Annotated in this window: 105 protein-coding genes, 3 tRNA genes and 4 pseudogenes (2 of these 112 only partly in view); 62 read left to right on the top strand and 50 right to left on the bottom strand. The window is 75.5% G+C overall.

The genetic code is table 11. The features are described from left to right. On the top strand, positions 1 to 331 hold the 3' portion of the coding sequence (locus tag GC157_10940) for a low molecular weight phosphotyrosine protein phosphatase (protein ID MBI1377977.1). 173 nt of this gene lie to the left of the window's left edge; only the last 331 of its 504 coding nucleotides appear in the window; its start codon lies beyond the left edge, outside the window; it ends in the stop codon at positions 329 to 331. A gap of 94 nt (positions 332 to 425) precedes the next feature. Here the strand turns inward: GC157_10940 and GC157_10935 are convergent, their stop codons facing one another. From GC157_10935 to GC157_10920, 4 genes are all read right to left on the bottom strand, one after another. Further along, positions 426 to 872 (bottom strand): 50S ribosomal protein L9, encoded by a 447-nt coding sequence (locus GC157_10935; protein ID MBI1377976.1) that lies wholly within the window; start codon positions 870 to 872, stop codon positions 426 to 428. 17 nt (positions 873 to 889) lie between these two features. Further along, positions 890 to 1,126 carry a 30S ribosomal protein S18 gene (rpsR, locus tag GC157_10930; GenBank protein ID MBI1377975.1) on the bottom strand — a complete coding sequence of 79 codons (237 nt, stop codon included), beginning with the start codon at positions 1,124 to 1,126 and terminating at the stop codon, positions 890 to 892. A 96-nt stretch (positions 1,127 to 1,222) separates the two neighbouring features. Beyond that, positions 1,223 to 1,759: a single-stranded DNA-binding protein gene (gene ssb, locus GC157_10925; GenBank protein ID MBI1377974.1), complete on the bottom strand. Its 537-nt coding sequence runs from the start codon at positions 1,757 to 1,759 to the stop codon at positions 1,223 to 1,225. A gap of 151 nt (positions 1,760 to 1,910) precedes the next feature. Further along, complete coding sequence (locus tag GC157_10920) at positions 1,911 to 2,201, bottom strand: 30S ribosomal protein S6 (GenBank protein ID MBI1377973.1); 291 nt, start codon at positions 2,199 to 2,201, stop codon at positions 1,911 to 1,913. A gap of 427 nt (positions 2,202 to 2,628) precedes the next feature. Here GC157_10920 and GC157_10915 point away from each other — a divergent pair, with 427 nt between their 5' ends. The 4 genes from GC157_10915 (at position 2,629) to GC157_10900 (ending at position 7,112) form a co-directional block, all read left to right on the top strand. Further along, a complete protein-coding gene (locus tag GC157_10915) occupies positions 2,629 to 3,654 on the top strand; it encodes an aminotransferase class I/II-fold pyridoxal phosphate-dependent enzyme (GenBank protein ID MBI1377972.1) in 1,026 nt (341 codons plus the stop codon). A gap of 94 nt (positions 3,655 to 3,748) precedes the next feature. Beyond that, positions 3,749 to 4,543, top strand: coding sequence for an exodeoxyribonuclease III (gene xth, locus GC157_10910; protein ID MBI1377971.1), 795 nt, complete (start codon positions 3,749 to 3,751; stop codon positions 4,541 to 4,543). A 90-nt stretch (positions 4,544 to 4,633) separates the two neighbouring features. Continuing rightward, a complete protein-coding gene (locus tag GC157_10905) occupies positions 4,634 to 5,770 on the top strand; it encodes a peptidoglycan bridge formation glycyltransferase FemA/FemB family protein (protein MBI1377970.1) in 1,137 nt (378 codons plus the stop codon). Positions 5,771 to 5,819: 49 nt separating this feature from the next. After that, entirely contained in the window at positions 5,820 to 7,112 is a 1,293-nt protein-coding gene (locus tag GC157_10900) for an alanine racemase (GenBank protein ID MBI1377969.1), read from the top strand. Between the two features lie 71 nt (positions 7,113 to 7,183). Here GC157_10900 and GC157_10895 read toward each other — a convergent pair whose 3' ends face one another. The 3 genes from GC157_10895 to GC157_10885 all read right to left on the bottom strand — a co-directional run bounded on the left by GC157_10895 (position 7,184) and on the right by GC157_10885 (position 11,702). Then, the gene (locus GC157_10895) at positions 7,184 to 8,803 is read right to left on the bottom strand and encodes a DUF2029 domain-containing protein (GenBank protein ID MBI1377968.1); all 1,620 of its coding nucleotides are present in this window, start codon (positions 8,801 to 8,803) and stop codon (positions 7,184 to 7,186) included. A 121-nt stretch (positions 8,804 to 8,924) separates the two neighbouring features. Next, a complete protein-coding gene (locus GC157_10890; GenBank protein MBI1377967.1) occupies positions 8,925 to 11,186 on the bottom strand; it encodes a penicillin-binding protein in 2,262 nt (753 codons plus the stop codon). A gap of 78 nt (positions 11,187 to 11,264) precedes the next feature. Then, a complete protein-coding gene (locus GC157_10885; protein MBI1377966.1) occupies positions 11,265 to 11,702 on the bottom strand; it encodes a hypothetical protein in 438 nt (145 codons plus the stop codon). A 275-nt stretch (positions 11,703 to 11,977) separates the two neighbouring features. Between GC157_10885 and GC157_10880 the strand changes: the two genes are divergently transcribed. Both GC157_10880 and GC157_10875 read left to right on the top strand, forming a co-directional pair. Then, positions 11,978 to 12,655 carry a PadR family transcriptional regulator gene (locus GC157_10880; GenBank protein MBI1377965.1) on the top strand — a complete coding sequence of 226 codons (678 nt, stop codon included), beginning with the start codon at positions 11,978 to 11,980 and terminating at the stop codon, positions 12,653 to 12,655. Between the two features lie 12 nt (positions 12,656 to 12,667). Then, positions 12,668 to 13,747 carry an inositol-3-phosphate synthase gene (locus tag GC157_10875; GenBank protein ID MBI1377964.1) on the top strand — a complete coding sequence of 360 codons (1,080 nt, stop codon included), beginning with the start codon at positions 12,668 to 12,670 and terminating at the stop codon, positions 13,745 to 13,747. Positions 13,748 to 14,690: 943 nt separating this feature from the next. Here GC157_10875 and GC157_10870 read toward each other — a convergent pair. Continuing rightward, positions 14,691 to 14,891, bottom strand: a pseudogene (locus GC157_10870) (hypothetical protein). A 376-nt stretch (positions 14,892 to 15,267) separates the two neighbouring features. Here GC157_10870 and GC157_10865 point away from each other — a divergent pair. Together GC157_10865 and GC157_10860 are read left to right on the top strand one after the other, a co-directional pair. Then, positions 15,268 to 16,587 (top strand): hypothetical protein, encoded by a 1,320-nt coding sequence (locus tag GC157_10865; protein ID MBI1377963.1) that lies wholly within the window; start codon positions 15,268 to 15,270, stop codon positions 16,585 to 16,587. 18 nt (positions 16,588 to 16,605) lie between these two features. Further along, positions 16,606 to 17,571: a hypothetical protein gene (locus GC157_10860; GenBank protein MBI1377962.1), complete on the top strand. Its 966-nt coding sequence runs from the start codon at positions 16,606 to 16,608 to the stop codon at positions 17,569 to 17,571. A 3-nt stretch (positions 17,572 to 17,574) separates the two neighbouring features. On the opposite strand, the gene GC157_10855 is transcribed toward GC157_10860, so the two are convergent. After that, positions 17,575 to 19,053 (bottom strand): CCA tRNA nucleotidyltransferase, encoded by a 1,479-nt coding sequence (locus GC157_10855; GenBank protein ID MBI1377961.1) that lies wholly within the window; start codon positions 19,051 to 19,053, stop codon positions 17,575 to 17,577. 44 nt (positions 19,054 to 19,097) lie between these two features. Here GC157_10855 and GC157_10850 point away from each other — a divergent pair, with 44 nt between their 5' ends. From GC157_10850 to GC157_10825, 6 genes are all read left to right on the top strand, one after another. Next, positions 19,098 to 19,637, top strand: a complete 540-nt coding sequence (locus GC157_10850) for an NUDIX domain-containing protein (protein MBI1377960.1) — start codon at positions 19,098 to 19,100, stop codon at positions 19,635 to 19,637. Next, on the top strand, positions 19,634 to 21,829 hold the full coding sequence (locus tag GC157_10845; GenBank protein ID MBI1377959.1) for a hypothetical protein: 2,196 nt from the start codon (positions 19,634 to 19,636) through the stop codon (positions 21,827 to 21,829). Before GC157_10850 ends, GC157_10845 begins: the two co-directional genes overlap by 4 nt. Further along, entirely contained in the window at positions 21,822 to 23,630 is a 1,809-nt protein-coding gene (murJ, locus tag GC157_10840; GenBank protein MBI1377958.1) for a murein biosynthesis integral membrane protein MurJ, read from the top strand. The genes GC157_10845 and murJ overlap by 8 nt, the downstream gene beginning before the upstream one ends. Before the next feature lie 133 nt (positions 23,631 to 23,763). Continuing rightward, a complete protein-coding gene (locus tag GC157_10835) occupies positions 23,764 to 24,177 on the top strand; it encodes a hypothetical protein (protein ID MBI1377957.1) in 414 nt (137 codons plus the stop codon). Beyond that, positions 24,174 to 25,409 carry a hypothetical protein gene (locus GC157_10830; protein ID MBI1377956.1) on the top strand — a complete coding sequence of 412 codons (1,236 nt, stop codon included), beginning with the start codon at positions 24,174 to 24,176 and terminating at the stop codon, positions 25,407 to 25,409. The genes GC157_10835 and GC157_10830 overlap by 4 nt, the downstream gene beginning before the upstream one ends. A 58-nt stretch (positions 25,410 to 25,467) precedes the next feature. Then, complete coding sequence (locus GC157_10825; GenBank protein ID MBI1377955.1) at positions 25,468 to 26,934, top strand: hypothetical protein; 1,467 nt, start codon at positions 25,468 to 25,470, stop codon at positions 26,932 to 26,934. On the opposite strand, the gene GC157_10820 is transcribed toward GC157_10825, so the two are convergent. Beyond that, entirely contained in the window at positions 26,867 to 27,052 is a 186-nt protein-coding gene (locus tag GC157_10820) for a hypothetical protein (protein MBI1377954.1), read from the bottom strand. The two genes, GC157_10825 and GC157_10820, sit on opposite strands and share 68 nt — an antisense overlap. Between GC157_10820 and sigM the strand changes: the two genes are divergently transcribed. The 5 genes from sigM to GC157_10795 all read left to right on the top strand — a co-directional run bounded on the left by sigM (position 27,051) and on the right by GC157_10795 (position 31,368). After that, entirely contained in the window at positions 27,051 to 27,731 is a 681-nt protein-coding gene (gene sigM / locus GC157_10815) for an RNA polymerase sigma factor SigM (GenBank protein MBI1377953.1), read from the top strand. The two genes, GC157_10820 and sigM, sit on opposite strands and share 2 nt — an antisense overlap. After that, complete coding sequence (locus GC157_10810; protein MBI1377952.1) at positions 27,728 to 28,654, top strand: hypothetical protein; 927 nt, start codon at positions 27,728 to 27,730, stop codon at positions 28,652 to 28,654. The genes sigM and GC157_10810 overlap by 4 nt, the downstream gene beginning before the upstream one ends. A 161-nt stretch (positions 28,655 to 28,815) precedes the next feature. Further along, the gene (gene trxB / locus GC157_10805; GenBank protein ID MBI1377951.1) at positions 28,816 to 29,784 is read left to right on the top strand and encodes a thioredoxin-disulfide reductase; all 969 of its coding nucleotides are present in this window, start codon (positions 28,816 to 28,818) and stop codon (positions 29,782 to 29,784) included. 139 nt (positions 29,785 to 29,923) lie between these two features. Further along, positions 29,924 to 30,247 (top strand): thioredoxin, encoded by a 324-nt coding sequence (gene trxA / locus GC157_10800; GenBank protein MBI1377950.1) that lies wholly within the window; start codon positions 29,924 to 29,926, stop codon positions 30,245 to 30,247. Positions 30,248 to 30,255: 8 nt separating this feature from the next. Further along, positions 30,256 to 31,368: an N-acetylmuramoyl-L-alanine amidase gene (locus GC157_10795; GenBank protein MBI1377949.1), complete on the top strand. Its 1,113-nt coding sequence runs from the start codon at positions 30,256 to 30,258 to the stop codon at positions 31,366 to 31,368. A 40-nt stretch (positions 31,369 to 31,408) separates the two neighbouring features. Here the strand turns inward: GC157_10795 and GC157_10790 are convergent, their stop codons facing one another. Then, positions 31,409 to 31,822 carry a hypothetical protein gene (locus GC157_10790; GenBank protein MBI1377948.1) on the bottom strand — a complete coding sequence of 138 codons (414 nt, stop codon included), beginning with the start codon at positions 31,820 to 31,822 and terminating at the stop codon, positions 31,409 to 31,411. Next, complete coding sequence (locus tag GC157_10785) at positions 31,819 to 32,451, bottom strand: GNAT family N-acetyltransferase (GenBank protein MBI1377947.1); 633 nt, start codon at positions 32,449 to 32,451, stop codon at positions 31,819 to 31,821. The genes GC157_10790 and GC157_10785 overlap by 4 nt, the downstream gene beginning before the upstream one ends. Before the next feature lie 253 nt (positions 32,452 to 32,704). Between GC157_10785 and GC157_10780 the strand changes: the two genes are divergently transcribed. Beyond that, positions 32,705 to 34,018 (top strand): aminotransferase class I/II-fold pyridoxal phosphate-dependent enzyme, encoded by a 1,314-nt coding sequence (locus tag GC157_10780; GenBank protein ID MBI1377946.1) that lies wholly within the window; start codon positions 32,705 to 32,707, stop codon positions 34,016 to 34,018. 52 nt (positions 34,019 to 34,070) lie between these two features. Further along, a complete protein-coding gene (locus GC157_10775; protein MBI1377945.1) occupies positions 34,071 to 35,036 on the top strand; it encodes a D-alanine--D-alanine ligase in 966 nt (321 codons plus the stop codon). A 39-nt stretch (positions 35,037 to 35,075) separates the two neighbouring features. On the opposite strand, the gene GC157_10770 is transcribed toward GC157_10775, so the two are convergent. From GC157_10770 to GC157_10730, 9 genes are all read right to left on the bottom strand, one after another. Next, positions 35,076 to 36,059, bottom strand: coding sequence for a ParB/RepB/Spo0J family partition protein (locus tag GC157_10770; GenBank protein ID MBI1377944.1), 984 nt, complete (start codon positions 36,057 to 36,059; stop codon positions 35,076 to 35,078). Positions 36,060 to 36,227: 168 nt separating this feature from the next. After that, positions 36,228 to 37,208, bottom strand: a complete 981-nt coding sequence (locus tag GC157_10765; GenBank protein ID MBI1377943.1) for an AAA family ATPase — start codon at positions 37,206 to 37,208, stop codon at positions 36,228 to 36,230. Continuing rightward, on the bottom strand, positions 37,136 to 37,330 hold the full coding sequence (locus GC157_10760; GenBank protein MBI1377942.1) for a hypothetical protein: 195 nt from the start codon (positions 37,328 to 37,330) through the stop codon (positions 37,136 to 37,138). Before GC157_10760 ends, GC157_10765 begins: the two co-directional genes overlap by 73 nt. Next, positions 37,327 to 37,980, bottom strand: coding sequence for a 16S rRNA (guanine(527)-N(7))-methyltransferase RsmG (rsmG, locus tag GC157_10755; protein ID MBI1377941.1), 654 nt, complete (start codon positions 37,978 to 37,980; stop codon positions 37,327 to 37,329). Before rsmG ends, GC157_10760 begins: the two co-directional genes overlap by 4 nt. 88 nt (positions 37,981 to 38,068) lie before the next feature. Further along, positions 38,069 to 38,653, bottom strand: coding sequence for a single-stranded DNA-binding protein (locus GC157_10750; protein MBI1377940.1), 585 nt, complete (start codon positions 38,651 to 38,653; stop codon positions 38,069 to 38,071). A 127-nt stretch (positions 38,654 to 38,780) separates the two neighbouring features. Beyond that, positions 38,781 to 39,758, bottom strand: coding sequence for a membrane protein insertase YidC (gene yidC, locus GC157_10745; GenBank protein MBI1377939.1), 978 nt, complete (start codon positions 39,756 to 39,758; stop codon positions 38,781 to 38,783). Beyond that, positions 39,755 to 40,213, bottom strand: coding sequence for a membrane protein insertion efficiency factor YidD (gene yidD, locus GC157_10740; protein ID MBI1377938.1), 459 nt, complete (start codon positions 40,211 to 40,213; stop codon positions 39,755 to 39,757). The genes yidC and yidD overlap by 4 nt, the downstream gene beginning before the upstream one ends. Then, positions 40,210 to 40,665 (bottom strand): ribonuclease P protein component, encoded by a 456-nt coding sequence (locus GC157_10735; protein MBI1377937.1) that lies wholly within the window; start codon positions 40,663 to 40,665, stop codon positions 40,210 to 40,212. The genes yidD and GC157_10735 overlap by 4 nt, the downstream gene beginning before the upstream one ends. Positions 40,666 to 40,685: 20 nt before the next feature. Beyond that, complete coding sequence (locus GC157_10730) at positions 40,686 to 40,823, bottom strand: 50S ribosomal protein L34 (GenBank protein ID MBI1377936.1); 138 nt, start codon at positions 40,821 to 40,823, stop codon at positions 40,686 to 40,688. Positions 40,824 to 41,445: 622 nt separating this feature from the next. On the opposite strand from GC157_10730, the gene dnaA reads away from it, so the two are divergent. The 13 genes from dnaA to GC157_10665 all read left to right on the top strand — a co-directional run bounded on the left by dnaA (position 41,446) and on the right by GC157_10665 (position 57,459). Further along, entirely contained in the window at positions 41,446 to 42,951 is a 1,506-nt protein-coding gene (gene dnaA / locus GC157_10725; protein ID MBI1377935.1) for a chromosomal replication initiator protein DnaA, read from the top strand. Between the two features lie 782 nt (positions 42,952 to 43,733). Continuing rightward, on the top strand, positions 43,734 to 44,852 hold the full coding sequence (locus GC157_10720) for a DNA polymerase III subunit beta (GenBank protein ID MBI1377934.1): 1,119 nt from the start codon (positions 43,734 to 43,736) through the stop codon (positions 44,850 to 44,852). Between the two features lie 29 nt (positions 44,853 to 44,881). Continuing rightward, complete coding sequence (gene recF, locus GC157_10715; GenBank protein ID MBI1377933.1) at positions 44,882 to 46,045, top strand: DNA replication/repair protein RecF; 1,164 nt, start codon at positions 44,882 to 44,884, stop codon at positions 46,043 to 46,045. Beyond that, the gene (locus tag GC157_10710) at positions 46,038 to 46,634 is read left to right on the top strand and encodes a DUF721 domain-containing protein (GenBank protein ID MBI1377932.1); all 597 of its coding nucleotides are present in this window, start codon (positions 46,038 to 46,040) and stop codon (positions 46,632 to 46,634) included. Before recF ends, GC157_10710 begins: the two co-directional genes overlap by 8 nt. Before the next feature lie 292 nt (positions 46,635 to 46,926). Then, on the top strand, positions 46,927 to 49,023 hold the full coding sequence (gene gyrB, locus GC157_10705) for a DNA topoisomerase (ATP-hydrolyzing) subunit B (GenBank protein MBI1377931.1): 2,097 nt from the start codon (positions 46,927 to 46,929) through the stop codon (positions 49,021 to 49,023). A 51-nt stretch (positions 49,024 to 49,074) separates the two neighbouring features. Continuing rightward, positions 49,075 to 51,732: a DNA gyrase subunit A gene (gene gyrA, locus GC157_10700; protein MBI1377930.1), complete on the top strand. Its 2,658-nt coding sequence runs from the start codon at positions 49,075 to 49,077 to the stop codon at positions 51,730 to 51,732. A gap of 12 nt (positions 51,733 to 51,744) precedes the next feature. After that, positions 51,745 to 52,533 (top strand): hypothetical protein, encoded by a 789-nt coding sequence (locus GC157_10695; GenBank protein MBI1377929.1) that lies wholly within the window; start codon positions 51,745 to 51,747, stop codon positions 52,531 to 52,533. Positions 52,534 to 52,636: 103 nt separating this feature from the next. Beyond that, a tRNA-Ile gene (locus GC157_10690) sits at positions 52,637 to 52,711 on the top strand. Positions 52,712 to 52,904: 193 nt separating this feature from the next. Next, positions 52,905 to 52,977: transfer RNA gene (locus GC157_10685), tRNA-Ala, on the top strand. Positions 52,978 to 53,069: 92 nt separating this feature from the next. Then, a complete protein-coding gene (locus tag GC157_10680) occupies positions 53,070 to 54,704 on the top strand; it encodes an alpha/beta fold hydrolase (GenBank protein ID MBI1377928.1) in 1,635 nt (544 codons plus the stop codon). Between the two features lie 73 nt (positions 54,705 to 54,777). Beyond that, complete coding sequence (locus tag GC157_10675; protein MBI1377927.1) at positions 54,778 to 55,302, top strand: peptidylprolyl isomerase; 525 nt, start codon at positions 54,778 to 54,780, stop codon at positions 55,300 to 55,302. Then, entirely contained in the window at positions 55,289 to 56,191 is a 903-nt protein-coding gene (locus GC157_10670; protein MBI1377926.1) for a rhomboid family intramembrane serine protease, read from the top strand. Before GC157_10675 ends, GC157_10670 begins: the two co-directional genes overlap by 14 nt. A 122-nt stretch (positions 56,192 to 56,313) precedes the next feature. After that, the gene (locus tag GC157_10665; GenBank protein MBI1377925.1) at positions 56,314 to 57,459 is read left to right on the top strand and encodes an acetyl-CoA C-acyltransferase; all 1,146 of its coding nucleotides are present in this window, start codon (positions 56,314 to 56,316) and stop codon (positions 57,457 to 57,459) included. A 193-nt stretch (positions 57,460 to 57,652) separates the two neighbouring features. On the opposite strand, the gene GC157_10660 is transcribed toward GC157_10665, so the two are convergent. Further along, entirely contained in the window at positions 57,653 to 57,904 is a 252-nt protein-coding gene (locus GC157_10660) for a cell division protein CrgA (GenBank protein ID MBI1377924.1), read from the bottom strand. 17 nt (positions 57,905 to 57,921) lie between these two features. Between GC157_10660 and GC157_10655 the strand changes: the two genes are divergently transcribed. The 3 genes from GC157_10655 to GC157_10645 all read left to right on the top strand — a co-directional run bounded on the left by GC157_10655 (position 57,922) and on the right by GC157_10645 (position 59,799). After that, entirely contained in the window at positions 57,922 to 58,830 is a 909-nt protein-coding gene (locus GC157_10655) for a class E sortase (protein MBI1377923.1), read from the top strand. Positions 58,831 to 58,904: 74 nt separating this feature from the next. Next, positions 58,905 to 59,102 (top strand): hypothetical protein, encoded by a 198-nt coding sequence (locus GC157_10650; protein ID MBI1377922.1) that lies wholly within the window; start codon positions 58,905 to 58,907, stop codon positions 59,100 to 59,102. Positions 59,103 to 59,175: 73 nt separating this feature from the next. Then, complete coding sequence (locus GC157_10645; protein ID MBI1377921.1) at positions 59,176 to 59,799, top strand: aminodeoxychorismate/anthranilate synthase component II; 624 nt, start codon at positions 59,176 to 59,178, stop codon at positions 59,797 to 59,799. A 39-nt stretch (positions 59,800 to 59,838) separates the two neighbouring features. Here the strand turns inward: GC157_10645 and pknB are convergent, their stop codons facing one another. The 6 genes and pseudogenes from pknB to GC157_10615 all read right to left on the bottom strand — a co-directional run bounded on the left by pknB (position 59,839) and on the right by GC157_10615 (position 67,081). Then, entirely contained in the window at positions 59,839 to 61,587 is a 1,749-nt protein-coding gene (gene pknB, locus GC157_10640) for a Stk1 family PASTA domain-containing Ser/Thr kinase (GenBank protein MBI1377920.1), read from the bottom strand. Between the two features lie 49 nt (positions 61,588 to 61,636). Continuing rightward, positions 61,637 to 63,094, bottom strand: coding sequence for a penicillin-binding protein 2 (locus tag GC157_10635; protein ID MBI1377919.1), 1,458 nt, complete (start codon positions 63,092 to 63,094; stop codon positions 61,637 to 61,639). Next, positions 63,091 to 64,506 carry an FtsW/RodA/SpoVE family cell cycle protein gene (locus GC157_10630; GenBank protein ID MBI1377918.1) on the bottom strand — a complete coding sequence of 472 codons (1,416 nt, stop codon included), beginning with the start codon at positions 64,504 to 64,506 and terminating at the stop codon, positions 63,091 to 63,093. Before GC157_10630 ends, GC157_10635 begins: the two co-directional genes overlap by 4 nt. A gap of 743 nt (positions 64,507 to 65,249) precedes the next feature. Beyond that, positions 65,250 to 65,870 (bottom strand): annotated as a pseudogene (locus GC157_10625) (SpoIIE family protein phosphatase). 1 nt (position 65,871) lies between these two features. Continuing rightward, positions 65,872 to 66,372 carry an FHA domain-containing protein gene (locus tag GC157_10620; protein ID MBI1377917.1) on the bottom strand — a complete coding sequence of 167 codons (501 nt, stop codon included), beginning with the start codon at positions 66,370 to 66,372 and terminating at the stop codon, positions 65,872 to 65,874. Positions 66,373 to 66,379: 7 nt separating this feature from the next. Continuing rightward, positions 66,380 to 67,081, bottom strand: coding sequence for a DUF2662 domain-containing protein (locus GC157_10615; GenBank protein ID MBI1377916.1), 702 nt, complete (start codon positions 67,079 to 67,081; stop codon positions 66,380 to 66,382). Positions 67,082 to 67,240: 159 nt separating this feature from the next. Between GC157_10615 and GC157_10610 the strand changes: the two genes are divergently transcribed. Further along, positions 67,241 to 67,324 (top strand) — tRNA-Leu (locus GC157_10610). A 62-nt stretch (positions 67,325 to 67,386) separates the two neighbouring features. Here GC157_10610 and GC157_10605 read toward each other — a convergent pair. Beyond that, entirely contained in the window at positions 67,387 to 68,268 is an 882-nt protein-coding gene (locus GC157_10605; protein MBI1377915.1) for a redoxin domain-containing protein, read from the bottom strand. A gap of 89 nt (positions 68,269 to 68,357) precedes the next feature. Here GC157_10605 and GC157_10600 point away from each other — a divergent pair, with 89 nt between their 5' ends. Beyond that, positions 68,358 to 69,611, top strand: coding sequence for an MFS transporter (locus GC157_10600; protein MBI1377914.1), 1,254 nt, complete (start codon positions 68,358 to 68,360; stop codon positions 69,609 to 69,611). Here the strand turns inward: GC157_10600 and GC157_10595 are convergent. Both GC157_10595 and nhaA read right to left on the bottom strand, forming a co-directional pair. Next, on the bottom strand, positions 69,608 to 70,039 hold the full coding sequence (locus tag GC157_10595; protein MBI1377913.1) for a hypothetical protein: 432 nt from the start codon (positions 70,037 to 70,039) through the stop codon (positions 69,608 to 69,610). The genes GC157_10600 and GC157_10595 overlap by 4 nt on opposite strands. A 180-nt stretch (positions 70,040 to 70,219) precedes the next feature. Beyond that, positions 70,220 to 72,103: a Na+/H+ antiporter NhaA gene (gene nhaA / locus GC157_10590; protein MBI1377912.1), complete on the bottom strand. Its 1,884-nt coding sequence runs from the start codon at positions 72,101 to 72,103 to the stop codon at positions 70,220 to 70,222. Between the two features lie 203 nt (positions 72,104 to 72,306). Between nhaA and GC157_10585 the strand changes: the two genes are divergently transcribed. The 4 genes from GC157_10585 (at position 72,307) to GC157_10570 (ending at position 75,586) form a co-directional block, all read left to right on the top strand. Continuing rightward, complete coding sequence (locus GC157_10585; protein ID MBI1377911.1) at positions 72,307 to 73,167, top strand: EamA family transporter; 861 nt, start codon at positions 72,307 to 72,309, stop codon at positions 73,165 to 73,167. Between the two features lie 71 nt (positions 73,168 to 73,238). After that, a complete protein-coding gene (locus GC157_10580; protein MBI1377910.1) occupies positions 73,239 to 73,649 on the top strand; it encodes a hypothetical protein in 411 nt (136 codons plus the stop codon). Next, entirely contained in the window at positions 73,642 to 74,106 is a 465-nt protein-coding gene (locus tag GC157_10575; GenBank protein MBI1377909.1) for a hypothetical protein, read from the top strand. Before GC157_10580 ends, GC157_10575 begins: the two co-directional genes overlap by 8 nt. A 73-nt stretch (positions 74,107 to 74,179) precedes the next feature. After that, positions 74,180 to 75,586: an NAD(P)/FAD-dependent oxidoreductase gene (locus GC157_10570; GenBank protein MBI1377908.1), complete on the top strand. Its 1,407-nt coding sequence runs from the start codon at positions 74,180 to 74,182 to the stop codon at positions 75,584 to 75,586. 34 nt (positions 75,587 to 75,620) lie between these two features. Here GC157_10570 and GC157_10565 read toward each other — a convergent pair whose 3' ends face one another. Together GC157_10565 and GC157_10560 are read right to left on the bottom strand one after the other, a co-directional pair. Further along, positions 75,621 to 76,226, bottom strand: a complete 606-nt coding sequence (locus tag GC157_10565; GenBank protein MBI1377907.1) for a hypothetical protein — start codon at positions 76,224 to 76,226, stop codon at positions 75,621 to 75,623. Positions 76,227 to 76,269: 43 nt separating this feature from the next. Then, positions 76,270 to 76,656 carry an antibiotic biosynthesis monooxygenase gene (locus GC157_10560; GenBank protein MBI1377906.1) on the bottom strand — a complete coding sequence of 129 codons (387 nt, stop codon included), beginning with the start codon at positions 76,654 to 76,656 and terminating at the stop codon, positions 76,270 to 76,272. 105 nt (positions 76,657 to 76,761) lie between these two features. Here GC157_10560 and GC157_10555 point away from each other — a divergent pair, with 105 nt between their 5' ends. The 4 genes from GC157_10555 (at position 76,762) to GC157_10540 (ending at position 80,994) form a co-directional block, all read left to right on the top strand. After that, positions 76,762 to 77,655 carry an Fpg/Nei family DNA glycosylase gene (locus tag GC157_10555; GenBank protein MBI1377905.1) on the top strand — a complete coding sequence of 298 codons (894 nt, stop codon included), beginning with the start codon at positions 76,762 to 76,764 and terminating at the stop codon, positions 77,653 to 77,655. Between the two features lie 76 nt (positions 77,656 to 77,731). Beyond that, positions 77,732 to 79,072 carry an FAD-binding protein gene (locus tag GC157_10550; protein ID MBI1377904.1) on the top strand — a complete coding sequence of 447 codons (1,341 nt, stop codon included), beginning with the start codon at positions 77,732 to 77,734 and terminating at the stop codon, positions 79,070 to 79,072. A 94-nt stretch (positions 79,073 to 79,166) separates the two neighbouring features. Then, entirely contained in the window at positions 79,167 to 80,012 is an 846-nt protein-coding gene (locus GC157_10545; protein ID MBI1377903.1) for a glycerophosphodiester phosphodiesterase, read from the top strand. Between the two features lie 88 nt (positions 80,013 to 80,100). Next, positions 80,101 to 80,994, top strand: a complete 894-nt coding sequence (locus GC157_10540) for a topoisomerase II (protein ID MBI1377902.1) — start codon at positions 80,101 to 80,103, stop codon at positions 80,992 to 80,994. Between the two features lie 517 nt (positions 80,995 to 81,511). Here the strand turns inward: GC157_10540 and GC157_10535 are convergent. Next, a pseudogene (locus GC157_10535) lies at positions 81,512 to 82,108 on the bottom strand (UPF0016 domain-containing protein). Between the two features lie 37 nt (positions 82,109 to 82,145). Further along, a complete protein-coding gene (locus tag GC157_10530; protein MBI1377901.1) occupies positions 82,146 to 83,276 on the bottom strand; it encodes a hypothetical protein in 1,131 nt (376 codons plus the stop codon). Between the two features lie 66 nt (positions 83,277 to 83,342). Between GC157_10530 and GC157_10525 the strand changes: the two genes are divergently transcribed. Together GC157_10525 and pheA are read left to right on the top strand one after the other, a co-directional pair. Beyond that, positions 83,343 to 83,846 (top strand): DUF4446 family protein, encoded by a 504-nt coding sequence (locus GC157_10525; protein MBI1377900.1) that lies wholly within the window; start codon positions 83,343 to 83,345, stop codon positions 83,844 to 83,846. Beyond that, positions 83,846 to 84,760, top strand: a complete 915-nt coding sequence (pheA, locus tag GC157_10520) for a prephenate dehydratase (protein MBI1377899.1) — start codon at positions 83,846 to 83,848, stop codon at positions 84,758 to 84,760. Before GC157_10525 ends, pheA begins: the two co-directional genes overlap by 1 nt. Positions 84,761 to 84,772: 12 nt before the next feature. Here the strand turns inward: pheA and GC157_10515 are convergent, their stop codons facing one another. The 7 genes from GC157_10515 to GC157_10485 all read right to left on the bottom strand — a co-directional run bounded on the left by GC157_10515 (position 84,773) and on the right by GC157_10485 (position 91,702). Further along, positions 84,773 to 86,959 carry a heavy metal translocating P-type ATPase gene (locus tag GC157_10515; protein MBI1377898.1) on the bottom strand — a complete coding sequence of 729 codons (2,187 nt, stop codon included), beginning with the start codon at positions 86,957 to 86,959 and terminating at the stop codon, positions 84,773 to 84,775. Between the two features lie 50 nt (positions 86,960 to 87,009). Then, complete coding sequence (locus tag GC157_10510; protein MBI1377897.1) at positions 87,010 to 87,219, bottom strand: cation-transporting ATPase; 210 nt, start codon at positions 87,217 to 87,219, stop codon at positions 87,010 to 87,012. A 46-nt stretch (positions 87,220 to 87,265) separates the two neighbouring features. Then, a complete protein-coding gene (locus GC157_10505; protein ID MBI1377896.1) occupies positions 87,266 to 87,550 on the bottom strand; it encodes a metal-sensing transcriptional repressor in 285 nt (94 codons plus the stop codon). Positions 87,551 to 87,702: 152 nt separating this feature from the next. Next, positions 87,703 to 88,323, bottom strand: coding sequence for a hypothetical protein (locus tag GC157_10500; protein MBI1377895.1), 621 nt, complete (start codon positions 88,321 to 88,323; stop codon positions 87,703 to 87,705). 291 nt (positions 88,324 to 88,614) lie between these two features. Next, positions 88,615 to 89,460 (bottom strand): HAD-IIB family hydrolase, encoded by an 846-nt coding sequence (locus GC157_10495; protein MBI1377894.1) that lies wholly within the window; start codon positions 89,458 to 89,460, stop codon positions 88,615 to 88,617. A 115-nt stretch (positions 89,461 to 89,575) separates the two neighbouring features. Beyond that, positions 89,576 to 91,099, bottom strand: a complete 1,524-nt coding sequence (locus GC157_10490) for an amidase (GenBank protein MBI1377893.1) — start codon at positions 91,097 to 91,099, stop codon at positions 89,576 to 89,578. 33 nt (positions 91,100 to 91,132) lie between these two features. Next, entirely contained in the window at positions 91,133 to 91,702 is a 570-nt protein-coding gene (locus tag GC157_10485) for a GNAT family N-acetyltransferase (protein MBI1377892.1), read from the bottom strand. Positions 91,703 to 91,810: 108 nt separating this feature from the next. Between GC157_10485 and GC157_10480 the strand changes: the two genes are divergently transcribed. Then, on the top strand, positions 91,811 to 92,104 hold the full coding sequence (locus GC157_10480) for a hypothetical protein (GenBank protein ID MBI1377891.1): 294 nt from the start codon (positions 91,811 to 91,813) through the stop codon (positions 92,102 to 92,104). Between the two features lie 132 nt (positions 92,105 to 92,236). Continuing rightward, a pseudogene (locus GC157_10475) lies at positions 92,237 to 92,359 on the top strand (DUF2510 domain-containing protein). Between the two features lie 960 nt (positions 92,360 to 93,319). Here the strand turns inward: GC157_10475 and serS are convergent. Further along, a complete protein-coding gene (gene serS, locus GC157_10470; protein ID MBI1377890.1) occupies positions 93,320 to 94,633 on the bottom strand; it encodes a serine--tRNA ligase in 1,314 nt (437 codons plus the stop codon). 56 nt (positions 94,634 to 94,689) lie between these two features. After that, positions 94,690 to 95,268: a DUF2587 domain-containing protein gene (locus tag GC157_10465; GenBank protein MBI1377889.1), complete on the bottom strand. Its 579-nt coding sequence runs from the start codon at positions 95,266 to 95,268 to the stop codon at positions 94,690 to 94,692. A 249-nt stretch (positions 95,269 to 95,517) separates the two neighbouring features. Between GC157_10465 and GC157_10460 the strand changes: the two genes are divergently transcribed. The 3 genes from GC157_10460 (at position 95,518) to GC157_10450 (ending at position 98,073) form a co-directional block, all read left to right on the top strand. After that, positions 95,518 to 96,024 carry an SET domain-containing protein-lysine N-methyltransferase gene (locus tag GC157_10460; GenBank protein ID MBI1377888.1) on the top strand — a complete coding sequence of 169 codons (507 nt, stop codon included), beginning with the start codon at positions 95,518 to 95,520 and terminating at the stop codon, positions 96,022 to 96,024. A gap of 79 nt (positions 96,025 to 96,103) precedes the next feature. Then, positions 96,104 to 97,087, top strand: coding sequence for a GNAT family N-acetyltransferase (locus GC157_10455; protein ID MBI1377887.1), 984 nt, complete (start codon positions 96,104 to 96,106; stop codon positions 97,085 to 97,087). Next, positions 97,084 to 98,073, top strand: a complete 990-nt coding sequence (locus tag GC157_10450; GenBank protein ID MBI1377886.1) for a GNAT family N-acetyltransferase — start codon at positions 97,084 to 97,086, stop codon at positions 98,071 to 98,073. Before GC157_10455 ends, GC157_10450 begins: the two co-directional genes overlap by 4 nt. 14 nt (positions 98,074 to 98,087) lie before the next feature. On the opposite strand, the gene GC157_10445 is transcribed toward GC157_10450, so the two are convergent. The 3 genes from GC157_10445 to GC157_10435 are packed head-to-tail and all read right to left on the bottom strand — an operon-like array spanning position 98,088 to position 101,327. Beyond that, positions 98,088 to 99,068: a zinc-binding dehydrogenase gene (locus tag GC157_10445; GenBank protein ID MBI1377885.1), complete on the bottom strand. Its 981-nt coding sequence runs from the start codon at positions 99,066 to 99,068 to the stop codon at positions 98,088 to 98,090. A gap of 1 nt (position 99,069) precedes the next feature. Further along, on the bottom strand, positions 99,070 to 100,089 hold the full coding sequence (locus GC157_10440) for an Ion channel protein (GenBank protein ID MBI1377884.1): 1,020 nt from the start codon (positions 100,087 to 100,089) through the stop codon (positions 99,070 to 99,072). Positions 100,090 to 100,106: 17 nt separating this feature from the next. Then, positions 100,107 to 101,327, bottom strand: coding sequence for a molybdopterin molybdenumtransferase MoeA (locus tag GC157_10435; protein MBI1377883.1), 1,221 nt, complete (start codon positions 101,325 to 101,327; stop codon positions 100,107 to 100,109). Positions 101,328 to 101,515: 188 nt separating this feature from the next. Between GC157_10435 and GC157_10430 the strand changes: the two genes are divergently transcribed. From GC157_10430 to GC157_10405, 6 genes are read left to right on the top strand one after another with little or no spacing between them, the layout of a single operon-like run. Continuing rightward, positions 101,516 to 103,138: an acyl-CoA carboxylase subunit beta gene (locus GC157_10430; protein MBI1377882.1), complete on the top strand. Its 1,623-nt coding sequence runs from the start codon at positions 101,516 to 101,518 to the stop codon at positions 103,136 to 103,138. A gap of 4 nt (positions 103,139 to 103,142) precedes the next feature. Beyond that, positions 103,143 to 105,263, top strand: coding sequence for an ATP-grasp domain-containing protein (locus GC157_10425; protein ID MBI1377881.1), 2,121 nt, complete (start codon positions 103,143 to 103,145; stop codon positions 105,261 to 105,263). Beyond that, positions 105,260 to 107,149 (top strand): acyclic terpene utilization AtuA family protein, encoded by a 1,890-nt coding sequence (locus GC157_10420; GenBank protein MBI1377880.1) that lies wholly within the window; start codon positions 105,260 to 105,262, stop codon positions 107,147 to 107,149. Before GC157_10425 ends, GC157_10420 begins: the two co-directional genes overlap by 4 nt. Beyond that, positions 106,882 to 107,787: a TetR family transcriptional regulator gene (locus GC157_10415; GenBank protein MBI1377879.1), complete on the top strand. Its 906-nt coding sequence runs from the start codon at positions 106,882 to 106,884 to the stop codon at positions 107,785 to 107,787. Before GC157_10420 ends, GC157_10415 begins: the two co-directional genes overlap by 268 nt. Beyond that, on the top strand, positions 107,784 to 108,932 hold the full coding sequence (locus GC157_10410; protein MBI1377878.1) for an acyl-CoA dehydrogenase: 1,149 nt from the start codon (positions 107,784 to 107,786) through the stop codon (positions 108,930 to 108,932). The genes GC157_10415 and GC157_10410 overlap by 4 nt, the downstream gene beginning before the upstream one ends. A gap of 28 nt (positions 108,933 to 108,960) precedes the next feature. Next, a complete protein-coding gene (locus tag GC157_10405; GenBank protein MBI1377877.1) occupies positions 108,961 to 109,737 on the top strand; it encodes an enoyl-CoA hydratase in 777 nt (258 codons plus the stop codon). A 5-nt stretch (positions 109,738 to 109,742) separates the two neighbouring features. Here GC157_10405 and GC157_10400 read toward each other — a convergent pair whose 3' ends face one another. Next, positions 109,743 to 110,282: an NTP transferase domain-containing protein gene (locus tag GC157_10400; GenBank protein MBI1377876.1), complete on the bottom strand. Its 540-nt coding sequence runs from the start codon at positions 110,280 to 110,282 to the stop codon at positions 109,743 to 109,745. A 318-nt stretch (positions 110,283 to 110,600) separates the two neighbouring features. On the opposite strand from GC157_10400, the gene GC157_10395 reads away from it, so the two are divergent. Further along, the gene (locus GC157_10395) at positions 110,601 to 111,605 is read left to right on the top strand and encodes a LacI family DNA-binding transcriptional regulator (protein MBI1377875.1); all 1,005 of its coding nucleotides are present in this window, start codon (positions 110,601 to 110,603) and stop codon (positions 111,603 to 111,605) included. A 16-nt stretch (positions 111,606 to 111,621) separates the two neighbouring features. Here the strand turns inward: GC157_10395 and GC157_10390 are convergent, their stop codons facing one another. Together GC157_10390 and GC157_10385 are read right to left on the bottom strand one after the other, a co-directional pair. After that, positions 111,622 to 112,620 carry a glucosyl-3-phosphoglycerate synthase gene (locus GC157_10390; GenBank protein ID MBI1377874.1) on the bottom strand — a complete coding sequence of 333 codons (999 nt, stop codon included), beginning with the start codon at positions 112,618 to 112,620 and terminating at the stop codon, positions 111,622 to 111,624. An 86-nt stretch (positions 112,621 to 112,706) separates the two neighbouring features. Continuing rightward, positions 112,707 to 114,642, bottom strand: partial view of a S8 family serine peptidase gene (locus GC157_10385; protein ID MBI1377873.1) — the 3' portion only. It continues 179 nt past the right edge of the window; 1,936 of the gene's 2,115 nt are visible here — the last part of the coding sequence; the start codon falls outside the window, past its right edge; the stop codon is at positions 112,707 to 112,709.

Genomic DNA, 114,642 nt, shown 5'->3' with positions numbered 1-114,642 from the left:
CCGCCGGGCCCGCGCCGTGCTCGCGCGCCACGGCTACGACGCCGCCGGGCACCGGGTGCGCCAGATCACCGGCGACTGGTTCGACGAGGACGACGCCCCCGACCTGCTGCTGGCCATGGACTCCGGCCACGAGCAGGCGCTGCGCCGGCTGGCCCCGGACTCCGACGTGCGCCGCTACCGCACCTTCGACCCGGCCCTCGCCGGGCGCGCGGACGCCGCGCTCGACGTCCCGGACCCCTACTACGGCGACGACTCGGACTTCGAGGAGGTGCTCGCGATGGTGCAGGCCGCGACACCGGGCGTGCTGGCCCACCTGCGCACCCTGCTCTGACACGGCACCGACCCAGCTCCGACGCAGCTCTGAAACAGCAGGACGGCCGGCCCCTGCGGGGCCGGCCGTCCTCGTGCTGTCGTCGTCGCGGGTGCTAGGCGCGCACCACGTCGACGGTGACCGAGGCGAGCGCCTCGGGGTGCACGCGCACCTCGACCTTGTGCGCGCCGACGGTCTTGATCGGCGCGACGATGGTGACCTTGCGCTTGTCGACGGCGGGGCCGCCGGCGGCGGTGATCGCCTCGACGACGTCGGCCACCGTGACCGCGCCGAAGAGCCGGCCGGTCTCGCCGGAGCGCGCCGTGAGCGTGACCTTGAGCCCCTCGAGGGACTGCTTGATCGCCGTGGCGGCCTCGACGTCGCGGACCTCACGGACCGAGCGGGCGCGCTTGATCTGCGCGACCTGCTTCTCCCCGCCCTTGGTCCACGGGGTCGCCAGACCGCGCGGGAGCAGGTAGTTGCGGCCGTAGCCGTCCTTGACCTCGACCACGTCGCCGGGGGCGCCGAGTCCGTTCACGTCCTGGGTCAGGATGAGCTTCATGGTGGTCGCCTCCTTCCTCAGCGGGCGGTCGAGGTGTAGGGCAGCAGCGCCATCTCGCGGGCGTTCTTGACCGCGGTCGCGACGTCGCGCTGGTGCTGGGTGCAGTTGCCGCTCACGCGACGGGCCCGGATCTTGCCGCGGTCCGAGATGTACTTGCGCAGCAGAGCGGTGTCCTTGTAGTCGACGTGCGCGATCTTCTCCTTGCAGAAGACGCAGACCTTCTTCTTCGGCTTGCGAAGAACAGGCTTGGCCATCGTGGTGCTCCTTGTCGTGGGAGCCCGGCGTCGGCGCCGGGATGGGGTCGGACGGGTGGGTGCGGCCGCAGCGGCCGCGGGGTGGAGCAGGTCCGGCTAGAACGGGGGCTCGTCGTAGGACGCGCCGCCACCACCGCCGCCGCCCCAGGCGCCGCCGCCGGAGGACTGGCCTCCGGGCTGGCTGGCCCACGGGTCGGAGTCGGAGGCGCCGCCACCGCTCGCGCCGCCGAAGCCGCCCGAGTCGCCGCCGAAGCCGCCGCCGGAGCGGGCGACCTTGGTGACCTTGGCGGTCGCCGTGCGCAGCGCGGGGCCGACGTCGTCGACCTCCATCTCGAGCACCGTGCGCTTCTCGCCCTCACGGGTCTCGTAGCTGCGCTGCTTGAGCCGGCCGGTGGCGATCACCCGGGTGCCCCGGGTGAGGGACTCGGCGACGTTCTCGGCGTACTGCCGCCACACCGAGCACCGCATGAAGACGGGCTCGCCGTCCTTCCACTCGTTGGTCTGCTTGTCCAGGTAGCGGGAGTTCGACGCGATCGTGAAGCTCGCCACGGCCGCGCCGCTGGGGGTGAACCTCAGCTCCGGGTCGTTGGTGAGGTTCCCGACGACGGTGATCTGGATGTCGCCTGCTGCCATGTGCTGACCGCCTCAGGGAGTGTGGGGGCTCGACGTTGGTGGGCCGGACCTTACGGGTGCGCTCCGACTCCCCGGAAGGGAGCGCTCGCGCGGACTGTGGACGACGCGCGGAGCCGGGGGATGCCGGCCGCGCGTCGCACGGTGCGAGGGGTCAGTGGGCCTCGGGCCGCATGACCTTGGTGCGCAGCACGGCCTCGTTGAGGTTGAGCTGGCGGTCGAGCTCCTGCACCGCGGCGGGGTTGCAGGTGAGGTCGAGGACGGCGTAGATGCCCTCGGCCTTCTTGTTGATCTCGAAGGACAGACGGCGACGGCCCCAGATGTCGACCTTGTCGACGGAACCGCCGTCCTGCTTCACCACGTTGAGGAACGTGTCGAGACTCGGGGCGACGGTGCGCTCCTCGAGATCGGGGTCGAGGATCACCATGACCTCGTAGCGACGCATGCGATACCCACCTCCTCTGGACTCAGCGGCCACGGTCTCTCCGTGGCAGGAGGGTTGACGCGTCACGAGCCCGGCACCGCGGGACCCGGCGGGCCCCGCCCGGCCGGGCGGCGTGGGGGCCCAGACTACCCGCGGCCGCGGCCGGGCCCCAAACCGTCGCCCGCCGACCCCGCTCCCCCGACCCGCGCGGTTCACGGGGGAACGGTCGCATCCAGCGCCGGGACGCGACCCTTCCACCAGTCACGTCGCGCCGGCACGGAGGTGCCAGGATCGCGCCGTGAGCATCCCGCCCGATCCCGCCGCACCGCCCGAGCCGTCCGGCCCGGCCGAGCCGTTCGAGCAGCTGAGCCTGGCCGAGCTGCGCACCCGCGGCTCGGTGAAGTGGACCCGCTACGGCCCGGACGTGCTGCCGCTGTGGGTCGCGGAGATGGACGCGCTGCCCGCCCCGGCCGTCGTGGACGCCGTCTGCGCCGCCATGTCCCGGGGCGACACCGGCTACCCGCCGATGGACACCTCCTACGCCGAGGCCTTCTCCGAGGCCGCCGCCCGGCACTGGGGCTGGGCCCCGGACCCGGCGGCCACCTGCGTGGTCGCCGACGTGCTGGCCGGGGTGCGCGAGGTGCTCCGCCTCGTCACGCGGCCCGGCGACGCGGTCGTGGTGCCCGCGCCCGTGTACCCGCCGCTGCTGGAGTTCACCGCCGCCATGGGACGCCGCGTCGTCCCTGTGCCGCTCGGCCCGGACGACCGGCTCGACCTCGACGCCGTGGCCGCGGCGCTGGCGGAACCCGACGCCACCGCGCTGCTGCTGTGCAGCCCGCACAACCCCACCGGCACCGTGCACACCGCCGACGAGCTGCGCGGGGCCGCGGCCGTGGCCGACGCCGCGGGGGCGACCGTCGTGGTCGACGAGATCCACGGCCTGCTCGTGCCCGAGGGCACGCGGTTCACCCCCTACCTCGCCGTGGCCGAGCGCGGCTTCGTGGTCACCTCGGCCAGCAAGGCCTACAACCTGGCCGGGCTCAAGGCCGGCCTCGTGGTCGCGGGCCCGGCGTCCGCCGCGCTCGTCGAGCAGATCCCGCTCGAGGCCCGCTACGGCGCGAGCTACCTCGGCGTGCTGGCGCACGTGGCCGCCTGGCGGCACGGCGACGCCTGGCTCGACGCCGTCAACGCCGCGATCGCCGCCAACGCCGAGCACCTCGGCCGGCTCCTCGCCGAGCACCTGCCGCAGGTGGGCTACCGCCCGCCGCAGGCCACGTACCTGGCGTGGCTCGACGTCTCCGCGCTCGGCCTGGGCGAGGACCCCGCCGAGACGCTGGTCGAGCGGGCGGGGGTGGCGCTGAGCTCCGGGCTGCCCTTCGGCCCGGGCGGCGAGCAGCACGTGCGCCTCAACCTGGCCGCGAGCCGCGCGACGCTGGCCACCGCGGTCGAGCGGATCGCGGCCGCGCTGGCCTGACCCGACGTCACTGGTGGAACGGTCGCTTCCCGGTCCGGGTGACGACCGTTCCACCAGTGACATCGCGGTGGGTGGGTGGTGCCAGGATCGGGGCGTGCGCATCGCCACCTGGAACATCAACTCCGTCGCCGTCCGCACCGACCGCCTGCTGGCCTGGCTGGCCTCGGCCGAGCCGGACGTGCTGTGCCTGCAGGAGCTCAAGGTCGCGGCCGCGGAGTTCCCCGTCGACGCCGTCCGCGAGGCCGGCTACGAGGTGGCAGCGCACGGCACCGGCCGGTGGAACGGCGTCGCGATCCTCTCGCGCGTGGGCCTCGACGACGTCGTGCGCGACCTGCCCGGCCAGCCCGCGTTCGACGGCGCCACCGAGCCGCGGGCGGTCGGCGCCACGTGCGGGGGCGTGCGCGTGTGGTCGGTGTACGTCCCGAACGGCCGCGCCGTGGACGACCCGCACTACTCCTACAAGCTCGACTGGCTCGCGGCGCTGCGGGCCGCCGCGGTGGCCGACCTGGCGCGTCCCGAGCCGCTGGTCATCCTGGGCGACTTCAACGTCGCACCCACCGACTCCGACGTCTGGGACATCTCGAGGTTCGAGGGCGCCACCCACGTGACGCCGGCCGAGCGCGCGGCGGTGTCGGCCCTCGTCGACGCCGGCCTCGTGGAGGTGGTGCCGCGGGCGCTGAAGTACGACACGCCCTACACCTACTGGGACTACCGGCAGCTGTCGTTCCCGAAGAACACCGGCATGCGCATCGACCTGGTCTTCGCCTCGCCCGCCCTGCACGACGCCGTGACCGACTCCTACGTCGACCGCGAGGCCCGCAAGCCCGGCCCGAAGGGCAGCACGCCGCCGTCCGACCACGCCCCCGTCGTGGTCGACGTCGCGCGCTGAGGCCGCTGGGCCCACCGCCGGCGAGGCGCTCGTCACGCCGCCCGCGGCGGCCGGCCGCGACCGGCCCGGCGGGCCCGTAGGCTCGCCGCCGTGCCGTCCTCGCCCCTCGTCGTCCGCCGGATCAGTGCCGACGAGCACCTCGCGCACGTGCGCCGCCACCAGGACAGCGGCCGCATCTCGTTCCTCCAGCTGCCCAGCTGGGCCGGGGTGAAGGCCGAGTGGCAGCACCTGTCGCTCGGCTGGTTCGACGGCGACACCCTCGTGGGCGCGGGGCTCGTGCTGCTGCGCCAGGTGCCGCGCGTGCGCCGCTACCTGGCCTACCTGCCCGAGGGACCCGACATCGACTGGACCGGCGAGCGCGACCTCGCCGACTGGCTCGCCCCCATGACGGCGCACCTGCGGGGGGTCGGCGCGTTCGCGGTGAAGATGGGGCCGCCGGTCGCAGTGCGCCGCTGGGACGCCGGCACCCTCAAGGACGCGATCGCCGAGGGGTCGGCGCGCCGGCTGCGCGACGTGCCCGCCGACGAGACCCACCCGCAGGCGGAGGCCGTGGCCGAGCGGCTGCGCGCGCTGGGGTGGACGCAGAAGGCCGACATCGGGGCCGGCTTCGGCGACGTCCAGCCGCGCTACGTGTTCCAGGTCCCGCTGGCCGGCCGTACCGAGGACGACGTCCTGGCCGGGTTCAACCAGCTGTGGCGGCGCAACATCAAGAAGGCCGAGAAGGCCGGCGTCGAGGTGGTCCACGGCGGCTACGACGACCTGCCCGCCTTCCACGAGGTGTACGTCGAGACGGCCGCGCGCGACGGGTTCACCCCGCGCGGCCTGCCCTACTTCCAGCGCATGTGGCACGCCATGCGCGAGGAGGACCCGGAGCGCATCACGCTCTACCTGGCCCGTCACGAGGGCCGGGTGCTGGCGGCCACGACGCTGGTCCGCGTCGGCGCGCACGCCTGGTACTCCTACGGCGCGTCCTCGAGCGCGGGGCGCGAGGTGCGCCCGTCCAACGCGGTGCAGTGGGCGATGATCCGCGACTCGCTCGCCGCCGGCTGCCGCGTGTACGACCTGCGCGGGATCAGCGACACCCTCGACCCCGACGACGACCTCTTCGGCCTCATCCAGTTCAAGCTGGGCACCGGGGGCCACGCGCTGGAGTACCTCGGCGAGTGGGACCTGCGGCTGCGCCCGATCATGGCGCGCGCGGTGGACGCCTACCTCAGCCGCCGCTGACCCGCCCGAGGCGGGGCGTGCGGGTCCGGCGTCCCCCTAGGTTGGGCGCATGACCCTGAGCCTGTACGTCGACGCGCCGCGCTGGCGCGCGCACACCGAGCGCACCCGCGACGACGTGCGCCGGGCGGTCGGCTCCACGGTGCACGCCGACCCCGCCGCCGGGCGCCCCCACGTGCACCTCGGCGACCTCGTGCCCGTGGCGAAGGGCAACGGCTACGGGCTGGGCAACGCGCGCCTCGCGCGGGAGGCGGGCCGGCTCGGGCTCACGCGGATCGCCGTCGGCACGGTGTTCGAGGTGGCCGAGGTGGCCGGCGCCCACGACGGCGACATCCTCGTGCTCACCCCGTTCGACCCGCGCGACACCGTGGCGGGCGCGGCCTGGGTCGAGGTGGCGCACGCGCCCTACGCCGACCGCGTGCTGCGCACGGTGTCCTCGCGCGAGGCGTGGGACGCCGTCGCCGCCGGGCCCGGCCCGGTGCGGGTGGTGCTCGAGGCGCTCACCTCGATGGGCCGGTTCGGGCTCACCGACGCCGAGCTGGCCGACCTCCTGGAGGCGCCGTCCACCCGCGACGCGCTGGCCGCCGGGCGCGTGCGTCTGGAGGGGCTCGCGCTGCACCTGCCCCTCGCCGCCCCGCACCTCGACCACCGCTCCGTGCCGGGGGCGCGCTGGCACGACGCGGGGGTGGCCCCGGCGCCGCCGCCCGGCGCCACGGCGCGCGTCACCGAGGCGCACGCGTGGGCGCTCGGCTGGGTGCGCGCCGCCGCCGACCTGTCCGACCGGCTGCGCGCGGGCGACCCGGACGCGGAGGCCGTGACCGCACTCACGAGCGCCGCCGCCCTGTGGGTGAGCCACCTCGACGACGCCGAGCTCGCGGCGCTGCGCGCGGCGGTGCCGGACGTGGCCCTCTACGCCCGCATCGGCACCCGGCTCTGGCTCGGCGACCGCGGCGCGCTGGCGGTGCGCGGCACCGTGCTCGCCGTGCACGAGGTGGTGCGCGGCCAGGCCAGCGGCTACCGGCAGCGGCGGGCCGGGCGGGCCGGAGCGGTGGTGGTCGTGGGCGGCGGCACGGCCCACGGCATCGCGCTCGAGGCGCCCTCGCCGGCGGCGTCCTGGCGGCAGCGCGCCGTCGTGGCGGGCACCGGGCTGCTCGACGCCGCCGGGCGGGCGCTCTCGCCGTTCCACGTGGGCGGGGCCCAGCGCTGGTTCGCCGAGCCGCCGCACATGCACGTCTCGCTGCTGCGGCTGCCCGCCGGCACGGCGCTGCCGGAGGTGGGCGAGCAGGTCGACGTCGACGTCCGGATGACCACGCTGCACGCCGACCGCGTGCTCGGCCTGGACTGACCCGGCGCGGACCGAGCCCCGGTCGCGTCCGTCGGTCGCGGGGTCCGGCGCGGCCTGGGCCGGGCCCCCGGTCAGCCGGAGTGCCGGCCCGGGGGCCGGGAGAACAGCTCGTCGAGCGCGCCCACGGGCACGCCGTCGACGTCGTCGTCGGCCGGGCCCTCCGCGGGCCGGCCGGGCACCGGGAGGGCGACGCCGGCCGGTCCGTCGCCAGCGCCGTCGGGACCGTCGGGACCCTTCGGGCCGCCGGGGCCGCCCGGTCCGCCGGGGCCGCCGCCGTGGGCCCCCGGCCCGCGCTCGCTGCGGCGGCGCAGCACGACGACGTCGGGAGCCCCGTCGAACGGGCCGCCCCCGGGGTCGTCGGTGTGGTCGAGGTGGCCGTCGCTGCGCACCGGGTCGTGCTCGGGCCGCAGGATGTCGCGCACCACCATGGCGGCGAAGTACAGCGTCGCGACGACGTGCACCACGATCGCGAGGACGTACGCCGGCTGCGGCAGCCCCTTGGCGTCGGTGCCGTACTGCTGGAGGAACCACCAGATAGCGGCGAAGTAGAGCACCTCGCCGGTCTGCCAGACGAGGAAGTCGCGCCACCGCGGGCGGGCCATCGCGGCCAGCGGGATCAGCCACAGGACGTACTGCGGCGAGTACACCTTGTTGGTGATGCAGAACGCCGCCACCACGAGGAAGGCCAGCTGCGCGTAGCGCGGCCGGTCCCGCGCGGTGAGGGCGAGCGCCGCGATGCCCAGGCACAGCACGCCGAGCAGCGTCGCGGCGACGAGGTTGAGCGAGCCCTCCGGCACCGGGAGGCCCACCACCTGAAGCGCGTACCAGAGCGAGCCCCAGTCGGCGCCGCGGTCGGAGGAGAACGTGTAGAACTCCGACCAGCCCGCCGGGTTGGCCAGGTAGATCGGCACGTTGACGAGCAGCCAGGCCCCGGCCGCGCCGCCTGCCGCCGTGCCGAGGGCGCGCCACCGGCCGGAGCGCAGGGCGAGCACCAGCAGCGGGCCGAGCAGCAGCACGGGGTAGAACTTCGCCGCGATCGCGAGCCCGAGCAGCACGCCGGACCACCCGGGTCTCGAGCGCGACCAGGCGAGCATCGACAGCGCCGTGAGCGCCACGGCGAGCAGGTCCCAGTTGATGAGGGCGCACAGGATCATGCCGGGCGCGAGGGCCACCAGGGCGGCGTCCCAGGGACGGCGCCGCACGGTCAGCGCGGTGGCGACGACGGTGACGAGGAAGCACCCGAAGAGCAGCAGCGCGTTCCAGTCGAAGAACTCCAGCGAGCGGACCGACGCCGTGCCCGAGTGCCCGGTGAGCATCGAGGCGACCTGCATGAAGGCGCCGGTGAGCACCGGGTACTCCAGCGCCGGCCCCTGCCCGTCGCCGGTCTGCAGGTAGGGCAGCCAGCCGTCGGCGAAGCCCCGCAGCTCGTAGAGGTAGGGGATGTCGGAGTAGCAGAGGTGCGTGTAGCGGGCGTCGCCGCCCCAGCCCTCCGCGTGGCACGGCATCTTGAGGACGTAGCCGAGCAGGAACGCGATCGTCGCGAGCAGCACGAGCACGCGCAGCGGGGTCCAGAAGCCGTCGAGGCGGCCGCGGTGGAACCCCGCGGCGCCGCCGAACCGCTCGGTGGCGGCGTAGACCACCGGGTCGCTGTCGGAGGGCAGCACGACGTCGGGCTCGGGCACGGGGCTCATCGTGCCCTACGACGCACCGGCCCCCGCGCACCGTTCCCGTCCGGGCCGCACGTCACTGGTGGAACGGTCGTCTCCCGGGCCGGGAAGCGACCGTTCCACCAGTGACATCGCGTCGGGGGCGCTAGGGGGAGGCGGCGGCGCCTGTGGCGCCCGCGCCGCCACCCCCGGAGGCCGAGCCGGTGGGGCTCGGGGAGCCCGTGGGGGTGGCCGAGCCGGTCGGGCTCGCCGAGCCCGTGGGGCTGGCCGTGTCCGTGGGCGTCGCGGTGTCCGTCGGCGTCGCGGAGTCCGTGGGCGTCGCGGTCGGCGTCGGGGTCGCGGTGACCGTGGGCGAGGCGGTCGCGGTCGGCGTCGGCGTGGCGGTGGGCAGGTTGGTGGGCGGCGCGAACTGCGACACCGGCGTCCCGTCGAGCGCGCCCTTCATGAACGCGGTCCAGATCGCGGCGGGGAAGGAGCCGCCGGTCACCGTGGAGAGGCCGCCGACGCCGGAGAGCGAGACCGGCAGGCCGTCCTTGCCGTCGCGCACGAACATGACCGCGGCGGCGAGGTCCGGCGTGTAGCCGGCGAAGAGCGCCGACTTGTTGTCGTTGGTGGTGCCGGTCTTGCCGGCCGCCGGGCGGCCGAGCGCGAGCGCGGTGCGCCCGGTGCCGTTGGTGACCACCTTCTGCAGCGCGTAGTTGACGGTGTCGGCCGTGTCCGCGGAGAACGCCTGCTTCGGCGTCGGGTTCAGCTGGAACAGGATGCCGCCGTTGCCGCCCCGCACCTCCTTGAGCACCGAGGGGCTCACCTGCACGCCCCGCGCCGCGAACGTCGCGTAGGCGTCGGCGAGGTCGATGACGTGCGGCGAGGCCACGCCGAGCGCCACCGTGCGCACGGGTGTGAGGGCAGGGGTGTCCGCCGGGATCCCCGCGCGCACCGCGGCGTCGACCACCTTGTCGTAGCCGATCTGGCTCGAGAGGGCGACGTAGACGGAGTTGACCGACAGCTCGGTGCCGCGCAGCAGGGAGATCCGGCCGAGCGACTCGTCGCCGTAGTTGACGACGCGGTAGCCGTCGACCATGACGCCGTTGTTGCCGTTCCACTTGGACTCGAGGCTCACGCCCTGCTCGACGGCGGCGGCGAGCGCGAACGGCTTGAACGTCGACCCGGCCTGGCCGAGGGCCTGCGTGGCGTTGTTGATGGAGTTGTGCAGGTAGTCGGGGCCGCCGTACATCGCGACCACCTCGCCGGTGCCCGGCCGCACGGCCGCCAGGCCGATCCGGAGGCCCGACGTGCCGGTGGTGGGCCCGGCGGTCTTCACGGCGTCGACGGCCGCCTGCTGCGCCTTCTGGTCGAAGGTGGTCACCACCCGCAGGCCGCCGCTGTTGATCTCGTCCTCGGTGATGCCCTGCGCGAGCAGCGCCTGGCGCACCGCCTGGAGCAGGTATCCGGTGGTGCCGGCGAAGCGCTCGGTGGTCCGCTGCTTGATGAACTTGGGGAACTTCACCGCATCGTGCTGGCCCTGCGTGATCCAGCCCTTCTCGAGCATCCCGTCGATCACGTACTGCCAGCGGCCCTTGAGCTTGTCCATGTGGGTCTCGGGCGCGTAGCCGCCGGGCGAGCGGATGATCGCGGCCAGCGCCGCGGACTGGCCGAGGTTGAGCTTCGACGCCGAGACCCCGAAGTACTGCTGCGCCGCGGTCTCGATCCCGTAGGCGCCGCGGCCGAAGTAGATGGTGTTGAGGTAGTCGCCGAGGATCTCGTCCTTCGACACCGAGGTGTCGAGCTTGACCGCGAGGATGAGCTCCTGCGCCTTGCGCGAGAGCGTGCGCTCCTGGGTGAGGAAGGCGTTCTTCGCGTACTGCTGGGTGATCGTCGACCCGCCCTGGAGGTCGCCGCCGGACAGGTTGTTCCAGATCGCGCGCACGACGCCCTTGGGCGAGAAGCCGCCCTCGTCGTAGAACTCGCGGTCCTCCGCGGCGAGCACCGCGTGCTGGGTGTTCAGCGGCACCTGCTCGAGCGGGATGCTGATGCGGTTGGCGTCGCCGAGGCGGCCGAGCTCGGTGGTGCCGTCGTTCCAGTAGACGATCGTGGTCTGCGCCGTCGCGATGTCGTTGGGCGAGGGGACCGTCGTACGGGCGACCGCGAGCAGGAAGCCGCCGATCACGACGACGACGCCCAGGGTCGTGAGCGCCAGCAGCTGACGCCACGACGGCAGCCATTGCCGCACGCCGGTGCGGCCCCGGCGCGGGTAGTCGATCCGCACGGGCTTCCTCCTGGTCCACGCCGTGATCACGGCGCCGGCCGGGTGCTCGGGCAGCCCGGTCCGCATCGAGTGCGACGTACGACGACGGTCCCAGGTTTCGCTGCGCACCTGTGAATCGGCGTCGTGTGGCCCGCGTCTCATGCCCTGCGGGTCCCGGGTCGAACCCCGCTGTGACGACGCTCTCCCCGGCGCAGGTACCGCGGCGGGCCCGCCCGGGCGTCAGTCGAGCAGGTCGGAGGGGGCCCGGGGCGGGCGGCGCGGCACGCCGTCGCCGAGCACGTAGGTGAGCGTGAGGTGGTTCCAGCCGCAGGCCGTGCACACCTCCACCACGTACACCCGGAAGTGTCCGTGCTCGTAGGCCATGACGGGCAGCTCCGGCGAGGAGCGCACCCGGCCCGAGTAGGGGCCGAGCTCGTCGCCGAACACGTACGTGACGTGCACGAGCTCGTGCGCCGGCCCGCACAGCGGGCACGGCCGCTCCGTGGCCTCGCCGTGGTGACGGGCGGCCCGCAGCAGGTAGGGGTCGGCGTCGCAGTGCTCCTCGCGGGCGAAGGCGTCACCGGCGCGGATGCGCTCGACCACCCCGCGGCAGGCCAGGCCGTGGTCGACCACCGAGCGCGGCCGGGCCGGGTCGGCGACGTCCTCGGGCTCGGGCAGCGGGGCGCGCGCAGGCTCGCTCGGGCGCGGCCCGCGGACGCGGGTCGCCCGGTGGCTGCTCTGGCGCGGGGCGGGCACGCCACGAGCCTACGGTCGCGCCGGCGCCCCCGACCGGCGCCGACAGCGGCTCGGCGGACGCGGGCCGCCGGGTTTGCCTGTCGTTCACCCCCGGGTTAGAGTCCCCGCTATATCAGCCCGATACATCGGCGCGCGAGGCGCGGCGGGGCGACGACGGACGAGGGGAGCACGCGGTGGCGGCCAGCAGGCGCAGCGAGCTGCTCGAGCTCGCCGTGCTCGGCCTGCTGCAGGAGTCGCCCATGCACGGCTACGAGCTGCGCAAGCGGCTCTCCGGCGTGCTCGGCACGTTCCACGCCATCTCCTACGGCTCGCTCTACCCCTGCCTCAAGGACCTCGTCGCCCGCGGCTGGCTGGTCGAGGACGCCGACGCCACGCAGCGCCCGGGCAAGACCGGCAAGCGCGCGCGGATCGTCTACCGCCTCACCGCCGAGGGCAAGGAGCACTTCCAGGAGCTCATCGGCGACGCCGGTCCCGACACCTGGGAGGACGACCGCTTCGGCGTCCGCCTCGCCTTCTTCGGCCGCACCGAGGCCTCGGTGCGCATGCGCATCCTCGAGGGCCGGCGTTCCCGGCTCGAGGAGCGCCTCGACGCGCTGCGCTCCTCGCTGGCCCGCACCCGCGAGCGCCTCGACGGCTACACCCTCGAGCTCCAGCAGCACGGCCTCGAGAGCGTGGAGCGCGAGGTCCGCTGGCTCGACGAGCTCATCGCCAGCGAGCGCCGCGTCCCCGAGCGGGCCCCCGAGCAGGCCGGACCGACGTCCGGCGACCGCGCCACCAGCACCACCCGCACCACGGCGCCGGGCACCCAGCCTGGTCGCCCCGTCACCACCACCACGTCCGGGGCCGGCAGCCTGCCGACCGCCCACGGTGTCTGAGAGAGGAATCCCATGGGTTCGGTACGCGTAGCCATCGTCGGCGTCGGCAACTGCGCCGCGTCGCTCGTCCAGGGCGTCGAGTACTACAAGGACGCCGACCCGGCGTCGAAGGTCCCCGGGCTCATGCACGTGCAGTTCGGCGACTACCACGTGCGCGACGTCGAGTTCGTCGCCGCGTTCGACGTCGACGGCAAGAAGGTCGGCCTCGACCTCGCCGACGCCATCGGCGCGAGCCAGAACAACACGATCAAGATCTGCGACGTGCCGCCCACCGGCGTCACCGTGCAGCGCGGCCACACCCTCGACGGGCTCGGCAAGTACTACCGCGAGATGGTCACCGAGTCCGAGCTCGAGCCGGTCGACGTCGTCGCCGCCCTGCGCGAGGCGCAGGCCGACGTGCTCGTGTGCTACCTGCCCGTCGGCTCCGAGGACGCCGCGAAGTTCTACGCGCAGTGCGCCATCGACGCCAAGGTCGCGTTCGTCAACGCGCTGCCGGTCTTCATCGCCGGCACCCCCGAGTGGGCGCAGAAGTTCACCGACGCCGGCGTCCCGATCGTGGGCGACGACATCAAGTCCCAGGTGGGCGCGACGATCACGCACCGCGTGCTGGCGAAGCTGTTCGAGGACCGCGGCGTCACCGTCGACCGCACCTACCAGCTCAACGTCGGCGGCAACATGGACTTCATGAACATGCTCGAGCGCGAGCGCCTGGAGTCCAAGAAGATCTCCAAGACCCAGTCGGTCACCTCGCAGCTGCGCGACGAGATCGCCCCGCGCAACGTCCACATCGGCCCGTCGGACTACGTCGCCTGGCTCGACGACCGCAAGTGGGCGTTCGTCCGCCTCGAGGGCCGCAACTTCGGCGACGTGCCGCTCTCGCTCGAGTACAAGCTCGAGGTGTGGGACTCGCCCAACTCCGCCGGCATCATCATCGACGCGCTGCGCGCCGCGAAGATCGCCAAGGACCGCGGCATCGGCGGCCCGATCCTCTCGGCCGCGTCGTACTTCATGAAGAGCCCGCCGGTGCAGTACACCGACGACGACGCCAAGCGCGCCGTCGAGGCGTTCATCGCCGGCGAGATCGAGCGCTGACGACGCCGCGCACGTCGCAGCTCCACCGGAGGCCGGGCCCGCACGGGCCCGGCCTCCGTGCGTCCGGGCGGCGGTCGGGCCCCGCACCGCGGCGGGTAGCGTCGCGGCGTGGCTGACGGAGGCGTGGGACTGCGCGCGGTCCTCGGCGTCCGCGGCTTCCGCCTGCTGCTGGGCACCCGGCTGACCGGTCAGCTCGGAGACGGGCTGCTCCAGGCCTCGCTCGCGACGTTCGTGCTGTTCTCCCCCGAGCGGCAGCCCACGGCGGCCGCGGTGGCCGTCGCCTTCGCCGTGCTGCTGCTGCCCTACTCGCTGATCGGGCCGTTCGTCGGCGTGCTCATCGACCGCTGGTGGCGACGCACGATCCTGGTGCGCGCGAACCTGCTGCGGGCCGTGCTCGTCGTGGGGCTCTGCCTCGTGGTCGCCGGCGGGAGCAGCGACGCCACGCTCGCGGTGGCGGTGCTCGTGGTGCTCGGCGTCAACCGGTTCATCCTCGCGTCGCTGTCGGCCGGGCTGCCGCACGTCGTGGCCGACCGCTACCTCGTCACGGGCAACGCACTGGCACCCACCGCGGGCACCGTCGCCTCCGTGGTCGGCGGCCTGGCCGGCGTGGGCGTGCGCGAGCTCGCCGGCGGGGGCGACCGCGGCTCGGTGGTCGTCCTCGTGTGCGCCCTGGCCACCTATGTGCTGGCCGCCGCTGTGGCCGCCCGGCTCGCCCCCGCCTCGCTCGGCCCGGACGAGGACGCCGAGGCCGACACGGTGCGCAACGTCGCCGCGGGCATGGTGGAGGGCCTGCGCCACCTGCGGGAGCGCCGTCCGGCCGCGCGCGCGATCGGCCTGGTGATGGTGCACCGCGTGGTGTTCGGCATCGCCGTCGCCCTCACCGTCCTGCAGGTGCGCGGCACCCTGCACCCGGACGACGCGGAGGCCGCGATCGGCGCGCTCACCGTCGCCACCGCCGCGGCGGGCCTCGGCGCGTTCCTCGGCGCGGTGGCCACGCCGCGCGCCTCGCGGCTGGTCGGCGCCGTGCGCTGGTCGGCCCTCGCCCTGGTGGTGGGGGTCGTGGTGGGCGCCGCCGGCGTCGCCACGGCGAGCCTGCCCGGGCTGGTCGTGGAGGGGCTGTTCGTGGGCTTCGCCGGCCAGGCGGTCAAGGTCTGCTCGGACACGATCGTGCAGGAGGACGTCGACGACGACCGCCGCGGCCGCGTGTTCGCGCTCTACGACGTCGGCGTCAACGTGGCGATCGTGCTCGGGCTCACCGCCGCGGCGTTCGCCGCCCCGCCCGACGGCCGCGCACCCGCGCTGGCCGCCGCGATGGCCGCGCTGGCCGTGCTCGGCGCCTGGTGGGCGCTCACCTCCGACCGGCGCGACCCGGCCACGTCGTACGCCGTCGACCCGGCCGCGGTCGGCCCCGTGGCCGGCGGTCCCGGGGGTGAGGGGACCTAGTCCCCGACCCTCGCCGTCGGCATCTCCTCGCCCCCGCGCAGCCCCTAGTCTCGGCCCCGGATCCCCGAGGAGGCGTCATGGCGACCGAGGACGTGGCAGCGCTGCAGGCGCGCATCGCCGAGCTCGAGGCGGCACAGTCGGGCGGCCGACGACGCGTCGACGGGCGCGGTGTGACGGCGTGGGTGCTGCTCGTGATCGCCGCTCTGCTGTTCCCCCTCGCGCTGAGCGCCTTCTGGGCCCAGCGCACGCTCGTCGACACCGAGCGCTACGTCGCCACGGTGGCGCCGCTGTCGGAGGACCCGACCATCCGCCTCGCGGTCGGCGACGTCATCACCAACGCGCTGGTGAAGCAGCTCGACGCGCAGACCCGGGTGTCCGACCTGCTCAGCGACACCCCGCGGCTCCAGCCGCTGGCCGGGCCCATCGCCATCGGCGTCAACAACTTCATCGCCACCCAGGTGCAGAACATCCTGGCCAGCGACCAGTTCAGCAGCCTGTGGGTGGCCCTCAACAGAGCCACGCAGCAGGCCCTCGTGGCGGCGCTGTCGTCCGATCCCAGCGGCCCGGTGACCATCCAGGGCGACCAGGTGGTGCTCGACACCGGCGACCTCATCGAGGCGGTCAAGCAGCGCCTGGTCGACCGTGGTCTCACCTTCGCCGCCAACGTGCCGGTGCCCTCCGCCGCCGACCGGCAGATCGTGCTGCTCACGTCGCCGCAGCTGCGGACCGCGCGCTCGATCTACGCCGTCGCCCAGCCGATCTCCGCGTGGCTGGTCTACGTGGTCGCGGTGATGTTCGTCGTGGCGGTGCTCGTGTCGCGGCGCCGCGCCCGGATGGTGCTCGCGGTGGGAGTGGCGCTGCTCCTCGGGGCCCTGGTGGTGCGGCTGGGGATGGCGATCGGCCAGAACCAGCTCGACCTCACGCTGGCCGGCACGCCGTTCGCCGTGGCGCAGCAGGCGTTCTACACGATCCTCACCGCCTACCTGCTCACCGCGGTGCGGGCGGCGTTCGCGCTCGCGGTCGTGCTGGTGGTGCTGGGCTGGCTGTTCTCGGGCACCTCGGCGGCGCGCTCCACCCGCGCGCTGGCCACGCGCGGCATCGGCGGCGCGGGCGAGCAGGTCGGCGCCACGGCCCTCGGGCGCGCCGGCGTGCCGATCGCCCGCACGCGGAAGTTCTGGTGGCTGGCGATCGGGGTGGTCGCCACCGTGGTCCTGCTCGCCTCGGACCAGATCACCGGCTCGCTCGTGCTCTGGACCACGGTGGTGGCCCTGCTCGCGCTGGTGCTCGTCGAGGTGCTCGCCGCCGCGGGCACCGCCCACCTCGCGGCCGTGGCGGCGGGCGAGGCCGGCGACTCCCCGGCCGACGGCGACGTCGCGGTCGACGTCACGCACGCCTGACCCGTCGCGCCCCGCACGATGAGCGAGCGGCCGCAGGTGCCGGGCTGGCGCAGTCGGCTCGAGGACGGCTCGCGCCGGCTGGCCGCCTGGGCCGACTCCACCGTGGTGGGCCGGCTGTGGCAGCGCCTGCTCGAGATGGAGTTCGTCGACCGCTCGGTGGCGCTGGCCGCGAAGTCGTTCGTCTCGCTCTTCCCGCTGATGGTGGTGGCCGCGGCCCTGAGCCCGGACCGCGTGCGCGCGGCGATCACCTCCTCGCTCGAGACCCGCTTCGGCTTCACCGACGAGAGCCTCGCCCTCGTGCAGGGCGCGCTGGCCGCGCCCGAGCAGATCCGCTCGGCAACCGGCGTGCTCGGCGCGGTGCTGACGCTGCTCTACGCGGTGTCGTTCGCCACGGCGGTGCAGCGCGTCTACCTGCGCGCCTGGCGCCGCCCGAGCCGCGGCGGCCTGCGCGACAAGCGGCGCGGCCTGCTCTGGCTCGGCGGGATCCTCGCCTTCCTCGCGCTGATCGGCTCCGTCGCGCGGATCGTCACCGGACCGCCGGGCACCGCCACCGCGCTCGTGCTCGGGCTCGTGCTGTCCACCCTGATGTGGTGGTGGACCGCCCACGTCATGCTGCGCGGCGAGGTCCGCTGGCGGCCGCTGCTGCCCACCGCGGTGCTCACCGGGGTGGGGGCGAGCCTGTACGCCGTGGCCGCGAGCGTGTGGATGCCGCGGGTCCTGGCCGGCAACGTCGCGCAGTTCGGCTTCATCGGCGTCGCGATGTCGATGGTCACCTGGTTCGTCGGCTTCGCGTTCCTCGTGGTCGCCTGCGCCGCGCTCGCCCCCGCGCTCACCGACGGCGAGGACCGAGTGGCCCGGTGGCTGCGCGGCCCGGACGACGACGTGCTGGCGCCCGGGGCGCCGCCCTCGCTGCCGGCACCCGCGCAGCAGGCCCGGCTGCTGGACATGCTGCGCTCGTCGCGGTCCGAGCTCGACGAGACCTGACCGCTACGCGTCGGCCTGCTGGGCGCCGCCGCGCTCGGCCCACCACGCCAGCAGGGCGGCCTCGGCGTCCTCCTCGCTCATCGGCCCGCGGTCGAGCCGCAGCTCGAGCAGCATCGAGTACGCCGCGCCCACGTCGCGGCCGGGCGGGATGCCGAGCACCGCCATGATGCGGTTGCCGTCGAGGGCGGGCCGGATCGCGGCGAGCTCCTCCTGCTCCGAGAGCCGGGCGATGCGCTCCTCGAGCTCGTCGTAGGTGCGGGCGAGGCGCTCGGCCTTGCGCCGGTTGCGCGTGGTGCAGTCCGCCCGGGTGAGCTTGTGCAGCCGCGGCAGCAGGTCGCCGGCGTCGCGGACGTAGCGGCGCACGGCGCTGTCGGTCCACTCGCCGTCGCCGTAGCCGTGGAAGCGCAGGTGCAGCTCCACCAGCCGTGAGACCGCGTCGATCTCGTCGTGGGAGAAGCGCAGCGTCTCCATGCGCTTGCGCGTCATCCGCGCGCCCACCGCCTCGTGGTGGTGGAACGAGACGCGGCCGTCGTCCTCGAAGCGGCGGGTGCGCGGCTTGCCGACGTCGTGCATGAGCGCGGCGAAGCGCAGCACGAAGTCCGGACCGGACACCGGCTCGTGCGAGGTCTCGAGGTCGATCGCCCGCTCGAGCACGGTGAGGGTGTGCTCGTAGACGTCCTTGTGGCGGTGGTGCTCGTCGACCTCGAGCGCGAGCGCCGGCAGCTCGGGCAGCACGAGCGAGGCCAGCCCGGTGCCCACCAGCAGGGTCAGCCCCGCCCGCGGATCGGCGCCGAGCACGAGCTTGACCAGCTCGTCGCGCACGCGCTCGGCCGACACGATGGCCAGCCGGCCGTACATCGCGGACATGGCCTCCACGACCTCGGGCGCCACCGCGAGGCCGAGGGTGGCGGCGAACCGGGCCGCGCGCATCATGCGCAGGGGGTCGTCGCCGAACGAGACCTCGGGCGGCCCGGGCGTGCGCAGCACCCCCGCACGCAGGTCGTCGACGCCGTGGTGCAGGTCGACCAGCTCCAGCCCGGGCAGGGTGACGGCCATCGCGTTGACGGTGAAGTCGCGGCGCACGAGGTCGGCGGCGAGCGAGTCGCCGTAGGTGACCTCGGGCTTGCGCGAGCCGCGGTCGTAGACCTCGGCCCGGTACGTCGTCACCTCGAGCATGTGGTCGCCCTTGCGCACGCCCACGGTGCCGAACTTGATGCCGACCTCCCACACGGCGTCGGCCCAGCCGCGCACCACCTCCAGCACGCGCTCGGGGCGCGCGTCGGTGGTCAGGTCGAGGTCGGTGATCGGACGGCCGAGCAGGGCGTCGCGCACCGGTCCGCCCACCAGCGCCGCCTCGTTCCCGGCCGCGGCGAACCGGCGGCCGAGCTCCAGCGCGGGCCCCGCGGCCTCGGCGAGCGCGGCGAGCGCGCGGCCGGGGTCGAGGTCGCCGCGGCCGGCGGGCGTGGCGGGGTCGGTGGGCACGTCGCGACAGCCTAGGCGTCCCGGGGCGCGGCTATCCTCGCCGTATGCCCGAGGTCCCCCGTCCCGCGCCCCCCGCGGGGGGCAGGTCGGGCCCGCCGGCCGGCTCGGGCCGGCTCCAGCGCGTCGACGAGACCAGCGCCGGCGGCCTCGTGGTGGACCGCTCCGGGCCGGTGGCCCGAGCGGCCCTGATCGCCCGGCACGACCGGCGCGGGCGCCTCGTGTGGTCGCTGCCCAAGGGCCACATCGAGCCCGGCGAGACCCCCGAGGACGCCGCGGTGCGGGAGGTCGAGGAGGAGACCGGCATCCGCGGCCGGGTGCTCGCGCCCCTCGGCGTGATCGACTTCTGGTTCGTCGCCGACCAGCGCCGCGTGCACAAGACGGTGCACCACTTCCTGCTCGAGGCCTGCGGCGGCGAGCTCAGCGACGAGGACGTCGAGGTCGTCGAGGTGGCCTGGGTGCCGCTCGGCGAGGTCACCGGGGTGCTCGCCTACGCCGACGAGCGCCGGCTGATCGCCCAGGTCGACGGCCTGCTCGCCGCGCACGACGGCGACGCCGGGCCCGGCCCCACCGGCACCGCCGGATGAGCCGGCGCCCCGCGCGGCTCGGCGCGCGGGCAGCGGTGGGGGCGGTGCTCGCGGCGGCGCTCGCCGTCGCCGTCCCGCTCGCCCCGCGCGCCGCCGCGGCGCACCCGGCCGCCGTGCACCCCGCGGGCGCGCCCGTCGTGGCCCGCGCGGCCGCCGCGAGCGACCCGGTGCCGGTCTCGCTGACCTCGCTGGAGCCGGTGGTGCCCGCGCCCGGCGACACCCTGGTGATCCAGGGGGTGGTGCGCAACACCTCGAGCAGCGAGGTCAGCGGCGTCGCGGTGCGCCTGCGCCTGTCGCCCACGCCGGTGCGCGCCCGCGCCGAGATCCCGCAGATCCTCGCCGGCGACGCCGGCCGCACCGGCATCGCGGTCGAGGCCACCCGCACGGCGGTGGCCGACACCCTCGCCCCGGGGCAGGCCCGCCGCTTCACCCTGCACGTGGCCCTGGACTCCCTCGGCCTGCCCGAGCACACCCCCGAGGTGGTGGTGCTCGTGGTGGAGTCGCTGGGCACCGTCGCCGGGTCCTCGCAGGGCGAGGTGCAGACCGGCCTCACCCGCGCGTTCCTGCCCTGGTTCCCGGACCCCGGGCAGGTGAGCCCCACGCCGGTGGTGTGGCTCTTCCCGCTCACCTCGGCCCCCTCGCGCCTGCAGGACGGCGTCTTCCTCGACGACCACCTCGCCACCGAGGTGGCGCCCACCGGGCGCCTCAGCCACCTGCTCGACGCCGCCGAGACGGCCCCGAGCGCGGTGTCGTGGGTGATCGACCCGGCCCTCGTGCAGTCGCTCCAGGACATGGCCGACGGCTACGTCGTGCGCGCCCCCGACGGCACCGAGAAGCCGGGCACCGGCGCGCACGACGCGGCGGAGTGGCTGCGCCGGCTCCAGACGCTGACCGCCACGGCCGAGGTGACGGCGTCGGCCTACGCCGACCCCGACGTCGTGGCCCTGCACCGGGCCGGCCTCGACGTCGACATCGCCCTCGCGGCAACCACGGCGCGCGACGTGCTCCCCGCCCTGCTCAGCACGCCGGTGGGCGGCGGGCTGGCGTGGCCGGCCGGCGGCCTGGCCGACGACGGCACGCTCGACGTGCTGCGGGCGGCCGGCTCCCGCGTGGTGGTGCTCTCGTCGACGGCGCTGCCGCCCTCGCCGGCCGTCGGCTACACGCCGTCCGGTTCGGTCGACCTCGCCACCGGCGGCTCGCCGCTGCGCGCCGCGGTCGCCGACGCCACGGTGTCCGACCTGGTCGCGGCCCCGGGGCGGCGCGGCGACCCGACCACGCGCAACCCCGTGGTGCGCCGCCAGGCCACGCTCGCCGAGATCGCGATGACCACGCTCGAGCTGCCCGGCACCCCGCGCACCCTCGTGATCGCGCCGGACACCCGGTGGTCGCCGGTGGGCCACGCCACGCGCGACCTCGTCGCCGCGCTCGCCGCCTCGCCCTGGGAGCGACCCGAGTCCCTCGCCACCCTCACGGCCACCCCGGCCAGCGACACCCCGCGGGCCCGGGCCGACTACCCCGCCGCGGCGAGGGACGCCGAGCTGCCGCCCGGCTACCTGGCCGCCGTGTCCGGCACCCGCTCCACCCTCGCCGGCCTGCGCGACGTCGCGCCCGACACCGCCGCGACGAGCACGGCCGGCTACGAGGAGGCCCTCACCCGCACCGAGTCCAGCGCCTGGCGCTCGGACCGCGTGGTGGGCGCCCGGCTGCTCGGCGGGGTGCGCTCGCAGATCGACGCGCAGGTGGAGCAGGTGCACGTGCTCTCGCGCGCGCCGGTGACCCTGCCCGGGGACTCCGGCGTCATCCCGGTCACCGTCGCCAACGACCTCGACCGGCCCGCCCGCGTGGGCGTGCGGCTCACCGGGACGCCATCCACCCGGTTCGTGGCCACCGACGTCCCGCCGATCACCATCGAGCCGGGGGAGAAGCAGACCCTCGAGGTCACCGCGCGCGTCCTCGGGACGGGGTCGGTCTCGGTCGACATCATGCTCGTGACGCCCGAGGGGCAGCGCTTCGGCAGCATCACCCGGACCGAGGTGCGCTCCGCGGCGTACGCGCGCGCGGCCCAGTGGGTCGTGGGCGGGCTGTTCGGGGTGCTCGTGGTGCTGCTCGGCATCAACTTCGTGCGCCGGCGTCGCCCGTCCGCGGCAGCGGCCGACGGGCCCGGCACCGGGGAGGAGGGCACGAATGCCTGACGCCGACGGCGGCGTGCCCGCGGCCGGCGCCGCCCCGCGCGACCCCGGCGGCGACGCCCGCGGGGAGCTCGCCGAGAGCCTGGGCGAGGAGCTCGCGGGCGACGTCGCCTCCGACGGCGGCGCGGACGCGACGTCGGAGTCCGTCCCCGCGGGCTCGAGCTCGAGCGTGCTGCGCTCGAGCGCCGTCATGGGCGTGGGCACCGTCGCCTCGCGGCTCGGCGGCGTGCTGCGCGGCGTCGCGCTCGCCTCGGCCCTCGGCGCCGGGATCGTGTCCGACGCGTTCAGCCTCGGCAACACGCTGCCCAACGTCGTCTACATCCTCGTGATCGGCGGCGCGCTCAACGCGGTCTTCATCCCCGAGCTCGTCCGGCACATGAAGGACGACGGCGACGACGGCCAGGCCTACGCCGACCGGCTCATCACCCTCGTGGGCACCGCGCTGCTCGTGGTGTCGGTGGTGGCGGTCGTGATCGCCCCGTGGATCGTCGGCATCTACGCCAGCTCGTCGGCGTCGGCCAGCGACGTCGACCTCGCGACGGCGTTCGCCCGGTTCTGCCTGCCGCAGATCTTCTTCTACGGCGTCTACACGATGTTCTCGCAGGTGCTCAACGCGCGCGGCCGCTTCGGCGCCCCCATGTTCGCGCCGCTGGCCAACAACGTCGTGGCCATCGCGACGTTCCTGCTGTTCATCGTCGTGGCCGGGCCGGCGCGCCTGGGCGCCACCACGATCCCGCCCGGGCAGGTGGCGCTGCTCGGCATCGGCACCACCCTCGGCGTCGCGGTGCAGGCGCTCGTGCTGGTGCCGGTGCTGGTGCGGGCGCGCTACGTGTGGCGGCCGCGCTTCGACTGGCGCGGCGCGGGCCTGTCGACCGCCGGCGGCCTGGCCTTCTGGACCATCGCGCTGGTGCTGGTGAACCAGCTCGCCTACGTCGTGATCGTGCGGCTGGCCACCACCGCCAACATCGTGGCCCAGCAGAACGGCACCACCGCCGGCGGCCTCACGTCGTACACCAACGCCCACCTGATCTTCGTGCTGCCGCACTCGGTGATCACCGTGTCGGTGGTCGCGGCGCTGCTGCCGCGCATGAGCCGGGCGGCGCACGCCCACGACTACACCGGGCTCGCGGCCGACATCGCCGGCGGCATGCGGTCGGTGTCCGCGCTCATCGTCCCCTCGGCCGTGGGCCTGGTGGTGCTCGGCACCCAGGCCGGCCTGCTGCTCCTCGGCTACGGCGCCACCAGCGCGGCGGAGGCCGAGCTCACCGGCAGCGTCGCCTCCGTGCTCGCCCTCGGCCTGCTGCCCTTCACGCTGTACTACATCGTGCTGCGGGGCTGGTACGCCCTCGAGCTGACCCTCACCGCGTTCTGGGTCACCGTGGTGCTCAACGTGCTCTACCTGGCGTTCGCCTACCCGCTGTTCCGGTGGGCCACGAGCGTGTCCGACGCCTCGTTCGGGCTGCTGGCCCTGGCCCTGGGCTACTCGCTGTCGTACTGGCTCACGCTCGTGCTCGCCTGGCGGGTGCTCTCCCGCCGGCTCGGCGGGCTCCAGACCCGGCGCACGGTCGGGGCGCTGGCCCGCATGGCGCTCGCCGGGGCCGCCATGCTGGTCGTGATGGTCGCCGTCCAGCGGCTGGTCGGCGGCGCGCTCACCGGCACCGGGCGGCTGCACGCGCTGGCCGACATCGCCGTCGTGGGCTCCCTGGGCCTCATGACCTACCTCGGCGCGGCCACCCTGCTGCGCATCGGCGAGGTCACCGAGGCCCTCGCCCTGCTGCGCCGCCGGCTGGGCCGCGGGCGCTGAGGTCGCGCGACCGGCGGCGCCCGCGCTGCTCCGCCCGGGCGACTCCGGGGCTGTCGCAGGCCCCGCGCGGCTCAAGCGCGGCTCTCGGCGCGCCGACGTCTCCTGCGTGGCAACTGTCCGGTCGAGCACCCGTGTGACGGCGCACCCGCGCCGCCTGCGCTCCGACGCGGGCGTGGTCCTGGTGACGAGCCTGGTCAAGCTCGTGCTCGTGCTGGGGATCCTCGGCGTGGTGGGCTACGACTCGTTCTCGGTGCTCGTGGGGCAGTACCGGGTCCGCGACGACGCCGCCACGGCCGCTCGCGCCGGCAGCGACGCGCTGCACGCCACCGGGCGGCAGTCCGCGGCCTACGCCGCCGTGAGCGCCTTCGCCCAGGAGCACGGGGACGTCGTCGTGCGGCAGGGGCCGACCACGACGCCCGACGGGCGCCGCAACGCCTGGTTCGTCGAGCTGCGGCGCGACGCGCACACCCTGGTGACCTCCTACGTCCCGGGGCTCAAGAACTACGTCGTCGCGCAGGCCGACTCGACCGCGAGCGACCCCCTGTGAGCACCGCGCCCGCCCGCCCCGGGCGCCGGCGGCTGGTCGTCACCGCGCTGGTGGCCCTCGCCCTCGTGGCCGGCGGCAACCTCGGCGGCAGCGGCCGGGCCAGCGCCGACACCGACCTGGCCAAGGCCCGGGCGGCCGCCGACGTGCTGCGCGCCAAGGTGGACCGGCTCGAGGCCGAGTCCGAGGCCGCGGCCGAGGACTACGGCGCCGTCAACACCGAGCTCGGCGACCTGGTGACCCGGCTCATCCTGGCCGAGGGGCAGGTGGACGCGACCCGCCAGGACGCGGCCGCCGCGGCCGCGCGCACCGACGCCGCGGCCCGCCAGATGTACATGACCGGCGGCCCGAGCGCGATCTACGCGAGCATCCTCGACGGCCAGGACATCTCCGACGTGCTGGACCGCATCAACGCGGTCCGCTCGGTGGTGCAGGGCGACATCGTCGCCACCTCCGTCGCGCAGGACGCCGTGGCCCAGGCGACCGCGACCCGCGCGGACCTCGCCCTGCTCACCGCCCGCCGCCGGGCGCTCGAGGACAAGGCGCTGGCCATCGCCCGGCGCGCGGCCGACCTGCACGCCCAGGCGGTGGCGGCGCTCGCCGACGCCGACGCCACCGTGCGCCGGCTGGTCGACCAGGAGCGGGCGGCCGCCGAGGCCCGGGCCGCGGCCGCGGCGGCCGCCGCCTACCGCGGGACGCTGCCGTGGTCGACGGTGACCGTCCCGGCCGACGCGTACAGCGCCGTCGACCGCGCGATCGCCGAGGCGAGCGCGAACCCCGCGACGCCGTGGGCGGTCGGGGCGATCACCGACGCCCGGCGCTGGCTGGGGACGCCGTACTCCGCGGGCGGCGGCGGGCGCTCCGGCCCGTCCACCGGCTGGTGCTCCTCGCTGGCACCCGACGACGGCCGCCTCGCCGACGGCACCTGCGCGGCCACGAGCACGGTCGGGTTCGACTGCTCGAGCCTCATGGTGCGGGTGTTCAGCGCCGCCGGGCGCGACCTGCCGCGCACCTCGCGCGAGCAGTGGAAGATCGGCGTCCACGTCCCGCTGGCGCAGCTGCAGCCGGGCGACCTGCTCTTCTGGGCCTACGACCTGTCCAACCCCGGGTCGATCCACCACGTGGCCCTCTACATCGGCCACGGGCTGATGATCCAGGCCCCGCACACCGGCGGGCACGTCGAGGTGGCCTCGGTGTACCTCAACGGCCTCATCGGCGCGGTTCGCCCGATCTGACGCCGCGTCGGGGCGGGGGTCACCGGGCGGCGGACCACCCGGACCTACCCTGGTGACCATGTCCGACACGAGGCAGGCCGGCCCGCGCCCCGTCCCGGCGCCCGACGACCTCGTGCTCGGCCGCTACCGGCTCGTCGACCGCGTGGCCGACGCCGACGGCTCCACGCTGTGGCGGGCCACCGACGAGCGGCTGCACCGCCCGGTCAGCGTGCGCCTCACCCCGCTGGAGAGCCCCACCTGCGCGCGGCTGCGCGACGCCGCGATCGCCGCCTCGACGGTGAGCGACCGCCGGGCCGTGCCCGTGCTCGACATCGTGGAGGACCCGGGGTGCGGGTGCCTCGTCGTCGTCACCGAGTGGATCACCGGCACCACGCTGGGCGAGACCCTCGCCGCCCGCGGCGGCGACCCGCTGCCGCCCGTCGACGCCGCGGCCCTCGCCCTCGAGGTCTCGCGCTACCTCGGCGCCGCGCACGCGGCGGGGGTCACCCACGGCCGGGTGCGGCCGCGCTCGGTGATCATCACCGACGCCGGGGAGGTCCGGGTGCGCGGGCTCGGCGTCGACCAGGCGCTCTACGGCGTCGAGCCGGACCTCGAGCCGCGCCTCGCCGACGTCCACGCCGTCGGCGCGGTGCTCTTCGCCGGCCTCACCGGGCGCTGGCCAGCGCGCGCCGGGTCCGACCCCTTGCCCGGCGTGCCGCCGCTGCCGGGCGGGCGCACGCCGTCCCCCGGGCTCGTGGTGGCCGACGTGCCGGCCGACCTCGACCTCATCGCCGCCCGCGCGCTGCAGACGGCGACCCCGCCCAAGGGCCTCGCGCACTACACCAGCGCCGAGGAGTGCACCGCGGACCTGTCCTCGGCCCTCGCGATCCCGGTCACCGCGCCGGCGGTGCGCGGACGGGGGCGCACCGTGGTGCGGGTGGTCGGCGTCGTGCTGGCGATGCTCAGCGCGGTGGGCCTCGCGCTGCTCGGCGCCACGATGGTGCTCGGCTACGGCGGCGACCCCCTCACCACCCCGCGCACGGACGCGCCCACGGCTACCGCGCCGACCTCCGCCTCGCCCACCTCCGCGCCGCCGGTGGTCACCGGCGACCAGGTGCTGCCGGTGATCAAGGCCAACGACTACGACCCGTACGGCAACAAGTCGGAGAACCCCGGCCAGCTGAAGTACGCGATCGACAAGGACCCGGCCACCGCCTGGACGACCATCCACTACTCGAGCCCCACGATGGGCTCCAAGCGCGGCGTGGGCATCAGCCTCGACCTCGGGATCGCCCGCCCGGTGTCGGGCATCAAGCTGCGCCTCGTGGGCAACGGCACGGACCTCGTCCTCTACGCCACCAGCGACCCGGCCAAGCCGATCACGACGTTCACGAAGATGGCCACGAGCAAGGGCGCCGGCAACCAGCTCACGATCCGGGTCCCGACGCCGGTCACCACGCGCTACCTGGTCGTCTTCCTCACCCGCCTGCCCGCGGCCGCGGTGGGCTTCCAGGGCGGCATCGCCGACGTCCAGGTGCTCGGCTGAGCCCGGGCCCTCCCCGCACCCCACGCGCGCCGCGCCGCCGTCCGCCGCGCCGGCCCCCGCGCGCCCGGTCGTGGCTCGCGTACCGGCGGCCCGGCGCGCCGTAGGCTGACCGCGCCATGACCGAGGACGTCGCTGCCCCGGGGTCGCCGGGCCCCGGCCCGGACGACGCCGCCCTCCTCGCCGCCCACGTGGCCGGCGACGCCGAGGCGTTCCCCGAGCTGGTCCGGCGTCACCGCGACCGGCTGTGGGCCGTGGCGCTGCGCACCACGGGCGACCCGGAGGACGCGGCCGACGCGCTCCAGGACGCCCTGGTCTCCGCCTTCCGCAACGCCGGGTCGTTCCGCGGCGAGGCGGCGGTCACCACCTGGCTGCACCGCGTGGTGGTCAACGCCTGCCTGGACCGCATGCGCCGGCGCCGGGCCCGGCCCACCGTGCCGCTGCCCGCCGAGGACGGCGACACCGGCGCGCACGGCATCGCCGACCCGCGCGACGACCTCGACCGCCTCGAGCTGCGGATGGAGATCGACCGCGCGCTGCGCGCCCTGCCCGACGACCAGCGCGCGGCGATCGTGCTCGTCGACGTCGAGGGCCTGCCGGTGAGCGAGGCGGCCGCGCTGCTCGGCGTCCCGGAGGGCACGGTGAAGAGCCGGTGCTCGCGCGGTCGCGCGCGGCTCGCCGTCGCCCTCGCGGGCCTGCGGAACCCCGACGACCCGGGCGGCGTCCCATCACCGCAGCCCCGGCCGGCGCCCGACCCGGCCGCGACCCTCGACCCGCCACCGGGAGGTGAGCCCGCATGACCGACGAGGCCCGCCCCGCCGACGACGCGAGCACCCCCGGCCCGGAGGCGACCCCGGATCAGGACGCCCACGTGCGGTCCCTGCTCGGGATGCTCGGCCCGGACGACCTGCCCGCGCCGGACGACGTCGTGCGCCGCCTCGACGCGGTGCTCGACCAGGAGCGCCGCCACGCCGACGCCGCAGGTGGCCCGGGCACCGCCACCGCGAGCACCGACGGGGCCGACGACCCGGCCGGACGGGGCGGCACCGGCGACGGCGGCGCGCAGCAGGAGGACACCGCCACGGTGCTGCCGCTCGACGCCGCGGCGCGCCGGCGGCGCAACCTCGGGGTGCTCGGCTGGTCGAGCGGGGCGGCCGCCGCGATCCTGCTGTTCGCCGGCGGGTTCGCGCTGATCGCCCGGCCCGGGCTCACCCACGGCTCCGCCGACTCCGGCGCCGTCACCACCGTGGCCGGGGGGCAGCCGCCCACCGTCATGAGCTCCAGCGACACCGCCTACGCCCCGGCCACCCTGCGCAGCCAGGTGACCTCGCTGGTGGCCGGCGCCCGCACCGCGGCCAGCCCTGCGGCGGCGGGCGCGCAGAGCCCGGCCGCGGCGCCGTCGGACGCCTCCGCGCCCGCCGTGGCGCCGGAGTCCGCGACGTCGTCGTCCAAGGCCGCCTTCGGCGCCGACTCCTCCGCCCCCGCGTCGGGCTCGGCCGCGCCGCTGACGGCCGGCACCCTGCCGGCCTGCCTGGTCGGCCTCGGCCTGCCCGGCGCCACCGCCGTGGTGGTCGACCACGGCACGTTCGAGGGCAAGCCGGCCGACGTCGTGGTCGTCCCGGACCCGGAGGACGCCACGGTGCTCGACGTGTTCGTGCTGCACCCCGGGTGCGACGCCACGACGCCCCTGGTCTACGAGTACACGACGATCCCGGCGGGCTGACCCGCCACGGCCGGCGGGCCACCCGCGCGGGCCGCCCGCTCGGCTCGGATCGGAATGCGCTGCGGCCTAGGATCGTTCACGCAGATGCGCCCGCAGCCGGCGTACTGCACGACCACCCGCACCACCGGGACGCCCGAGTCCCGCCCGTCGAGAGGCCCCCCGTGAGCGACGTCCGCAACGTGATCATCATCGGCTCCGGCCCCGCGGGCTACACGGCCGCCATCTACGCCGCGCGTGCGCAGCTCGCCCCGCTCGTCTTCGAGGGCGAGATCTCCTGGGGCGGCGCGCTCATGAACACCACCGAGGTCGAGAACTTCCCCGGCTTCGCCGAGGGGATCGTCGGCCCGGAGCTCATGCAGACCATGCGGGCCCAGGCCGAGCGCTTCGGCGCGGAGCTCGTCACCCAGGACGTCACCGACGTCGACCTCACCGGCCCGGTCAAGTCCGTCACCGCCGACGGCGTCACCTACCAGGCGCGCACCGTCATCCTCGCGATGGGCTCGGGCTACCGCGAGCTCGGCGTCGACGGCGAGAAGCGCCTGTCCGGCCACGGGGTCTCGTGGTGCGCCACGTGCGACGGCTTCTTCTTCCGCGAGCAGGACATCGTGGTGGTCGGCGGTGGCGACTCCGCGCTCGAGGAGGCCACGTTCCTCACCCGCTTCGCGCGGTCGGTGACCCTGGTGCACCGCCGCGACACCCTGCGCGCGAGCAAGATCATGCAGGAGCGCGCCTTCGCCAACGACAAGATGCGCTTCGCGTGGAACTCCGAGGTCGTCGAGGTGCAGGGCGCCGACAAGGTGACCGGCCTGGTGCTGCGCGACACGGTCACCGGCGAGACCCGCACGCAGGAGGCCACCGGGCTGTTCGTGGCCATCGGCCACGACCCCCGCTCGGAGCTCGTGCGCGGCCAGGTCGACCTCGACGCCGAGGGCTACGTGCTGGTCGAGGGCCGTTCCACCCGCACCAGCCTCGAGGGCGTCTTCGCCTGCGGCGACCTGGTCGACCACACCTACCGCCAGGCCATCACCGCCGCCGGGTCCGGCTGCGCGGCCGCCCTGGACGCCGAGCGCTTCCTGGCCAACCTCGAGGCCGCCGAGCTCACCCACGACGCGCTGCAGACCCTGGCCTGAGCCGACGCCGCCGCCCCCGGGCGGCGCATGGCACCATCGTCGGCGAGGCGTCGTACGGTGGGGCCGACCCGCACCGGGCCCGGCCCGGCACCACCCGCACCGCCAGCCCCACGAGCCCCACGAGGGAAAGGAACGCCGCATGGGCGCCGCCAAGATCGTGACCGACGCGACCTTCACCGACGAGGTACTGCTGTCCGAGAAGCCGGTCCTGGTCGACTTCTGGGCCGAGTGGTGCGGGCCGTGCAAGATGGTCAGCCCGATCCTCGAGGAGATCGCCGCCGCGCACCCCGAGAAGATCACCGTCGCCAAGTTCAACGTCGACGAGAACCCGCAGACGGCGGCGAGCGAGCGGATCCTGTCCCTGCCGACGATGAACGTCTACCAGGGCGGGCGCCTCGTGAAGCAGATCGTCGGCGCCAAGCCCAAGGCGGCCCTGCTCGCCGACCTGGCCGAGTTCCTGTAGACCCTCGCGTGAACGCGCCCGCCATCCGGCGGGGGGACACCGGCACGGCGGTCGCCGAGATCCGCGACCGGCTCGGACGGCTCGGCCTGCTCACCGAGCACGACCCCGCCACCGACCCCCTGCACGCGCGCTTCGACGACACCGTCGACGCCGCGGTCCGCTGCTTCCAGCAGGAGCGCGGTCTCACCGTCGACGGCGTCGTCGGGGGCCAGACCTTCCGCCGCCTCGAGGAGGCCCGCTGGTCGCTGGGCGACCGGGTGCTGTCCTACAGCCCCGGGCACGTCGTCGCGGGGGACGACGTGCTCGCGCTGCAGCGGCGCCTGGCCGGGCTCGGGTTCGACCTCGGGCGGGTGGACGGCGTGTTCGGCGTGCGCACCGACACCGCGCTGCGCGAGTTCCAGCGCAGCGTGGGTGTGGACCCTGACGGCACCTGCGGTCCCGAGACCTTCCGCGCGCTGGGCCGCCTCGGCCGCACGATGAGCGGCGGGGGCACGGCCTCCGTGCTGCGCGAGCTGCACGCGCTCGAGGCGCTGTGCAGCGGCGTGGCCGACAAGGTCGTCGTCATCGACCCGGGCCACGGCGGACTCGACGACGGCCGGCGCCACGGCGAGCTGTCGGAGGCCACGGTGGCCGGCGACCTCGCCCTGCGGGTGGAGGGCCGCCTGGCCGCCATCGGCGTGCAGGTGCTGCTCACCCGCTCGCCGGACAGCAGCCACGCCCCCGAGGAGGCCGAGCGCGCCGCCTTCGCCAACGACACCGCCGCCGACCTCGTGCTCTCGCTGCACGCCGACTCGGTCGAGTCGCCCGTGCCCGGCGGCTGCGCCACGTTCTACTTCGGCGACCCGGTCTCCGGCGCGGGCTCCACCCTCGGCCACCGCGTCGCCGACATGGTGCAGGAGGAGATCTGCGCGCGGACCGACCTCACCGACTGCCGCACCCACGCGAAGACCTGGGACCTGCTGCGCATGACCCGCATGCCGGCCGTGCGCATCGAGTGCGGCTACCTGTCCAACCCTCGCGACGCAGCCCGGCTGTCCGACCCCGGGTTCCGCGACGCCGTGGCCGAGGGCATCTCGGCCGCCGTCGTCCGCTTCTTCGCCCCCGTGCCCGCCGAGGCCTGACCCCGGGCCGTCGGCATCGCGCCGTCGGGGCTCTCCCGGCTCAGGAACCGGTGCCGCCGCCGAGGACCAGCCAGCCGAGGAACGCCAGGCCGTAGGCGGCGACCAGCACGGCGACGCCGGCCAGCACCGCCGTCGCCACCGCACCGGACCACGCCAGGGTGGGCAGCCGCCCGTCGCTGTCGCGACCGCGGCGGGCGTCGCGCACGGCTCCCACCGCCAGCACCACGAGCACGGCGACGACCACCGGCGCGAGCAGCACCGCGCCGCCCCACAGCAGGGTCATCACCAGCCACAGCCCGAGCACGAGCCACGCGGTGACCGAGCGCTGCACCGCCCGTACGGCGAACTCCGACGGCTCGGCCGGTGCGGCCGCGCGCCCGCGCGGGCGCGCGGCGGGAGGCCGAGGCAGCGACGAGTCGTGCGGACCCGGCTGCTCGGGGACGGCGTCGCTCACGCGGTGGGGTCCTCGCGGTGCAGGGCGCCCATCGTGCGACGGCGGCCGAGCAGCCGCTCGAGAGCGGCCTCCACGACGTCCTCGCGCCAGGCGGTGGACCGCAGGTCCAGGCGCAGCCGCGGGGTGCGGGGGTGGCTGCGCACGGTGGTGAAGCCCACCGCCAGCAGGAAGTCGGCCGGCACGAGGCAGGCCGCCTCGCCGTCGGCCGACGCGACGGCCTCCACGGCGCGCACGCCGCGGCGGGCGAGGTCGGCGGCCATCCCCTGCACGAGCATCCGGGCCAGCCCGCGGTCGGCGTGCTCGGGCTCGACCCGCAGCGCGGCGAGGGCGACGGCGTCCGGCGAGACGGGCGCGGTGGGGTAGGCCATGAGGCCGGGCAGGTACGCCGGGGGCGCGTAGAGCGCGTAGCCGACGACCTCGCCGTCGACGCGCGCGACCTGGCCGCACGAGCCCCAGTCGAGCAGCGTGGCGGACAGCCAGGAGGCCTTGGCCTCCTCCGTGGCGCGCTCGGCCTCGGCCCGGCCGCGGGCCACCGCGTCGAGCTCCCAGCGCACGCAGGAGCGGCACGGCGAGGGCAGCTCGTCGAGGGAGTCCCGCGTCAGCGGGGCGAGGCGCCGGGGGACGGCCACGAGGGCGTCCTCAGCCCGTCACCGGTCGCGGGAGCTCCTCGCGGTGCGGGCGCAGCAGACCTGCCACGAAGCCCGCCACGAGACCGAGGAGGAGCAGCACGAGGACCCAACGGACAACCCGCATGACACCACCTACCCCTCATCCGGCATCGTAGGCGCACAGCATCGCCGTACGGCACCCGCGACAGCGTCGTCGTCTCCGCCGTACGCGCCTCGTGGACCCGGCCGGGTCCTCGACGGGAGCATGGGGACGATGGATCCGACGCCGCACCAGGTCCACGGCACGAGGCTCGACCCGTGGGTCGACGCCTACGCCGCCCGCACCCGCGGGCTCACCGCCTCGCAGGTCCGGGCGCTGTTCGCGGTCGCCTCCCGGCCCGAGGTGGTCTCGCTGGCCGGCGGCATGCCCTACGTCTCCGCGCTGCCGCTCGACTCCCTCGCCGACACCGTCGCCCGGCTGCTGCGCGACCGCGGCGCCGTGGCGCTGCAGTACGGCTCCGGCCAGGGCGACGTCACCCTGCGCGAGCAGATCCTCGAGGTGATGGCGCCGGTCGGCGTGAGCGCGCACCCCGACGACATCGTGGTCACCGCCGGCTCGCAGATGGCGCTCGACCTCGTGGTGCGGGTGTTCTGCGACCCCGGCGACGTCGTGCTGGTCGAGGCGCCCACCTACGTGACGGCGCTGGGCGTGTTCTCCGCCTACCAGTGCGAGGTGGTGCACGTGCCCATGGACGAGGAGGGCATGCGGCCCGACGCGCTGCGCGAGGCCATCGCCGCGGTGCGCGCCGAGGGCCGGCGGGTGAAGCTCGTCTACACGATCCCCTCGTTCCACAACCCCGCCGGCGTCACCCAGGGACCGGCCCGGCGGGCCGAGGTGCTCGACGTCGTGCGCTCGGCCGGGCTGCTGCTGCTCGAGGACGACCCCTACGGCCTGCTGGGCTTCGACGGCTCCGTGCCGCGCGCCATCCGGGCCGACGAGGCCGAGTCCGTGGTCTACCTCGGCACGTTCTCGAAGACCATCGCGGCCGGGCTGCGCGTGGGCTGGGCCGTGGCCCCGCACGGAGTGCGCGAGAAGCTGGTGCTGGCCAACGAGACCGCCACGCTGTGCCCCTCGAACTTCGCCCAGCTCACGACCTCGGAGTACCTCGCCACGTCGCCGTGGTTCGACCAGGTCAAGGTCTTCCGCGAGGTCTACCGCGAGCGACGCGACGCGCTGCTCGAGTCGCTGGCCACCCTCATGCCGGCGGGCACCCGGTGGACCGTGCCCGCGGGCGGCTTCTACAGCTGGGTCACGCTGCCCGAGGGGCTCGACGCCACCGCGATGCTGCCCCGCGCGGTGTCGGCGCTGGTCGCCTACGTGCCGGGCACCGGGTTCTTCGCCGACGGCCAGGGACGCGAGTCGCTGCGGCTGTCCTACTGCTACCCGGAGCCCGACCGGATCCGCGAGGGCGTCCGTCGGCTCGCCGGCGTCATCGAGGCCGAGCTCGAGGTGGCGACGACGTTCGGCTCGCCGCGGTCGGCGCCCGAGCGGGAGGGGCCGGCGTCGCCGTCGCCGGACCTGGCGTGAGTGCACGGGGAGCCGAAGCCGAGATGCGTTGCGGGACAAGGGGTGTGAGGACATGACCGGTACGCCGGCTGCCGGGGTGGGGCGCGTCGTCGTCCTGGCCGGCGGGCTCTCGGCCGAGCGCGACGTCTCGCTGCGCTCGGGACGCCGCGTGGCCGAGGCGCTGCGCGCCACCGGGGCCGAGGCGGAGGTGCTCGACGTCGACGCCGCCCTGCTCCCCGCGCTGTCGGCGGACCGCCCGGCCTGCGTCGTGCCGCTGCTGCACGGGGCGGCCGGCGAGGACGGCGCCGTCCGCGACGTGATCGCCGCGCTCGGCATCCCCTTCGTGGGATCCGGGCCGGACGCCTGCCGCCGCGCGTTCGACAAGCCCGTGGCGGCCTCCCTCGTGGCTCAGGCCGGCGTGCGGGTGCCCGTCTCGATGTCCTTGCCGCACACGACCTTCCGCGAGCTCGGTGCCGGCCCGGTGCTCGACGCGGTGGTGTCGCGGCTCGGCCTGCCGCTCGTGGTGCGGCCCACTCGTGGCGGGTCGTCGCTGGGCACCTCGATCGTCACCGACGCCGCGGACCTGCCCGCCGCGATGGTCGCGGCGTTCGCCTACGGCGACACCGCCTACCTCCAGAGCTTCGTGGCCGGCACCGAGGTGGCGGTGTCGGTGGTCGACGACGGCTCCGGACCGCGCGCCCTGCCCGTGGTGGAGGTGGTGGCCGACGGCGGCGTCTACGACTACGGCGCGCGCTACACCGCCGGGGCCACCGAGTTCTTCGTGCCGGCCCGCCTGCCCGACGACGTGCTCGCGCGCGTCGCGGCGGCCGGCGTCACCGTGCACACGACGCTGGGGCTGCGCGACCTCTCGCGGGCCGACCTCATCGTCGACGCCGACGGCGAGCCGTGGTTCCTCGAGGTGAACGTCGCGCCGGGCATGACCGAGACCTCGACGTTCCCGCAGTCGGTGGCGGCCTCCGGCACCGACCTCGGCGCGCTCACGGCCCGCTTGGTGGAGCTCGCCGTGTCCCGCTCCTGACACCTGTTCGGCTCGACATCCCTTGCGGCGCAAGGGATGTCAGGATGTGTGCTGCTCGCCGTCGATGAGGTCGACGATGCGGCGGAGGTCGTCGAGCGTCGCGAACTCGATCGTCACGCGGCCCTTGGAGCGCCCCGCCTCCACGCGCACGCGGGTCTCGAGCCGGTCGGAGAGCCGGTCGGCGATGTCGGACAGCCCCGGCGCCTGCGGCCGGCGGGGCCGGGCCACCCGGGCGCGCTCGCGTCCGTCGGCCTCCCCCACCGCCACGATCTCCTCGACCGCGCGCACCGAGAGCCCCTCGGCGACGATGCGCGTCGCCATGGCGTCCATCGCGGCCGGGTCGTCGAGCGAGAGCAGCGCGCGGGCGTGGCCGGCGCTGAGCACGCCCGCCGCCACCCGGCGCTGCACCGGTGCCGGCAGGCGCAGCAGCCGCAGCGTGTTGCTCACCTGCGGCCGGCTGCGCCCGATGCGGGCGGCGAGCACCTCCTGGGTGCAGCCGAAGTCCTCGAGCATCTGCTGGTAGGCCGCGGCCTCCTCCAGCGCGTTGAGCTGCGAGCGGTGCAGGTTCTCCAGCAGGGCGTCGCGCAGCAGGTCGTCGTCGGCGGTCTCCCGCACGATCGCGGGGATCGGGTCCAGGCCCGCCTCGCGCGCGGCCCGCCAGCGCCGCTCGCCCGCGACGAGCTCGTAGCGCGGGCCGCCCGGCTCGGCGACCGGGCGCACCACGATCGGCTGGAGCAGGCCGATCTCGCGGATCGAGTGGACCAGCTCGGCGAGGGCCTCCTCGTCGAAGACGGTGCGGGGCTGGCGGGGGTTGGGGCGCACGTCGTCGAGCGCCACCTCGGCGTAGCGGACGCCGGCCACCGGGGCCAGGCCCTCCTGCCCGTGGGGGTCGGCCGGGGGCGCGGGGTGGGTCGCGTCGACGGTGACCACGGCGGGGCCGGCGGCCTCGGCGGGCGGCTCCTCGCGGGTGGCCGTGGGGATCAGGGCCCCGAGCCCGCGGCCGAGCCCGCGCTTCTGGTTCACGTGCGCTCCTCCTGGGTCTGCCGGTCGCGGCCCGACCCTACCTCCCGGCGGCGGGCGGGCGTGGGGACGGCCCGTCCCCCGCTGCTGCGGTGCTCCACCGCCTCTGCCACCGCGGCTGCGGCGTCGATCGGTCCACCCGGGGCGGGACGGGGCCGACCCCGGAGCGGGTCAGCCCGCCGGGTCGGCCGGCTGACCCGTCGCCGCGGGCTGCCGGGCGAGCTCGCGGGCGGCCTCGAGGTAGGACAGCGCCCCGCTGCTGCCGGGGTCGTAGGTGAGCACCGTCTGCCCGTAGGACGGCGCCTCCGAGACGCGCACGGACCGTGGGATGGCGGTGTCGAGCACGGCGGGGCCGAAGTGGCTGCGGACCTCGTCGGCCACCTGCGCGGCCAGGCGGGTGCGGGCGTCGTACATCGTGAGCAGGATCGTCGAGACGTGCAGCGCGGGGTTGAGCTGCTCGCTGACCAGCTCGACCGTGCGGATCAGCTGACCGAGGCCCTCGAGCGCGTAGTACTCGCACTGGATCGGGATGAGCACCTCGTCGGCGGCCACCAGCGCGTTGAGGGTGAGCAGGCCGAGGCTGGGCGGGCAGTCGACGAGCACGTAGTCGAGCCGGCCGTGGCGCGCGGTGTGCTCGGCGAGGTAGCCGGCCACCGCCCGGCGCAGGCGGTGCTCGCGGGCCACCATGGGCACCAGCTCGATCTCGGCCCCGGCGAGGTCGAGGGTGGCCGGCGCGCACCACAGGCCCTCGATCTCCGGCACCGGCCGCACCACGTCGACGAACGGCGCGCCGTCGATGAGCACGTCGTACACGCTCGGGGTGCCGCTGTGGTGCTCGATCGAGAGCGCGGTCGAGGCGTTGCCCTGCGGGTCGAGGTCGATCACGAGCACCGCGAGGCCCTGCAGCGCCAGGGCCGCGGCGAGGTTCACCGTCGAGGTGGTCTTGCCGACGCCGCCCTTCTGGTTGGCCACGGTGAGCACGCGGGTGCGCAGCGGGCGCGGCAGCTGCTCGCCGAAGCGGCGCGTGCGGACCTGGACGGCCGCCTCCGCGGCGGTCGCGAGAGGGGTGTCGTCGGCGCTCACGCGCTCTCCTCGTCGTTGCTCGTGCCCCGCTGGAACGGGCCGGGGACGGTGGCGGACGCCACGGGCCAGCCCAGGCCGCCCGGGCGCCCGGCCGGCGGCATCGGGGCGACCCCCCGCGGCCAGCCCAGCCCGGGCACCGTCGTCGCGCGCTCAGAGAGCGGGATCCCCGTGGCGCCGTGCTCGCCGCTCATCGGCCCCCCTTGCGCCGTCCGGCCCGCAGCCGGACCACCCGCACCACCGTGGTGGGGGGCTCGACGACGCCGGCCCCGCAGTGCAGTACCTCGGTCTGGCCGCCGCCGAGGCGCTCGAGCGCCGCCGCCGAGGCGGCGACCTCCTCGGCCGCGCCCTCCCCCTTGAGCGCGAGCAGCGTGCCCCCGACGCGCGCCAGGGGCAAGGTCCAGCCGGCCAGGCGGTCCAGCGGCGCCACCGCCCGGGCGGTGACGACGTCGACCGCGAGCTGGGCGTCCTCGGCCCGGCCGCGGCGCACCTGCACCCGCTCGCCGAGCCCGAGCCGGTCCACCGCCTCGGACAGGAACGTCGTGCGGCGCAGCAGGGGCTCCACGAGCACGAGCCGCAGGTCCGGGCGCACCAGCGCGAGCGGCAGGCCGGGCAGCCCGGCCCCGGAGCCCACGTCGGCCACCTCGGCCCCCGGGGGCACCAGCTCCTCGAGCACCGCGCAGTTGGCCACGTGGCGGCTCCACAGCCGCGGCACCTCGCGCGGGCCGATGAGGCCGCGCACGACCCCGGCGTCCCCGAGCAGGTCCACGTAGGCGGTGAGGCCGGCCGCGGCGTCGGGGTACCGGGCGAGCAGGCGGTCGCGCACCCCGGCCTCCTCCCCCACGGGGACGGCCTCGGCCGGGCGCGCCGGGGCGCCGGGGGGCGGGCCGCCCTCCGGTCGCGCGCCGGCGTCGCTCACCGTCCGTCCCGGGTCAGGACCCGGGCAGGACGACGACGTAGCGGCGCGGCTCGACGCCCTCGGACTCGCTGGTCAGCCCGGCGGCGGCCACGGCGTCGTGGACCACCTTGCGCTCGAACGGGGTCATCGGCTCGAGCCGCACCGGCTCCCCGGTGCTCGTGGCGCGCGCAGCGGCCTCGGCACCGAGGGCCGCGAGGGCCTCGCGGCGGGCCGCCCGGTGGCCGGCGATGTCGAGCATGAGCCGCGAGCGCTCCCCCGTCTCCCGGGTCACGGCGAGGCGGGTGAGCTCCTGGAGCGCGTCGAGGACCTCGCCGCGGTCGCCCACGAGGTGCTCGACGTCGCCGCCGACGATGCTCACGAGCGCGCGGTCGCCCTCGACGTCCATGTCGATGTCGCCGTCGAGGTCGGCGATGTCGAGCAGGCCCTCGAGGTAGTCGGCGGCGATGTCGCCCTCCTGCTCGAGGTGCCCGACCGAGCCGGATCCACGCCCGGCGCGGGCGGGACGGCCCGTGGTGGCCTCGGCCGGCGCGGCGGCGTCCCCGTCGGTGGGGTCGGGGGCGATCGTCTCGGGCTCGGTCGCGGGGGTGCTCTCAGTCATGGCGTGGGTCGTCTCTCCGTGGGGCACCGGGCGGTGCTGTGGTCGGGGGCCGTTTCACGGGAAACGGCGGGGCGGGCGGGCGGGAGCGCGGCGCGGATGTTTCCCGGGAAACGTCGTGGCCGTGGGGTCAGGTCTGCGGGTCGGCGCCGGCGTCGCCGTCGGTCCGGGGTGGGGTGGGGGCCGACCCGCCCTGCTTCTTGCGCTGGCTGCGGGTCTGCCGCTGCGGCTGCTGGCGCGGCTGCGGGGCGGCCGGCGGCGGCGCGATGGCCTCGGGGTCGACGCCGCCGTGGCGTCGCGCCCGGCGCGCCGCCTGGCGCTCCTCCCACGCGGTGTACGCCGGGGTGCCGGGCTGGGGGTTGTTCCGGATGACGTAGAACTGCTGGCCCATCGACCACAGGTTGGTGGTGAGCCAGTAGATGAGGACGCCGACCGGGAAGTTGATGCCGGTCACGGCGAAGAAGATCGGGAAGACGTACAGCAGGATGCGCTGCTGCTGGGCCATCGGGTTGTCGCGCGCGGTGTTCTTCACGATGAGCTGGCGCTGCGTGGTGAAGGTGGTGATCGTCATGAGGACGATGAGCACCGCGGTGACGACGTGCGTCGCGGCCTGGTTCGGGGTGAGGTCGGCACCGGTGAACGTGGCCCACAGCGGCACGCCGAAGATCGTGGAGTGGTAGGCCGAGTCGACCTGCTCCTGGGTCATGACCCCGTACGGGATGCCCTTGGCGACGCCGTAGTTGAGCACCCGGAACAGGGCGAAGAAGATCGGCGCCTGCGCCAGGATCGGCAGGCAGCTCGCGAGCGGGTTGGTCCCCGTCTCCTTGTAGAGCGCCATCATCTCCTGGCTCTGGCGCTCGCGGTCCCCGGCGTACTTGGCCTGGATCTCCTTCATCCTCGGCTGGAGGATCTGCAGGTTGCGCTGGCTCTTGATCTGGCGCACGAACAGCGGGATCAGCGCGATCCGGATGACGATGACCAGGCCGACGATCGACAGCGCCCACGCCCAGCCGGAGTCTTGGCCGAGCAGCGCCCCGAAGACGACGTGGAACTGGACCAGGATCCAGCTCACGATCGACTCGAGCCAGGACAACGGGTTGAGGGTCACGCGACGCTCCGGTCGTGGGTCGGGGGGAGGGTCCCGGCCGGTGTCCCGGCTCCGGGCTGGTCGGGGGCCGGCGCCCGCGTGCCGGCGTCGGGCGCGGTCGGCCCGCCGGCGTCGGGCCCGGGGGTGCTCGCGCCGGACCCGCCTGACGCGGACTCGAGCGAGATGTAGGGGTCCGGCCGCCACCGTCCGCGCGGCGGCACGTGGTCGACGCCGCCGGCGTTCCAGGGGTTGCAGCGGCAGATCCGGGCCACGGTCAGCGCCGTGCCCTTCGCCGCGCCGTGCACCGAGATCGCCTCGAGGCCGTACGCCGAGCAGCTCGGGTAGAAGCGGCAGCGCGGACCCAGCAGCGGGGACAGGAAGGTCCGGTACCCCACGATGAGGCCGGTGAGCAGCCAGCGCAGGACGCGGCCGACGGTCGCGTCGAGGGCCCGGCGCACCGCCCGGAGCGGCGTCATGACGGTGTCCCCGCCGCAGCCGCGGCCGGCTGACGGCTCCGGGTGCCGCGCCGACGCGCCGCCTCGAGGGCGCTGTCGAGGTCGGCGGCCAGCGCCGCGGAGCTCGCCGTGGCCGCCGGCGGCAGGGCGCGCACCACGAGGCGGCTGCCCTCGGGCAGCGCGGCGAGGCGGGGCGCGACGAGGTGGCGCAGCCGGCGGGCGACCCGGTGGCGCACCACGGAGCCGCCGACGCCCCGGCCCACGACGAAGGCCGCCCGCGGTCCGGGCCCGGGGCGGGAGGGGTGCTCGGGTGCGAGGTCGCGCGGACGGCCGGCGTCGGCCTCGAGGGGACCCGCCGCGGGGTCCCCGAGGTCGAGGTGGACGACGAGGAGGGGCCGGCCGGCCCGCGCACCGCGGCGGACCGTCCCGCTCACGTCCTGGCTGCGCCGCAACCGCGCGCTGCGCGGCAGCACGGCCCGGTGCTCCGGGACCGTCAGGCCGACAGCTCGGCGCGGCCCTTGCGGCGGCGGGCCGAGAGGATCGCGCGGCCGGCGCGGGTGCGCATGCGCAGGCGGAACCCGTGGGTCTTCGCCCGGCGGCGGTTGTTCGGCTGGTACGTGCGCTTGCTCATCGGTCGGCTCCGAACCGTGCAGGGACCAGGGGTGCCTGGTCAGGCGTGGGGGACCGGAATCCGGTCCGGGCGTGCGTCCGCCGGGGGCGGAGGTCGAGCGGGATCGGGCGCAGCGGGCCGGGGGTCCGGCCGGCCGCCACCGGACGCCGGCGATCGGGTCGTCGGCACGCGGCGGAGGCCGCCGACACGTCGCCCGCCTCGTGCACAGCGGTGCACCCGGCGGGAGGACGGACGTCGGCGCGTCCACGGTACGGGGGACGCCGCGGGGGGGTCAAACCGCCCTCGACGTCGGGCACGCTCCCACGCCCGCGCCGCGGCAATCGAGCAGTGTCCCGCGGCCGTGGCGGACGGCCGGGCAGCGACACGCGGACAATCACCGCCGATCGTGGCAGACTCCGGCCCCTGCCTGTGGACAACCCGTGGCCAGCGCCGCAGACTCCGCACTACCGTCGCGACCCAGTGCCGCGGGCCCGGGCGGTGCACGACCGATCGACAGGTGGGTCACACCACCTCTGACCTGCGACGACGCCGAGGATCCACCCGTTCCACACCTGTGGACGAGCGTGTGGATGCCCCGGGGTCCACCAGGACCCGCGCGAACCACCCGAGGGGGCACGAGCCGATGGCCGACGACGACCTGGACCTCACCGACGTCTGGTCCCGGGCGCTGGACTCGCTGGGCGACACCGGCATGACCCCCCAGCAGCGCGCGTTCGTCTCGCTCACCCGGCCGCTGGCCCTCATCGAGGACACCGCGCTGGTCGCCGCGCCCAACGAGTTCACCAAGGACGTGCTCGAGAGCAAGCTGCGCCCGCTCGTGGTCGACGCGCTCTCGCGCACCGTCGGGCGCGAGGTGCGCATCGCGGTCACGGTCGACCCGGCGATCGCGCCCGCCCTCGACGAGGACGCCACCGACGACCTCGCCGACTCCACCTACGCCGACGTCGTCGAGCCCGAGCCCGCGCCCGGCCCGGCCGCGCCGCCGCCGGTGCTCACGACCCCGCCCCCGGCCGTCGCGCCGGCCCCGGTGCCCCCCGCGCCCGACCCGGTCCGTCCGGGCACCGGCTCGCCCGGCACCCGCGGCGAGGAGACCAGCAGGCTCAACCCCAAGTACACCTTCGACACCTTCGTCATCGGCTCGAGCAACCGGTTCGCCCACGCGGCCGCCGTCGCGGTGGCCGAGCAGCCGGCGAAGGCCTACAACCCGCTGTTCGTCTACGGGGAGTCCGGCCTCGGCAAGACCCACCTGCTGCACGCCATCGGCCACTACGCCCGCACCCTCTACGCGGGGTCGAGGGTGCGCTACGTGAGCTCCGAGGAGTTCACCAACGAGTTCATCAACTCCATCCGCGACGACAAGGCCGCGGCGTTCCAGCGCCGCTACCGCGACGTCGACGTCCTGCTCGTCGACGACATCCAGTTCCTGTCGGGCAAGGTGCAGACGCAGGAGGAGTTCTTCCACACGTTCAACACGCTGCACAACGCGAACAAGCAGATCGTGGTCACCAGCGACCTGCCGCCCAAGCAGCTGCAGGACTTCGAGGACCGCATGCGCTCGCGGTTCGAGTGGGGCCTCATCACCGACGTGCAGCCGCCCGACCTCGAGACCCGCATCGCCATCCTGCGCAAGAAGTCCGCGCAGGAGCGGCTCTCCGCCCCGCCTGAGGTCCTCGAGTTCATCGCCTCGAAGATCTCGACCAACATCCGCGAGCTCGAGGGCGCCCTCATCCGCGTCACCGCGTTCGCGAGCCTCAACCGCCAGCCGGTCGACCTCCCCCTCGCCGAGGTCGTGCTCAAGGACCTCATCACCGACCAGGCCGGCCCCGAGATCACCTCGTCGATCATCATGATGCAGACGGCCGCCTACTTCGGCGTCTCGGTCGACGACCTCTGCGGCTCCTCGCGCTCGCGGGTGCTCGTCACGGCGCGCCAGATCGCGATGTACCTGTGCCGGGAGCTCACCGACCTCTCGCTGCCCAAGATCGGCCAGGCCTTCGGCGGCCGCGACCACACCACCGTGATGCACGCCGACCGCAAGATCCGCCAGCTCATGGCCGAGCGTCGCTCGCTCTACAACCAGGTCACCGACCTCACCGCGCGCATCAAGAGCACCGCGCGCCAGGCCTGACCCCCGTCCCGCACCGATCCGCCCCGGCTCCGCAGGTCCCGGGCGCGACGTCCCGCGCGGTCCGCGGCCGGACACACGCCGTCACCGCCCCCCGGCCGGTCGTCACCGGCTGCGTTCACAACCTGTGGATAACCCTGGGGACGACCTCGAGGGTCGGCTGGGGACGACGCCGTGGACAACCTGCGGGCGACGCCGTGGACGACCGGGGACGCACGCCGGACCGGCCGCCCGTGCGGGCCGCCGTCCCCCGTCGCCCCCGGGTGTCCCCACGGCGGTCCACAGCCCGGCCGGGACGACGACGCGCCGTGCGACCTGCGCCGACGCGGGTTGTCCACAGGATCCCCAGCCCCTATGACGACCACGGGAGTAAGAACACCAGGAGTTCCTCCACGAGCCTCCACCCCGCCCCGACCTGTGGACCGGCGGTGCCGGCCTGGGGGCGGAGCCCCGCGCGGGCACCGGTCCACCGCCCGACCCGGCTCCCCCGACACCCTGCGTGGTCGCCCTCGCCCACCGGCGTCGTCGCCTCACCCACCCGGCCCAGCGGCACCGCCGGACCCGGCTCGGGCGTCCCGGTCGCGGGCGTGCGGCGTCCTCCCGCGGTGGTGCCCGCGCCCCCGGTTCCCGCCGACGCGCCCACCGCCTCGGGGTGCCGTCTGTCCGCGGGTGGGTGGTGCGTGGAAGCATGACCCCCGCGTACGACGACCGGCACGACGCGCCCGCGCGCGAGTCCGGGTCCTCGCACGGCCCGCAGGTCCCGTCACCGACAGGAGAGACCCGACGTGAAGTTCCGGCTCGAGCGCGACGTCCTCGCCGAAGCCGTGGCGTGGGCGGCGCGCACCCTGCCCTCGCGCCCGTCGATGCCGATGCTGGCCGGGCTCCTGGTCGACGCCGCCCCCGGCGGCCTCACGCTCTCGAGCTTCGACTACGAGGTGTCCGCCCGCGTGGCGGTGCCGGCCGACGTCGACGAGCCGGGGCGGGTGCTGGTGTCCGGCCGGCTGCTCGCCGACATCGCCCGCGCCCTGCCGGCGGCCCCGGTCACGCTCACCTCGGAGGGCAGCCGGGTCGAGGTGCGCTGCGGCCGCTCGTCGTTCACGCTCCCCACGCTGCCGGTCGAGGACTACCCCACGCTGCCGGACATGCCGGGCTCCTCGGGCTCGGTCGAGGGCTCGGTGTTCGCGGCGGCCGTGGCCCAGGTGGCCGTGGCCGCCGGGCGCGACGACACGCTGCCCACGCTCACCGGCATCCGCGTCGAGATCGCCGACTCCACGATCACGCTGGCCGCCACCGACCGCTACCGGCTCGCCGTGCGCGAGTTCACCTGGAGCCCCGAGCACGCCGGCCTCGACGCCACCGCGCTCATCCCGGCCCGCACCCTCGCCGAGACCGCGAAGTCGCTCGGCCACTGCGACTCCGTCCACCTCGCGCTGGCCAGCTCCGGCGCGGGCGACGGGCTCATGGGGTTCGAGGGCGACGGCCGGCGCACCACCTCGCGCCTGCTCGACGGCGAGTTCCCCAAGTACCGCGCGCTGCTGCCCAGCGAGTCGGCGTCCGTGGCCATCGTCGAGACCGCGTCCCTCGTCGACGCCGTCAAGCGCGTCGCCCTGGTGGCCGAGCGCAACACCCCGGTGCGCCTGGCGTTCTCCGACGGCGAGGTCGAGCTGCGCGCGGGCGCCGGCGACGAGGCCCAGGCCAGCGAGGCGGTGGAGTGCTCGATCGACGGCGACCCGATCGAGATCGCGTTCAACCCGCAGTACCTGCTCGACGGGCTCGGGGCGCTCGACGACGCCTCCACCCGTCTGTCGTTCACCTCCTCCACCCGCCCGGCGGTGCTCACGCCCGGCGGCGACTCGGGCTCCACCTACCGCTACCTGCTCATGCCGGTCCGCCTCTCGGGCTGACGCGCCAGCCACCCGAGCCTGCCGACCACGTGCACGTCACCGCCCTCTCGCTCACCGACTTCCGCAGCTACGCCCAGGTCGACCTCGAGCTGCGGCCCGGCGTCACCTCGTTCCTCGGCCGTAACGGCCAGGGCAAGACGAACCTGGTCGAGGCCCTCGGCTACGTCGCCACGCTGGGCAGCCACCGGGTCGCCACCGACGCCCCGCTGGTGCGCACCGGCGCCGAGCGCGCCGTCGTGCGCGCCGCGATCACGCGCGACGTGCGCTCGGCGCTGGTGGAGATCGAGATCAACCCCGGCCGGGCCAACCGCGCGCGCATCAACCGCTCTCCCGTGCCGCGCCCGCGCGAGGTGCTCGGCCTGCTGCGCACGGTCCTCTTCGCCCCCGAGGACCTCGCCCTGGTGAAGGGCGACCCGTCCGAGCGGCGCCGGTTCCTCGACGACCTCGTGGTGGCCCGCGCACCGCGCATGGCCGGGGTGCGCGCGGACTACGAGCGCGTCCTCAAGCAGCGCAACGCCCTGCTCAAGACCGCCTACGGCGCGCGCCGGGGCGGATCGTCGGCGGCCGAGGTGATGCACACCCTCGAGGTGTGGGACTCCCACCTCGTGGCAGCCGGGGCCGAGCTGCTCGCGGCCCGGATCGAGCTCGTGGGCGCCCTCGGCCCGCTCGTCGCATCCGCCTACGACGCGGTGAGCGCGGGGGCCGGGCCGGCCGGCCTCGAGTACTCCTCGTCGCTGGGCGCCGGTCCCGCCGCCCCGGACGGCGTCTCAGCGCTGCCGCCGGACCGTGCGGTGCTCGCAGAGGTGATGGCCGCCCGGATCGAGGAGCGCCGCCGCGACGAGCTCGACCGCGGGGTCTCGCTCGTGGGCCCGCACCGCGACGACCTCGTGCTGGCGCTCGGCCCCCGGCCGGCGAAAGGCTATGCCTCCCATGGGGAGTCGTGGTCGTTCGCCCTCGCCCTGCGGCTCGCGTCGTACGAGCTGCTGCGCAGCGACGGCTCGGAGTCGGCCGAGCCGGTGCTCGTGCTCGACGACGTCTTCTCCGAGCTCGACGCCGGGCGCCGAGACCGGCTCGCCGCGCTGGTGTCCTCCGCCGAGCAGGTGCTGGTGACCGCGGCGGTCGAGGCCGACGTGCCCGCCGCGCTGGACGGCGACCGGGTGACGGTGGCCGAGGGCACGGTGCGCCGTGACTGAGCGCGAGGAACCTTCCGGCACGGACGCCGCGGACGCCACCGACGCCGCGACCGGCACGGACGGCGCGGACACGGCGGGCCCCACCGGTGCGGACGCGGCGAAGGAGGCGCTGGCGCGGGCCCGGGCGGCCAGCCGCGCCGCCGGTGCCGCCGCGCGCCCGGGGGCCCGGCGTCGTCCCGAGGACCGCGAGCAGCGCAGCGGCGCCCGGCCGGACGGGCGCGACCCGCTCACCCTCGGCGACTCGGTGCAGCGGCTGCTGCGCGAGCGCGGCTGGGAGCAGCCGACCGCGGCCGGGGGCCTCACCGGCCGCTGGGCGGAGATCGTGGGGCCGGACGTCGCCGAGCACGTGCGGGTGGAGACCTTCGAGCCCGCGCCCGACGGGCGCGGGCTGCTGCTCGTGCTGCGCGCGGACTCCAGCGCCTGGGCCACCACGCTGCAGTACATGCTCCCCACGCTGCGCACCCGCATCGACGCCGAGCTCGGCGCCGGCGCGGTGCGCGACATCAGCGTGCTCGGCCCGGCGGCGCCCTCCTGGCGGCACGGGCGGCTGCACGTGAAGGGCCGGGGCCCGCGCGACACCTACGGCTGACGCCTCCCGTCCGACCCCCGGCCGCCGCAACCCGCACCCGGGTGGGGCCCTCCCCGGCTAGGCTCGCCCCGCCGGGAGCGTCACCGCCGGGCCGACCCGTGCTGGACGCCGCACCCGCCCCGCCCACAGGCGCCGGGACCCCGCCGACATATCCCCACTCACGGAGGGTGTCCGGAGCGGCCCAGGGCGCCGCTCACGGTAGGATGAGGGCCGGTTCTCCGGGGCTCCGGCAGGCGGTTCCGGTCCGGTCGCGCGACCCCCACGGTCGCGGTCCGCACCGCCGCCGCGTCGCATGCCTGCGCCCCGGCCGGTCGCACGTCCCGGGTCCTCCCGGCGACCGGCCCCTCGGGGCCCGGACGGCACGGCTGGCAGCGCGCCCGTGCGGCGCGCGCACGACGACAGGGGTCACTGCGTGTCCTACGACGCGAGCAACATCACCGTCCTCGAGGGACTCGACGCGGTGCGCAAGCGGCCCGGCATGTACATCGGCTCCACCGGCGAGCGCGGCCTGCACCACCTCGTCTACGAGGTCGTCGACAACTCCGTCGACGAGGCGCTGGCCGGCTACTGCGACCACATCGAGGTCACCCTGCTCGCCGACGGCGGCGTCCGCGTCGTCGACAACGGGCGCGGGATCCCCGTCGACATCCACCCGGTCGAGGGCAAGCCCGCGGTCGAGGTCGTGCTCACCGTGCTGCACGCCGGCGGCAAGTTCGGCGGCGGCGGGTACGCGGTGTCCGGCGGCCTGCACGGCGTCGGCGTCTCGGTGGTCAACGCGCTGTCCACCCGGGTCGACGTCGAGGTGCGCCGCGACGGGTTCGTCCACCGGATCTCGTTCGACCACGGCGCGCCCGTCGCGCCGCTGACCACGGGCGAGCCCACCGACGAGACCGGCACCATCGTCACGTTCTGGGCCGACGACACCATCTTCGAGACCACGCACTACGACTTCACCACGCTCGCGCGCCGCTTCCAGGAGATGGCCTTCCTCAACAAGGGCCTCACCCTCACCCTCGTCGACGAGCGCGCCCCCGAGCCGGCCACGACCGACCTGGCCGAGGCGGAGGCCGAGGAGGTCGAGGCCGCGCCGCGCCGGATCAGCTACCACTACGAGGGCGGCATCGCCGACTTCGTCCGCCACCTCAACGCCACCAAGGGCCCGGCCCACCAGCACGTGATCCACGTGGAGTCCGAGGACACCGAGCGGCTCATCAGCGCGGAGGTCGCGCTGCAGTGGAACAGCGGCTACTCCGAGTCGGTCTACACCTTCGCCAACACGATCAACACGATCGAGGGCGGCACGCACGAGGAGGGCTTCCGCGCGGCGCTCACCACGCTGGTGAACAAGTTCGCGCGCGAGTGGGGCGTGCTCAAGGAGAAGGACGCCAACCTCTCCGGCGAGGACATCCGCGAGGGTCTCGTGGCCATCGTGTCGGTGAAGCTCGGCGAGCCGCAGTTCGAGGGCCAGACCAAGGCGAAGCTCGGCAACACCGAGGCCAAGACCTTCGTGCAGCGGCTGGTCAACGACCAGCTCGGCGCGTGGTTCGAGGCGAACCCCAGCGAGGGCAAGGACATCGCGCGCAAGGCCGTCCAGGCGGCGTCCGCGCGCATCGCCGCGCGCAAGGCGCGCGACCTGGCGCGCAACCGCAAGGGGCTCATGGGTGGTGCCGGCCTGCCCGGCAAGCTCATCGACTGCTCGTCGACCGACCCCGACGAGTGCGAGGTGTTCATCGTCGAGGGCGACTCGGCCGGCGGCTCGGCGCGCAGCGGCCGCGACCCGCGCACGCAGGCGATCCTCCCGATCCGCGGCAAGATCCTCAACGTCGAGAAGGCGCGCATCGACCGCGTCCTCCAGAACAACGAGGTGCAGGCGCTGATCTCCGCGTTCGGCACCGGGGTGCACGACGACTTCGACATCGCCAAGCTGCGCTACGGCAAGATCGTGCTCATGGCCGACGCCGACGTCGACGGCCAGCACATCACCACGCTGCTGCTCACGCTGCTGTTCCGCTTCATGCGGCCCCTGGTCGAGCAGGGCCACGTCTTCCTCTCCCAGCCGCCGCTCTACAAGATCAAGTGGCAGCGCGAGGAGCCGGGCTACGCCTACTCCGACCGCGAGCGCGACGCGCTGATCAAGCTCGGCCTCGAGCAGGGCAAGAAGCTCGGCAAGGACGACAACGTCCAGCGCTACAAGGGCCTCGGCGAGATGAACGCCGACGAGCTGTGGGAGACCACGATGGACCCCGAGCGCCGCGTGCTGCTCCAGGTCACCATCGACGACGCGGCCCAGGCCGACGAGATGTTCAGCGTGCTCATGGGCGAGGACGTCGAGAGCCGGCGCGCGTTCATCCAGCGCAACGCCCGCGACATCCGCTTCCTCGACATCTGACGGCTCGTACGCCGAGCGGTCCGAGCTTCCGACGTACGACGAAGGACGAGCATGCCTGACGACATCGACACCACCACCGGGTCCGAGGAGTTCAGCCCCCGGATCGAGGCGGTCGACCTCCAGGTCGAGATGCAGCGCTCCTACATGGACTACGCCATGTCGGTCATCGTGTCGCGCGCGCTGCCCGACGTCCGCGACGGCCTCAAGCCGGTGCACCGCCGCGTGCTCTACGCGATGTTCGACGGCGGATACCGCCCCGACCGCCAGTTCTCCAAGTGCTCGCGCATCGTCGGCGACGTCATGGGCCAGTACCACCCGCACGGCGACTCCTCGATCTACGACACCCTCGTGCGCCTCGCCCAGCCGTGGTCGCTGCGCTACCCGCTCGTCTCCGGCCAGGGCAACTTCGGCTCGCCGGGCAACGACCCCGCCGCGGCCATGCGCTACACCGAGGCGCGCATGGCGCCGCTGGCGATGGAGATGGTGCGCGACATCGACGAGGAGACCGTCGACTTCGCCCCCAACTACGACGGGCGCACGCAGGAGCCGGTGATCCTCCCGAGCCGGTTCCCCAACCTGCTCGTCAACGGCAGCGCCGGCATCGCGGTGGGCATGGCCACCAACATCCCGCCGCACAACCTCGGCGAGGTGGCCGAGGGCGCGCAGTGGGCGCTGGCCCACCCGGACGCGAGCCGCGAGGAGCTGCTCGAGGCGCTGCTCGAGCGGATCAAGGGTCCGGACTTCCCCACCGGCGGGCTCATCGTGGGCCGCAAGGGGATCGAGGACGCCTACCGCACCGGTCGCGGCTCGGTCATGATGCGCGCCGCGGTCGAGGTCGAGGAGGACCACCGCGGCCGCACGATGCTCGTCGTCACCGAGCTGCCCTACCAGGTCAACCCCGACAACCTCCTGCTCCGCATCGCCGAGCTCGCCAACGAGGGCAAGATCGCCGGCATCTCCGACGTGCGCGACGACTCCTCCTCGCGCACCGGCATGCGCCTGGTGGTCGAGCTCAAGCGCGACGCCGTGGCGAAGGTGGTGCTCAACAACCTCTTCAAGCACACGGCGCTGCAGGACAACTTCTCCTGCAACATGATCGCGCTCGTCGACGGCGTGCCCCGCATGCTCACCCTCGACGGGTTCGTGCGGCACTGGCTCGCCCACCAGATCGAGGTCATCCAGCGACGCACCCGCTACCGCCTGCGCAAGGCCGAGGAGCGCGCGCACATCCTGCTCGGCTACCTCAAGGCGCTCGACGCGCTCGACGAGGTCATCGCGCTCATCCGCGCGAGCGAGACGGTCGACGACGCGCGCACCGGCCTCATGGCGCTGCTCGAGGTCGACGAGGTCCAGGCCACGGCCATCCTCGACATGCAGCTGCGTCGCCTCGCCGCCCTCGAGCGGCAGAAGATCATCGACGAGTACGACGAGCTGCAGGCCCGCATCGCCGACTACAACGACATCCTCGCCAGCGAGGCGCGCCAGCGCAGCATCGTCAGCGAGGAGCTCGCGGAGATCACCTCGAAGTACGCCGACGAGCGGCGCAGCACGATCATCCCGTGGGACGGCGAGGTCACCGACGAGGACCTCATCGCCGAGGACGACGTCGTCGTCACGATCACCCGCGGCGGCTACGCCAAGCGCACCCGCACCGACCTCTACCGGGCGCAGCGCCGCGGCGGCAAGGGCGTGCGCGGCGCGTCGCTGCGCAGCGACGACGTCGTCGAGCACTTCTTCGTCACCACCACCCACCACTACCTGCTCTTCTTCACCAACAAGGGCCGGGTGTACCGCGCGAAGGCCTACGAGCTGCCGGACTCCGGGCGCGACGCCAAGGGCCAGCACGTCGCGAACCTGCTCGCCTTCCAGCCGGAGGAGCAGATCGCGCAGGTGCTCGACGTGCGCGACTACGAGCAGGCCGCCTACCTCGTGCTCGCCACGCGCGAGGGCATGGTCAAGAAGACCCGGCTCGCGGAGTTCGACTCCAACCGCAGCGGCGGCGTGATCGCGATCAACCTGCACGACGGCGACGAGCTCATCAGCGCGCAGCTCGTGGACGACGACTCGGACCTGCTGCTGGTGAGCCGCAAGGGGATGTCGGCGCGGTTCACCGCCGACGACGCCACGCTGCGCCCGATGGGCCGCGCCACGTCCGGCGTCATCGGCATGCGGTTCCGCGAGGGCGACGAGCTGCTCGCCATGGACACCGTGGTGCCGGGGTCCTACGTCGTCACCGTCACCGACGGCGGCTACGCCAAGCGCACGCCCGTCGACGAGTGGACGCCCAAGGGTCGCGGCATCTACGGCGTCATCGCGATGAAGCTCGTGGAGCAGCGCGGCTCGCTGGTGGGCGCGCTCGTGGCCGCCGAGGACGACGAGGTGTACGCGATCGCGGCGGACGGCGTGGTGATCCGCACCCGGGTGGCCGAGATCCGGGCCACCGGCCGCGACACCATGGGCGTCTCGCTCATGGACGTCGGCGCCGACAACGCCATCGTCGCGGTGGCCCGCGGCGAGGCGGGTGACGACGACGACGCCGACGGCGACGAGCCCGTGGACGGCGCCCCCGGCGGGGCCGACGCGGGCGACGCGGGCGACGCGCCCGGGTCTTCGGCGGTCCCCGAGGCTGCGGCGAGCGGGGATTCGGTTACCGTGAACGACGAGGTCTCCGACCCGGAGGCCGGCACGCACCCTGGGACCGAGGGCTAAGGAGCGGCATCGGTGGCCACCGAACCGAACGTGTCGCGCCCGACGGGGACCGGACCCGCCGGCGGCGGGTCGGGTGCGACGTCGACGACGGACGCGCCCGACGAGACCCGCGAGCACCCCGTGGTGACCGCGCCCGACGACGAGCGCCCGGCCGCACCGTCCCCGGCCAAGCCCGCTGCCGCCAAGCCCGCCGGGCCCAAGCCGGCGCAGGCCAAGCCGGCCAAGCCCGGTGCCACGCCGACGACCGACGGCGCCTCGGCGCCGGCCCGGCCCGCGGCCCCGCCCGAGCCCGCCGCCGGCCGGCCCCCGGCCGCGCGCACCGTCGACCCGGTGAGCGTGCCCCCGGCCGCGCGCCCCGCGGCCGTCGCCGACGCCCGCTCCGGCTCGGGCGCCGCCGCCGCCACGGTGGCCGCCCCGGCCGCCCGGCCGAGCGGCCCGCGCCGGGCCCGCCTGCTGGTCACGCGGCTCGACCCGTGGTCGGTCATGAAGACCGCGTTCATGCTCTCGGTGTCCATCGGCATCGTGCTGCTCGTCGCCACGGCGCTGCTGTGGTGGACCCTCGACGTCACCCAGGTGTTCTCCACCATCGGGCGCACCGTCAACGACATCGCCGGCTCGGGCACCACGTCGTTCGACTTCCTCGCGCTCGTGGGCTTCAGCCGCGTGATGGGCGTGGCGCTGGTGCTCACGGCGATCGAGATCGTGCTGTGGTCCGCGCTCGCGACGCTCTTCGCGTTCCTCTACAACCTCTCCGTCGGGCTCACCGGCGGGGTCGAGGTGACCCTCTCCGAGGACGCCTGACCCCGCAGGTCACGGCCCCGGACTCCGTCCGGTGCCCCGGTGCGGACGCCGGGGGACGGTTTGGGCGGGTCGGCGGCCCTGGGGTACCCTGCTCCGGCACCACGGGCCTATAGCTCAGCTCGGTTAGAGCGCTTCCCTGATAAGGAAGAGGTCGATGGTTCAAGTCCATCTAGGCCCACCGTCCGATCCAGGCCCAGCACCCGCGTGACGCCGGGAGGCAGGAACCGTGAAGAAGCTCCTCGTGCTCGCCGCGCTCGCCGCCGCGGGCTACGTGATCTACCGCCAGGTCGCGGCCTCGCAGGCCGAGCAGGACCTCTGGACCGAGGCGACCTCCGCACCCGACCTGCGCTGAGCGCCCCGCGCCCGCGCCGGGGGGCTTAGCTCAGCTGGTAGAGCGCTGCCTTTGCAAGGCAGAAGTCAGGGGTTCGAGTCCCCTAGCCTCCACCCCTCCACCCGTCCCGGGCCGTGCGTCCGTCGCGGCCCGACCGGCCGCTCGACCGAGGCGTCCCGCTCGCGCGCTGCCTAGGGTGGGAGTCATGCCGACCCGCGAGCCCGTGGCCCTGTGGGCGAGCACGTCGCTCGGCGTCGTGGCGCTCCAGGTGTCCGTGCCGGCAGTGCCCACCGGCTCGGTGGCGGTGCTCGTGCCCGCGCTGGGCTACGAGTCCTCGACGTCGCACCGCACGCTGCGCGCGCTGGCCGAGGGCCTGGCCGAGGCCGGGCACCTCGCGGTGCGCGTCGACCTCCCGGGCACCGGCGACGCCGGCGGGGAGACCGGACGCGCCACCCCCGAGCAGCTCGCCGCCGCCCTGGCCGAGGTGCTCGCCGCCCTGCGGGCGGCCGGGGCCGAGCGGCTCTCGCTCGTGGGGCTGCGCGCGGGCGCCGCGATCGCGGAGCTCGCCGCGGGTCGCGAGCCGGTGGACGCCCTCGTGCTCTGGGCGGCCGCGGCCGGTCGCCGCTACCGGCGCGAGCTGTCGCTCATCGGCACCCCGGTGCCCGACGGCGTCGGCCTGCCCGAGGGCTCGGTGGTGGTGGGCGGCTGGACCTTCCCCGCCCCGATGCTCGAGGGGCTGGCCGCCCTGGACCTCGCCGCGCTCGCGCCCGCCGGCGTCGCGCACGCCCTCGTGCTCGACCGCGACGACGTCCACCCGCAGGACGCGCTCGCCGACGCGCTGCGCGCCACCGGCGCCGACGTCGAGCACCGGGCGACCCCCGGGCACGACCGGTTCCTCGACCGGCCGAGCGAGGACGCCGAGGTGGGCGTCGAGGCGGTGGACGCGATCCTGGCCTGGTTCGCCCGGGCGGAGCCCGCGGTGCCCGCCGACCCCGGCGTCGAGCCGCCCGGCGAGCCCGTGGCGCGGATCCCGTGGGCAGGCGGCGAGGTGGTCGAGGAGGCCGTGGCGCTGGGCGAGCACCGGCTGGCCGCTGTGCTCACCCACGGGCCGGCCCGCTCGCGCGACGTGCTCCTGCTGCTCGACAGCGGGTCCGACCCGCGCCACGGCCCGGGTCGCGCCTGGGTGGAGTTCGCCCGCGAGCTCGCGCTGCGCGGGCAGGACGTCGTCCGGGTGGACTTCCGCGGGTGGGGCGAGAGCCCGCACCTCGATGCCGCCAGCGGCCGCCCCTACGACGAGCACCACGGCGAGGACGCCCGGGAGGCGGCCGCGGCGCTGCGCCGGGCGGGCTACGAGCGGGTGGTGCTCTCCGGCCTGTGCGCCGGCGCCTGGGTCTCGCTCGACGTGGCCCGCCGCGAGCCCACGGACGCCGTGCTGGCGCTCAACGCGCAGCTGTACTGGCAGCGCGGCGACCCGATCGAGGCCCTCATGTCCACGACGCGCGAGCGGCGTCGCGACGAGATCGCCGACATCCGGCGCCGCTGCGCGGCTGGGGAGTGGGACCGCGCCGACGAGGCCGGGCAGCGGCCGCCGGCCGGGGTCTGGCTCGACGAGCTCGCCGAGCGGCGCGTGCCGGTCAGCCTGGTCTTCGCCGAGGGCGACGACGGCGTGGAGTACCTGCGCGACCGGCTCGGCCGGCGCACCGCGCTGCTCGAGGCGCGCGGCTCGCTGCGCGTGCGCGAGGTGCCCGGCGTCGACCACAGCATGACCCGCGTGTGGCTGCGCCCGCAGGTGCTCGACGTCCTCGCCGAGGAGCTCGCCGGGCTGCTCGCGCGCGACTGACCCGCCGGGCCCGGGACGCCGCTGCGGCCCACTGTCGGTTCGCGCAGCGGGGCCCGCATGGGAGGATGCCGAGGTGACCACCTACGCGACGCTGCACACCAACCACGGCGACATCCGACTCGAGCTGTTCCCGAACCACGCGCCCAAGACGGTGCGCAACTTCGTCGGTCTCGCCGACGGCTCGCAGGAGTGGCGCGACCCGCGCACCGGCGCGGCGTCCACCGCCCCGCTCTACGACGGCGTGGTCTTCCACCGGGTGATCTCCGGCTTCATGATCCAGGGCGGCGACCCGCTCGGCACCGGCACCGGCGGCCCGGGCTACACCTTCGCCGACGAGATCCACCCCGAGCTCCAGTTCGACCGGCCCTACCTGCTCGCGATGGCCAACGCCGGGCCGGGCACCAACGGCTCGCAGTTCTTCATCACCGTGGTGCCCACGCCGCACCTCAACCGCAAGCACACGATCTTCGGCGAGGTGGCCGACGCCCCGAGCCGGGCCGTCGTCGACGCGATCGCCGCGGTGCCCACCGGTGCGATGGACCGGCCCAAGGAGCCGGTGGTCATCTCGAGCGTCACGGTCGAGAGTGTCGACGCCTGAGCCGACCGGCCCCGCGGACACGCCCGTCCCGGTCTGCTACCGGCACCCGGGGCGCGAGACCTACATCCGGTGCACCCGCTGCGAGCGGCCGATCTGCCCGGACTGCATGATCAGCGCCTCCGTGGGCTTCCAGTGCCCGGAGTGCGTGGCCGAGGGCCGGGCCGAGGTGCGCCCAGTCGTCACCCGGCTCGGCGCGCGCGCGGTGGCCCGGCCCTACGTCACCTTCACGCTCATCGCGCTCAACGTCGCCGTCTACGCGCTCACCCTGGCCGCGCCCACCGACCCCTCGACCGGCCTGGACACCGCCACGGCCGACTACTCGCTGTGGCCCTTCGGCGTCGCCCTCTACGACCAGTACTACCGGCTGCTGACGGCGATGTTCCTGCACGGCAGCCTCACCCACATCGCCTTCAACATGCTGGCGCTGTGGATCATCGGTCCTCAGCTCGAGCTGCTGCTCGGCCACGTGCGCTACGGCGTGCTCTACCTCGTCGCCGGCCTCGGCGGCTCGGTGGCCTCGTTCTGGTTCTCGCCGCCCAACATCGTGGGCGTGGGCGCCAGCGGGGCGATCTTCGGCCTCATGGGCGCGGCCGTCGTCGTGGCGCGCAAGCTCGACCTCGACCTGCGCCCGTTCCTGTGGATCATCGTGCTCAACGTCGTCATCGGGTTCGTGCTGCCGAGCATCGACTGGCGCGCCCACCTCGGCGGCCTGGTGACCGGGGCCGTGCTCGGCGGCCTGTTCGCCTACGCGCCCGCGCGCATCCGCGTGCCGGTGCAGGTGGCAGGCGTCGCGCTCGTGCTGGCGCTGCTCGTCGTCGCCACGCTGCAGCGCGACGCCGCGATCACCGCGCAGTTCGCCGGGATCCTCGGCGGCGTGACCGGCCCCTGACCGGGTCCCGACCGGCGTCCGAGCGCACGCGGCGCGTCCGGCACCCGGGTGGGCGACGGGGGGCGGCCGGGGTTAGCGTGCGAGAACGCCGCGGGTGCGCCCGCCGTCCTCGGGAGGCCCCTATGAGCCAGCGCGACGCCGTCATCGTCGAGGCAGTCCGCACGCCGGTCGGCGTCGGCAAGCCCGGCAAGTCACTCTCGGGGGTGCACCCGGGCGACCTGTCCGCCCACGTGCTCTCCCACCTCGTGGAGCGGGCCGGGGTCGACCCCGCGCTGGTCGACGACGTCATCTGGGGCGCGGTGTCGCAGGTGGGCGAGCAGGGCGCGAACATCGCGCGCAACTCGGTGCTCGCGGCCGGCTTCCCGGAGTCCGTGCCCGGCACCACGCTGGACCGGCAGTGCGGCTCGAGCCAGCAGGCCGTGCACTTCGCCGCGGCCGGGCTCGTCGCCGGGCAGTACGACGTGGTGGTGGCCGGCGGGGTCGAGTCGATGTCGCGCGTGCCCATGTTCTCCAACATGGTCGGCGGCGACGGGCCGTTCCCGTCGCGGATGCTGGCGCGCTACGGCGACACCCTGGTGCCGCAGGGAATCTCGGCCGAGATGATCGCCGAGCGCTGGTCGCTCTCGCGCCAGGAGCTCGACGAGATCGCCCTCGCCTCCCACGAGCGCGCGGCCGCGGCCACCGACGGCGGGCTGTTCGCCGACGAGATCGTGCCCGTCGGCGAGGTCGCCGCCGACGAGGGGATCCGCCGGGAGACCTCGCTGGAGAAGCTGGCCTCGCTGCGCCCGGCCTTCCGCGAGGACGGCGTGGTGACCGCCGGGAACTCCTCGCAGATCTCCGACGGCTCGGCCGCGCTGCTGCTCATGACCTCCGAGCGCGCCCGCGAGCTCGGCCTCACGCCGATCGCCCGCATCCACACCGCGGTGCTCGCCGGCGTCGACCCGGTGATCATGCTCACCGGCCCCATCCCGGCCACGGCCAAGGCGCTCGAGCGCTCCGGCCTCGCGCTGTCCGACATCGGCGCGTTCGAGGTCAACGAGGCCTTCGCCTCGGTGCTGGCCGCGTGGTACGCCGAGACCGGCGCGGACCCCAAGCTCACCAACGCCCGCGGCGGCGCCATCGCGCTCGGGCACCCGCTCGGCGGCTCCGGCGCCCGGCTCATGACGACCCTGGTGCACCGCATGCGCCAGGACGGCATCCGCTACGGCCTGCAGACCATGTGCGAGGGCGGCGGGATGGCCAACGCGACGATCCTCGAGCTGCTCTGAGCCGGCTGCCCACAGCGGGTCCCCGCACGGCGCCTTGAGTTGTCCACAGGCGTGTCCACAGCTGGGGACGAATGACAGCCGTGTAAGTCGGCGCAGGCTCGTGCCGCCGCCGACATGCCGCCCGGACGTGCGACGGCCCCCTCCCGCAGGAGGGGGCCGTGGGTGCGATCGGTGCCGGCGTGAGCCGGCGGGCTCAGCGCCAGCGGGTCGACATCGCGAAGCCCACGATGATGAGCGCGAAGCCGACGACGACGTTCCACCAGCCGAGCAGGCTCCACGGCGGCAGGTCCGGGGCGATGTAGTAGACGACGATCCAGGCCAGGCCCAGGACGAAGAACGTGACCATGACCGGGGCCCACCAGGACGCCGAGCCGAACCTCTGCGGCGCGGGCGCGGTGGAGGGCGGGGTGTAGTTCTTCTTGCGTCGGACCCGGGACTCGGGCACGGGGCACCTCTCGGGGGATGTCGCGGCGGACCCGGGGTCGCGCCGGCTCTCGCGGCGGTTCGTCCCGACCAGGGTACCCGTCGCCGGCCCGTCCCCCGGCCCGGCGGCCGGCGTCGGCCCCGTACCGTGGTCACGTGCACGATCCCGCCGTCGACCCGGACGCCCCGGCCACCGGCGTGCCGGCGTCCGACGCGGACGGGGCGAGCGGGCCCGGGGCGCCGTCCTCGCGCGGCCGCGCCGTGGTGCGCGGGCTCGGCGAGGTGCTCATCACCGTCGGGGTGCTGCTGCTGCTCCTCGTCGTGTACCAGCTGTGGTGGACCAACGTCACCAGCGCGCAGGCGATCGCGGTCGCGCGCGACCAGATCACCGCGGGCTGGCGGCAGGCCGGGCACGCCCCGGCCCCCGCCTCCTCCGCCTCCCCCGATCCGTCAGCGGTGACGCCCCCGGTGATCGGCACCGGGTTCGCCCTGCTCTACATCCCCCGGCTGCACGACAAGGTGTGGGGCCTGCCAATCCTGCAGGGCACCGGCCGCGACGTGCTCGCGCAGGGCGCCGGCCACTACACGGTGACCTCGATGCCCGGGCAGGTGGGCAACTTCGCCATCGCGGCGCACCGCTCGACGCACGACGAGCCGTTCGCGAACTTCCCGGACCTGCGCGCCGGCGACAAGGTCTACGTGCAGACCCGCACCACGTGGTACGTCTACACGCTCACCCACGACGACCCGGGGCTCTCGCCCAGCGACGTGTGGGTGGTCGACCCGGTGCCGGGCAAGCCCGGGGCCACCCCGACGGAGCGGCTCCTCACGATGACCACCTGCACCCCGCGCTACGGGTCCACCGGGCGCTGGGCCTGGTGGGGCACGCTGAGCGCCACCAGCCCGACCGACCAGCCACCCCCGGACGGGATCGACCCGGCGGCCTGAGCCGGCGACCCGCCCGGCACCGCACGACCGACCGCGACCAGCACCACGGCAGCACGCAGAGGAGGAGGCACCGCATGTACGCGTGGCTGTGGCGCCGGCTGCCCGGCCCCACCCCGGTGCGCGTGCTCGAGGCCGTCGTGCTGCTGCTCGCCGTGGTGGCCCTGCTGTTCACCGTGGTGTTCCCCTGGCTCGAGCCCCGGCTGCCGTTCAACGACGTCACCGTCGACCAGGCGCCGGCCGGCGCGCCGGCGACGCCAGGCAGCGCGCCCTGACGCCGCCGGCCCCGGACGCGGGCGGGGAGATCCCGGTCGAGCGGGGGCCCCGTGGTGGGGGATCATGCACGGTGTGAGCGCCCGCATCCTCGTCGTCGACAACTACGACTCGTTCGTCTTCAACCTCGTGCAGTACCTCGGCCAGCTCGGCGCGCAGGTGGACGTGCGGCGCAACGACGCGGTGACACCCGACGAGGGGCGCGCCTACGACGGCGTGCTGCTCTCCCCCGGCCCCGGCACCCCGGCGCAGGCGGGCGTGTGCCTGGCGATGGTCCGCGAGCTGGCCGGGCAGGTGCCGCTGTTCGGCGTCTGCCTCGGGCACCAGGCGATCGCCGAGGCGTACGGCGCGACGGTGGGCCGCGCCCCCGAGCTGCTGCACGGCAAGACCAGCCTGGTGCACCACGACGGCCTCGGCGTCTTCGCCGGACTGCCGGACCCGTTCACGGCGACCCGCTACCACTCGCTGGCGGTCGAGCCCGCGACCGTGCCGGCCGAGCTCGAGGTGACCGCCCGCACCGACTCCGGCGTCATGATGGGCCTGCGCCACCGCACGCACGCCGTCGAGGGCGTGCAGTTCCACCCCGAGAGCGTGCTCACCGAGGGCGGGCACCGCATGCTCGCCAACTGGCTCGGTGCCTGCGGCGACGCCGAGGCCGTCGCCCGCAGCGCGGGCCTGGCCCCGGTCGTCGGCCGCTGACTCCGCGGCCCGCGCCGCATCGGCGGGGCCGTGCCCCGGTCAGGTCGTCGTCGGGCTGGCGGCCGGGGTAACGGTGTCGGTGGGCGTCGGGGTGGGCGTGGGGGTCGGCGTCGGCGTCGGGGGTGCCTTGGCCACGGTGATGGTCACCAGCGTGCCCTTCACCGCCTGGGTGCCGCCCTGGGGCGACTGGGCCAGCACCGTGCCGGGCGCGGCGCTCGAGGTCTCCTGGGTGGTGACGTTGGGCTCGAAGCCGGCGTTGATGAGGTCGCTGCGCGCCTGCGCCTCGGTCTCGCCGACCACGCTGGGCACCGTGGTCTTGCCGTCGGACACCGAGATGTCCACCGACGACCCGGCGTCCACCTGGGAGTTGGGCGGCACGGACTGCGCCACGACCGCGCCGGCCGGCTGGTCGGAGGACACCTGCGTCACCTTGCCGAGCAGCAGCCCGTTGGCCACCAGCGCCGCGCGCGCGTCGTCCTGCGAGGTGAGGCCGACGAGCTGCGGCACCGTGGCCTGCTCCTTGCCCGTGGACACCACGACGTCGACCCGCCTGCCCTGGTCGACGGTCTGACCGTCGAGCGGGTCCTGGGAGATGATCGTGTCCTTGGGTCGGTCCGGCGAGGTCTGCGGCGTCTGCTGGCCGAGCAGCAGGCCCTGCTGCGAGAGCGCCGTCTGCGCCTGGTCGATGGTGAGGCCGCGCAGGTCGGGCACCTGCACCTGCTGCACGGCCGGGGTGCCGAAGATGGCCCGGCCCACGAGCAGCGCGCCGACGAGCACCGCGATGACGCCCACCGTGAGCAGGATCCAGAACCACGGGCTGCGGTTCTTCGCCGGCCGCTCGGCGGAGCCCACCGGGAGGGGCCCGGCCACCGGCGCGAGCACCGCGGTCTCCTGCGGCGCGATCGGCGCGATCGCCGCGGTGACCGGCATCCCGGCCATCGCGCGCTCGACGTCCGCGCGCATCTCGGCCGCGGTCTGGTAGCGGTCGGCCGGGTTCTTGGCGAGGGCGGTGAGCACGATCGTGTCGATCTCCGGCGTGATGCCGGGGTCGAGCTGCGAGGGCGGCACGGCTGCCTCGCTCACGTGCTGGTAGGCGATCGAGACCGGCGACTCGCCGGTGAACGGGGGCCGGCTGGTGAGCAGCTCGTAGAGCAGGCAGCCGGTGGAGTACAGGTCGCTGCGGCTGTCGACCACCTCGCCGCGCGCCTGCTCGGGGGACAGGTAGTGCGCGGTGCCGAGCACGGCCGACTGCTGGGTCATGGTCTGGCCGGAGTCGGCGAGCGCGCGGGCGATCCCGAAGTCCATCACCTTGACGTCGCCGCCGCGGGTGAGCATCACGTTGGCCGGCTTGATGTCGCGGTGCACGATGCCGTGGCGGTGGCTGTAGTCGAGCGCGGCCAGGGTGCCGGAGGCGATCTCCAGCGCCCGCTCGGGCAGCAGCCGGCGGCCGCTGGCCATGAGCTGGCGCAGCGTCATGCCGTCGACGTACTCCATGACGATGTAGGGCACGACCTCGCCGGTGGCGCCCTCGGCGTCGGCGAGCACGTCCTCGCCGGTGTCGTAGACGGCCACGACGTTGGGGTGGTTGAGCGACGCGGCGCTCTGCGCCTCGCGGCGGAACCGGGCCTGGAAGCTGGGGTCGCGGGCGAGGTCGGGGCGCAGGATCTTCACGGCGACGCGCCGCCCGAGGCGCAGGTCGCGCCCCTCGAACACCTCGGCCATGCCGCCGCGCCCGATCACCTCGCCGAGCTCGTAGCGGTCGCCGAGCCGGCGGATGTCCTCGCTCACCGTTCCTCCTCGCGCGCCGACGGTGCTGCCGGCTCGTGGTGCTGGCCCATCATGACGTCAGGATCGCTTCCATCACAGCCCGCGCGATCGGCGCGGCGAGCTTGTTGCCGCTGACCTCCGCCGCGCCGCCGCCGTTCTGCAGGACGACCGCGACCGCGACCTGCGCGGCGCCGGGACGGTCCGCGGGCGCCACTCCCACGAACCACGCGTGCGGCGGCTGCCCGGGCGCCTGCTGCGCGGTGCCGGTCTTACCGCCGACGACCACGCCGGGGATGCGGGCGTTGGATCCCGTGCCGTGGTCGACGACGCCGACCATCATCCCGAGCAGGGCGGAGGCGTTGGCCGGCGACATCGCCTGCGCGAACGGCGTGGGCTCGGCGTTGGCGAGCACCGCGAGGTCCGGCGAGAGGGTCTGCGAGACGAGGTAGGGCGACATCACCTGGCCGTTGTCGGCGATGCCGGCGCCCACCATCGCCATCTGGAGCGCGGTGGCCGCGACGTCGTACTGCCCGATGGCGCTCATCGCCGTCTGCGGCAGGTCCGGGTCGGCGGGGAAGCGCGACGCCGCCGCGCGCAGCGGAACCTCGAAGGAGGTGCCGAAGCCGAACTTCTCCGCCTGCGTGCGGATCGCGTCGGCACCGAGGTCGAGCCCGATCGAGGCGAACGCGGTGTTGCACGAGATCGCCAGGGCGTTGGCCAGCGTGGTCTTGTTGCCCGGGCCGCACGCCGTGCCGGACCAGTTGTTGAGCTCGCGCGTGGTGTCCGGCAGCTTCAGCTTGGCCGGGCCCGGCACCACGGTGCTCGGCGTGTAGCGGCCGGACTCGAGCGCGGCCGCGGCGGTGACGAGCTTGAAGGTGGACCCCGGCGGCAGGGTCATGACCAGCGGCCGGTTGAGCATCGGCTGGCCGGGGTCCTTGAGGTAGGCGTTGTAGGCCGTGCGGATGCCGGCGACGTCGTGGCTGGACAGCTTGTTGGGGTCGAACGACGGCGAGGACACCAGCGCGAGGATCGCGCCGGTGCGGGGGTCGATCGCGGCGACCGCGCCGGTGCGCCCGGCGAGCCCGTCGTAGGCGGCCTTCTGCGCGGCCGGGTCGAGCGTGAGCCGCACGGCGCCGCCGCGCACGCCGCGCCCGGCGAACAGCTGCTGCACGCGGTCGACGAAGAAGCGGTCGTCGGAGCCGGCGAGCACGGCGTCCTCGGTGCGCTCGATGCCGGTCGCGCCGTAGACCACCGAGTAGAAGCCCGTGGCCGGCGCGTAGAGCGCGCCGTTGGAGTACTGCCGCAGGTACTTGAGCTGGTCCTTGGTGGGGATCGACGACGCGATCGCGGTGGAGCCCAGCAGGATCGGGCCGCGCTCGCGCGAGTACTCCTCGAGCAGCACGCGGCTGTTGCCGCTCTGCGCGCGGATGTCGGCGGCCGCGAAGTACTGGAGGTAGGTCAGGTTGGCCAGGAGCGCGACGAGGAGCACGCCGAGCACCAGCGAGAGGCGGCGCAATGAGCGGATCACCGGCCCACCACCTGCGTGGGGGCGTCGGTGAGCGCGACCGCCTCCGCCTCGTCCGGGCGCCGGGCGGTGTCGCTGATGCGCATCAGCAGGCCGATGGCGATCCAGTTGGCCACGAGCGAAGAGCCGCCCTGCGCGAGGAACGGGGTGGTGAGGCCGGTGAGCGGGATCAGCCGGCTCACGCCGCCGACCACCACGAACACCTGGAGCCCTAGAGAGATCGAGAGGCCGGCGGCGAGCAGCGAGCCGAACACGTCGCGGCAGGCGATGGCGGTGCGCAGCCCGCGCTCGACGATGACGCCGTAGAGCACGAGCATCGCGACCAGGCCGATGAGTCCGAGCTCCTCGCCGAAGGCCGACACGATGAAGTCGCTCTTGGCGTAGGGCACGAGCTGCGGGTAGCCCTGGCCGAGGCCGGAGCCGAACATGCCGCCGCTGGCGAAGCCGTAGAGCGACTGCGCGATCTGGTAGCTGGTGTCGGCCTCGTCGGCGAACGGGTGCAGCCAGACGTCGACGCGCAGGCGCACGTGGCCGAAGGCGAAGTAGGCGGCCACGGCGCCGACGATGAACAGCACGGCGCCCAGCACCAGCCAGCTGCGCCGCTGGGTGGCGACGTAGAGCAGCGCGACGAACAGCCCGAAGAACAGCAGCGAGGTGCCGAGGTCGCGCTCGAAGACGAGCACGCCGAGGGAGATGAACCACGCGACGAACAGCGGGCCGAGATCGCGCCCGCGCGGCAGCCCGACGCCGAGCACCTTCGTGCGCACGAGGGCGAGGGAGTCCCGCGTGACGGTGAGGTAGCCGGCGAAGAAGATCGTGAGCAGGATCTTGGCCAGCTCGCCGGGCTGGAAGCTGAGCCCGGCCACGCGGATCCACAGCGTGGCCCCGTTGACCGTGGCGCCGATGAGCGGCGCGAGGGGGAGCAGCAGCAGCACGAGGCCGGCGAACATCGCGGTGTAGGTGTAGCGCTGGAGGATCCGGTGGTCGCGCAGCACCACGAGCACGGCGATCGCGAGCAGGATGCCCAGCGCCGTCCAGGTGAGCTGGGTGTAGACGTCGGGCGAGGGCGCGGGGTCGCCGTTGCGCTGCGCGCGCTGGAGGTCCGCGAGGTCGAGCCGGTGGATCATCGTGAGGCCGAGGATGTTCAGCGTCGCCACCGCGGGGACGATGATCGGGTCCGCGTAGGGCGCGAGATAGCGGATCGCCACGTGCACCACGAGCAGCAGGGCGGCGATCGCGCACAGCACGGGGACGGTGTCGGAGGCGAGCTCGCCGAGGATCGCGAGGTCGACCTGCACGTAGGCCGCGGCCCCCACGACGAAGGCGCCCACCAGCAGCCCCGCCTCCGCCCAGCGGCGCGTGGGCTGGCGGTAGCGGGGGACGTCGGCGCGGGCCGGTGCGGTGGCGGTGCTCACGGCGACGCCGAGCCGGTCGGCGACGGGGACGCCGGGGCCGAGGAGGTCAGCGGCGGCGCGGTGGAGTCGGTGGAGCCGGCGGTGTCCGGGCAGCCCGGCGTCGAGGGGGTCGCCGCGCACTGCGCGGCCCGCTCGGACAGGCGCTGGACGATCTGCTGGGCGGAGGCCAGCGAGTCCGCGGCGATGGTGCCCTGCACCTGCGAGGCCTCGAAGTCCGGCAGCGAGTCCACGGTGAGGGTGGTGCGCTCCTCGACCGAGTGCAGGCTGACGGGCCCGAGGTCGCCGGGCACGCCGCGGAAGATCGCGACGTAGCCGCTGTCGGTGCCGACGTAGAACTGGTTGCCGGCCCAGGTGCGGGTGACGGCCACGACGGCGGCGAGGACGACGAGCACCGCGACGACCGCCGCGACCACGCCCCAGCGCACGCGCCGGGGGGCGCGCTGCTCCTCGCGGTAGACCTCCGCGAGCCCCGCCACCGAGTCGTCGCCGCCGGCCGAGGAGGTGCCCAGGCGCAGCACGGTGCGCGGGTCGGGCTGGGCGTCGGCCGGGAACTCCAGCCCCGGCAGGCGCTCGCGGTTGCGCGGCTCCCCCGCCGCCCCCACGACCACCGGCGCCTCGGCCTCGCCGTCGTCCTCGCCGGAGACGACGTCGGCCACCACGCAGGTGACGTTGTCCGGGGCCCCGGCCTCGAGGGCGGCGTCGACGAGCGCCGTGACGGCGGCGACCGGGTCGGCGAGGCCCAGCAGGTCGTGCATGTGCGCGTCGTCGACGAAGCCGGAGAGCCCGTCGCTGCACACCAGGTAGCGGTCGCCCTCGCGCGCCTCGCGCACGGACACGTCCGGCTCGGCCGGGTGGACGCCGTCGATGGCGCGCATGAGCAGATTGCGCCGCGGGTGCGTGTGCGCCTCCTCCGGCGCGATGCGGCCGGAGTCGATGAGGGTCTGCACGTAGGTGTGGTCGCGGGTCACCTGGGTGAGGACGCCGTCGCGCAGCAGGTAGGCGCGCGAGTCGCCGACGTGGAGCACCGCGACGCGGGCCGGGTCGCCGCCGAGCCAGGCCAGGGCGGTGAGGGTGGTGCCCATGCCGGCGAACTCGGGGTGGGCGGCGACGACGTCGGCGATGCGCTCGCTGGTGGTGACCACGGCCTCGGAGAGCCGCTCGAGCGCGGCCGAGTCGTCGAGGCCCGCGGTCTCCATCTCGGACATCGTGGCGATGGCCGTGGCCGAGGCGAGCTCGCCGGCGGCGTGCCCGCCCATGCCGTCGGCGACGACGAGCAGCGAGTCGCCGGCGTAGCCGGAGTCCTCGTTGCCCGCGCGGACGAGCCCGACGTCGGAGCGCGCGGCGGAGCGCAGCATGAGGGACATGTCAGCGCCGCAGCTCGAGGACGGTGCGGCCCACCTTGAGCTGCTGGCCCACGGCCAGCGGCGTGGGGGTGGATATCCGCGCGCGGTCGACCCAGGTGCCGTTGGTGCTGCCGAGGTCGGTCACCACCCAGCTGCCGTTGACCTGGCTGATCCGCGAGTGGTTGTTGCTGGCGTAGTCGTCGTCGAGCACGAGGGTGGAGTCGGGCGCCCGGCCGAGGGTGACGTCGGCGGTGCCGAGCGGGATCACCGTGCCCGCCAGCGGGCCCTCGACGACGACGAGGGAGCGCGGCCCGGTGCGCGAGGGCTTCGCCGGCTTCTCCGTGCGGGGCTTGGCGGCCTTGGCCGGACGGCCGGAGGTGCGCGGCACGGGCGCGGCGACGAGCGGCCGGGCGTCGCGGGGGGCGCGCAGGTCGCGGCGCAGGACGACGACGGTCACGAGCACGAGCGACCACAGCAGCACCAGGAAGCCCAGGCGCAGCAGGGTCAGGACGAGCTCGGACACCCCGGGCTCACCCCGCCCGGAACGTCAGCCGGGTGCCCCCGAGCTGGACGACCGAGCCGTCGTGCAGCACGGTCTCCCCGACCTGCACGCCGTCGACGTAGGTGCCGTTGGTGGAGTCGAGGTCGCGCAGGACGACCTCGCGGCCGAGCAGGATCTCGGCGTGGTGGCGCGAGACACCAGGGTCGTCGACCCGGATGTCGACGTCGGTGCCGCGCCCGAGCCGGGTGACCGCCCGGGTGAGCGGGTGGGCCAGGTCGTCGGAGGCCACGAGGCGCGGCTGGCCGACCTGCGGCGCCGCCGCGGCCGCGGGGCGCGCGGGGGGCGGCACGGACGCGACCTCCGCCTTGGCCTCGCTGTGCACCCGGAACAGGCCGGTCTCGAGCTCGGGGTCGAGGCCGAGCTCGACCACGGGACCGCCCACGAAGGTGTAGCGCTGCTCCTCGGCGTACTCCCGCACCATGCCGGCGAGCTCGTCGGTGAGGGTGGAGGCGTAGACGGAGAGGCGCTCGTGGTCGTGCGGGCTGAGCTCGATGACGAAGGCGTTCGGGACGACGGTGCGACCGCGGCTGACCACGGCCGCGCGCTCGTCCATCTCGCGCTGCATCGCCGAGGCGATCTCGACGGGCTGGACCTCCGCCTTGAAGGCGCGCGCGAAGGCACCGTTGACCATGCGGTCGAGCCGCTGCTCGAAGCGGTCGAGCAGACCCACGCTGCCTCCCTCGTCCGGTGCCGCGGCGTATGGCGCACGGCACGATGATCGTAACCGGGAGCGGCGCCCCGGCCCGCCGTCGCGACGCCGGGGCGGGCGGTGACCTGCGGGAACGCCCGGCGAAACAGGCCCTTCCCGCGTGTTAGCCTTCTCCGGCGCGCGCGAGTGGCGGAATAGGCAGACGCGCACGGTTCAGGTCCGTGTACCCGAAAGGGTGTGGGGGTTCAACTCCCCCCTCGCGCACACTCACCGACAGGGCGGCCCACGGGCCGCCCTTCGTCGTACCGGCCCTCCGAGCCGGCGCGCTAGGCCGAGGCGAGCGTGGTCGCGACGTCGAGCATCTCGGCGACGGACCCTGCGGGGTCGGTGATCGGGTACTGCACGTGCCGCACGACGCGGCCCGGGTCCACCAGCAGGGTGAGCCGCTTGAGCCGTTCCACCCCTGAGGCCCGGAACGAGGGCAGGCGCAGCGCCGCGGTCAGGCGGAGGTCGGCGTCGGACAGCAGCGGGAAGGGCAGCTCCTCGCTCGCGACGAACGCGGCGAGCTGGTCGGGGCGCTGGGTGCTGACGCCGACGACCGCGACGCCGCGCCGCGCGAACGCCGCGTGGCGGCGCGCGTAGGTCCTCGACTCGAGCGTGCACCCCGTGGTGCCGGGGATCGTGCTCCAGCCCGGCGGGTAGCCGTCGGAGCCGGGCGCGAACGCGCCGGGGAAGCAGTACAGGACGGTCCATGCGCCTTCCGGGCACGGGTCGGTGGCGCGGGCGTCGTGACCCGTCAGGCTCACGGCCGGCACCTCCTGCCCGACCAGCGCCTGCGCCCGGCGCGCGTCGGCCGAGGTCGGCGCGCCGCTCGCGGTGAGGCTGCCGTCGCCGAGCACGTACCGGTCGCCCCAGTCCTGCAGGGCGATGAGCACGGGGAGCAGCCCCTCGCCCGCAGCCGTGAGCCGGTAGTCGTAGCGCGGCGGATGCTCGGAGTAGGCCTCGCGCCGCAGTACGCCGGCGGCCACCAGGGCGGCGAGGCGGTCCGTCAGCGTCTTGCGGCTCACCCCGAGCTCGCGCTGGAGGGCGTCGAAGCGGGTGACGCCGCCGGCGACGTCGCGGACCACGAGCAGGGTCCACCAGTCGCCCACCACGCCGAGCGCCTGGGCGATGCCGCAGTCGGCGTCGGCCAGGTCCGTGTACTTCACCGGGTCACCTCAGCAGGTGGGAGGTCCTTCCGCCAGGGATCGGACCCCGCTAGGGTCAGTTCAGATTGTAAACGGACGGGGGGCGCGACGTGCACCGGGTGTTCTGGACGTACTGGGCGGCGGGGACCATCAGCGCGACCGGGTCGGCGGTCACCGTCGTCGCCCTCCCCATCGCGGCCCTCACCCTGCTCCAGGCGAGCCCCCAGCAGGTGGGGCTGCTCACGGCCGCCGGATTCGTCGCCTGGCTCGTCATCGGCCTCCCGGCCGGCGTGCTCGCCCAGCGGCTGCCGCTGAGGGGGACGCAGGTCGCGATGGACCTGCTGCGCGCGGCAGCGCTCGCCTCCGTGCCGCTCGCGTGGTGGGCCGGCCACCTCACCTTCGCCCACCTCGTCGTCACGGCCCTCGTGGTCAGCTTCGCGACCGTGCTGTTCGACGTCAGCAACTCGACCTTCCTTCCGAGCATCGTGCCGAAGGAGGAGATGCAGCGCCGCAACAGCCTGATGTCCGGCACGCACGCGGCGTCGTCGCTCGGCGGCCCCGCGCTCGGAGGACTGCTGGTGCAGCTGACCGGTGCGGCGGCGGCCCTCGGCGCGGACGCCGTGAGCTACCTGATCTCGGCGGCGCTGCTGCGCAGCCTGCCGGCCCGGGAGGTCGCCGCACCGCCGGTCTGGCCGCCGGTGCGGCAGATGATCCGCGAGGGCTGGCACTTCGTGAGCCGCCACCCCGTGATGGCGCCGTTCATGTGGGACGCCACGGTCATCAACTTCGTGTGCGGTGCGCAGATGGCGCTGTTCGCCGTGTACCTGCTGCGCGTGCAGGACGCGCCGCCCGTGCTGGTCGGCGTCCTGCTCGCCGCGGAGGGCGTCGGCGCGCTGCTGGGCGCCGCGGCGACGCCCCGCATCACCGGCGCCCTCGGCACGGCCCGCGCCAGCGTGCTGGCCTCCGTGGGCACCGCCGTCTTCGCCCTCGTGATCCCTGCAGGGGCCGGGCTCGCGGCGCTCGTGCTGTTCGCGCTCGGCAACATCGGGTTCGCCGCGAGCGTGGCGCTCGTGAGCATCAGCACGCGCACCTACCGGATGACCGCGACGCCGCCCGAGCTGCTCCCGCGGGTGATGGCCACCGTCCGCTTCGTCTCCTGGGGTGCGATCCCCGTGGGCTCGGTGACGGCCGGTCTGGCCGCAGGCGTCGTCGGCGCGCGCGGGGCCCTCTGGGCGGCGGCGGTGGTGGCCTGGCTCGGGCCGGCGATCCTGCTGCGCTCGCAGGTCCGGTCCCTGCGCGACCTCGACGACCACGCGTCGCCGCGCGCGGACGCGGAGCCGGCAGGCGTCGTGGAGACGGCCTAGTCGAGCTGGGCGCGCCAGGTGCCGCCGCGGCGCGCGAGCCAGGCCAGGGTTCCGAGCAGGATCGCGATGGACCCCATCACGGCCTGGAGCACGCTCGGGCCGACGAACGGGATCTGCACGGTGACCTCGACGAGCAGCAGCGCGCTCGCCACGAGGACGATCTCCGGGGTCCGGGGCAGCCGCACGAGTGCCGCGGACACGGCCATCGACGACGGGATCGCGACCGAGAAGAACAGCCACGCCGCCGGCAGCTTCCAGTCGTGCAGGCCGAGCGGCTGCAGGTCCGACACCGGGGGCGCGAAGCTCCCGGTCCACAGCTGCAGCACGCCCACGACGGCGCCGACGAGCACGAAGCTCTCGACGAGGGCGAAGGTGAGGCGGAAGGCGGGCCGGGTCGTGGCCCGGGTGCGCTCCGCTGTGGTCGTCATGGCTGCCCCCTCCGACGGGACGCCGGGCGGGGTCGGAGCCGACTCCGCCACCCACGACGCTACGCCGCGGCCGCGTCCGGACGCGCGGCCGGCGGTGGGCCCGGAACCGCCTGCGGCCGTGAGGATCGCCACGTCACCCATCGCGTCGGCACGGTCACGGCCGGCGCTCGCCGCGGGTGCTCAGCGGGCCCCGGCCAGCGCCCGCGCCTTGGCCAGGCGGACCGCCTCGGAGAGCGTCTCGATGTCGAAGGCGCCGTGGTGGCGCCGGCCGTTGATGAAGAACGTCGGCGTCCCGGCGACGCCGCTGGCGTCCGCGCTGTCGAGGTCCTCGGCCACGCGGGCCTCGTCGACGTGGGCGAGCAGGTCCTCGGCGAAGCGGCCGGTGTCGAGCCCGAGCACGCGGGCGTGCTCGATGAGGTCGTCGAGGCGCAGCCGGTCCTGGTGGGCGAGGAGGCGGTCGTGCATCTCCCAGAACGCGCCCTGGCGCGCGGCCGCCTCGGAGGCCTCGGCGGCGAGCTGCGCGTGGGGGTGCACGTCGTGGAGGGGCAGGTGGCGCCACACGTACCGGATGTCGCCGTGCCCGGCGAGCAGCTCGCGCACCACCGGCTCGGCCTGCCCGCAATAGGGGCACTCGAAGTCGCCGTACTCCACCACGGTCACCGGCGACTCCTCCGGCCCGCGGACGTGGTCGCGCTGCGGGTCCACCGGGTCGAGCAGGTCGACGATGGAGTCCGCGGAGCCCAGCAGCAGCCGTGCGCTGCGCGCGGCCGGCAGCGCGGCGGCGACCCGGAAGATCAGCCACGTGACCGCCGCCGCTGCGGTCGCGGCGGTGAGGATCCCGAGCTTGGCCTCGTCGAGGGCGGCACCGTCGAAGGCGAGGGTGGCGATGAGCAGGCTCACGGTGAAGCCGATGCCCGCGATGGCGCCGCCGCCGAGCACCGCGACCCAGCCCACCGGCGGGGCGACCCGCCCGCGGGAGAGCCGGGTCACCAGCCACGACACCGAGAACACGCCCAGCGGCTTGCCGACGACGTAGGCCACGACGACGGCCCACGTGAGCGGAGACCGGTAGGCCTCGGCCAGGAAGTCCGGACGCACGGGGATGCCGGTGTTGGCGACCGCGAACAGCGGCACCACGACGTAGCTCGTCCAGGGGTGGAAGGCCACCTGGAGGCGCTCGTTGGGCGAGAGGGCGGCGTCCATCCCGGCGCGCGCGGTGCGCGCGAGCTCCGGTGTGGGCTGCTCGCGGAAGTCGCGGAACAGGTCGGTGGCGGTCTCGAGGCTGGTCCGCGCCGCCGGCCCGGCGTAGGTGAGCAGCCCCATGGCCAGGCCCACCACCACGGGGTCGACGCCGCTGTTGTGCAGCGCCACCCACGTGGCCACGCCGAGCACGAGGTAGACCAGCCCGGACCGCACCCGCAGCCGCAGCAGCGCGATCACGAGGGAGAACAGCAGCGCGGCCACGAGCAGCGGCAGGCCCTCGATGTCGGTCGTGTACACCGTGGCGATGACCACGAGCGAGAGCACGTCGTCCACCACGACGACGGTGAGCAGGAAGGTGCGCAGCGCCTCGGGGAAGCGCGGCCCCACCAGCGCGAGCATGCCGAGCGCGAACGCCGTGTCGGTCGACATCGCGACGCCCCAGCCGTGCGCCACGCCGCTGCCCGCGCCCACCGCGAGGTAGACCAGCACCGCGGCGAGCATGCCGCCGAGGCCGGCGGCGACCGGGAGCAGCACGCGCCGCCGCTCGCGCAGCTCGCCGACGTCGAGCTCGCGCCGGGCCTCGAGGCCGACGACGAAGAAGAAGAACGTCATGAGCCCGCTGTTGACCCACTCGCGCGCGGACATCGCGATGCCGTGGCCACCGACCTCGACCGACACCTCGGTGCCCCAGAACGACGCGTAGCCGTCGGGGGCCGCGTTGGCCCACACGAGCGCGAGGACGGTGGCGCCGAGCAGCACCGCCGCGCCGCCGCTCTCGGTGCGCAGGAACCGGCGCAGCGGGGTGTCGTGCCCGCGCACCCAGCGGGTGCGCCAGGCGGCCCCGCCGTCGGTCTGCGCCATCCGACCTCCCCGGTGCCGCCGGTGCTCCGCCGTGGTGCGCAGTCTGCCGGTGCCGCACCGGTCCCAGCAGCCGGTCCGGCCGGAACATTCCCCGCGCCCGCTCCGCGCCGTCCGCCCCGGCCCCGCCGGACCGGCGCGCGGGCGGGACGGCGCGCGCCGCCCGGGCCGGTCACGGCCGCCGGGCGCTGTGCTGGACTGGCGCCGTGCCCGCCCTCCTCGCCCTGCTGTCCGCCGCCGTGTGGGGCGTCGCGGACTTCACCGGCGGGCTGGCGTCGCGGCGGTCCACGCCCCTGCGCACGCTGGCGCTCACCACCCCCGCGGGCCTCGTCGTCGTGCTGCCGGTGGCGCTCCTCGTGGGCGGGAGCGTGTCCGGGTCCGTCCTGCCGGGCGTGGTGTCCGGGGTGACCGGCTCGCTCGGGATCCTGCTGCTCTACGCCGCGCTCACGCTCGGGCCGATGGGCGTGGTGTCGCCGGTCTCCGCCGTGCTCGGCGCGGCGATCCCCGTGCTCGTGGGGCTCGTGCACGGCGAGCGACCGGGCGCGGCCGCCTACGTCGGGATGGCGCTGGCCGTGGTCGCGATCGTGACGGTGGGGCTCGAGCCGCCCGCGCCCACCGACGACGCCCGCCACCAGCGGCTGACCCCGCGCGCCCTGCTGCTCGCCGTCGGCGCGGGCGTGGGCATCGGGGTGTTCTTCGCCGTCATCGCGCAGGCGCCCTCGGACGCGGGGCTGTGGCCGGTGGTGTTCTCGCGCGCGGTCTCCACCGTGCTGCTCGCGCTCATGGGGCTGGTGGTGGTGGCGCGCCGTGGCGGCCCGTTCCTGCCCGCGGGGCGCACCGTGCGCATCCAGGCGATCGCCGCCGGGACGCTCGACGTCGGGGCCAACGCCCTCTACCTGGTGGCGACCCAGACCGGCCTGCTCTCGGTGGTGGCGGTGCTCGGCTCGCTCTACCCGGCGGCGACCGTGCTGCTGGCGCGCTACGTGCTGGCCGAGCGGCTGCACCCGCTCCAGAAGGTCGGGATGGCCACCGCGATCGTGGCCGGGGCCCTGCTGGCCCTCGGCTGAGCCGGACGACGACCGGCCGGCCGGCAGGGGGCGGTCGCGCCGGCGCCGGCGCCGCGGTGGACAATCGCGCCGTGACGTCGTCCGCGCTGGCCGCCTCCGACTGGCCGGCGTCGCTGCCCGGCAACGTCGTGATCGTGCTGGCGCTCGTGCTCGCCCTCGTGGCCGCGGTCTACGCCGCGCTCTCGCGCCGGCTGCCCGTGTGGGTCTACGCGCTGGTCGGCGTCGTCGAGGTGGCGGTCGTGTGGCTCACGGTGGCCTGCGCCGTCGCCTGGGCCGGCGGCACCGCGCCCGCCGACCCGGTCGTGTTCCTCGCCTACCTCGCGGTGACCCTCGCCGCGGCGCCCGGCGCCGCCTGGTGGGGGGCCGCCGAGCCCGGCCGCTGGGGCGGGGGCGTCGTGGCGGTGGCCGCGCTCGTGGTGCCCGTGCTCGTGCTGCGCCTCGAGCAGGTCTGGACCGGGACCCCGGGGGTGGGCGGTGGCTGAGCCCGTCGACGGCGCGGCCCCGGTCGAGGAGGGCACGCCGGGCTCCACCCGGCACGGCCCCGGCCGGGCGCTCATCGTCGTCTACGCCGTGCTCGCCGTGGCCGCCACGGCGCGCTCGCTCTACGAGCTGCTCACCAAGTTCGGCCAGGCGCCGGTGCCCTACCTGCTCTCGGCCTTCGCCGCCGTCGTCTACTGCGTGATCACGGTGGCGCTCGTGCGCGACACCCCCGCGTGGCGGCGCGTCGCTCTCGTCGGGATGCTCGTCGAGCTGGCCGGCGTCCTGGTCGTGGGCACGTGGAGCCTGGTGCACCCGGAGACCTTCGTCGACACCGTCACGGGCAAGGGCGTGCACAGCGTCTGGTACTGGTACGGGCTCGACTACCTCTTCGTGCCGCTGGTGCTGCCGGTGCTCGGCCTGCGCTTCCTGTGGACCACCCGGGCCCGCGCCCCCCGCTGAGCCGGGTCACCGGACTGCGAACGCGCGTCGCCGGCGTCTGGCGCGCCGGCCCCGCGCACCCCAGGGTGGGGGCATGCGGACTCTGAGCACCTCCGTCGTGGTCGTCGGGCTCGGACCGGGTGGCGGGCAGGTGGCCGAGGACCTCGCCGCCGCCGGCGTCCCGGTGGTCGCCGTCGACGACGGCCTGGTGGGCGGGGAGTGCCCCTACTGGGGCTGCGTCCCGAGCAAGCGGATGGTGCGTGCCGCTGGCGCGCTGGCCGAGGCGCGCCGGGTTGACGGGCTGGCCGGCACGGCCACCGTGGTGCCGGACTGGGCGCCCGTGCACGCCTGGATCGCCGACGTCGCGACCGACCACTGGGACGACCGGGTCGCCGTGGAGCGGCTCGAGGGCAAGGGCGCGACGTTCGTGCGCGGTCGCGGCCGGCTCGACGGCCCGCGCACCGTGGTGGTCAGCACCCCGGAGGGCGAGGACGTCGTCGTCACCGCGACGACGGCCGTGGTGCTGGGCACCGGCTCGGCCCCGGCCCGCCCGCCGATCGAGGGGCTGGCCGGCACGCCGTACTGGACCAACCACGAGTTCGTGGAGAGCCCGGTGCTGCCGCGCTCCTGCGTCGTGCTGGGCGGCGGCGCCATCGGCTGCGAGCTGGCGCAGGTGATGGCGCGCTTCGGCGTGCGGGTCACGGTGGTGGAGCCCTCGCCCCGGCTGCTCGGGCTCGAGGAGCCGGCCGCCGGCGAGCTGCTGGCCGACGTGTTCTCCCGCGAGGGCATCACCGTGCGCACCGGCGTCGGCGCGGCCCGGGTGGGGCACGACGACGACGGCTTCACCGTGACCCTGTCGGACGGCTCGGCCGTCACGGCGGAGCGGCTGCTGGTGGCGGCCGGGCGCCGGGTGGACCTGGCGGGGCTGGGCGTGGCCAGCCTGGGCGTGGACGACTCGGCCCGCACGCTCTCCGTGGACGACCGGCTGCGCGTGCTCGGGCCGGACGGCGCGATCGACGGCGTCTACGCGCTCGGCGACCTGGTCGGCCAGGGCGCGTTCACCCACGTCGCCGTCCACCACGCCCGGGTCATCGTGGCGGCGCTGCGCACCGGGACGCCGACGGACGCGAGCAACCCGATCCACGCCCTGCCCCGGGTCACCTTCACCGATCCGGAGATCGGGGCGGTGGGGCTCACGGAGCAGCAGGCCCGCGACCGCGGGCTCGACGTGCAGGTGGCGCACGCGAGCCTGGAGTCGGCGGCGACCCGCGGCTGGATCCACGGCCCCGGCAACGACGGCTTCCTCACCGTGGTGGCCCACGACGGCGTGCTGGTCGGCGCCACGAGCGCCGGGCCCGGCGGCGGGGAGGTGCTCGGGGCACTGTCCGTGGCGGTGCAGGCCCGGATCCCGGTGGCCGACCTGCGCCGCCAGGTGTGGGCCTACCCGACCCTGCACCGCGGCATCGAGGCGGTGCTGGCGCAGCTGCCCGGCTCGGGCTGAGCGACGCCGACGGCCGGCCTGCGGCGTCGCCGGGCTACTCGGGGCGGCGCCTCTGCGGGTAGGGCGTCTCGCCCCTCGCGAGCATCTCGACGTACTGGCCGATCCGGCGCGCGCGCGTGTCCGGCCGCTTCGCCTCGTGCACCCGGTAGAGCACGGCGAACCGGTTGGTGCGGGTGAGCACGTCCCACATCGCCTGGGCCCGCGGCGAGGCCGCGAGGGCCGCGAGCAGGTCGTCGGGCGCCTCGATGGACGCCGAGCCGCCGTAGGCGCGGTCCCACCGCCCGTCGGCCCGCGCCCGCTCCATCTCGGCCAGGCCGGCGGGCTGCATCCGCCCCTGCGCGACCAGCTGCTCGGCGAGCTCGACGTTGCGGCGCGACCACGGGCTGCGGGCCCGCCGCGGGGTGAACCGCACGCAGTAGGTGCTCGCGTCGCGGCGGGTGAGCTGGCCGTCGATCCAGCCGAAGCACAGCGCCTCGGGCAGCGCGTCGTCGTAGGTGAGCCGGGTGGGCGCGGTCACGCCCTTGCGCGCCAGCACCAGCCGCACGCCCGTGGGGTCGGTGTGGTGCTCGGCCAGCCAGCCGCGCCAGGCGCCGGCGTCGTCGACGAGCAGCTCCGGGGTCTCGGCCACGAGCGTGAGTATCGCCGCGGGCTCCCACGGCCGCACGGACCGAGGCGGCGGACGCCTAGAGCCGGTGGACGGTGACGGCCGGCGACATGCGCAGGCGCAGCGGGTCCAGGCGCATGATGCCGGTGCCGTCCACCACGAGGCCGGGCAGCTCGGCCATGAGCCGCCCGAACAGCGGGGCGCTGCGGTGCGCCTCGAGCGCGGCCTCGTCGCGGAACCACTCGTAGAGCCAGATCACGTCGGCGTCGTCGGGGTCCACGCACAGGAAGAACGCCTCGGTGCCCGGCTCCTCGTCGAGGTCGTCGACGTAGCGGTTGAGGACGTCGAGGGCCGCGGCGCGCAGCCCGGGCTGCACGGGCATGCGCACGAGAAGGCCGATCCGGCCGGGGAGCACGGCGTCCAGAGCCGGTGCCTCGGGTACCTCCACCGGGACAGTGTGGCCCATGCCCCCTCCCCCCGCCCCGATGTCACTGGTGAAACGGTCGTATCCCGGACCGGGAAGCGACCGTTTCACCAGTGACGTGCGGAGGGGGCGTGGCAGGCTCGGTCCGTGCCCGAGCTGCCCGAGGTGGAGTCGCTGGCCGCGTACCTGCGCGCCACGGCGACCGGCCTGCGCATCGCCCGGGTGGAGCTGGCCGCGATCAGCGCGCTGAAGACCTTCGACCCGCCGGTGACCGACCTCGTGGGCACCCGCGTCGTCGACGCCTCGCGCCGCGGCAAGTTCCTCGACCTCGCCCTCGTCGACGACGACGGCGAGATGCTCCACCTCGTCACGCACCTCGCCCGCGCCGGCTGGCTGCACTGGCGGCAGGAGGTCAGCGCGGCACCCCCGCGCGCGGGCAAGGGCCCGCTGGCGTTCCGCGTGGTGCTCGTCGACGACGACGGCGTCCCCGCGGGCGCCTTCGACCTCACCGAGGCCGGCACGCGCAAGCGGCTGGCGGTCTACGTGGTGCGCGACCGCGACGAGATCGAGGGCGTGGCCAGGCTGGGGCCGGAGCCGCTCGACGACGCGTTCACCGTGGACGCGCTGGCCCGCATCCTCGAGGACGCCGGCGGCAAGCAGCTCAAGGGCGTGCTGCGCGACCAGTCGACCATCGCGGGGATCGGCAACGCCTATAGCGACGACATCCTGCACGCCGCGCGGATGAGCCCGTTCAGGCCGGCGAACCGGCTCTCCCCGGACGAGGTCGCCACCCTGCACGCGGCGATCCACGACGTCCTCACCGACGCCGTGCGCCGCTCGGAGGGCCTCGGCGCCGCCGATCTCAAGGCGGAGAAGAAGCTGGGGATGCGGGTGCACGGGCGCACCGGCGAGCCGTGCCCGGTGTGCGGCGACGTCATCCGCGAGGTGAGCTTCGCCGACTCCTCGCTCCAGTACTGCGCCACCTGCCAGACCGACGGCAAGCCGCTGGCCGACCGGCGGTTCTCCAAGTTCCTCAAGTGACGCGGCGGGTGGGGCCGGAGGGCGCGGCGGTAGCGTCGCGCGCGTGACCCCGACCCCGGCCGTCCTCGACGCCGCGCTGCGCGCCGACCTCGCCGCCGTCGTGGGCGAGGAGCACGTCCTCACCGACCCCGGCCTCGTGGCCCCCCACGTCGTCGACTGGTCCCGCCGCTTCGGCGGCCCGGCGCTGGCCGTGGTGCGGCCGGCCGACACCGCGCAGGTGGCCGCCGTCGTGCGCCGCTGCGCCCGCGACCGCGTGCCGCTGCTGCCCCAGGGCGGCAACACCGGGCTGGTCGGCGGCTCCGTGCCCGGGCCGGACGGGCCCGCGCCGGTGATCGTGTCCACCCGCCGCCTCACCCGCCTCGACCCGGTCGACGCGCTCCAGGGGCAGGTGACCGTCGGCGCCGGGGTGCTGCTCGCCGACGTGCAACGGCACGCCCGCGCCGCCGGATGGGAGTACGGCGTCGACCTCGCCGCCCGCGACAGCGCCACCATCGGCGGCACGATCGGCACGAACGCCGGCGGCATCCGCGTGTGCTGCTACGGCATGACGCGACGCCAGGTCGTCGGCATCGAGGCCGTGCTGCCGGACGGGTCCGTCGTCGAGCACCTCGCCGGCCTGCCCAAGGACAACACCGGCTACGACCTCGTCGGCCTGCTCGTCGGCAGCGAGGGCACCCTCGGCGTCGTCACCGCCGCCCGCCTGGCGCTGGTGCGCCCGCCGCTCGCGTCGTCGGTCGCGCTGGTGGCCGTGCGCGACGCCGACGACGCCCTGGCCCTCGTCGACCGCGCCGTGCCCACCGGGGTGCGGCTGCTGGCCGCGGAGATCCTCGACGCCGCCATGCTGCGCCACGTGGTCGAGGTGTCCGGCCTGCCGATGCCGGTGGCCGACGACGCGGCCCACGTGCTGCTCGTCGAGACCGAGTCGGCCGAGCGGGGCGAGGTGGCGCTGAACCTGCCCGACGACCGCGACGCGATCGTCGCCGTGGACGCCGTGGACCGGGCCCGGCTGTGGTCCTACCGCGAGCGCGCGGCCGAGGCCGCCTCCGCGCTCGGCGTGCCGCACCGGTTCGACGTGTCCGTGCCGCTCGGCGGCTGGGACGCGTTCGTGGCGGACATGAAGCAGCGCCTCGCGTCGGTGGACGACGTCGCGGAGGTGCTCGTGTTCGGCCACCTCGCCGACGGCAACCTGCACGTCGAGGTGCTCGGCCCGGACCCGGAGGACGAGCGGTCCGACGCCGTCGTGCTGCGCACGGTGGCCGACCACGGCGGCTCGATCTCGGCCGAGCACGGGGTCGGCCGGGCGAAGGCGCCGTACCTGCACCTCACCCGCTCGCCGCAGGAGATCGCGGCGATGCGCGCGGTGAAGTCCGCGTTCGACCCGCACGGGCTGTTCAACCCCGGCGCCCTGCTGGCCTGACGCGCGTGGGACGTCGCTGAGAGTTCGCTTCGCGTACCTCGTGTCGTCGCCCGCACGCGGTGGCGGGCGGGGGCGTCGGTGACACCATGGTGCGGTGACCGAGGTCGTCGCGCACCGGGGCTCGAGCGCCGACGAGCCCGAGCACACCCTCGGCGCGTACGTCCGGGCCATCGCCGAGGGCGCCGACGCCCTCGAGTGCGACGTGCGGCTCACCGCCGACGGCCACCTCGTGTGCGTGCACGACCGGCGCATCGACCGCACCGGCGACATGCGCGGCGTCGTGTCCGTGATGACCCTCGAGGACCTCTCGCGGGTCGACTTCGGCCGCTGGCGTGAGCCGGGCCAGGCCCGTCCGAGCACCGCCGGCCCGGGCCTCGACGACCCCGTCGTCTACGACGAGGACCGGCGTCGCGTGCTCACCCTCGAGCGGCTGCTCGAGCTCGTCGTGGACTCCGAGCGCGAGGTCGGGCTGGCGATCGAGACCAAGCACCCGACCCGCTACGCCGGGCTGGTCGAGGAGCGCACGGTCGAGCTGCTGCGCCGGTTCGGCCTGGCCCGGCCCCGCGCCGAGGCGGACCGCCGGGTGCGGGTGATGAGCTTCTCGCAGCTGTCCGTGCGCCGGCTGCGCGCCCTGGCGCCCGGCCTGCCCACGGTGTTCCTCATGGACCGCGTCGCCCTGCGGCTGCGCGACGGCTCGCTGCCGTTCGGCGCCGTGGTGGCCGGGCCCTCGATCCAGATCGTGCGGGCGCACCCCTCCTACGTCGAGCGCCTGCACCGCCGCGGCCACGCAGTGCACGTGTGGACCGTCGACGAGCCGGCCGACGTCGACCTGTGCCTCGAGCTCGGCGTCGACGCGATCATCACCAACCGCCCGCGCGAGGTGCTCGGGCACCTCGGCCGGCTGCCGTCCGCCCCGCAGCGGGCGGCCGCCCCGGGCTGAGCCCGCTCGCGTACGCTGCGCGACCGTGGCGAAGCACCCCAGGTCCCCCCGTCCGGCGGTCGACGACGCCGAGGTCCCCGTCGTCGGCATGCGCGAGCCCTGCCCGTGCGGCAGCGGCCGGCGCTACAAGGCGTGCCACGGCCGGGCCGCGGCGGCCCCGGAGGTCCGGCGCCGCTCGTTCGAGGGCCTCGCGGGCGAGACCGACTGGGTGGCGCTGCGCGAGATCGTGCCGTCGGCCACCGCGCCGCTCACCCTTGCGCCGGAGCTCGCGGCCCGGCTCGACGGGCGCGACGTCGTGCTCGCCACGGTGCTGCCGCTGGCGTGGCCGGGCCTCGTGCGCACCGACGGGCGGATCTTCGTGGGGCTCCAGACCGCCACGAGCACCGGCGACACCAGCCGCGACATCGCCGACGCGCTGCTGCGGGCGCTGGACACCGAGCCCGGCACCCCGGTGCCGCCCGGGCGCCCCGGCCCCGGGCCGCGGCTGCAGGACGTGCTCGACACCGCCGCCCCGCTCGAGGTGACGGTGCACGAGGGGTTCGACTTCTGGCTCGAGGGCAGCGGCGCCGAGGCCTCCGACGAGGTCGCCGCCTCGCTCGAGCGGGCCAACGCCTCGGTCGTGCCGACCGCGCGCCTGTCCGGCGTCGAGGCGGCCTACTGGTGCCGCATCGGCACCAAGGAGCACCTGCGCTGGACCCTGCCGCAGGACGAGGAGGCCGTGCTCGACGCCCTGGCCCGGCTGCACGCGCGTGGCGAGGACGCCCTCGGCGAGGGGACCCGGCTCATCGGCACCTTCCGCGCGCACGGTCTGCTCGTGCCGGTGTGGGACCTCGCGCCCGGCACCGAGGCGCCGCAGGTCGAGGAGCCGGCGGTGGAGTTCGCGGCCCGGCTCGAGCAGGCGCTGGCCGAGACCGGCCCGCTCGACGAGGCGGCCCGGCGCGCCCGCGCCGGGCTGGCCAACCGCCAGGTGACGCTGCGCTGACCCGGCGGCGAGCCGTCGTCCCGGCGGAGGCCGGTCCGCCCCGGCAGCACGCATGGTGACGGCGTCACCGCGCTGCGTGCCCGGCCGACGGAGGCGTCGTCAAGAATGTCTCAAGAATCCGGGCAATCCGCCGGTCCCGGTTGAGCGATCGCTACAGAGGCCCTAGCGTCATACCTGATCGGACGCCGCTGCATCCCCCGTCGGTGGCGTCCGATCACTCATGTCCGGGCCCGTGAGCCCGTGGACCGCCGCGGTCGCGCCCCCCCGCCGGCGATGACGAGCTGGTCACACTTGCGCGTGGTGGACGCCACAGCCCCTCCTCGCGTGGCACCGTGTGGACCGGCCGGACGCCGGGTACACGCCCGACTGCGCCGGTCGGGAGTCCGCGGGGGTGTCGCCCGACTCGCCCGCGACCCCGCCACTCGGTGTCGCGGACGCGGACCGATCCGCTACGACAGGCCCTCCACCCCCCGGTGGCGGGCCTGTCGGCGTCCGGGCCGGGGCCCGCACGTCGCGCTCAGCCGCGGACGAGCTCCACCACGGTGAGCACCGCGAGCAGGGCCAGCAGCGCCCCCGAGATGAGCCGCACGCGCCACAGCGGCACACGCTGCTGCAGCCACGCGCCGGCGAGCACCCCGATCGCGGCCACGGACGACTCGGCCAGCCAGGCCCCGAGGAAGACCGACAGCGGCGAGTCCGTGCGGGCGGCCTGGCCGGCGGCGATCAGCTGGGTCAGGTCGCCCCACTCGGCGGTGAAGATCACCACGAACGTCGTGGCCAGGGCCGCGAGGCCGTGCCGGCCGGAGACCGCCCGGGCGGACACCTCGGCCTCCTCCTCGGCCTCCTCGGCCTCCTCCTCCTCGCGCGCCTGCATCCCCCCGCGCAGCAGCAGCACGGACCCCGCGGCGAACAGCGCGGCGGTGACGCCGAGCACCACCGTGCGCGGCAGCAGCGAGAGCACCTGGCCGGCCGCGACCGCGATCACCATCTGCACGGCGAACGCGAGCGTGGCGCCGAACCACACCCACATCCGCGGGTAGCGGGTGGCCAGCACCAGCGTGGCGATGAAGGACTTGTCCGGCAGCTCGGCCGGGAAGATCACCAGGAACGTGGCCACGAGCACGCCGAGGTCGAGGGCGAGGTTCACCGGCTCACTCCCCCACCGACGGGCGGCCGGTGCGGCCGCCGGGCATCCGGTTGACCGGTCGCGAGGGCGTGATCACCGGCAGCGGCGGCGTGCGCGGACCGCTCCACTCGGCCGGGACGGCGTCGATGCGCTCGGCGAGGGCGTACGCCGCCCGCTCGTAGTTGACCCGCCAGCCGCGGAAGTGCGGGTAGGCCTCCGCAGCGGTGCGCTGCATGGGGTAGCCGAGCTCGACGAGCGAGTCGTAGACCGCGGTGAACTCCTCCAGGCTCACGGCGATGGGGGTGTCCGGGTCCGGGTCCTCGTCGACGACGATGCCCTCCGCGCGGGCGATGTCGCGCACCGCGACGAAGCCCTGGCGCACGGCCACGCGCGCCGTGCCTTGCGGCAGCTGGGGGTTGGTGGACATCTGCCACGCGGCCGCGTCCATCACCGAGAGCAGCGCGACCAGCCAGTTGCGCATCGGCTGGGCCGAGCGCACGTGGATGAGGACGGGGTAGTTGACGTGGCTCTCGGCGACGTCGGCCGCCCATCTCTCCCAGCCGCGGAACAGCGTGGACATCTCGTCGATCGAGTTGATGATCGCGTGCCGCCCGATGATCTCCGGGCCCCAGTTGGGCTCGCCCGAGCGCGAGTGCAGCAGCGCGACGTCGACCTCGCGGCGGTTGTAGGAGGCGTACAGGCTGGGCAGGTAGCCGACCAGCAGGCCGACGACGACCGGCCCGGTGGCCGCGGCCAGGAAGTCGACCGCGGTCAGCTGGCCGCGGTCGGTGCTGGCGAAGCCGAGCGTGAACAGGCTCGAGCCCGCCTCGCGGAAGGACGCCGCCCAGTCCAGCGGCGAGAACGAGAAGAGCAGCACGGCGTAGCCGACGAGCAGCAGCAGGAGCCAGGTCGCCAGCATGAGCACCAGGGACGTGGGGGCGGCGTAGGCGAGCACCGCGTCTCGGCTCTCGTAGGACGGCGTGCGCCGGGCGACGGTACGGAACGCCCCCAGCGTCGCGCGCAGCACGAGCGCCGAGAGCTTGCTGGGCACCCCCCGCGGCACCACCAGCGTCCGCAGGATCGAGGACCCCACCGCGAGCACGATCACAAGCCCGCCGAGGAAGCACAGCAGCGAGACGGGGAGGGACGTGCTCACCGGGTCGCCCGGTGTCGGCGGGGCCGGGGACCAGTGCGCACGAGTCGCACACTAACGGCCACTAACCTGTCCCGCGTGTCCCTCGACCCCTCCGTGCGCGACGTGCTCGTGCTCGTCGCCACCGGCGTCTCCGTGCTCGCGTTCGTGCTCGCCCTGGTGGCGCTGCTCTCCCAGCGCCGGACTCGGCGCGACCTGACGATCCTTCAGGCCGACGGGGACGCGCCCACCTTCGTCGCGGCGGTCGCCCGCAAGTCCGAGCAGGTGCGCGCGCTGCGGGCCGAGGTCGACGACCTCGCCGCCCTGCTGGCGCGCACGCGCACCGAGCTGTCCGATGCGCTGCGCCACGTGAGCGTCGTGCGCTACGACGCCTTCGGCGACATGGGAGGCCGGCTGTCGTTCTCGGCCGCGATGCTCGACGACGGCGGCGACGGGCTCGTGCTCACCGCGATCCACGGGCGGTCGGAGACCCGGTCCTACATCAAGGGCGTCAAGGGCGGCAGCAGCGAGTCGTCCCTCTCGCCCGAGGAGCAGCAGGCGGTCGCCTACGCGATGCGCGGGGTCGCCTCGTGATGACGATCGCCTACCTCGGCCCGCGCGGGACCTTCACCGAGGAGGCGCTGCGCTCGATGCCGGTCAGCGCCGACGCCGACCTGCGCCCGCTGCCGAGCGCGTCGTCGGTGCTCGACGCCGTGCGCGACGGCGACGTCGACCTCGCGCTCGTTGCGATCGAGAACTCGGTCGAGGGGGGCGTCACCGGCACGCTCGACGAGCTCGCGGCCGGCGAGCCGCTGGTGATCGTGGACGAGGTCGTCCTGCGCGTGCGCTTCGCCCTCATGGCGCGGCCGGGCACGGACCTCGCGTCCGTACGCCGGGTCGCCACGCACCCGGTCGCCGCGGCGCAGTGCCGGGCGTGGGTGGCCGCCCACCTGCCGGGCGCCGAGGTGCTGCCGGAGGCGTCGAACGCCGCGGGCGCCGCGGCGGTGGCGGCCGGCACGTACGACGCCGCGATCGCCCCGGCGCTGGCCGCGGACGTCTACGGGCTCGAGGTGCTCGCCGCCGACGTGGGCGACAACGACGAGGCGTGGACGCGGTTCGTGCTGCTCGCCCGCCCGGGCGCGCTGCCCGCGCCCACGGGCGCGGACAAGACCACGCTCTACCTCTTCATGCGCGAGGACCACCCGGGCGCCCTCATGGAGATCCTCACGGAGTTCTCCGTGCGCGGGGTCAACCTGACCCGGATCGAGTCGCGGCCCACGCGCAAGGCGCTCGGCGACTATTACTTCTCGGTCGACTGCGAGGGGCACGTGGCCGACGCCCGGGTGGGCGAGGCGCTCGCCGGGCTGCACCGCGTGTGCGCGCACGTGCGGTTCCTCGGCAGCTACCCGCGCCACGACGGCAAGGCGCCGCTCGTGCGCCCCGGCGTCACCGACGACGACTACGCCGAGGCGCTGGCCTGGCTCGCGTCGATCCGCGGCCGCGCCTGACCGGTCGCCAGGTCAGCGGAAGCGGCGCAGCCGCAGGCTGTTGCCCACCACGCACACGCTCGACATCGCCATCGCGATGCCGGCGACCATCGGGGTGAGCAGGCCGGCGGCCGCGAGCGGGATCGCGGCGACGTTGTAGCCGAAGGCCCAGCCGAGGTTCTGCTTGATCGTGCGCAGCGTGGCGCGCGAGAGGCGCACGGCGTCGCCGGCGGTGCGCAGGTCGTCGCGCAGCAGCGTGATGTCGGCCGCCTCGATGGCGACGTCGGTGCCGCCGCCCATGGCGATCCCGAGGTCGGCCCCGGCCAGCGCGGCGGCGTCGTTGATGCCGTCGCCCACCACCGCGACGGTGCGCCCGGACCCGCGCAGGCGGGCCACCTCGGCCACCTTGTCCTCGGGCCGGGCGTCGGCGAGCACGCGCTCGATGCCCACGGCGCCCGCCACCGCGAGCGCCACGGGCTCGGCGTCACCCGTCACCATCACGGGCTCGAGGCCCAGCGCGCGCAGGGCGGCCACGGCCTCGCGGCTCGTGGGTCGCACCTCGTCGGCCACCGCGAGCACCGCGCGCGGGGCGCCGTCGACGACGACGGCCACCACGGTGCGGCCCTGCTGGGTCCAGCGGTCCGCCGCCGCGCCGAGCTCGCCGCGCAGCCCGGCCCAGGACGGCCGGCCCACGCGCACCTCGTGCCCCTCGACCCGGCCCACCACGCCCGAGCCGCGCACCGCGTCGTGCGACGCGACCTGCGGCGCGGGCCCGAGCGCGGCGGCGTGGTCGGCCACGGCGCGGGCGACGGGGTGCGTGGAGAACGACTCGAGGGCGCCGGCCAGGCGCACGGCGTCGTCGTCGCCGAGCCGCTCGACCACGGTCATGACGCCGCTGGTGAGGGTGCCGGTCTTGTCCAGCACGACGGTATCGACGCGGCGGGTCGACTCGAGCACCTCGGGACCGCGCACCAGGATGCCCAGCCCGGCGCCCCGGCCGGTGCCGACGAGCAGCGCCGTGGGCGTGGCCAGGCCCAGGGCGCACGGGCAGGCGATGACCAGGACGGCGACGGCCGCCGTGAAGCCCTGCTGCCAGCCGGTGGTGAGCCCCCACCCGAGCAGGGTCAGCAGCGCCAGGCCGATCACCACGGGCACGAACACCGCGGACACCCGGTCGGCCAGCCGCTGCACGGGCGCCTTGCCGCTCTGGGCCGCGGCGACGAGGGCGGCGATGCGGGCCAGGGCGGTGTCCGCGCCCACCCGGGTGGCGCGCACCACGAGCAGGCCGTCCTGCACCACGGTGCCGCCGGACACCTCGGAGCCGGGGGCGACCTCCACCGGGACGGACTCGCCGGTGAGCATGCTCGCGTCGACGGCCGAGGCCCCCTCGACGACGACGCCGTCCGCCGCGATGCGCTCGCCGGGGCGCACGACCACGAGGTCGTCGACGGCGACGTGGCCGGCCGGGATCTCGGTCTCGACGCCGTCGCGGCGCACCCGGGCGGTGCGGGGCGCGAGGTCGAGCAGGGCGCGCAGCGCGGCGCCCGAGCGGCGCTTGGCCCGGTGCTCGAGCCAGCGCCCGAGCAGCAGGAACGTGACGACGACCGAGGCCGACTCGAAGTACAGGTCCGGCCGGCCGCCGGTGGCGGCGTCCGCCATGGGCAGCCACGAGAACTGCATCGTGGCGCCGAGCTCGCCGGCGCTGGTGAACAGCACCGCCACGGCCGACCACAGGTACGCGGCGGAGACGCCGAGCGAGACCAGGGTGTCCATCGTGGTGGTGCCGTGCCGGGCGTTGGTCCACGCGGCGCGGTGGAACGGTGCCCCGCCCCACACCACCACGACCGTGGACAGCGCGAAGGCCAGCCACTGCCAGCCGGTCACCTGGAGCGCCGGGACCATGGACAGCAGCACCACGGGCACGGTCAGCGCGAGGCCGACGCGCCAGCGCAGGCCGAGCCGGTCGGGGTCGTCGTCCTCGTCCTCGGCGTCCGGCGGCCGTACGCCGTAGCCCGCGGCCTCGACCACGGCGACGAGCTCGGTGAGGTCGACCCCCTCGGGCGCCTGCACGTGCGCCGTCTCGGTGGCGTAGTTCACCGTCGCGACGACGCCGGGCACCTTGTTGAGCTTCTTCTCGATGCGGGCGGCGCACGACGCGCACGTCATCCCCGTGACCTGGAGGTCGATCGGGGTGGCGACGGGGGTGAAGGCGGTGCGCATGGTGCTCCCTCGGGTCGCGCGGCGGCAAGGCGTCGCGCCGTGCGGGCGGGTCAGGCGGTGACGAGGGTGTAGCCGGCCTCGTCGACGGCCGCGCGCACGGCGTCCTCGGACGGGGCCTCGGCCGACTCGACGGTGACCCGGCCGGACTCGAGGTCGACCTCCACGCCGGAGACGCCGGGGATGGCCGACACCTCCTCGGTGACGGCGTGCACGCAGTGGCCGCAGGTCATGCCCTGGACGGTCCAGACGGTGGTGGTCATGCTCGCTCTCCTCGTGCGGTGATCCGGTTCTCGGTGTGGCGGGCGGTCAGGAGCGGACGAGCCGCGCGATCGCGGCCGAGGCCTCGGCGAGCTTCTCGTCGGCCTCCGGGCCGCCCTTGGCCGCGGCATCGCGGACGCAGTGGTCGAGGTGGTCCTCGAGCAGCAGCAGCGCGACGTTCTCCAGCGCGCGGGTCGCCGCGGACACCTGGGTGAGCACGTCGATGCAGTAGGTGTCCTCGTCCACCATGCGCGCGATGCCGCGCACCTGCCCCTCGATGCGGCGCAGACGGGCGAGGACGGCGTCCTTGTCGGCGCTGTAGCCGTGGCTCATGGCTGCTCCTGGGTGAGGTGTCGTCCTGACGCCTGCCAAGGTACCCCTAGGGGGTACGGGTGTCGACGTGACGTCGCTCACGCCCACCGCCGTGGCGGGACGCGACGGAGCCCGGCCCCCACGAGGGGGGCCGGGCTCCGGGTGGCGCGAGGTCAGACCAGGCGGCCGGCACCGCTGTAGCGCGAGCCGTACCAGCCCGAGAACACGCGGTCGATCTTGACGCCGGTGCGCGGGTTGGTGGCGCTGATCATCCGGCCGTGGCCGATGTAGATGCCCACGTGGTGCGCCCCGTGGCGGAAGAAGAACACGAGGTCGCCGGGGTGCAGGTTGCGGCGCGAGACGTGCCGCATGACGCCGTACTGGGCCCGCGAGTAGTGGGGCAGCGAACGGCCGGTGGTGTGCTTCACGACGTACATCGCGAGGCCCGAGCAGTCGAAGCGCGTGGGGCCGGCGGCGCCGGCGACGTAGCGCATGCCGAGCCGCGTGCGGGCGATGTGCACGGCCTTGCCGCGCACCGCGGCACGGTGCGCGGCGGCCGCGCGCATCCGGGCGCGGTTGGCGGTGATCCGCGCGCGCAGGGCGGCGGCAGCGGCGGCCTTGGCGGACGTCGTGGTGGTCGTGGCCGCGGTGGTGGTGCTCACGGCGGTCGTGACCGACGCGGGCGCGATGGTGGCGGCCTGGGCGGGGACCGAGGTCCCGAGGATGCCGGCGCCGAGGGCGCCGGTCAGCAGCAACGAGGCCGGGAGGACCCGGCGTCGGGTTGCGGGCAGCACGAAACGGACTCCTCTCAACGCCGACCGGGTGAGCTGACGGGCTCGGGCCAAGAGGTGCCCTACGCCGCACGGGTGCGGCGATTCGCCCCAGGAGAGTGGGTCCCCGGCTCGCGGCGCCTGACGGCCCCGCGATTGAGCGCGTCGCCCGTGCACGGCGGTCCCGTGCGGACGCGAGCGACGCAGGACGGTAGGCAGGACCCCCTGTAACCGGTCACATCGGACGTCCGCTCAGGGGACGGCTCGCGGGCGGATGTGGCGCGGCTCACACCCCCCGCGCACGGGGGCCGCCGGTCAGCCGCGGGCGGCGAGCACGGCGTCGAGGAACTGCGCGACGCCGTCGTCGGACGGGCCGGGGAGCACGGCGTCGGCCACCTCGAGCACGCGCGGGTGCGCGCCCGCGACCCCCAGCCCCACCCCGGCCCAGCGCAGCATGGGGACGTCGTTGGGCATGTCCCCGGCGGCGGCGACGTCAGCCGCGGCCAGGCCCAGGCCCGCGGCGTGCTCGGCCAGGGCGGCGCCCTTGTCGACGCCGAGCGCGCTCATCTCCAGCAGCACGTCGGCGGAGTTGGAGTGGGTGACCGCGACGAGGTGCTCGACGTGCTCGAGCGCGTGGTCGAGCAGGCTGTCGGCGTCGTGGCCGGTGCCGGCGGCCCGGGCGAGCAGCTTCACCACGCGGTGCCCGGCGGTCACCGCACGGATGTCCGCGCCGACCACCGCGCCGGCCGCGGTCACGCGGGGCACGTAGGCGGTCTCGTGCGCGAAGTCGGTGTCGCGGGCGACCGCCCCGCTGCCCTCCTCCACCCACTCCGCCGCGAAGCCGACGCCGGGCAGCTGCGCGCGCAGGGTGCGCACGACCTCGTCGATCACCTCGGGGTCGATCGGGTGGCTGCGCAGGATCTCGTGGGTCTCGAGGTCGAGCACCACGCCGCCGTTGGCGCAGATCGCCGCGCCGCCGTGCCCGGTGGCCGCCGCGACGACGGGCAGCCAGCGCGGCGGCCGGCCCGTGACGAACACGAGGGGGAAGCCGGCCGCGCGGGCCCGGGCGAAGACCTCCACCGTCGTGGCCGAGACCGAGCCGTCCGGGCGCAGCAGGGTGCCGTCGAGGTCGGTGGCCAGCAGCCGGACGCCGGCGGCCAGCGCCTGCCACGAGGTGCCCGCGCGCTCGGTCCCGCTCGCCGCTCCGGTCACCGCGCCATCCTCCCCCAGCACCGCTCGCGCGCCCGCGGCGGGAGCGGACGGCCCAGGGGGCGGGTCACCCCCGCGAGGGGGCGGCCCAGGCGGGCCGCAGGGCCGCGCCCAGCGCGAGCAGGCCCTCCACGGCGTGGCCCGCGGCGAGCAGCCGGGCCTCGCTGCCCGGCCGTCCCACGAGCACGAGGCCCACGGGCAGCCCGGCGACGAGCCCCATGGGCACGCACAGCACCGGCCAGCCCGCGATCGAGGGGGCGGCGCTGGCCAGCCCGCCGCCGAGGAAGTGGTCGCCGGCGAGCAGGTCGCTCTTCCAGGCCGGCGCGTACGCCGGTGCCACCAGGAACTCCGGCGCGTCCGGCCCCTCGAGGGCCGGGCCGAGGTTCTCGTCGATCGCCCACGCCAGGCACCGGGTGCGGGCCTCGGCGTACGCCGGGTCCTCGCGGCCCTGGGAGGACGCCGCCATCTCGAGGAACTCCTGGCCGAAGTGCGCGAGCTCGTGCTCGGCGTGCTCGCGGTTGAAGGCGATGAGCTCCTCGACCGAGGCGGGGCCGGGGCCGCCGCGGGAGGCGAGGTAGACGTCGAGGTCCTCGCGCAGCTCGCACACCAGCACGGTCAGCTCGGCCGCGCCCGTGCCGGCCACCGGCGTCACGTCGGCCTCGCCCACCTGCGCGCCGGCGGCGCGCAGGCGCTCGACGACGTCGGCGAACAGCGCGTCGGTGCCGGGGTGGCCCGACAGCCAGCCGGAGCCGGCGCCGAGGCGCAGGCCGTCGACGGCGAGCGTGCCCGGGGCGCCGGCGTAGGAGGCGTCGCCGGTCATGGCCGAGAGAAGCAGGGCGGCGTCGGCGACGGTGCGCGCCATCGGGCCCGGCGCGTCCTGGCTGGCCGCGAGCGGCACGACGCCGGTGGTGGGCACGAGGCCCACGCCGGGCTTGAGCCCCACGCAGCCGTTGAGCGAGCTCGGGCAGGTGATCGAGCCGTCGGTCTCCGTGCCCACGGCCAGCGGGGCCAGCCCGGCCGCGACCGCGGCGCCCGAGCCTGACGACGACCCCCCGGCGCTGCGGTCCAGGCGCCAGGGGTTGCCGGTGAGGCCGCCCACCGCCGACCAGCCGCTGGTGGAGTGCGGCGAGCGCATGTTGGCCCACTCCGACAGGTTGGTGGCGCCGAGCACGACGAGACCGGCTGCGCGCATCGAGGCGACGAGGTCCGCGTCGCGCTCCACCGGCCGCCCGGCCAGCGCCAGCGAGCCGGCCGACCCGGGCAGCCCGAGCGCCTCGATGTTGTCCTTGATGAGCACCGGCACGCCGTGCAGCGGGCCGCGCACCTGCCCCGCGGCGCGCTCGGCGTCGAGCGCCGCGGCCTGCTCCTCGGCGTCGGCGGCCAGGGCCAGCACGCTGCGCAGCTGGGGCCCGGCGTCGTCCACGGCGGCGATGCGCTCGCGCAGCGCGCGGACGACCTCGACCGAGGTGGTGCGCCCGGCGGCGAGGTCCGCGGCGAGGTCGGCGGCGGAGGTGGCGGCCAGCCCCGCCGTGGCGGGGTGCGGGTCGGTGGTCACGTGCGGAGACTCCCAGCACGGGCGCGGTGCCGCCACCCCGTGCCGTCGGGACGGTGCCGCGACGCGGTCTCAGGGGTGGCGGGCGAGGAACTCCTGCGCCCCGATCTCGTAGACGAGCTCCAGCCCGTCCTCCGGGTCGTCCTGCTCGCCGACGTGGCGCAGGCCCGCCCCCTCGATCAGCCGGATCGACGCCGTGTTCCCGGGCGAGACGGTGGCGCGCAGCACCCGCACGTCCGGGCGCGCGGCGGCCGCGCGCCACAGGGTGAGCGCCATCTCGCGGGCGTAGCCCTGCCGTCGGTGCGCCGGGCGCACCCGGTACCCGATCTCCACCATCCCGGCCTCGTCCGGGGGCCCGTGGAAGTTCGCCAGCCCCACCACCTCGCCGGTCTCGCGCAGCACCGCGACCCGGATCAGCCACGGGTTGACCGACGGGTCGGCCCGCACCTGCGCCACGCGGTAGCGCAGCGGCGAGTCGTCGGGGGAGAGCACGTCCTCGGGGTCGGTGAACCCGAGGGGCACCGGGTCGTCCGCCGCGGCGCGGGCCAGGAGCGTGTCGACCGGGACGAGCACGAGGTCGAGCCGCGGCCCGGACAGCACGTCCGGGAGCGGTGCGGGCGAGGGGGGTTCGGCGGTCGTCACGGGGGCATCCTCGCGCCCTGCTCACGCTCCGTGCACGTGTCGCGCCTGCGCGCGGCGGGTTGCGCGGACCGGGCGTACCGTCGATCCCGAGCCGGAAGGAGACCCGCCATGAGCGCAGGCGAGCTGGTCACGAGGATGCTGCTGGGCATGCTCCTCGGAGCCGTGGTGGGCGTCCCGCTCGTGCTGTGGGCGCTCGTGGTCGCCAACCTCGTGCGCGGAGGCGGCCGGTCCCTGCGCCGCCGGGCCCGCGCCCGCCGGGTCCGCTCCGGGTCGCAGGCCCCGGCCGGCGCCCTCGTCGACCTCACCGACCTCGGCTCCGTGCTCCCCGGCGCACCCCTCGACGAGCAGCCGGCCGCCGTCATCCGCGCCGTGGCCGCGCGGGTCTTCGACTCCTCGCGCTGAGCCGCCGGCGCCCCTCGACCCGGCCGACCCGGCCACCCGTCCCCCCGGACGGGTGGCCCGCGCGCCATCGCCCCTGGGTTACGGTCGTCGGGCGACCACCGGACGGGCGAGGGCGACAGGGGGCGGCGACACGTGACGGACGAGGGCACCCCGGCGCCGCCGGGGTGGTACGTCGACGCCGCCGGCGCGACCCGCTGGTGGGACGGCGTCTCCTGGACCGACCATGTGGCCCCGGCCGGCGGCGGACCCGCCGTCAGCCCGCCCGCGACCTGGGGCGGATCGGCCTGGACCGAGGACCCGGCCGCGACCGCCTGGCCCGCGGCCCCGCAGGACGCGCCGGCCCGGTCGGACGCCCGGCGCGGCCCGCGCAGCGGCGCGGTCGTCCTGCTCGTGCTCGGCGGCCTGGCCCTCGTGGCGCTCGCCGTGGTGGCCGTGGGGCTGCTGCGCGGCGGCGGCAGCACGCCGGCCACGGCGTCGCTGCCCACCACCACCACGCCCCCGGCCGCGGTGCCGGGTGCCGGCGACCCGACGGCACCGTCGGCGAGCGCGTCACCGACCGGCGGGCACCGGGGCACCGCCGTCACGAGCGCCACGCAGGGCACGGTGGTGTTCTCGGACGACTTCTCCTCCGCCGGGTCGGGCTGGCCCACCCGCACGCTGCCCTCGGGCACGACCTTCGCCTACCAGCACGGCCGCTACGTCGTGGTCGCCAAGGGGGCGCTGCACCACTACGCCTACGCGCCCTACCAGGACCCGGTCGTCCACATGAGCGTGACCGCTCACTACGTCCTGGACCCGTCCGCGTCCGGGCAGTCCGGCGTCGGCGTCACGTGCGACCAGGGCAGCGGCGCGCAGGCGCTGCTCTACGAGTTCGTCGTCTTCCCCGGGCACCGGTGGTTCATCGAGCAGGTGCGGGGCTCCATCGCCACCGGCAGCACGCCGCGGGTGCTGGCGCAGGGCACGACGTCGGCGCCCCGGGGACGCCTCACGGTGACCGGCACCTGCGTCACCCGGCCGGACGGCAAGGCCACAGCGCTCACGCTGTTCGTCAACGGGCACAAGGTGCGCTCGGTCACCTCGACCCGTCCCGCGCCCGCGGACGGCTGGCTGGGCGGGCTCGTGGTGGCCAGCACGGCCGGCGCGCCCCAGCGCGTGGCCGTCGACTCCGTCGTCCTGCGCGACACGGCGTCCTGACCGCGGCCGGGACGCCGGGCGTCACTGCGGCGCGAGCACCTCGCGGCCGCCGAGGTAGGGGCGCAGGGCGGCCGGCACCCGCACGGAGCCGTCGGCGAGCTGGTGGTTCTCCAGCAGCGCCACGATGGTCCGCGTGACCGCCACGAGCGTCCCGTTCAGCGTGGCGAGGGGCCTCACGCCCTCGCCGTCGCGCAGGCGGATGCGCAGCCGGCGGGCCTGGAACTGCGTGCAGTTCGAGGTGGAGGTCACCTCGCGGTAGTCGCCGTAGGACGGCACCCATGCCTCGATGTCGAACTTGCGGGCCGCCGACGCGCCGAGGTCGCCCGAGGCGACGTCGATGACGCGGTAGGGCAGCTCGAGGCTGTCGAGGAACTCGCGCTCGAACGCGAGCAGCCGCGCGTGCTCGGCGACGGCGTCCTGCGGCTCGCAGTAGGTGAACATCTCGACCTTGTCGAACCAGTGCACGCGCCAGATGCCGCGGGTGTCGCGCCCGCCCGAGCCGGCCTCGCGCCGGTAGCTCGGCGACCAGCCGACGTAGCGGCGCGGCAGGCTCGCGGCGTCGAGGATCTCGTCGGAGTGGTACGCCGCCAGCGGCACCTCGGCGGTGCCGACGAGGTACATGTCGTCGGCCTCGAGCCGGTAGACGTTCTCGGCGGCCTGGCCGAGGAAGCCGGTGCCCTCCATCGCGGGCGGCTTGACCAGCGCCGGCGGGATGACGGGCACGAACCCGTTGCCGGTGGCCAGCGCCACCGCGTGGTTGATGAGGGCGAGCTCGAGCAGGGCGCCCACGCCGGTGAGGTAGTAGAAGCGCGAGCCGGACACCTTGGCGCCGCGCTCGACGTCGATGGCGCCGAGCAGCTCGCCGATCTCGACGTGGTCGCGCGGGGCGAAGCCCTCGGCGGCGAAGTCGCGCGGCGTGCCGACGTGCTCGAGGACGGTGAAGTCGGCCTCGCCGCCCACCGGCGCCGCCGGGTCGACGAGGTTGGACAGCAGCGCGAGCAGCTCCTGCGTGCGGGCGTCGGCGTCGTCGCGCTCGGCCTCGGCCGCCTTGACGCGGTCGGCGAGCTCCGCGGCGCCGGCCATGAGCCCGTCGAGCTCGGCGGTGAGCGCGGCGCGCGCGTCGTCGTCCGCCTTCTTCAGCGCGCCCTGGACGGGCCCGATGCGGCGGCCGAGCTCCTTCTGCTCGGCGCGCAGGGCGCCGTAGGACACCTCGGCCGCGCGGCGCTGCTCGTCGGCGGCGAGGAGGCGGTCGACGACGGTCTCGTCCTCGCCGCGGGCGCGCTGCGAGGCGCGCACCTGGTCGGGGTCGTCCCGGATCACCTTGAGATCGATCACGGGACGAGCGTACGGGTCCGTGTCGCGCGTGTTCCGGCGCAGCCCGGGCGCGCGGGTCAGAGGTAGAGGCCGTTGCCCTCGTTGGGCGCCGGCACCCCCGGGACGCCGGAGTCGCCGCGGCCGGGTCCGGCGATGGCCCGACGGCGCATCTGCTCGAACTGGGCCTGCGCGGCCATCTGCTGGGCGAACAGCGCGGTCTGGATCCCGTGGAAGAGGCCCTCGAGCCAGCCGACGAGCTGCGCCTGCGCGATCCGCAGCTCGGCGTCGCTCGGGGTCGACTCCTCGGTGAACGGCAGCGAGAGGCGCTCGAGCTCCTCGACCAGCTCGGGCGCGAGGCCGTCCTCGAGCTCGGCGATCGAGCGGCGGTGGATCTCCTTGAGCCGGCTGCGCGAGGCCTCGTCGAGCGGCGCGGTGCGCACCTCCTCGAGGAGCTGCTTGATCATGCTGCCGATGCGCATGACCTTGGCCGGCTGCTCGACGAGGTCGGCCACCGAGCCCTCGCGCTCCTCCTCGGAGCCGGAGACCGGCACCGTGGCCACGGGCTGACCGTCCGCGCCCACGATGACGATGCGGGGCTGCTCGTCGTCCTGCGCGGGGCCCGCGTCGACGGTCGCGTCGTCCTGCCTGTCGGTCATGCGCCCATCCAACCACCGCCGCGCGGGCCGGTCGCGCGGTCGCGCCGGCTGCGTCCGGTCCCGAGGGTCCTGAACCGCCGTTCAGCGTTGGGCCGCACGAGGTTTCCGGATTCGTCGTCGTTCACCCGCGTGTGCTTCCATTCCGTCCTGGGGCGGGCAACGGGCCCGTCCGCGCGCTCATCGTGAGGGGTGAGGGCACCGGACCCGAGGGGCACCGGGCCGCGCGATCGTCGCTGAAGGAGACGACACGTGGACTACAACTGGCTGTTCCCCGGGGCGCAGGCCCGACCGGTCGGTGCCAAGGGCTGGGGCTCCTTCGCCACCGAGCGGATCCCAGCGGGAACCACGGTCGCCGCCTTCGGCGGGTGGGTCGTCACCCACGAGACCCTTGCGACCTTCAGCGAGGACCGGCAGGGCCGCTCCATCCAGATCGACGAGGGCCTCTACCTCGTCTCCGACGAGACGCCCGAGCCCGGCGACATGCTCAACCACTCGTGCGAGCCCTCCTGCGGGCTGGTCGGGGCGACGGTGCTCGTGGCCCTGCGCGACATCGAGGTGGGCGAGGAGCTCACCTTCGACTACGCCACGTGCGACTCCAGCGACTACGACGAGTTCGAGTGCCTGTGCGGGGAGCCCACCTGCCGCGGCGTCGTCACCGGGCTGGACTGGACCCGGCCGGAGATCCAGGCCAAGTACGCCGGGTGGTTCTCGCCCTACCTCGCCCGCCGGATCGCCGCCCTGCCGGCCGCCACCTGAGCCCCGGCGGCGACGCCGTCCACGCCGGGCTCCGGAAAACCTCACGACACCGGCGGGCGCTCCCGCCATCCTCGGTGGCATGACCGATCCCGCCGCGGGGGGCCCGCTCACCGTGCGGCCGCTGCGCTACGGCGCGGACGGCCTCGACCCGGTCGACCTCGAGACGGTGGTGGGCCTGGTCGCCCGCCGCGACCTCGACGTCCTGGGCGAGCGCGACGGCGGCCCCTCGGACGTCGCGTGGATGCTGGGGATGCCGACGGTCGACCGCGAGGCCACGGCGCTGATCCTCGACGGCGAGCGGCCGGTGGCCTACGTGTTCGTGGAGAACGACGCGACCGCACGACACTCCTTCACCGAGGTGGTCGCGCCGCACGGGCCCGCGCGCGCCGAGGCCCACCGCGTCGGCGTCGCGCACGGGCTCGCGGCTGCCCGGCGTCACCGCGACGCGGCCGGCGGGGGCGAGTGGTCCGCGCGGGCCGGGGGATGGGTGCAGGACGCCGAGCTCGGCGCGGTGCTGACCGAGGCGGGGTTCACCCCGGTGCGCCGGTTCCACCGCATGCGCATCGACTCGTCCTCGCCCGAGATCCCCGCGCAGGCTCCGCCGCTGCCCGAGGGCGTCGAGCTCGTCGTCTCCGACGACGAGGCCACCCGCCGGCGCATCTGCGACGTCGACAACGACGCCTTCCGCGACCACTGGGACTTCACTCCACGCCCGTGGGACGAGTGGTGGGCGTTGTGGGAGACCTCGCGCACCCGCGACCCCGAGGGGTGGTGGCTGCTGACCGTCGACGGGGAGGACGCGGCGATCTGCCTGCTCGACGACAGCCTCGCCGACATGGGGGACGGCTTCGTCGCGCTCCTCGGCGTGCGCCGTCCGTTCCGGGGCCGTGGGCTGGCCCGGCTGCTGCTCCGGCGGGCGTTCGTGCGCTACCGCGACCTCGGCCGCAACGGGACGCAGCTCGGCGTCGACGCCGAGAACCTCACGGGCGCGGTGGCGCTGTACGAGGGTGTGGGGATGCGGCCGGTCCGCACGTTCCAGTCCTACGCACGGGACCTCGCGTGAGCGCCGGGGCCGCGCTGCCGGCGGGTCTCGTCGTCCGGACGCCCACCTACGTCGAGGACGGCGTCGCCGAGCTCGAGGACGTGCTCGAGCTGGTGACCGCCTGCGACGTCGCGGTGGTGGGCGAGCCCGACACCGGCCGCGACGACCTGCGGGGCATGCTCGCCGGGGAGTCCAACGACCGCGAGCGCACCGTGCTGGTCGAGGACGCCTCCGGCGCCCTGCGCGGGTTCGTGTGGATCGAGCGCGACCCCACCGCGGGCGACTCGTGGTGCGACGTCTACGTGCGCCCGGGCACTCCCCCCGCGGCGGCCGACGCGCTCTACGACCACGGCTTCGCCCTCGGTCTCGCCGCCGCGACCGCGCACCGAGACCGCGAGGGCGCGACGTCGTGGACCCTGCGCACCGGCGCCTTCGCGCAGGACGAGCGGCTGCGCGCCGCGATCGCCAGGGCCGGCCTCGCGCAGGTGCGCCGGTTCTGGCGCATGCGCATCGACACCGACTCGCCCGCCGTCCCCGCCACGATGCCGGAGCTGCCCGACGGCGTGACGCTGGTGGTCGCCCGCAGCGAGGACGAGCTCCGGCGGGCCCATGCGGTGCAGCAGGCCGCCTTCGCCGACCACTGGGACTTCGTGCCCCGGTCGTGGGAGGAGTGGAGCCGCCACTTCGCCGAGCGTGGGCTGTCGGAGGACGGGTCGTGGCTGCTCCAGGTGGACGGCGAGGACGCGGCCGTGCTCATGCTCGACGAGACCCGCGCCGACCTCGGCGGCGGCTACGTCCCGATCCTCGGCGTGCGCCGCGAGTTCCGTGGCCGCGGCCTGGCCGCGCTGCTGCTGCGCCGCGCGTTCGTCCGCTCGCGCGAGGAGGGCCGCTCGTTCGTGGCCCTCTCGGTCGACAGCACCAGCCCGACCGGTGCGCAGCGGCTCTACGAGCGCGTCGGCATGACCGCGGCCCGGGTCATCGACGCCTTCGCCCGCGAGCTCGACTGAGTCGGACGCCGCGCTCACCCGGGGGTGAGCAGCACCTTGCCGATGTGCGCGCCGGCCTCGAGGGCGCGGTGCGCCTGCGCCGCCTCGCTCATCGGCAGCACGCGGTCGACCACCGGCACGATGCGGCGGGACGCGACGAGCGGCCACGCCTGCTCGACCACGGCCGCGCAGATCTGCGCCTTCTCCTCCACCGGCCGCGCGCGCAGCGTCGTCGCGTGGATCGAGGCGCGCCGGAACATGAGCCGGCCCAGGTCCAGCTCGCCGCGGGCCCCGCCCTGCATGCCGATGACCACCAGGCGCCCGCCCGTGGCGAGCACCTCGACGTTGCGGCCCAGGTAGGCCGCGCCGATGACGTCGAGCACGACGTCCGCGCCGTGCCCGCCGGTGGCCTCGCGCACCAGCGCGACGAAGTCCTCCCGCGTGTGGTCCACGAGGATCTCGGCCCCGAGGTCGCGGCAGCGTGCCAGCTTCTCCGCCGAGCCGGCCGTGACGGCCACGCGGGCCCCGAGGGCGACGCCGGCCTGCACCGCGAAGGTGCCGATGCCGCCCCCGCCCCCGTGCACGAGGAGCACCTCGCCGGCGCGCAGGCCGGCGACGAGGACGACGTTCGACCACACCGTGCACGCGACCTCCGGCAGCGCGGCCGCGTCGACCAGGCTGACGCCGTCGGGCACCGGCATGACCTGTCCGGCCGGCACGGCGACCAGCTCCGCGTAGCCGCCGCCCGAGAGCAGGGCGGTGCACGCGTCGCCCACCGACCACCCGGTGACGCCGTCGCCGACCGCGGCCACGGTGCCGCTGCACTCGAGGCCGAGGACGTCGGACGCGCCGGGCGGCGGCGGGTAGAAGCCCTGGCGCTGCAGCAGGTCCGCGCGGTTGACGCCGGCAGCCGCCACGCGCACGAGCACCTCGCCCGGGCCGGCGACGGCGTCCGGGACCTCGGTCCACCCCAGGGTCTCCGGGCCGCCGTGGCCGGTCTGGGTCACCGCGCGCACGTCAGGCCCTCGCCGCCGGCCGGACGACGACCACGCGGTCGCCGAGCTGGAGCAGCTTGACCGCGCCCTCGTCGAAGCGGTGCGGGGCGCCGTCGCGCACGACGGCGAGCACGAGGTTGCGGTCCTTCTGCAGTGACTCCGGCGGCACGCCCAGCTCCTCCGCGGTGATGTCGCGCTCGACGATCTCCAGGCCCAGGTTGGGCTCGAGCAGGTCCTCGACGAGGCCGCCCGCGACCGGCGAGATGAGCGAGAGCCCGAGCAGCCGGCCGGCCGACTCGGCCGTGGGGATGACGACGTCGGCGCCGCTCTGCTTGAGCACGGGGATGTTCTGCGCCTCCCGCGCAGACGCCACGAGCGTGGCCGCGGGCGACAGCCGCCGGGCGGTCAGCGTGACGAGCACCGAGGTGTCGTCGCGGTCGGTGGCCACCACGACCCGGGCCGCGGCCGGCACGGCGGCGTCGCGCAGCACCTGCTCGCGGGTGCCGTCGCCCACGATGCCCAGCGACCCCTTCGCGGTCGCCTCCTCGATCTCGGCGCGCGACGGCGACACGACGACGATGCGGTCGGCCGGCGTGCCCTGGTCGACGAGCGCCTGCACGGCGCTGCGGCCCTTGACGCCGTATCCGATGACGACGGTGTGGTCCTTCACGGAGCTCCTCCAGCGGCGGGCCCGGAACTCGTCGCGGCTGCGCCGCGTGAGCACCTCCACGGTGGTGCCGACGAGCGTGATGAGGAAGACGAAGCGCAGCGGCGTGATGACCAGCACGTTGGTCAGGCGCGCGGCCTCGGTGACCGGGACGATGTCGCCGTAGCCGGTGGTCGACAGCGTGACGGTCGCGTAGTAGAGCGCGTCGAGGGGTGTGATCGGCAGGCCGTTCGCGTCCTTGTAGCCGGACCTCTCGACGTACACCAGCACGGTGGTGACGACCAGGCAGGCGACCGCGATGCCGACGCGGATGAGGAACGAGCCGAGCGGGCCGTAACGGCGCGCGGGCAGCCGCAGCTTCTCCTGGCCTGCCATGCGCCGACCGTAGCGCCTCAGGGCAGCGGCAGTACCTGCACGGTCGACCCGCGCGCACCGTCGCCGGCCGGCACGACGGCCATGCCGTCGGCGAGGGTCAGCCCGCGCAGCATGGCCGGCCCGTCGTGCAGCGTGGGCGTCGCGACGTCCTCGCCCTCGACGTGACGGCGCACCACGGGGATGAGCCGCACGTCGGTGGGGTGCGGGCGCACGTCGGCGGCCAGCACCGCCGTGCCCACCTGGGTCTCGTCGGCGCCCACCTCGCCGCGCAGTGCGGCGACCAGCGGCACCGCCAGCGTGAGCAGGGCCGACACCGCCGCGAGCGGGTTGCCGGGCAGGCCGATGACGAAGCGCCCGTCGGGCAGGCGGGCCAGGCACATCGGCGAGCCCGGGCGCACCGAGACGCCGTCGACGACCCAGTGCGCGCCCAGCCGGCGCAGCGCGGCGTGCAGGTGGTCGGCCGGGCCGGCCGCGGTGGATCCGGTGGTGATCACGACGTCGGCGTTGGCGTCCTCGAGCTCCTCGAGCAGGGCGTCGAGGGAGTCGGGCACGCGCACCGGCGGGAACGCGCGCCCCCCGGTCCACGCGACCCAGCCCGGCAGCATCGGGCCCAGGGCGTCGCGGACGCGGCCGTCGCGCGAGGGGCCGCGCTCGAGCAGCTCGTCGCCCAGCACGAGCAGCGCGACGTCGGGCGGGCGCACCACGTGCAGGGCGTCGTAGCCGGCGGCCGCCGCCATGCCGACCACGGCGGGCGTGACGACGCCGCCGGCCTCGAGCAGGGCGTCCCCGGCGGCGCACTCGCCGCCGCGCGGTCGGATGTCGCTGCCCGGCTCGACGTAGCCCGGGTGGGGCGCGGGCAGGCCGCGTACCGGGTCGCCCACGACCAGCTCGGTGCCGTGCGCGCTCTCGCGGGTGAGCCCGCGCTCGCGGCGCAGCACGGCGTCCACCCCGATGGGCAGCGCGGCCCCGGTGGACACCACCAGGGCCGTGCCGTCGGCCACGCTGTCGAGGCGGTCGCCGGCGAGCAGCCGGCCGACCACGGTCCAGGGACCCGGGCCCGAGACGGCCCAGCCGTCCATCGACGCGGAGTCGAACGGCGGCAGCGCCGTGGCCGCGACGAGCGGGTGCGCCAGGACCGACCCGACGGCGTCGGGCAGCGGCACCTCGACGACGGGCAGCGCGGAGGCCGCCTCGCGCGCGGCCCGCCGGGCCACGCTCCACGACGTCGCAGCGCTCACCCCGGCATCCTCCCCCCGCCGCGGGCGCGGGCCGGGGCCGACCCGCCGGGCCGAGCCGCCGGGGCCGGGGGGACCGGCGCCCGACTCGTTGACGCCGGTATCAAGTTGACAGTAGCGTCAGGTCGGCTCGACGGCGCCGCCCTCCGGTGGCGGCGCACCGCTCCCGTCCCCGTCCGCAGGGAGGCGCCATGGCCCGGCTGGCCACCCGCCTCGACCCGCGCTCGCCCGAGCACGCCGCCACGCGCGCGGCCCTGCTCGAGGCGCTCGAGGAGATCGCCCGCCTCCAGGCCGCGGTCGTGGGCGGCGGCGGCTCGGGCGGCGCCGACCCGGCCAAGGACGCGGCCGCCGTGGCGCGGCTGCGCCGTCGCGGCAAGCTGCTGCCGCGCGAGCGCATCGCCCTGCTGCTCGACCGCGGGTCCGACTTTCTCGAGCTCTCCCCGCTGGCCGGCTGGGGCACCGACGACCCGCTCGGCGGCGGCCTGGTGACCGGCGTCGGCACCGTCAGCGGCGTGCGCTGCGTGGTGAGCGCGAACGACCCCACGGTCAAGGGCGGCGCCCAAGGGCCCACGAGCGTGGCCAAGGGGCTGCGCGCCATGGAGGTCGCCCGGGCCAACCGGCTCCCGCTGGTGTCGCTCACCGAGTCGGCCGGCGCCGACCTGCCGCGGCAGGCGGAGATCTTCGTGCCGGGCGGGGCGTCGTTCAAGAACCTCACCCGGCTCTCGGCGGCCGGGATCCCGACGGTCACCCTCGTGTTCGGGTCCTCCACCGCGGGCGGCGCCTACGTGCCGGGCATGAGCGACTACGTCGTGCTCCAGCAGGACGCCGCGCGCGTGTACCTCGGCGGCCCGCCGCTGGTGAAGATGGCGATCGACGAGGACGCCGACGAGGAGTCGCTCGGCGGTGCCGCGATGCACGCGCGGGTGAGCGGCCTGGCCGACCACCTCGCCGCCGACGAGCCCGACGCGCTGCGCATCGGCCGCGAGATCGTGGCCCACCTCAACTGGCGCGAGCTCGGGCCCGGGCGCTCGCGCGCGGCCGTGCCGCCGGCGTACGACGTCGACGAGCTGCTCGGCGCCGCGCCCGTCGACGTCCGCGTGCCGTTCGAGGTGCGCGAGGTGCTCGCCCGCGTGCTCGACGGCAGCGAGCTCGAGGAGTTCAAGCCGCTCTACGGCACCACGCTGGTCACCGGGTGGGGCCACCTCGACGGCTTCCGGATCGGCGTGCTCGCCAACAACGGCGTGCTGTTCAGCGAGGAGGCGGAGAAGGGCGCGCAGTTCATCCAGCTGTGCGAGCGCCACGACGTGCCGATCCTGTTCGTGCAGAACATCACCGGCTTCATGGTCGGCACCCGGTACGAGCAGGGCGGCATCATCAAGGACGGCGCCAAGCTCATCAACGCGGTGTCCAACTCCACCGTGCCGCACCTCACGCTGATGGTCGGGGCGTCCTACGGCGCCGGCAACTACGCGATGAGCGGCCGCGCCTACGACCCGCGCTTCGTCTTCACCTGGCCGCAGCACCGCATCGCCGTGATGGGGCCGCGCCAGCTCGGCGGCGTGCTCGAGATCGTGGCGCGCCAGCGCACCGAGGCCGCCGGCCAGCCGTTCGACGCCGCGGCGTTCGCCCCGGCGCGCGAGGCGTTCGAGGCCCAGGTGGAGTCGCAGTCCACGGCGCTCTACGCCACGGGGCGGCTGTGGGACGACGGCGTCATCGACCCGCGCGACACCCGGCGGGTGCTCTCGCTGGCGCTCGCCGCCGTGCACTCCGGCCCGGTGCGCGGCTCCAACACCTACGGCGTCTTCCGGATGTGACGCGATGACCTCCGAGCGCGTCCGCGCCGTCACCCGGGTGCTCGTCGCCAACCGCGGCGAGATCGCCCGGCGCATCGTGCGCACCTGCCACGCGACGGGCGTGGAGACCGTCGCGGTCTTCTCCGACGCGGACCGCGGCGCGCCGCACGTCGACGAGGCGACGCTCGCCGTCGCGATCGGCGGGCGCACCGCCGCGGAGTCCTACCTCGACCCGGACCGGCTCCTCGACGCCGCGCGCCGCAGCGGCGCGGACGCCGTCCACCCCGGTTACGGCTTCCTGTCCGAGGACCCGGACTTCGCCCAGGCGGTGCTCGACGCCGGGCTCGTCTGGATCGGGCCGCCCCCGGACGCGATGCGCGCCATGGCGCGCAAGGTGGAGGCCAAGCGCGTGGCCGCGGCGGCCGGCGTCCCGCTCGTGCCCGGTGCCGAGCTCGACGCCGACGTCTCCGACGAGGCGCTCGTGACGGCCGCGGCCGGCGTCGGGTACCCGGTGCTGGTGAAGGCATCCGCCGGGGGAGGCGGGCGCGGGATGCGCGTGGTGACCGCCGCGGACGAGCTGGCGGCGGCGGTGGCGGCCGCGCGGCGCGAGGCGCAGGCGTCCTTCGGCGACGCCACCGTGTTCCTGGAGCGCTACCTGTCCCGCGGGCGCCACGTGGAGGTGCAGGTCTTCGGCGACGCGCACGGCGAGGTGGTGCACCTGTTCGAGCGCGAGTGCTCGGTGCAGCGCCGCCACCAGAAGGTGGTCGAGGAGTCGCCATCGCCGGGCACGACGCCGGCCACGCTCGAGGCGATGTGCGCCGCCGCGGTCGCCCTGGCGCGCGCGATCGGCTACGTCGGCGCCGGCACCGTGGAGTTCCTCGTCGCCGGCGAGGGCGACGCGCAGGAGTTCTTCTTCCTGGAGATGAACACGCGGCTCCAGGTGGAGCACCCCGTGACCGAGCTGGTCACCGGGCTCGACCTCGTGGCCTGGCAGCTCGCGGTCGCGCGGGGCGAGCCGCTGCCGCTGCGCCAGCACGAGATCGGGCGCCGTGGCCACGCGATCGAGGCGCGCCTCTACGCCGAGGACACGGCGCGGGGGTTCCTGCCCAGCACGGGGCGGCTGCTGTCGTGGGACCTCGACGACGACGGCGGCGACTGGCTGCGCGTCGACAGCGGCTACGAGCAGGGCGCCACCGTCTCGGAGCACTACGACGCGCTGCTCGCCAAGGTGGTCGCGCACGGCGACGACCGCACCGACGTCGCGCGCTCGCTGGCGGAGTACCTGAGGGGCACGTCGGTGGTCGGCGTCACCACCAACGCCCTCATGCTCGCGGCTGTGCTCGACCACCCCGCGTTCCTCGACGGCGCCACCACCACGGCGTTCCTCGACGAGCACCCCGAGGTACTCGCACCGCAGGCGCCGGCCGACGTGCTCGACCTGCACCTGCTCGCAGCCGCCGCCGCGCTGTTCGGCCTCGGCGGCGACGCGGCGGGCGAGGGCTGGCGCACCGTGGCCGGGGTGCCCGAGACGCTGCGCGTCGGCTACCGCCGGGGCGAGCGCGACGTGGTCGCCGTGCTGGGCCGTGCCTGGACCCGCGACGGCGCCACGCTGCTCGTGGCAGCCGACGCCGACGAGCTCGACGTCGACGGTGCCCGCGTGGATCCCCATGCGGCGCAGACGATCGCGGCGATGGCAGGGCCGGTCGGCCCGGTCCGGTCGCACCGCGCGGTGCGCCTGGACCCCCTCGGGCCGCGCGCTGACGACGGCTTCGCGGCGCACCGCCTCGAGGTCGACGGCGTGCGCCGCACCGTCGACCTGCGGCACGATCCGGCCGACCCGGCCGAGTCGGTCGCCGTCGACGCCGAGGGCTGGGTCACCACGTTCTCGGTGCTGCCCCTCGGGGCGGCCGGCGGCCACGAGGCGGGAGCGAGCGACCCCACCACACCGGTGCCCGGCACGGTCACCCACGTGGCCGTCGAGGTGGGCAGCACCGTCGCCGCGGGCGAGCCGCTCGTGGTGCTCGAGGCGATGAAGATGGAGCACACCGTGCGGGCCGGCGCCGACGGCGTCGTGACGGCGGTGCACGTGCGGGTGGGGCAGTCCGTCGACGCGCACGTGGTGGTCGCGACGGTGGAGCCCTCATGAGCGAGCGGCCGGTGCGCATCGCGAACTGCAGCGGGTTCTTCGGCGACCGGCTCTCGGCCGCGCGCGAGATGGTCGAGGGCGGCCCGATCGACGTGCTCACCGGCGACTGGCTCGCCGAGCTCACGATGCTGATCCTGGCGAGGCAGCGGCTCAAGCACGGGCCCGGCAGCGGCTGGGCCCGCACGTTCCTCACCCAGCTGCGCGAGGTGCTCGGCACGTGCCTCGAGGACGGCATCAAGGTGGTCTCCAACGCCGGCGGCCTCGACCCGGCGGGCGCGGCGGCGGCCGTGCGCGCCGCCGCCGACGAGCTCGGCCTCGGGCGCGTGCGGGTCGCGTGGGTGGAGGGCGACGACCTGCTCCCGCGCCTCGACGGGCTGCGAGCGGCCGGCGAGCCGTTCGCCAACCTCGCGACGGGGGAGCCGCTCGAGGCGCTCGGCGCCCCGCCGCTCACCGCCAACGCCTACCTCGGCGGCCGCGGCATCACCGCGGCGCTCGCCGCCGGGGCCGACGTCGTCATCACCGGCCGGGTCACCGACGCCGCGCTCGTGGTGGGTCCGGCCGCGTGGTGGCACGGCTGGGACTACGACGACCCCGCGCAGCTCGACCGCCTCGCCGGCGCCGTCGTCGCCGGTCACGTCATCGAGTGCGGGGCGCAGGCCACCGGCGGCAACTACGCGTTCTTCCGCGAGGTCCCGGGCCTCGAGCACGTCGGCTTCCCGTGGGTCGACGTCGCCGACGACGGCACGAGCGTCGTCGGCAAGCACGACGGCACCGGGGGACTGGTCGACGTCGGCACCGTGACCGCCCAGCTGCTCTACGAGATCGGCGGCCCCGCCTACGCGAACCCCGACGTGACGGCGCGCTTCGACACCATCGCGCTGGCCCCGGCCGGGCCGGACCGGGTGCGGATCAGCGGAGTGCGCGGCGAGCCGGCACCGGCCACCCTCAAGGTCGCGATGAACGCGCTCGGCGGGTTCCGTAACTCCGCGTCGCTGGTGCTCACCGGGCTCGACGTCGAGGCGAAGGCCGATCTCGCGCTCCGCACGATCGCGGGACTCCCTCTGGCCCAAGCACTCTCGGGCACACCGGAGGACAACGCCGCGGCCTCGCGGTTCGCGGTGCGCGAGCTGCACGTCGCGCTGCTGCGCCGCGACCGCCCCGACCCCGCCACCACCGCGGACGCCCAGGCCGAGCTGCGGATCACCGTGAAGGCCGCGGACCCCGCCGCGGTCGGCAAGGCGTTCACCGCGCCGGTGGTCGAGAGCGCGCTGGCGAGCTACCCCGGCATGTTCCCCACGGCGCCGCCGTCCGACGGCACGCCGTACGGCGTCTACTGGCCCACCACCGTCGCGGCAGATCTGGTCGAGCAGGTCGTGCACCTCGACGCGGAGGGCACCACCACGGTCGTCGCCACCGTGCCGGGCGGTGGGGCGCCCGGACCCGCCGGAGCGCTCGGGGACCAGGCCCACCAGGAGCCCGAGCCCCCGCAGCCCGGCGGCGCGACGGTGCGCGTCCCCTTCGGCGCGATGGTGGGGGCGCGCAGCGGCGACAAGGGCGGCGACGCCAACGTCGGCGTCTGGCTGCGGCCCACGGGCGACGACGACCTCGACCGGCGCCGGTGGTCCTGGCTGGCGGGATCCCTCACCGCGCACCGGGTGCGTGCGCTGCTGCCCGAGGCGGGCGACCTCGGCGTCGACGTGCACCCGCTGGCGAACCTGCGCGCCGTCAACGTCGTGGTCCACGGCCTGCTCGGCCGCGGGGTGGCCGACTCCACCAGCCTCGACCCGCAGGCCAAGGGCCTCGGCGAGCACCTGCGGGCGCGCTGGGTCGACGTCCCGCGCGACCTGCTCACCGACGACGAGCGCGCGCAGGCGGTGACGACGTGAGCGCCCGGGCCGAGGAGAAGGCCGCGCCGCTCACCGACCGCGGACGCCGCACGCGCGACAACCTGCTCGTGGCCGCGCGCGCGGTGTTCGAGGAGCGCGGGTACGCCGCGACCCGCATGGCCGACATCGCCCGGGCGGCCGGCGTCTCCCACGGCACGACGTACACCTGGTTCGCCGACAAGGAGGCGCTGCTGCGCGCTCTCGTCGACACGATGATCGACGAGGTGTTCGCGGCGCTCGCCATCGGCGACGAGGTGCCGGACCCGCACGAGCGGATGCTCGAGGGCAACCGCCGCTACCTCGCGGCCTACCGCCGCCACGGCCGGATGCTCGAGGTCGTCGAGGAGGCCGCGGCCGTGGAGCCGCACTACCGCGACGTGCTCGCCGGCGTCCGCCGCGACCACGTGCGCCGCGTCACCCGCGACATCGAGCGGCTCCAGGCCGCGGGCGAGGCCGACACCGACGTCGACGCCGCGGTGGCCGCCGGGGCGCTGTGCGCGATGGTCGAGGGCTTCGGCCGGCACTGGTACGGGCGCGACGAGCAGGCCGGTGCGGCCTACGGCGACGAGACGGCGGTCGAGACCCTGAGCCTGTTGTGGGCGCGGGGCCTGGGTGTGCGGACGAAGGAGCGGTCATGAGGTTCACCCCCGAGCACGAGCAGTTCCGCGCGGTCGTCCGCGACCTGGTGACGAAGGAGATCGACCCGTACGTCGAGGAGTGGGAGCGGGCCGGGATCTTCCCCGGCCACGAGCTGTTCCCCAAGCTCGCCGCGGTCGGCGCGCTCGGCCTCGAGTACGACCCGGAGTACGGCGGCCAGGGCGCCGACCACTCCTACACGCTGGTGCTCGCCGAGGAGCTCGGCCGCGCCGACTGCGCCGGCGTCCCGATGGGCATCGCGGTGCAGACCTCGATGGCGACGCCGGCGCTGGCCCGCCACGGCAGCCACGAGCTGAAGAAGGCCTACCTCGAGCCGGCGCTGCGCGGCGAGCAGGTGTGCTCGGTCGCGGTGTCCGAGCCGGGCGCGGGCAGCGACGTCGCCGGCATCACCACCCGCGCCCGCCGCGACGGCGACGACTGGGTGATCACCGGCCGCAAGATGTGGATCACCAACGGGACCCAGGCCGACTGGGTGTGCCTGCTGGCCCGCACGAGCGACGAGGGCGGGTACGCCGGTATGTCGCTCATCGTCGTCCCCACGGCCACTCCCGGCTTCAGCGTCGGCCGCAAGATCGAGAAGATGGGCAACCGGTCCAGCGACACCGCCGAGCTCGTGCTCGACGACGTCCGGGTGCCGGTCGACCACACGATCGGGGAGATCGGACGCGGCTTCCAGCTGCAGATGCAGCAGTTCCAGGACGAGCGGCTCGTGGGTGCCTACCTCGCCGTGGCCGGCGCGCGTCGGGCGCTGGACCGCACGGTGGAGTACCTGCGCGTGCGCGAGGCCTTCGGCAAGCCGCTGCTGGCCAACCAGCACCTGCAGTACCGCCTCGCCGAGCTCGTCGCCGACGTCGACCTCGTGCACGAGTACTGCCACGCGGCGGCAGAGCGGGTGCTCGCCGGCGAGGACGTCACGCGCATGGCGACGATCGCCAAGCTGAAGGCCGCTCGCGTGGCGCGCGAAGTGGCCGACGCCGCGGTGCAGTACCACGGCGGCATGGGCTACGCCGAGGACATGTGGGTGGAGCGCTACTACCGCGACGCGCGCCTGGTCTCCATCGGCGGCGGCGCCGACGAGGTCATGCTGCGCGTGATCAGCCTCCTCGAGGGCATGGGCCGCCGATGACGGACGCACGGGTGAAGGGGTGGGGACCATGACGGTGCGCTACGAGGTGGCCGACGGCGTCGCCACCCTCACCCTGTGCTCGCCGGAGACGCGCAACGTCCTCACCGCGGCCACGATGCAGGCGCTGCGCGAGCACCTCACCTCTGCGGCGGACGACGACGCCGTGCGCGTCGTCGTGCTCACCGGCGAGGGGACGACGTTCTGCGCGGGGGCGGACCTCGCCGGGGCCGCGGCGGCCGACGCCGCGTCGTTCACCGACAGCGGTCCCGCCGCGCTCGTCGCGGTGCTCGAGGCGATGCTCGAGCACCCCAAGCCGATCGTCGCGCGCGTGCAGGGCCACGTCGCCGGCGGCGGCAACGGCCTGGTGGCGGCGAGCGACATCGCGGTGGCGGCGGAGTCGGCGCGGTTCGCCTTCAGCGAGGTGCGTGTGGGCGTGGCCCCGGCCGTGATCTCGGTGGTGTGCCTGGCCGTGATGCGACGCCGCGACGCGCAGGAGCTCATGCTCACCGGCGAGCGGGTCTCCGCCGACCGCGTCCACGAGGCCGGCCTGGTCACCGCGGTCGCGGCCGACGACGCCCTCGACGCCGTCGTCCGCTCCTACGTCGAGGCCCTGCTCGCCGGCGGTCCGCAGGCGCTGCGCGCCACCAAGGACCTGCTGGCGCACGTGCCCGGGCAGGCGCGCGGGGAGGCGTTCGCGCGCACGGCGGAGCTCTCGGCCGCGCTGTTCGGCAGCGACGAGGCGCGCGAGGGCATGACGGCGTTCCTCGAGCGGCGCCCCCCGTCCTGGGCACCCGGCGGCGACTGACCCGGTCAGTCCGGCGCGGGCAGGTCCTCGGGCCGGTCGACGTCGCGGCTCCACCCGTCGGGGTCGTCCACGTCCACCACCTCGAGGCCCTCGAGCAGGGCGCGGGCGGGGCGGTCGCGCGGGTCGGTGCCCTCGAGCGACCGGCGCAGCGCGCCGGCGCGGTAGGCCGCCAGCAGCGGCTGGCGCCGTCCGCCGGCGTCGCGCGCGACGGCCGCGCCCGCCTCCGGACGCGCCTCGAGCTCGGCGAGCAGCCGGGGCAGCAGGGGGCCCGGGCCGAGCAGGTCGCCGGCGAGCACCAGCACGACGCCGGTGGTCACGTGCGGCAGCGCGGCGGCGACCGCGGCCAGCGGACCGGACCACGGCGGGTCCTCGCGCACCACCACCACGTGCGGACCGAGCGCGGCCCGGTGCGGCCCGACCACGACGACGTGCCCGGCCACCGCCGAGGCCGCGTCGACGACGCCGGCCAGCAGGGTGGAGCCGCCGAGCGCCACCTCGAGCTTGTCGGCGCCGAAGCGCCGCGAGCGCCCGCCGGCCAGCACCACCGCGGTGACGTCGGGCGAGGGGGGCACGCCGCGACGCTACCGGCAGCCTGTAACGGTTCCGGATCGTTTCAGGGTTTGCGGGACGACGGCCCGTCCGCGGCCCGCCCGCGCGGGCTCCCGACCTGGCCCGGACGGCACCACCGGCCCCGATCCGTGCGGGGACGCGGCCCCACGCGGCGATGTCCGGCATGGGGGACGATGCGCGTAAACGCTTGCACTCCGGAGCCGCCACTCCGTACCCTGACCCCGCGCTGGCGAGCTCGTCGGCCCCGGAACGTCGCGAAGGAGCCCCGGCCCATGGCCATGACCATCCGCGACATCGCGCGCGAGGCGGGCGTGTCCACCGCCACCGTGTCGCGGGCGCTGCGCGGGCTCCCCAACGTCGACCCGGTCACCCGCGAGCGGGTCCGCCAGGTGGCCGAGCGGCTCGACTACGTCGTCTCCCCGGCCGCCTCGCGGCTGGCCTCCGGCCGGGCCGGCGCCATCGCGGTGATCACCCCCTACATCGCGCGCTGGTACTTCGGGCGGGTGCTCTCGGGGATCGAGCGGGTGCTTCAGGCCAGCGAGCTCGACCTGCTGCTCTCGAGCATCGGCGACCCCAGCGAGACCCACCGCGTCCCGCCGCACCGCAAGCTGCGCCGCCGCGTGGACGGCTTCCTCGTCATCTCGCTGTCGACCGACACCGAGGGCGTCAGCGAGATCTTCGACGCGGACCTCCCGGTGGCGCTCATCGACACCGAGCGCCCAGGCTGCTGGTCGGTCGGGATCGACGACGTCGCCGGCGCGCGGATGGCGGTGCAGCACCTCATCAACCTCGGCCACGAGCGGATCGGGCTCATCTCCGGCCGGCCGCTGCCCACTCCCTTCCGGCCGGAGGAGAACCGCTGGATCGGCTACCGCGACGCCCTCGTCGACGCCGGCCTGCCGGTCGAGCCGGACCTCGAGGCCTGCGGCCACTTCACGATCGAGGGCGGCGAGCGGGCGATGACCACGCTGCTGGCCCGGCCGCACCCGCCCACGGCGGTGTTCGCGATGTCCGACGAGATGGCCTTCGGCGCCCTGCGCTCGCTGCGCGCGCACGGGCTGCAGCCCGGGGCCGACGTGTCCGTCGTCGGCTTCGACGGGCACGAGATGTCCGAGCACCTCGACCTCACCACGATCGTGCAGCCCGTCGAGGAGATCGGCGCGCGCGCGGCGCAGACCCTCCTCGACGCGCTCGACCGGCCGGGGGTCGAGCCGCAGCAGGTGATCCTGCCGCTGAGCATGGTCGTGCGGGGCTCCACCGCGCTGCGCCGCGACCGCACGACCGCGCCCGTCTCGTAGGACGCGGAGCGCGGGCTCAGCCCGCGAGCATCTCCTCGCGCACGTCGCCCATGGGCGGGCGCAGCGGCAGGTCGCCGCGCAGCCCGGCCGAGGCGGGCGCGTCCACCCGCGAGAGCGCGGCGCGCAGCACCTCGCGCGCCTGGCCGCTCACGGAGCTCAACGGGCGGTTGCGCACCACCCGGTCGCCGACGTCGACCTGCGCGATGCACCCCACGCCGAAGCGCTCGGCCACGTCGATGAGCAGGCCCATCTCGACGCCGTGGTCGGGCTCGAACGGCACCGCCTCGAGCACGTCGCGGCGGCCGGCGTACTCGCCGCCGAGCGGCTGGCGCAGGTGGGCCAGCCGCGGGTGCACGAGCGAGAGCACAGGACGGGCGGTGCGCTCGGTGACCCGCCCGCCCTCGCGCCGGCCGGCACCGAGGCGACGGGTGTACACCGCGCGCACGAGCGCGGTCGCGGGGTCGGCGAGCAGCGGCCCGAGCAGGCCGCGGACGACGTCGCACGAGAGCCCGACGATGTCGGCGTCGAGCCACACGAGGATGTCGCTGTCGGTCGCGGCCAGCGACCGCCAGAGCACGTCGCCCTTGCCGACCGCGGGGCCGAACTGGGGGAGCACGGAGTCGGCCGGGACCACCCGGGCCCCGGCCGCGGCGGCGACCGCCGCGGTGCGGTCGTGCGAGCCGTGGTCGAGCACCACGACGTCGTCGACGAGGCCGGCGTCGACCAGGGGGCGCAGGGTGCGCACGATGCGGCCGATCGTGGGCTCCTCGTCGCGCGCCGCCAGGCACACGCTCACGCGGCGCCCGTCCTTGGCCGCCACGAGGTCGGCGACGCCGTACTCGGAGTGGTGGTGGTGCGCGAGCCCCACCGGCGGACGGGCGGGCGCGCCGGTGCGCGCCCCCTGCCGTCCGGTGCTGTCCCCCATGACGTCCTCCTGCCACTGCGGCGCCCGTGGTCGGTGGGACGCGCGCTGCTGCTCCGAGGATCCCTCGCGAAGGTGGAGGAAAGGTGTCATCCGTGTCTCGACCACGTCCTAGTTGGGCCGTCGGGGCGACTCGGCCACCCTGGTGCCGGTCCAGCGGTGACGTGGGGGAGGACCGGTCAGGGGTGGGCGTGCCAGGACACGAGCACGTAGCCGGGCACCGGGAACCGGCGGTTGCCCGCCGCGTCCGTGCCGGAGACCCGGAACTTGTAGCGGCCGCTGGGCACCCCGCGCCCTGACGCGGTTCGCCCGTCCCACAGCACGGCGAACCTGCCGGCGGCGTGCGCTCCGCCGTAGAGCCGGCGCACGACGCGGCCGGACATCGTGCTCACCACCACCGAGAACGACGACAGCGCCTCCGAGCTGGTGGCGCCCAGGCCCGCGGAGTCGGCGTAGCCGTCTCGCCGCGGGTAGATGACGCGGCGGCCGGGGTGGGCGCCGGTGAGCTCCGGCGGCGTGAGGTCGACGCGGACGTAGGACGCCGCGAGGCCGTCGAGCTGCGTGCCGCCGACCCTCGCGGACGTGCGCACCTGGATCCGGTAGACGCCCTCGCCCACGGTGCGGCCGTGCGCGTCGTGCCCGTCCCAGATCCAGGTGTGGGCGCCGGCGGCCACCGTGCCCAGGGCCACCGGACCGGCCACCTTCGACCCGTCGGCGGCGAACACCGACGCGGTGGCGGTCTGCGACTGGTCGACCGAGTAGCGCACGGAGGTGGTGTCGACGCGCCCGTCGCCGTTGGGGCTGAACACCCGCGGCGAGGCCGTCGCGCTCACCTGCAGCCGCGGCGCCTGCGCCAGGGCGGCGGCGTACTGCACGAGACCGTGGCCGAACCCGAGCGCGGGGCCCGTCGTCGTGTCGGTGATCGCGGCGACGACGTCGGAGAGCGTGAACGCCGGGTGCAGCGAGCGGATCAGGGCGGCCTCGGCGCCCACGATCGGCGAGGAGAAGGACGTGCCGTCCCACACCGAGTAGCCGTCGACCCGGTCGTCGTGGGTGTCGTAGGCCAGCGGCAGCGCGATGGGGATGCCGACGCCCGGCGCCGCCACCGTCACCCACGAGCCGTACGTCGAGAACGACGCGCGGGTCGTGCCGTCCGAGGTCGTCGCGCCCGCGGACACGGCCCCGGTGCAGGCCGCCGGGTACTGCTTCACGGTGTTGCCGTTGTTGCCGGCCGCCGCGACGACGAGCACGCCGTGGGCCACGGCGTAGTCGACCGCCGCCTGCTCGGCGGTGTCCGGCGTCGGGTCGCCGAGGCTGATGTTGACCACCGAGGCGCCGTGGTCGACGGCGTAGACGATGGCCGTGGCGACGGCGGCCGCGGTGATGCGCCCCGTGGAGTCGGCGGCCTTGAGCAGCAGCAGACCGGCGTCGGGAGCCGCCCCCGCGATGCCGATGCCGTTGTTGGTCACCGCGGCGGCCACGCTGGCGACGGCGGTGCCGTGGCCGGGGAGCGGGTCGCCGGGCGAGTCGGCCACCGCGGAGCCGCCGTCCACGACGTCGTGGGTGCCCACGACCTTCGCCGCGACGTCCGGGTGGCCGGCGTCGAAGCCGCCGTCGACGACCGCGATCGTGACGCCGTCGCCGCGGGCGACGTCCCAGGCGGCGGGCGCCGCCACCGCGCCGAGGGCGGTGGCCTGGCGCGGCAGCCAGCGCGGGTCGTTCGGCGTGAAGAACGGCCGGCGCTCGGGCGAGGCCGTCACCGCGTCGCTGCCGTACGTCGCGGCGAGCGCGGCCGCGGTGGACGCGGCGTCGGCCGCGGGGACGGTGACCGTGGCGAACCCGATCCGCGCCAGCGCGTCGTCGGTGCGGGCCGCGGCACCGGCGACCCGGGCGGCGACGGCGCGCACGGCCGTGAGCGAGGCGTGCGCCGCCGGGATGCCGGTGCGCACCTCGAGGGTGACCGTGCCGGACGCCGACCCCGCAGAGGCCGTGGTCGCGGCGGAGGCGGTCCCGACGGGCAGGAGGAGCGCCGCGAGCGCGGCGGCGAGCGCGACGGTCGCCGGCGGGCGCAGCGCGGCTCGGCGCACGGTCCCACCCCTTCCGCGCCGGGACCTG

Source organism: Frankiales bacterium, assembly GCA_016125335.1.
Classification (GTDB): Bacteria; Actinomycetota; Actinomycetes; order S36-B12; family CAIYMF01; genus Longivirga.
The sequence above is the reverse complement of the archived record's forward strand: the minus strand, read 5'-3'. Positions and strand labels throughout refer to the sequence as shown.

Coding starts and splice junctions, on each gene's coding strand:
- GC157_10665 (MBI1377925.1), top strand. CDS start 56,314: ATGAGCCAGCGCGACGCCGTCATCGTCGAGGCAGTCCGCACGCCGGTC.
- GC157_10875 (MBI1377964.1), top strand. CDS start 12,668: ATGGGTTCGGTACGCGTAGCCATCGTCGGCGTCGGCAACTGCGCCGCG.
- GC157_10895 (MBI1377968.1), bottom strand. CDS start 8,803: ATGAGCCCCGTGCCCGAGCCCGACGTCGTGCTGCCCTCCGACAGCGAC.
- GC157_10680 (MBI1377928.1), top strand. CDS start 53,070: ATGCCGACCCGCGAGCCCGTGGCCCTGTGGGCGAGCACGTCGCTCGGC.
- rpsR (MBI1377975.1), bottom strand. CDS start 1,126: ATGGCCAAGCCTGTTCTTCGCAAGCCGAAGAAGAAGGTCTGCGTCTTC.
- GC157_10390 (MBI1377874.1), bottom strand. CDS start 112,620: ATGACACCTTTCCTCCACCTTCGCGAGGGATCCTCGGAGCAGCAGCGC.
- GC157_10570 (MBI1377908.1), top strand. CDS start 74,180: ATGCGGACTCTGAGCACCTCCGTCGTGGTCGTCGGGCTCGGACCGGGT.
- GC157_10780 (MBI1377946.1), top strand. CDS start 32,705: ATGGATCCGACGCCGCACCAGGTCCACGGCACGAGGCTCGACCCGTGG.
- yidD (MBI1377938.1), bottom strand. CDS start 40,213: ATGACGCCGCTCCGGGCGGTGCGCCGGGCCCTCGACGCGACCGTCGGC.
- GC157_10405 (MBI1377877.1), top strand. CDS start 108,961: ATGACGGTGCGCTACGAGGTGGCCGACGGCGTCGCCACCCTCACCCTG.
- GC157_10455 (MBI1377887.1), top strand. CDS start 96,104: ATGACCGATCCCGCCGCGGGGGGCCCGCTCACCGTGCGGCCGCTGCGC.
- trxA (MBI1377950.1), top strand. CDS start 29,924: ATGGGCGCCGCCAAGATCGTGACCGACGCGACCTTCACCGACGAGGTA.
- GC157_10510 (MBI1377897.1), bottom strand. CDS start 87,219: ATGACCACCACCGTCTGGACCGTCCAGGGCATGACCTGCGGCCACTGC.
- GC157_10935 (MBI1377976.1), bottom strand. CDS start 872: ATGAAGCTCATCCTGACCCAGGACGTGAACGGACTCGGCGCCCCCGGC.
- GC157_10465 (MBI1377889.1), bottom strand. CDS start 95,268: ATGACCGACAGGCAGGACGACGCGACCGTCGACGCGGGCCCCGCGCAG.
- GC157_10650 (MBI1377922.1), top strand. CDS start 58,905: ATGTACGCGTGGCTGTGGCGCCGGCTGCCCGGCCCCACCCCGGTGCGC.
- GC157_10595 (MBI1377913.1), bottom strand. CDS start 70,039: ATGACGACCACAGCGGAGCGCACCCGGGCCACGACCCGGCCCGCCTTC.
- GC157_10820 (MBI1377954.1), bottom strand. CDS start 27,052: ATGGCGCGGTCAGCCTACGGCGCGCCGGGCCGCCGGTACGCGAGCCAC.
- GC157_10900 (MBI1377969.1), top strand. CDS start 5,820: ATGACCCTGAGCCTGTACGTCGACGCGCCGCGCTGGCGCGCGCACACC.
- nhaA (MBI1377912.1), bottom strand. CDS start 72,103: ATGGCGCAGACCGACGGCGGGGCCGCCTGGCGCACCCGCTGGGTGCGC.
- sigM (MBI1377953.1), top strand. CDS start 27,051: ATGACCGAGGACGTCGCTGCCCCGGGGTCGCCGGGCCCCGGCCCGGAC.
- GC157_10810 (MBI1377952.1), top strand. CDS start 27,728: ATGACCGACGAGGCCCGCCCCGCCGACGACGCGAGCACCCCCGGCCCG.
- GC157_10860 (MBI1377962.1), top strand. CDS start 16,606: ATGAGCGAGCGGCCGCAGGTGCCGGGCTGGCGCAGTCGGCTCGAGGAC.
- gyrA (MBI1377930.1), top strand. CDS start 49,075: ATGCCTGACGACATCGACACCACCACCGGGTCCGAGGAGTTCAGCCCC.
- GC157_10775 (MBI1377945.1), top strand. CDS start 34,071: ATGACCGGTACGCCGGCTGCCGGGGTGGGGCGCGTCGTCGTCCTGGCC.
- murJ (MBI1377958.1), top strand. CDS start 21,822: ATGCCTGACGCCGACGGCGGCGTGCCCGCGGCCGGCGCCGCCCCGCGC.
- GC157_10920 (MBI1377973.1), bottom strand. CDS start 2,201: ATGCGTCGCTACGAGGTCATGGTGATCCTCGACCCCGATCTCGAGGAG.
- GC157_10540 (MBI1377902.1), top strand. CDS start 80,101: ATGCGCGAGCCCTGCCCGTGCGGCAGCGGCCGGCGCTACAAGGCGTGC.
- GC157_10750 (MBI1377940.1), bottom strand. CDS start 38,653: ATGACTGAGAGCACCCCCGCGACCGAGCCCGAGACGATCGCCCCCGAC.
- GC157_10760 (MBI1377942.1), bottom strand. CDS start 37,330: ATGAGCGGCGAGCACGGCGCCACGGGGATCCCGCTCTCTGAGCGCGCG.
- GC157_10825 (MBI1377955.1), top strand. CDS start 25,468: ATGTCCGACACGAGGCAGGCCGGCCCGCGCCCCGTCCCGGCGCCCGAC.
- GC157_10915 (MBI1377972.1), top strand. CDS start 2,629: ATGGACGCGCTGCCCGCCCCGGCCGTCGTGGACGCCGTCTGCGCCGCC.
- pheA (MBI1377899.1), top strand. CDS start 83,846: ATGACGATCGCCTACCTCGGCCCGCGCGGGACCTTCACCGAGGAGGCG.
- GC157_10425 (MBI1377881.1), top strand. CDS start 103,143: ATGACCTCCGAGCGCGTCCGCGCCGTCACCCGGGTGCTCGTCGCCAAC.
- GC157_10410 (MBI1377878.1), top strand. CDS start 107,784: ATGAGGTTCACCCCCGAGCACGAGCAGTTCCGCGCGGTCGTCCGCGAC.
- GC157_10440 (MBI1377884.1), bottom strand. CDS start 100,089: ATGGCAGGCCAGGAGAAGCTGCGGCTGCCCGCGCGCCGTTACGGCCCG.
- GC157_10420 (MBI1377880.1), top strand. CDS start 105,260: ATGAGCGAGCGGCCGGTGCGCATCGCGAACTGCAGCGGGTTCTTCGGC.
- gyrB (MBI1377931.1), top strand. CDS start 46,927: ATGCCTGCGCCCCGGCCGGTCGCACGTCCCGGGTCCTCCCGGCGACCG.
- GC157_10480 (MBI1377891.1), top strand. CDS start 91,811: ATGAGCGCAGGCGAGCTGGTCACGAGGATGCTGCTGGGCATGCTCCTC.
- dnaA (MBI1377935.1), top strand. CDS start 41,446: ATGGCCGACGACGACCTGGACCTCACCGACGTCTGGTCCCGGGCGCTG.
- GC157_10890 (MBI1377967.1), bottom strand. CDS start 11,186: ATGAGACGCGGGCCACACGACGCCGATTCACAGGTGCGCAGCGAAACC.
- GC157_10430 (MBI1377882.1), top strand. CDS start 101,516: ATGGCCCGGCTGGCCACCCGCCTCGACCCGCGCTCGCCCGAGCACGCC.
- GC157_10845 (MBI1377959.1), top strand. CDS start 19,634: ATGAGCCGGCGCCCCGCGCGGCTCGGCGCGCGGGCAGCGGTGGGGGCG.
- GC157_10730 (MBI1377936.1), bottom strand. CDS start 40,823: ATGAGCAAGCGCACGTACCAGCCGAACAACCGCCGCCGGGCGAAGACC.
- GC157_10515 (MBI1377898.1), bottom strand. CDS start 86,959: ATGCGCACCGCCTTCACCCCCGTCGCCACCCCGATCGACCTCCAGGTC.
- GC157_10505 (MBI1377896.1), bottom strand. CDS start 87,550: ATGAGCCACGGCTACAGCGCCGACAAGGACGCCGTCCTCGCCCGTCTG.
- GC157_10560 (MBI1377906.1), bottom strand. CDS start 76,656: ATGGGCCACACTGTCCCGGTGGAGGTACCCGAGGCACCGGCTCTGGAC.
- GC157_10865 (MBI1377963.1), top strand. CDS start 15,268: ATGGCGACCGAGGACGTGGCAGCGCTGCAGGCGCGCATCGCCGAGCTC.
- ssb (MBI1377974.1), bottom strand. CDS start 1,759: ATGGCAGCAGGCGACATCCAGATCACCGTCGTCGGGAACCTCACCAAC.
- GC157_10850 (MBI1377960.1), top strand. CDS start 19,098: ATGCCCGAGGTCCCCCGTCCCGCGCCCCCCGCGGGGGGCAGGTCGGGC.
- GC157_10655 (MBI1377923.1), top strand. CDS start 57,922: ATGTCGCGGCGGACCCGGGGTCGCGCCGGCTCTCGCGGCGGTTCGTCC.